The 115,343-nt window shown below is 49.6% G+C and carries 100 protein-coding genes, 1 tRNA gene and 1 pseudogene (2 of these 102 running past the window's edge); 59 read left to right on the forward strand and 43 right to left on the reverse strand.

Annotation, left to right across the window (positions count from 1 at the left end; genetic code table 11):
* The 3 genes in view from ABXS88_RS11725 to ABXS88_RS11735 are tightly spaced (at most 34 nt apart) and all read left to right on the forward strand, a layout consistent with a single transcriptional unit that may run on beyond the window.
* A protein-coding gene (locus ABXS88_RS11725; protein WP_353672229.1) for a hypothetical protein crosses the window boundary here: on the forward strand, positions 1 to 61 show its end. The gene continues 257 nt to the left of window position 1, outside the view; the window shows 61 of its 318 coding nt (coding positions 258–318); the start codon falls outside the window, past its left edge; its stop codon occupies positions 59 to 61.
* A 34-nt stretch (positions 62 to 95) separates the two neighbouring features.
* Complete coding sequence (locus ABXS88_RS11730) at positions 96 to 482, forward strand: hypothetical protein (protein WP_353672230.1); 387 nt, start codon at positions 96 to 98, stop codon at positions 480 to 482.
* A 25-nt stretch (positions 483 to 507) separates the two neighbouring features.
* Positions 508 to 780 carry a hypothetical protein gene (locus ABXS88_RS11735; protein ID WP_353672231.1) on the forward strand — a complete coding sequence of 91 codons (273 nt, stop codon included), beginning with the start codon at positions 508 to 510 and terminating at the stop codon, positions 778 to 780.
* 87 nt (positions 781 to 867) lie between these two features.
* Here ABXS88_RS11735 and ABXS88_RS11740 read toward each other — a convergent pair whose 3' ends face one another.
* Complete coding sequence (locus ABXS88_RS11740; protein ID WP_353674816.1) at positions 868 to 1,632, reverse strand: tetratricopeptide repeat protein; 765 nt, start codon at positions 1,630 to 1,632, stop codon at positions 868 to 870.
* A 100-nt stretch (positions 1,633 to 1,732) separates the two neighbouring features.
* Positions 1,733 to 2,266, reverse strand: a complete 534-nt coding sequence (gene purE / locus ABXS88_RS11745; RefSeq protein WP_353672232.1) for a 5-(carboxyamino)imidazole ribonucleotide mutase — start codon at positions 2,264 to 2,266, stop codon at positions 1,733 to 1,735.
* Positions 2,267 to 2,376: 110 nt separating this feature from the next.
* Between purE and ABXS88_RS11750 the strand changes: the two genes are divergently transcribed.
* From ABXS88_RS11750 to ABXS88_RS11775, 6 genes are all read left to right on the forward strand, one after another.
* Entirely contained in the window at positions 2,377 to 2,733 is a 357-nt protein-coding gene (locus ABXS88_RS11750) for a single-stranded DNA-binding protein (RefSeq protein WP_353672233.1), read from the forward strand.
* 17 nt (positions 2,734 to 2,750) lie between these two features.
* Positions 2,751 to 3,881 carry a glycosyltransferase gene (locus ABXS88_RS11755; RefSeq protein ID WP_353672234.1) on the forward strand — a complete coding sequence of 377 codons (1,131 nt, stop codon included), beginning with the start codon at positions 2,751 to 2,753 and terminating at the stop codon, positions 3,879 to 3,881.
* 110 nt (positions 3,882 to 3,991) lie between these two features.
* Positions 3,992 to 4,723 (forward strand): sugar transferase, encoded by a 732-nt coding sequence (locus ABXS88_RS11760; RefSeq protein ID WP_353672235.1) that lies wholly within the window; start codon positions 3,992 to 3,994, stop codon positions 4,721 to 4,723.
* A 237-nt stretch (positions 4,724 to 4,960) separates the two neighbouring features.
* Positions 4,961 to 6,049: a GDP-mannose 4,6-dehydratase gene (gene gmd, locus ABXS88_RS11765; RefSeq protein ID WP_353672236.1), complete on the forward strand. Its 1,089-nt coding sequence runs from the start codon at positions 4,961 to 4,963 to the stop codon at positions 6,047 to 6,049.
* Between the two features lie 230 nt (positions 6,050 to 6,279).
* Positions 6,280 to 7,485, forward strand: coding sequence for a phosphoglycerate kinase (locus tag ABXS88_RS11770; RefSeq protein ID WP_353672237.1), 1,206 nt, complete (start codon positions 6,280 to 6,282; stop codon positions 7,483 to 7,485).
* 170 nt (positions 7,486 to 7,655) lie between these two features.
* Positions 7,656 to 10,166: a penicillin-binding protein 1A gene (locus ABXS88_RS11775; protein WP_353672238.1), complete on the forward strand. Its 2,511-nt coding sequence runs from the start codon at positions 7,656 to 7,658 to the stop codon at positions 10,164 to 10,166.
* 149 nt (positions 10,167 to 10,315) lie between these two features.
* Here the strand turns inward: ABXS88_RS11775 and ABXS88_RS11780 are convergent, their stop codons facing one another.
* The 6 genes from ABXS88_RS11780 to ABXS88_RS11805 all read right to left on the reverse strand — a co-directional run bounded on the left by ABXS88_RS11780 (position 10,316) and on the right by ABXS88_RS11805 (position 16,528).
* On the reverse strand, positions 10,316 to 12,325 hold the full coding sequence (locus ABXS88_RS11780; protein WP_353672239.1) for a ribonuclease R family protein: 2,010 nt from the start codon (positions 12,323 to 12,325) through the stop codon (positions 10,316 to 10,318).
* A gap of 97 nt (positions 12,326 to 12,422) precedes the next feature.
* Complete coding sequence (gene cobO / locus ABXS88_RS11785) at positions 12,423 to 13,034, reverse strand: cob(I)yrinic acid a,c-diamide adenosyltransferase (RefSeq protein ID WP_353672240.1); 612 nt, start codon at positions 13,032 to 13,034, stop codon at positions 12,423 to 12,425.
* A gap of 30 nt (positions 13,035 to 13,064) precedes the next feature.
* Complete coding sequence (gene pheS / locus ABXS88_RS11790) at positions 13,065 to 14,060, reverse strand: phenylalanine--tRNA ligase subunit alpha (RefSeq protein WP_353672241.1); 996 nt, start codon at positions 14,058 to 14,060, stop codon at positions 13,065 to 13,067.
* 162 nt (positions 14,061 to 14,222) lie between these two features.
* Positions 14,223 to 15,188 (reverse strand): chlorophyll synthase ChlG, encoded by a 966-nt coding sequence (gene chlG, locus ABXS88_RS11795; RefSeq protein ID WP_353672242.1) that lies wholly within the window; start codon positions 15,186 to 15,188, stop codon positions 14,223 to 14,225.
* Positions 15,189 to 15,198: 10 nt separating this feature from the next.
* Complete coding sequence (locus ABXS88_RS11800; protein WP_353672243.1) at positions 15,199 to 16,281, reverse strand: ArsA family ATPase; 1,083 nt, start codon at positions 16,279 to 16,281, stop codon at positions 15,199 to 15,201.
* Positions 16,282 to 16,330: 49 nt separating this feature from the next.
* Positions 16,331 to 16,528, reverse strand: a complete 198-nt coding sequence (locus tag ABXS88_RS11805) for a DUF2862 domain-containing protein (protein ID WP_353672244.1) — start codon at positions 16,526 to 16,528, stop codon at positions 16,331 to 16,333.
* Positions 16,529 to 16,694: 166 nt separating this feature from the next.
* Between ABXS88_RS11805 and ABXS88_RS11810 the strand changes: the two genes are divergently transcribed.
* From ABXS88_RS11810 to ABXS88_RS11845, 8 genes are all read left to right on the forward strand, one after another.
* Positions 16,695 to 17,513 carry an ABC transporter permease gene (locus tag ABXS88_RS11810; RefSeq protein WP_353672245.1) on the forward strand — a complete coding sequence of 273 codons (819 nt, stop codon included), beginning with the start codon at positions 16,695 to 16,697 and terminating at the stop codon, positions 17,511 to 17,513.
* An 11-nt stretch (positions 17,514 to 17,524) separates the two neighbouring features.
* Positions 17,525 to 18,283 carry an ABC transporter ATP-binding protein gene (locus tag ABXS88_RS11815; protein ID WP_353672246.1) on the forward strand — a complete coding sequence of 253 codons (759 nt, stop codon included), beginning with the start codon at positions 17,525 to 17,527 and terminating at the stop codon, positions 18,281 to 18,283.
* 19 nt (positions 18,284 to 18,302) lie between these two features.
* Complete coding sequence (locus tag ABXS88_RS11820; protein WP_353672247.1) at positions 18,303 to 19,235, forward strand: NAD(P)-dependent oxidoreductase; 933 nt, start codon at positions 18,303 to 18,305, stop codon at positions 19,233 to 19,235.
* A gap of 104 nt (positions 19,236 to 19,339) precedes the next feature.
* Positions 19,340 to 20,872 carry a 4-alpha-glucanotransferase gene (malQ, locus tag ABXS88_RS11825; RefSeq protein ID WP_353672248.1) on the forward strand — a complete coding sequence of 511 codons (1,533 nt, stop codon included), beginning with the start codon at positions 19,340 to 19,342 and terminating at the stop codon, positions 20,870 to 20,872.
* Positions 20,873 to 21,068: 196 nt separating this feature from the next.
* Positions 21,069 to 22,871 carry an ATP-dependent zinc metalloprotease FtsH gene (gene ftsH, locus ABXS88_RS11830; protein WP_353674817.1) on the forward strand — a complete coding sequence of 601 codons (1,803 nt, stop codon included), beginning with the start codon at positions 21,069 to 21,071 and terminating at the stop codon, positions 22,869 to 22,871.
* Positions 22,872 to 22,874: 3 nt separating this feature from the next.
* Positions 22,875 to 23,039, forward strand: a complete 165-nt coding sequence (locus ABXS88_RS11835) for a DUF2256 domain-containing protein (RefSeq protein ID WP_353672249.1) — start codon at positions 22,875 to 22,877, stop codon at positions 23,037 to 23,039.
* A gap of 30 nt (positions 23,040 to 23,069) precedes the next feature.
* Positions 23,070 to 23,618: an NUDIX hydrolase gene (locus ABXS88_RS11840; protein WP_353672250.1), complete on the forward strand. Its 549-nt coding sequence runs from the start codon at positions 23,070 to 23,072 to the stop codon at positions 23,616 to 23,618.
* A gap of 209 nt (positions 23,619 to 23,827) precedes the next feature.
* Positions 23,828 to 25,867 carry an elongation factor G gene (locus ABXS88_RS11845; protein ID WP_353672251.1) on the forward strand — a complete coding sequence of 680 codons (2,040 nt, stop codon included), beginning with the start codon at positions 23,828 to 23,830 and terminating at the stop codon, positions 25,865 to 25,867.
* Positions 25,868 to 26,064: 197 nt separating this feature from the next.
* Here the strand turns inward: ABXS88_RS11845 and ABXS88_RS11850 are convergent, their stop codons facing one another.
* Positions 26,065 to 28,113 carry an NAD(P)H-quinone oxidoreductase subunit 5 gene (locus ABXS88_RS11850; protein WP_353672252.1) on the reverse strand — a complete coding sequence of 683 codons (2,049 nt, stop codon included), beginning with the start codon at positions 28,111 to 28,113 and terminating at the stop codon, positions 26,065 to 26,067.
* 152 nt (positions 28,114 to 28,265) lie between these two features.
* Here ABXS88_RS11850 and ABXS88_RS11855 point away from each other — a divergent pair, with 152 nt between their 5' ends.
* The gene (locus ABXS88_RS11855) at positions 28,266 to 29,549 is read left to right on the forward strand and encodes a TldD/PmbA family protein (protein WP_353672253.1); all 1,284 of its coding nucleotides are present in this window, start codon (positions 28,266 to 28,268) and stop codon (positions 29,547 to 29,549) included.
* Positions 29,550 to 29,616: 67 nt separating this feature from the next.
* Here the strand turns inward: ABXS88_RS11855 and ABXS88_RS11860 are convergent, their stop codons facing one another.
* On the reverse strand, positions 29,617 to 29,814 hold the full coding sequence (locus ABXS88_RS11860) for a hypothetical protein (protein ID WP_353672254.1): 198 nt from the start codon (positions 29,812 to 29,814) through the stop codon (positions 29,617 to 29,619).
* 216 nt (positions 29,815 to 30,030) lie between these two features.
* On the opposite strand from ABXS88_RS11860, the gene ABXS88_RS11865 reads away from it, so the two are divergent.
* From ABXS88_RS11865 to ABXS88_RS11895, 7 genes are all read left to right on the forward strand, one after another.
* Entirely contained in the window at positions 30,031 to 35,802 is a 5,772-nt protein-coding gene (locus ABXS88_RS11865; protein ID WP_353672255.1) for a SwmB domain-containing protein, read from the forward strand.
* Between the two features lie 107 nt (positions 35,803 to 35,909).
* On the forward strand, positions 35,910 to 41,894 hold the full coding sequence (locus ABXS88_RS11870) for a Calx-beta domain-containing protein (protein ID WP_353672256.1): 5,985 nt from the start codon (positions 35,910 to 35,912) through the stop codon (positions 41,892 to 41,894).
* Between the two features lie 149 nt (positions 41,895 to 42,043).
* The gene (locus tag ABXS88_RS11875; protein WP_353672257.1) at positions 42,044 to 42,595 is read left to right on the forward strand and encodes a metallopeptidase TldD-related protein; all 552 of its coding nucleotides are present in this window, start codon (positions 42,044 to 42,046) and stop codon (positions 42,593 to 42,595) included.
* Positions 42,596 to 42,671: 76 nt separating this feature from the next.
* Complete coding sequence (locus ABXS88_RS11880; RefSeq protein WP_353672258.1) at positions 42,672 to 45,311, forward strand: cation-translocating P-type ATPase; 2,640 nt, start codon at positions 42,672 to 42,674, stop codon at positions 45,309 to 45,311.
* Positions 45,312 to 45,328: 17 nt separating this feature from the next.
* Positions 45,329 to 45,736 carry a diacylglycerol kinase gene (locus ABXS88_RS11885; RefSeq protein WP_353672259.1) on the forward strand — a complete coding sequence of 136 codons (408 nt, stop codon included), beginning with the start codon at positions 45,329 to 45,331 and terminating at the stop codon, positions 45,734 to 45,736.
* Positions 45,737 to 46,130: 394 nt separating this feature from the next.
* A complete protein-coding gene (locus ABXS88_RS11890; protein WP_353672260.1) occupies positions 46,131 to 46,778 on the forward strand; it encodes an L-threonylcarbamoyladenylate synthase in 648 nt (215 codons plus the stop codon).
* Positions 46,779 to 46,870: 92 nt separating this feature from the next.
* A complete protein-coding gene (locus tag ABXS88_RS11895) occupies positions 46,871 to 47,137 on the forward strand; it encodes a YciI family protein (protein ID WP_353672261.1) in 267 nt (88 codons plus the stop codon).
* Positions 47,138 to 47,244: 107 nt separating this feature from the next.
* Here the strand turns inward: ABXS88_RS11895 and ABXS88_RS11900 are convergent.
* A tRNA-Leu gene (locus tag ABXS88_RS11900) sits at positions 47,245 to 47,325 on the reverse strand.
* 167 nt (positions 47,326 to 47,492) lie between these two features.
* Here ABXS88_RS11900 and ABXS88_RS11905 point away from each other — a divergent pair.
* A complete protein-coding gene (locus ABXS88_RS11905; RefSeq protein ID WP_353672262.1) occupies positions 47,493 to 48,797 on the forward strand; it encodes a 50S ribosome-binding GTPase in 1,305 nt (434 codons plus the stop codon).
* A 153-nt stretch (positions 48,798 to 48,950) separates the two neighbouring features.
* Complete coding sequence (locus tag ABXS88_RS11910; protein WP_353672263.1) at positions 48,951 to 49,589, forward strand: DUF3318 domain-containing protein; 639 nt, start codon at positions 48,951 to 48,953, stop codon at positions 49,587 to 49,589.
* A gap of 189 nt (positions 49,590 to 49,778) precedes the next feature.
* Here ABXS88_RS11910 and ABXS88_RS11915 read toward each other — a convergent pair whose 3' ends face one another.
* A complete protein-coding gene (locus tag ABXS88_RS11915) occupies positions 49,779 to 50,564 on the reverse strand; it encodes a Crp/Fnr family transcriptional regulator (RefSeq protein WP_353672264.1) in 786 nt (261 codons plus the stop codon).
* A 195-nt stretch (positions 50,565 to 50,759) separates the two neighbouring features.
* Here ABXS88_RS11915 and ABXS88_RS11920 point away from each other — a divergent pair, with 195 nt between their 5' ends.
* The 7 genes from ABXS88_RS11920 to ABXS88_RS11950 all read left to right on the forward strand — a co-directional run bounded on the left by ABXS88_RS11920 (position 50,760) and on the right by ABXS88_RS11950 (position 56,008).
* Complete coding sequence (locus ABXS88_RS11920) at positions 50,760 to 51,785, forward strand: sulfate ABC transporter substrate-binding protein (protein ID WP_353672265.1); 1,026 nt, start codon at positions 50,760 to 50,762, stop codon at positions 51,783 to 51,785.
* A gap of 133 nt (positions 51,786 to 51,918) precedes the next feature.
* On the forward strand, positions 51,919 to 52,215 hold the full coding sequence (locus ABXS88_RS11925) for an NIL domain-containing protein (RefSeq protein ID WP_353672266.1): 297 nt from the start codon (positions 51,919 to 51,921) through the stop codon (positions 52,213 to 52,215).
* Entirely contained in the window at positions 52,215 to 53,087 is an 873-nt protein-coding gene (cysT, locus tag ABXS88_RS11930) for a sulfate ABC transporter permease subunit CysT (protein ID WP_353672267.1), read from the forward strand. The genes ABXS88_RS11925 and cysT overlap by 1 nt, the downstream gene beginning before the upstream one ends.
* Complete coding sequence (cysW, locus tag ABXS88_RS11935) at positions 53,074 to 53,883, forward strand: sulfate ABC transporter permease subunit CysW (protein ID WP_353672268.1); 810 nt, start codon at positions 53,074 to 53,076, stop codon at positions 53,881 to 53,883. The genes cysT and cysW overlap by 14 nt, the downstream gene beginning before the upstream one ends.
* Before the next feature lie 48 nt (positions 53,884 to 53,931).
* Entirely contained in the window at positions 53,932 to 54,981 is a 1,050-nt protein-coding gene (cysA, locus tag ABXS88_RS11940; protein WP_353672269.1) for a sulfate ABC transporter ATP-binding protein, read from the forward strand.
* Complete coding sequence (locus ABXS88_RS11945) at positions 54,971 to 55,381, forward strand: hypothetical protein (RefSeq protein ID WP_353672270.1); 411 nt, start codon at positions 54,971 to 54,973, stop codon at positions 55,379 to 55,381. Before cysA ends, ABXS88_RS11945 begins: the two co-directional genes overlap by 11 nt.
* Before the next feature lie 63 nt (positions 55,382 to 55,444).
* On the forward strand, positions 55,445 to 56,008 hold the full coding sequence (locus ABXS88_RS11950) for a Crp/Fnr family transcriptional regulator (protein WP_353672271.1): 564 nt from the start codon (positions 55,445 to 55,447) through the stop codon (positions 56,006 to 56,008).
* A 12-nt stretch (positions 56,009 to 56,020) separates the two neighbouring features.
* On the opposite strand, the gene ABXS88_RS11955 is transcribed toward ABXS88_RS11950, so the two are convergent.
* Entirely contained in the window at positions 56,021 to 56,311 is a 291-nt protein-coding gene (locus tag ABXS88_RS11955) for an NIL domain-containing protein (RefSeq protein ID WP_353672272.1), read from the reverse strand.
* A gap of 65 nt (positions 56,312 to 56,376) precedes the next feature.
* Between ABXS88_RS11955 and ABXS88_RS11960 the strand changes: the two genes are divergently transcribed.
* From ABXS88_RS11960 to ABXS88_RS12000, 9 genes are all read left to right on the forward strand, one after another.
* Positions 56,377 to 56,934, forward strand: a complete 558-nt coding sequence (locus ABXS88_RS11960; RefSeq protein WP_353672273.1) for an MgtC/SapB family protein — start codon at positions 56,377 to 56,379, stop codon at positions 56,932 to 56,934.
* A gap of 535 nt (positions 56,935 to 57,469) precedes the next feature.
* Entirely contained in the window at positions 57,470 to 57,709 is a 240-nt protein-coding gene (locus tag ABXS88_RS11965; RefSeq protein WP_353672274.1) for a hypothetical protein, read from the forward strand.
* 5 nt (positions 57,710 to 57,714) lie between these two features.
* Positions 57,715 to 58,515 (forward strand): hypothetical protein, encoded by an 801-nt coding sequence (locus ABXS88_RS11970; RefSeq protein WP_353672275.1) that lies wholly within the window; start codon positions 57,715 to 57,717, stop codon positions 58,513 to 58,515.
* 218 nt (positions 58,516 to 58,733) lie between these two features.
* The gene (locus ABXS88_RS11975) at positions 58,734 to 59,726 is read left to right on the forward strand and encodes a sulfurtransferase (RefSeq protein WP_353672276.1); all 993 of its coding nucleotides are present in this window, start codon (positions 58,734 to 58,736) and stop codon (positions 59,724 to 59,726) included.
* 222 nt (positions 59,727 to 59,948) lie between these two features.
* Complete coding sequence (locus ABXS88_RS11980) at positions 59,949 to 60,476, forward strand: DUF4242 domain-containing protein (protein WP_353672277.1); 528 nt, start codon at positions 59,949 to 59,951, stop codon at positions 60,474 to 60,476.
* 37 nt (positions 60,477 to 60,513) lie between these two features.
* The gene (locus ABXS88_RS11985; protein ID WP_353672278.1) at positions 60,514 to 61,590 is read left to right on the forward strand and encodes an acyl-CoA dehydrogenase family protein; all 1,077 of its coding nucleotides are present in this window, start codon (positions 60,514 to 60,516) and stop codon (positions 61,588 to 61,590) included.
* 33 nt (positions 61,591 to 61,623) lie between these two features.
* Complete coding sequence (locus ABXS88_RS11990) at positions 61,624 to 62,256, forward strand: ATP-binding cassette domain-containing protein (RefSeq protein ID WP_353672279.1); 633 nt, start codon at positions 61,624 to 61,626, stop codon at positions 62,254 to 62,256.
* 35 nt (positions 62,257 to 62,291) lie between these two features.
* The gene (locus tag ABXS88_RS11995) at positions 62,292 to 62,807 is read left to right on the forward strand and encodes an ABC transporter permease subunit (RefSeq protein ID WP_353672280.1); all 516 of its coding nucleotides are present in this window, start codon (positions 62,292 to 62,294) and stop codon (positions 62,805 to 62,807) included.
* Positions 62,808 to 62,964: 157 nt separating this feature from the next.
* Complete coding sequence (locus tag ABXS88_RS12000; protein ID WP_353672281.1) at positions 62,965 to 63,543, forward strand: phosphatase PAP2 family protein; 579 nt, start codon at positions 62,965 to 62,967, stop codon at positions 63,541 to 63,543.
* Here the strand turns inward: ABXS88_RS12000 and ABXS88_RS12005 are convergent.
* The 6 genes from ABXS88_RS12005 to ABXS88_RS12030 form a co-directional block, all read right to left on the reverse strand.
* Positions 63,502 to 64,275, reverse strand: coding sequence for a class II glutamine amidotransferase (locus ABXS88_RS12005; RefSeq protein WP_353672282.1), 774 nt, complete (start codon positions 64,273 to 64,275; stop codon positions 63,502 to 63,504). The genes ABXS88_RS12000 and ABXS88_RS12005 overlap by 42 nt on opposite strands.
* A gap of 119 nt (positions 64,276 to 64,394) precedes the next feature.
* The gene (locus ABXS88_RS12010) at positions 64,395 to 65,099 is read right to left on the reverse strand and encodes a hypothetical protein (protein WP_353672283.1); all 705 of its coding nucleotides are present in this window, start codon (positions 65,097 to 65,099) and stop codon (positions 64,395 to 64,397) included.
* Positions 65,100 to 65,155: 56 nt separating this feature from the next.
* Positions 65,156 to 65,614 carry a DUF202 domain-containing protein gene (locus ABXS88_RS12015; RefSeq protein WP_353672284.1) on the reverse strand — a complete coding sequence of 153 codons (459 nt, stop codon included), beginning with the start codon at positions 65,612 to 65,614 and terminating at the stop codon, positions 65,156 to 65,158.
* Between the two features lie 24 nt (positions 65,615 to 65,638).
* A complete protein-coding gene (locus ABXS88_RS12020; protein ID WP_353672285.1) occupies positions 65,639 to 66,283 on the reverse strand; it encodes a cadmium resistance transporter in 645 nt (214 codons plus the stop codon).
* 34 nt (positions 66,284 to 66,317) lie between these two features.
* A complete protein-coding gene (locus ABXS88_RS12025) occupies positions 66,318 to 67,037 on the reverse strand; it encodes a cadmium resistance transporter (RefSeq protein WP_353672286.1) in 720 nt (239 codons plus the stop codon).
* A gap of 13 nt (positions 67,038 to 67,050) precedes the next feature.
* Positions 67,051 to 68,541 carry an APC family permease gene (locus ABXS88_RS12030; RefSeq protein ID WP_353672287.1) on the reverse strand — a complete coding sequence of 497 codons (1,491 nt, stop codon included), beginning with the start codon at positions 68,539 to 68,541 and terminating at the stop codon, positions 67,051 to 67,053.
* Positions 68,542 to 68,768: 227 nt separating this feature from the next.
* Here ABXS88_RS12030 and ABXS88_RS12035 point away from each other — a divergent pair, with 227 nt between their 5' ends.
* Positions 68,769 to 69,698 (forward strand): LysR substrate-binding domain-containing protein, encoded by a 930-nt coding sequence (locus ABXS88_RS12035; RefSeq protein WP_353672288.1) that lies wholly within the window; start codon positions 68,769 to 68,771, stop codon positions 69,696 to 69,698.
* Here ABXS88_RS12035 and ABXS88_RS12040 read toward each other — a convergent pair.
* Positions 69,684 to 70,508, reverse strand: a complete 825-nt coding sequence (locus tag ABXS88_RS12040) for a prohibitin family protein (protein ID WP_353672289.1) — start codon at positions 70,506 to 70,508, stop codon at positions 69,684 to 69,686. The two genes, ABXS88_RS12035 and ABXS88_RS12040, sit on opposite strands and share 15 nt — an antisense overlap.
* A gap of 178 nt (positions 70,509 to 70,686) precedes the next feature.
* Here ABXS88_RS12040 and ABXS88_RS12045 point away from each other — a divergent pair, with 178 nt between their 5' ends.
* The 3 genes from ABXS88_RS12045 to ABXS88_RS12055 all read left to right on the forward strand — a co-directional run bounded on the left by ABXS88_RS12045 (position 70,687) and on the right by ABXS88_RS12055 (position 78,553).
* Positions 70,687 to 71,328 carry a hypothetical protein gene (locus tag ABXS88_RS12045; RefSeq protein WP_353672290.1) on the forward strand — a complete coding sequence of 214 codons (642 nt, stop codon included), beginning with the start codon at positions 70,687 to 70,689 and terminating at the stop codon, positions 71,326 to 71,328.
* Positions 71,329 to 71,435: 107 nt separating this feature from the next.
* Positions 71,436 to 72,371 carry a cysteine synthase A gene (gene cysK / locus ABXS88_RS12050; protein ID WP_353672291.1) on the forward strand — a complete coding sequence of 312 codons (936 nt, stop codon included), beginning with the start codon at positions 71,436 to 71,438 and terminating at the stop codon, positions 72,369 to 72,371.
* A gap of 872 nt (positions 72,372 to 73,243) precedes the next feature.
* A complete protein-coding gene (locus ABXS88_RS12055; RefSeq protein WP_353672292.1) occupies positions 73,244 to 78,553 on the forward strand; it encodes a DUF4114 domain-containing protein in 5,310 nt (1,769 codons plus the stop codon).
* 117 nt (positions 78,554 to 78,670) lie between these two features.
* On the opposite strand, the gene ABXS88_RS12060 is transcribed toward ABXS88_RS12055, so the two are convergent.
* Positions 78,671 to 79,906 carry an NAD(P)/FAD-dependent oxidoreductase gene (locus tag ABXS88_RS12060; protein ID WP_353672293.1) on the reverse strand — a complete coding sequence of 412 codons (1,236 nt, stop codon included), beginning with the start codon at positions 79,904 to 79,906 and terminating at the stop codon, positions 78,671 to 78,673.
* A complete protein-coding gene (locus tag ABXS88_RS12065; protein WP_353672294.1) occupies positions 79,903 to 80,217 on the reverse strand; it encodes a hypothetical protein in 315 nt (104 codons plus the stop codon). Before ABXS88_RS12065 ends, ABXS88_RS12060 begins: the two co-directional genes overlap by 4 nt.
* Before the next feature lie 133 nt (positions 80,218 to 80,350).
* On the opposite strand from ABXS88_RS12065, the gene nadB reads away from it, so the two are divergent.
* Positions 80,351 to 81,997, forward strand: a complete 1,647-nt coding sequence (gene nadB / locus ABXS88_RS12070) for an L-aspartate oxidase (protein WP_353672295.1) — start codon at positions 80,351 to 80,353, stop codon at positions 81,995 to 81,997.
* 171 nt (positions 81,998 to 82,168) lie between these two features.
* On the opposite strand, the gene ABXS88_RS12075 is transcribed toward nadB, so the two are convergent.
* From ABXS88_RS12075 to ABXS88_RS12115, 9 genes are all read right to left on the reverse strand, one after another.
* Positions 82,169 to 83,062 (reverse strand): M23 family metallopeptidase, encoded by an 894-nt coding sequence (locus ABXS88_RS12075; RefSeq protein ID WP_353672296.1) that lies wholly within the window; start codon positions 83,060 to 83,062, stop codon positions 82,169 to 82,171.
* A gap of 27 nt (positions 83,063 to 83,089) precedes the next feature.
* Positions 83,090 to 84,388, reverse strand: coding sequence for a homoserine dehydrogenase (locus tag ABXS88_RS12080; RefSeq protein ID WP_353672297.1), 1,299 nt, complete (start codon positions 84,386 to 84,388; stop codon positions 83,090 to 83,092).
* A 125-nt stretch (positions 84,389 to 84,513) separates the two neighbouring features.
* On the reverse strand, positions 84,514 to 84,783 hold the full coding sequence (locus ABXS88_RS12085; RefSeq protein WP_353672298.1) for a hypothetical protein: 270 nt from the start codon (positions 84,781 to 84,783) through the stop codon (positions 84,514 to 84,516).
* A complete protein-coding gene (locus tag ABXS88_RS12090; RefSeq protein WP_353672299.1) occupies positions 84,780 to 85,016 on the reverse strand; it encodes a hypothetical protein in 237 nt (78 codons plus the stop codon). Before ABXS88_RS12090 ends, ABXS88_RS12085 begins: the two co-directional genes overlap by 4 nt.
* A 221-nt stretch (positions 85,017 to 85,237) precedes the next feature.
* A complete protein-coding gene (locus ABXS88_RS12095) occupies positions 85,238 to 87,520 on the reverse strand; it encodes a DEAD/DEAH box helicase family protein (protein ID WP_353672300.1) in 2,283 nt (760 codons plus the stop codon).
* Positions 87,521 to 87,682: 162 nt separating this feature from the next.
* On the reverse strand, positions 87,683 to 88,738 hold the full coding sequence (locus ABXS88_RS12100) for a hypothetical protein (RefSeq protein WP_353672301.1): 1,056 nt from the start codon (positions 88,736 to 88,738) through the stop codon (positions 87,683 to 87,685).
* A gap of 223 nt (positions 88,739 to 88,961) precedes the next feature.
* Positions 88,962 to 90,545: an NAD(P)H-quinone oxidoreductase subunit 4 gene (locus ABXS88_RS12105; protein ID WP_353672302.1), complete on the reverse strand. Its 1,584-nt coding sequence runs from the start codon at positions 90,543 to 90,545 to the stop codon at positions 88,962 to 88,964.
* Between the two features lie 451 nt (positions 90,546 to 90,996).
* Positions 90,997 to 92,577: a DUF4070 domain-containing protein gene (locus tag ABXS88_RS12110; protein WP_353672303.1), complete on the reverse strand. Its 1,581-nt coding sequence runs from the start codon at positions 92,575 to 92,577 to the stop codon at positions 90,997 to 90,999.
* Between the two features lie 268 nt (positions 92,578 to 92,845).
* Complete coding sequence (locus tag ABXS88_RS12115; RefSeq protein WP_353672304.1) at positions 92,846 to 95,392, reverse strand: glycogen/starch/alpha-glucan phosphorylase; 2,547 nt, start codon at positions 95,390 to 95,392, stop codon at positions 92,846 to 92,848.
* 328 nt (positions 95,393 to 95,720) lie between these two features.
* Between ABXS88_RS12115 and gmhA the strand changes: the two genes are divergently transcribed.
* From gmhA to ABXS88_RS12140, 5 genes are read left to right on the forward strand one after another with little or no spacing between them, the layout of a single operon-like run.
* The gene (gene gmhA, locus ABXS88_RS12120) at positions 95,721 to 96,311 is read left to right on the forward strand and encodes a D-sedoheptulose 7-phosphate isomerase (RefSeq protein WP_353672305.1); all 591 of its coding nucleotides are present in this window, start codon (positions 95,721 to 95,723) and stop codon (positions 96,309 to 96,311) included.
* A 29-nt stretch (positions 96,312 to 96,340) separates the two neighbouring features.
* Positions 96,341 to 96,910, forward strand: a complete 570-nt coding sequence (locus ABXS88_RS12125) for an HAD family hydrolase (protein WP_353672306.1) — start codon at positions 96,341 to 96,343, stop codon at positions 96,908 to 96,910.
* On the forward strand, positions 96,903 to 98,057 hold the full coding sequence (locus ABXS88_RS12130; protein ID WP_353672307.1) for a hypothetical protein: 1,155 nt from the start codon (positions 96,903 to 96,905) through the stop codon (positions 98,055 to 98,057). Before ABXS88_RS12125 ends, ABXS88_RS12130 begins: the two co-directional genes overlap by 8 nt.
* 46 nt (positions 98,058 to 98,103) lie before the next feature.
* Positions 98,104 to 98,820, forward strand: coding sequence for an ATP-dependent Zn protease (locus tag ABXS88_RS12135; RefSeq protein ID WP_353672308.1), 717 nt, complete (start codon positions 98,104 to 98,106; stop codon positions 98,818 to 98,820).
* Complete coding sequence (locus tag ABXS88_RS12140; protein ID WP_353672309.1) at positions 98,817 to 99,314, forward strand: hypothetical protein; 498 nt, start codon at positions 98,817 to 98,819, stop codon at positions 99,312 to 99,314. Before ABXS88_RS12135 ends, ABXS88_RS12140 begins: the two co-directional genes overlap by 4 nt.
* Here the strand turns inward: ABXS88_RS12140 and ABXS88_RS12145 are convergent.
* The 5 genes and pseudogenes from ABXS88_RS12145 to thiO all read right to left on the reverse strand — a co-directional run.
* A complete protein-coding gene (locus ABXS88_RS12145; RefSeq protein ID WP_353672310.1) occupies positions 99,311 to 99,988 on the reverse strand; it encodes a hypothetical protein in 678 nt (225 codons plus the stop codon). The genes ABXS88_RS12140 and ABXS88_RS12145 overlap by 4 nt on opposite strands.
* 114 nt (positions 99,989 to 100,102) lie before the next feature.
* On the reverse strand, positions 100,103 to 100,846 hold the full coding sequence (gene fabG, locus ABXS88_RS12150; RefSeq protein ID WP_353672311.1) for a 3-oxoacyl-[acyl-carrier-protein] reductase: 744 nt from the start codon (positions 100,844 to 100,846) through the stop codon (positions 100,103 to 100,105).
* 447 nt (positions 100,847 to 101,293) lie between these two features.
* Positions 101,294 to 101,563, reverse strand: a complete 270-nt coding sequence (locus ABXS88_RS12155) for a YciI family protein (RefSeq protein ID WP_353672312.1) — start codon at positions 101,561 to 101,563, stop codon at positions 101,294 to 101,296.
* A 33-nt stretch (positions 101,564 to 101,596) separates the two neighbouring features.
* Positions 101,597 to 102,448 (reverse strand): thiazole synthase, encoded by an 852-nt coding sequence (locus ABXS88_RS12160; RefSeq protein ID WP_353674818.1) that lies wholly within the window; start codon positions 102,446 to 102,448, stop codon positions 101,597 to 101,599.
* A gap of 93 nt (positions 102,449 to 102,541) precedes the next feature.
* Positions 102,542 to 103,561 (reverse strand): annotated as a pseudogene (gene thiO / locus ABXS88_RS12165) (glycine oxidase ThiO); the annotation flags it as partial.
* A gap of 305 nt (positions 103,562 to 103,866) precedes the next feature.
* Here thiO and pipX point away from each other — a divergent pair.
* Entirely contained in the window at positions 103,867 to 104,139 is a 273-nt protein-coding gene (pipX, locus tag ABXS88_RS12170) for a transcriptional coactivator PipX (RefSeq protein ID WP_353672313.1), read from the forward strand.
* 29 nt (positions 104,140 to 104,168) lie between these two features.
* The gene (locus tag ABXS88_RS12175) at positions 104,169 to 104,858 is read left to right on the forward strand and encodes a YggS family pyridoxal phosphate-dependent enzyme (protein ID WP_353674819.1); all 690 of its coding nucleotides are present in this window, start codon (positions 104,169 to 104,171) and stop codon (positions 104,856 to 104,858) included.
* 26 nt (positions 104,859 to 104,884) lie between these two features.
* Here the strand turns inward: ABXS88_RS12175 and ABXS88_RS12180 are convergent, their stop codons facing one another.
* The 4 genes from ABXS88_RS12180 to mnmG form a co-directional block, all read right to left on the reverse strand.
* The gene (locus tag ABXS88_RS12180; protein WP_353672314.1) at positions 104,885 to 105,208 is read right to left on the reverse strand and encodes a hypothetical protein; all 324 of its coding nucleotides are present in this window, start codon (positions 105,206 to 105,208) and stop codon (positions 104,885 to 104,887) included.
* Positions 105,209 to 105,787, reverse strand: coding sequence for a guanylate kinase (gmk, locus tag ABXS88_RS12185; RefSeq protein WP_353672315.1), 579 nt, complete (start codon positions 105,785 to 105,787; stop codon positions 105,209 to 105,211). It lies immediately after the preceding gene.
* A complete protein-coding gene (gene remA, locus ABXS88_RS12190) occupies positions 105,777 to 106,043 on the reverse strand; it encodes an extracellular matrix/biofilm regulator RemA (RefSeq protein WP_353672316.1) in 267 nt (88 codons plus the stop codon). Before remA ends, gmk begins: the two co-directional genes overlap by 11 nt.
* 232 nt (positions 106,044 to 106,275) lie before the next feature.
* Positions 106,276 to 108,201, reverse strand: a complete 1,926-nt coding sequence (mnmG, locus tag ABXS88_RS12195) for a tRNA uridine-5-carboxymethylaminomethyl(34) synthesis enzyme MnmG (RefSeq protein ID WP_353672317.1) — start codon at positions 108,199 to 108,201, stop codon at positions 106,276 to 106,278.
* Between the two features lie 431 nt (positions 108,202 to 108,632).
* Between mnmG and ABXS88_RS12200 the strand changes: the two genes are divergently transcribed.
* The 3 genes from ABXS88_RS12200 to ABXS88_RS12210 all read left to right on the forward strand — a co-directional run bounded on the left by ABXS88_RS12200 (position 108,633) and on the right by ABXS88_RS12210 (position 111,700).
* The gene (locus tag ABXS88_RS12200) at positions 108,633 to 109,217 is read left to right on the forward strand and encodes a cell division protein SepF (RefSeq protein ID WP_353672318.1); all 585 of its coding nucleotides are present in this window, start codon (positions 108,633 to 108,635) and stop codon (positions 109,215 to 109,217) included.
* Positions 109,218 to 109,428: 211 nt separating this feature from the next.
* Positions 109,429 to 110,232 carry a pyrroline-5-carboxylate reductase gene (gene proC, locus ABXS88_RS12205; protein ID WP_353672319.1) on the forward strand — a complete coding sequence of 268 codons (804 nt, stop codon included), beginning with the start codon at positions 109,429 to 109,431 and terminating at the stop codon, positions 110,230 to 110,232.
* Positions 110,233 to 110,257: 25 nt separating this feature from the next.
* Positions 110,258 to 111,700: a sugar transferase gene (locus ABXS88_RS12210; protein ID WP_353672320.1), complete on the forward strand. Its 1,443-nt coding sequence runs from the start codon at positions 110,258 to 110,260 to the stop codon at positions 111,698 to 111,700.
* A 7-nt stretch (positions 111,701 to 111,707) separates the two neighbouring features.
* Here ABXS88_RS12210 and ABXS88_RS12215 read toward each other — a convergent pair whose 3' ends face one another.
* From ABXS88_RS12215 to ABXS88_RS12225, 3 genes are all read right to left on the reverse strand, one after another.
* Positions 111,708 to 112,670 (reverse strand): pentapeptide repeat-containing protein, encoded by a 963-nt coding sequence (locus tag ABXS88_RS12215; RefSeq protein ID WP_353672321.1) that lies wholly within the window; start codon positions 112,668 to 112,670, stop codon positions 111,708 to 111,710.
* A gap of 39 nt (positions 112,671 to 112,709) precedes the next feature.
* Positions 112,710 to 113,306: a 3-isopropylmalate dehydratase small subunit gene (gene leuD, locus ABXS88_RS12220; protein WP_353672322.1), complete on the reverse strand. Its 597-nt coding sequence runs from the start codon at positions 113,304 to 113,306 to the stop codon at positions 112,710 to 112,712.
* A gap of 136 nt (positions 113,307 to 113,442) precedes the next feature.
* The gene (locus ABXS88_RS12225; RefSeq protein WP_353672323.1) at positions 113,443 to 114,480 is read right to left on the reverse strand and encodes a fatty acid desaturase; all 1,038 of its coding nucleotides are present in this window, start codon (positions 114,478 to 114,480) and stop codon (positions 113,443 to 113,445) included.
* A 321-nt stretch (positions 114,481 to 114,801) separates the two neighbouring features.
* Between ABXS88_RS12225 and ABXS88_RS12230 the strand changes: the two genes are divergently transcribed.
* A protein-coding gene (locus tag ABXS88_RS12230) for an ABC transporter ATP-binding protein (RefSeq protein ID WP_353672324.1) crosses the window boundary here: on the forward strand, positions 114,802 to 115,343 show its 5' end (the start). 682 nt of this gene lie beyond the right edge of the window; the window shows 542 of its 1,224 coding nt (coding positions 1–542); its start codon is at positions 114,802 to 114,804; its stop codon lies beyond the right edge, outside the window.

Consider the following 115,343-nt stretch of genomic DNA (forward strand, 5'->3'; position numbering starts at 1 on the left):
CACCTCTAGTAATTCTCAAGCCAGTAGCCGTCGGGTGTGGGTCTATCAAGATTGCCAATAAAACACCGTTGAAACGACCTTTAGGAGCAATTCCGATGATGGGAAAAGTTTTACCCCTAAGTTTATTGTACTGTTCTGGTGTCCTGGTCATGGGACTTATTGAAGCGAAGGCCGCACAGGCCCAGTGTATTCAAGCTGATGTTTCCATTCAGTACAACATTAGTGGTTCTCAGGAACCTACTCGGCGCAGTAATGATGTCACCATGGCTAGTGACCGCAACTGCTCCGGTAATATCAGCGTTACCAAGGGAGTCCAGGGCAATATTGGCGGCAGCGGCCCCCTAGAGCAACGGCGAGTCGTCGAACATCGCCAACAGGGGGGCCAGGGCAATCCCAGCGGTGTGAATCCACCGACGGTACAAATCAAAACGAATGCCACCGCCGATGTCTATAACGCGGCGGATAAATACCTCAAACCCTAGGCGGGTCTAGTAAAGGAGCAACACAATGATGGGATTTTCTGCGGGTTATTGGTGGACTCTGGGCTATGTCCTCTTGCTGTTTGGTCTCGGCCTGCCTGCTTCTGCTCAGGTAGCGGCCCAAGGAGCCAGTCAAGACACCCTGATTAACGGTGATAATAACCAAGTTACCCAGGTGATTAACCAGACGATTATTAACCACCCTGGCCGAGCCCGTGCTTTGCTCAAGGAGGACAAGGTTAAAAGCAATAATGGACGATATTCGAGGGAACCGAAGGACAAGTCGTCTCATAAAGAATAGAGGGACTCCTCCGCCTACTGCCCTGGCCCTTTTCGATTATCATGCGCGAACTCTCCTTAACATTCAGGAGAGTTTTTTGTCATTACACTACTGCAAGGTAAGAAACCGTTCTAGGGCCTGCACCATACTAGGAGGCCAACGGCGGACATGCTTAACCCAGTCAAGGTCTTGATAGCGATTATCGATACCAACGGCGGCAACCCAATGACTTTCCGCTTCACCTTGTTGACCATCCACCCACAGTACCGCAGTCAAGGCGGCCCGCATGTCAGGAAACATCGGGTATTTGCGCACCAGATCCCGCATCTGTTTAATAGCTTCCGTGGGCCGACCCACTTCATACAAGGCCAGGGCCTCGTTAGCTCGAGCAAAGGCAAAGTTCGGTGCAATTTCGGAGGACTTGTGAAAATCCGCCAGGGCCTGTTGCCATTGACCTAGTCCCGCTTCGGCATTCCCCCGATTGTTATAGGCCATGGGATCCTGTGGATCGATTTGCAAAACTTGGTTATAGTCCCGGATGGCCGCTTGAAATTGGCCCTTACCCTCCAAGGCCGCACCGCGATTGAGATAGGGATCGGGTTGGTCCGGGGCAAGACGGATCGCCTCATTGAAGTCGGCAATGGCCTCATCCAATTTGTGCTGGCTCACCCGTGCATTACCCCGATTACTCCAGGCGGCAGGGTTCTGGGGGAAAGTCTCAATAAGTTGGCTCCAGTAAACTTCAGCCTGGGTAAAATTTCCTTGCTCAGTGGCTTCAAAGGCCTGTTGGGCGATGGCTTCTCCCTCCTGAACCTGGGCTTCTGAGGGAACAGGAGCGATTTCTTCAGCTTGTACTGGTAGGGGCAAGACCAGGGCCAAGGCCCAATACAGCAAAGCGAGGCCCAGCCCTAGGCGACGGCGCTGATTCGCGTTCAAAAACATCCTCACCCTCAAATAGACTAGGTACTAATCCTCAATTATGGCCCATCTCTGTCAAATAGGCCTGATAGCCTACGTCTTCTAGCAGGCGTTGCTTCTCCAACACCGTTGTTTCCAGCTCTTGACGATAGGCCAGAACTCGCTCCAACAAGTCCGGATCGTGGCTCCCAAGCATCTGAACCGCCAACAGGGCCGCATTGGTGGCATTACCGATAGCGACAGTGGCTACGGGAATTCCGGACGGCATCTGGACAATGGAGTAGAGAGAATCCAGGCCCTGTAAACTTTTGCTCTGTACCGGGACGCCAATCACGGGCAGAGGGGTTAGAGCCGCTACCATCCCTGGCAGATGGGCCGCGCCGCCCGCCCCGGCAATAATCACCTTCAGACCCCGCTGATGAGCCATTTTGGCATAGGCCACCATTCTTTCCGGTGTCCGATGGGCCGAGACAATGGCGATTTCGTAGGGGATGGTAAATTGGTCGCAGATGGTTGCGGCCGCCTGCATGGTTGGGAGGTCGGAATCGCTCCCCATAATGATGCCGACAAGAGGGGAAGAATGCACCATGGCCCTAGGTTGCTTAAGTAAAGGTTATCAACCGTATTGTGCCGTATTTTTTTCCCCTGGCCTTAGAATGACTAGGGATTGTTGTTGTTTCTCCCTGGAGCCAGGTCGTCATGAGTATTAATGTTGTCAACCTCGTCGGTCGAGCCGGCCGTGACCCAGAAGTCCGCTATTTTGAATCGGGGAGCGTGAAATGCAACTTCACTTTAGCGGTGAATCGGCCTACCAGTAAAAGTGATGAGCCAGACTGGTTTGACTTGGAAATTTGGGGTAAAACCGCTGAAATTGCCGCCAACTACGTCAAAAAAGGCAGTTTGGTCGGTATCCAAGGGTCTCTTAAAATTGAAACCTGGAATGACCGCAATAGCGATGCCAAACGTTCTAAGCCGGTAATCAAGGTAGATCGCTTAGAGTTGTTAGGCTCCAAGCGGGATAATGCCAGCGCACCGGATATGCCTAGCGAATTTTAAGGTCACTGTCCCTCTCCATGAAATCTGCCCTTGTCCACGAATGGTTAACCCCAAAGGCTACAGGGGGGTCTGAACTCGTTGTCCAGGCCATCCTGGCGCAAATACCGGCGGATGTCTATGCGCTCATTGATTTTGAATCCAGCAATCCTAACAGTTATCTGTACGGCCGACGGATTGGCACGACCTTTTTGCAACACTTTCCCCTAGCCCACAATGGCGTACAAAAATATCTGCCCTTTTTGCCCCTGGCCATTGAACAGCTAGACCTGCGGCCCTACGACCTTATTCTTTCCTCTTCCCATGCCGTGGCCAAGGGGGTCTTGGCGACTCCCCAGCAACTGCACATTTGCTACTGCCATACCCCCATGCGCTATGCCTGGGATCTGACCTTTGACTATCTAGATAACAGCAAAGTGGGCCGGGGCCTGCCTGGATTCCTAACCCGTTATTTGCTCCATCAACTGCGCCAATGGGATGTGATTTCTGCCCATCGTGTCGATTACTTTATCGCCAACTCTCGTCACACGGCCCGACGCATTTGGCGGTGCTATCGACGGGAGGCCAAGGTAATCTATCCCCCCGTTGACCTCCAACGCTTCACGACTCAAGTTCAAAAAGCCGACTATTACCTAACGGTTTGTCGTCTAGTCAGCTACAAAAAAGTAGAACTGATTGTTCAGGCCTTTAACCAGTTGGGCCTGCCCCTGATCGTAATCGGTGATGGCCCGGAACTCTCTCGTTTACAGGCCCTGGCCCGGCCCAATATTCAGCTCCTCGGCAATCAACCCAACGCCGTTGTCGAGAAATACATGGCGGAAGCCAAAGCCTTTGTCTATGCGGCCTGTGAAGACTTTGGTATTGCCCTAGTAGAGGCTCAGGCCTGTGGCACGCCGGTGATTGCCTACGGCCAGGGGGGAGCCCTAGAAACCGTGGTCGATGTCCAGCAATTTCCCGAACAAGGCACGGGGCTTTTCTTTCGAGAGCAAACCGTAGCGGCCCTGGTGAAAGCGGTTGAAACTTTTTCGGAAATTCAGCATCAATTTAAGCAAGAGAATTGTCGTCAGCAGGCGACTAACTTCTCCCCCCAAGTCTTTGCTGAGGCCTACACGGCCTTTGTGGAGCAGTGCCGTCAAGCGTTTTTTTCCTAACGCAGCGGTGAAACCGTTCCAGTTTTTTAGCCGGGCTTGCCTAAATCGGGTAATCTGGCTTTATGATTAGGGACAATGTGGTGTGATGTGAAGTGATGTGAAGGAGTACGATGACTGCGAATAGCCAATTGATCTCCGTCAAGGCCCTGCAAGCTTTGATGAGACGCGGATTTGCCCCCACGGTCCTACCCCGCCGGTATCGAAGAAGTAGTGTCACTGCCCTGAATGGAGCCGTTGCCAAACGACTATTTGATATTGTATTTTCCTCGGCAGTCCTCGTTTTATTTTCGCCCCTCTACCTTATCCTCTCGGTGCTGATCGCGGTTAGTTCCCCCGGCCCGATTTTTTATGTGCAGCAGCGAGTCGGCAAGAACCATCGCCCCTTCAACTGCTATAAGTTTCGCACCATGGTCACCAACGCCGATGAAGTGTTAGAAAACTTATTGGCCAAGTGTCCCCAGACTCGCGAAGAATTTGAAACTAACTTTAAACTCCGGGACGACCCCCGTATCACTTGGATTGGCAAGTTTTTACGCCTCACTAGCCTGGATGAATTTCCCCAGTTTTGGAACGTCCTCAAGGGGGATATGAGCGTAGTCGGCCCCCGACCTCTGGTACCTGAAGAACTCCACAAGTACGGCAATCGCATTAATCGCGTGTTAACGATTCGCCCTGGACTGACAGGCCTTTGGCAGGTGTCTGGCCGCAATGATATTCCCTACCCCCAACGGGTGCAAATTGATGTTTACTACGTCAACTATCGGACCTTTTGGCTAGATTTATGGGTAATTATTAAAACCCTAGGAGTGGTGATCTTCCCTAACAACAATGGCGCTTATTAAGCTAACTCCCAACACTTAAGGGTGAAGGTCACATACCCCACAAGAGGTGTTTTTCCTCCCTAAATTCGCCAATACTAGCGGATATAGGAGGATGACCCTTGGAATGAATTACCGACGTCTCGGCCCCACTAAAAAACGAGTAGGGTTGGAGTCCTGGTCTTGATCAGTGTATCCCAGAATAGGGCTCTGGTATTCTAGGGAGAGATCTACCATTCACATTAGGATTACTTTCCCTCTATGTCCGATGCCAAAGTCGCCCTAATCACCGGCATTACCGGTCAAGATGGTTCCTATCTGAGCGAATTATTACTGGAAAAAGGCTATATTGTCCACGGCATTATTCGTCGCACCTCCACCTTCAACACCGACCGCATCGACCACCTCTACGTTGATCCCCACGATGCTGAGGCCCGCCTCCGCCTCCACTACGGCGATCTGAGTGACGGCACGACCCTCCGGCGTCTGCTAGAGGCCATTCAGCCGGTGGAAATTTATAATCTCGGCGCCCAGTCCCACGTCCGCGTTAGTTTTGATTCCCCGGAGTACACGGTGGATGTGGTGGGCATGGGGACCCTGCGCTTGCTTGAGGCCATCCGCGACTACCAACACCGCACGGGCATCCAAGTTCGTTTCTACCAAGCCGGATCCTCGGAAATGTTTGGCCTGGTGCAAGAAGTTCCCCAGCGAGAAACGACGCCGTTTTATCCCCGCAGTCCCTACGCCTGTGCCAAGGTCTATGCCCATTGGCAGACGGTCAATTATCGAGAATCCTACGATTTATTTGCCTGTAATGGAATACTGTTCAACCACGAATCCCCCCGGCGCGGAGAAACCTTTGTTACTCGCAAAATTACTCGGGCCCTGGCCCGTATTGTGGCCGGAACGCAAAAAAAACTATACCTAGGCAATCTAGACGCGAAGCGGGATTGGGGTTACGCCAAGGATTCCGTCCAGGCCATGTGGAAAATGTTGCAACATTCCACCCCAGGGGATTATGTGGTGGCAACAGGGGAAACCTACTCGGTGCGAGATTTCCTGACCCAGGCCTTTGAGTATGTCAATCTTAACTGGCAGGAATATGTAGCCTTTGATGAACGGTATCTACGTCCAGCGGAGGTGGAATTATTGATCGGCGATCCCAGTAAGGCGAAGACCACTTTGCAATGGCAACCTTCGGTGACTTTTCAGGAGTTAGTCCACTTGATGGTCGAGGCCGATCTGGCGGTGCTGGGTTTAGCCTCCCCCAACCAAGGAGAGCGGGAACGGGCCCTATTGGCGGCAGATAATGCCTATGTTCGTCGTCCCCTCAAGACCATAGTGGATTAGGGAAAATAATCACCTAATTTTTTGAAAGACTGGGGAATTTGTCCAAAGCGATTTCAACCTAAAATCTGGCGGAGCGTAAATGCCCCAACTCAGTCCCTAGCAACACTGCGTTGGCTTTATGGCCCTTCTTCCCTCCCATTTGTTAAAAAAATAAGTTGTCGGAAGAGACATTGGCTGATTTAATTTGGGTTAAACAAACTTAACACCTATAGCATCAGGAGGAATTGGCTGTGCCCAAGAAATCAATCGCAAATTTAACAGAAGCCGATGTGGCCGGTAAGCGCGTCTTTGTCCGGGTGGACTTTAATGTTCCCCTCGATGATGCCGGCAAGATTACGGACGATACTCGTATTCGGGCGGCACTGCCAACCATTCAAGACTTATTGAAAAAAGGGGCCAAGGTTGTTCTGGGTAGCCACTTTGGTCGTCCCAAAGGCAAAGTAGTTGAGAGTATGCGCTTAACTCCTGTGGCCCAGCGCCTGTCGGAGTTATTGGGACAAACCGTGGTGATGTGTGAAGACTGTGTTGGCGATGCAGTGACCACGGCCATTGCTGGCCTCGACAATGGGGGCGTTGCCTTGTTAGAGAACCTCCGCTTCCATGCCGAAGAAGAGGCCAATGACCCGGCCTTCTGTCAACAGCTAGCGGCCAATGCGGATCTGTACGTTAACGATGCTTTTGGCACGGCTCACCGGGCCCATGCTTCCACCGAAGGGGTGACCCAATACCTCAGTCCCTCTGTGGCCGGTTATTTAATTGAAAAAGAACTGCAATTTTTACAGAGCGCCATCGAAGAACCCAAACGACCCCTGGCGGCGATTGTCGGTGGTTCCAAAGTTTCTAGCAAAATCGGCGTAATTGAAACCCTTTTGGAAAAATGTGACAAGCTGATTATCGGCGGCGGCATGATTTTTACCTTCTACAAGGCCCGGGGCCTGAGCGTGGGTAAATCCCTGGTGGAAGAAGACAAATTAGAATTGGCTAAAGCCCTAGAAGCTAAGGCCAAAGAACGTGGCGTTCAACTACTCTTGCCTACGGATGTGGTGGTAGCCGATGCCTTTGCCGCTGATGCCAACGCCCAAACCGTCAGCATTGACAACATTCCCGACGGTTGGATGGGACTGGATATTGGCCCGGATTCCATCAAAGTCTTCCAGGAGGCCCTGGCGGATTGTGCCACGGTGATTTGGAATGGCCCGATGGGGGTTTTTGAATTTGACCAATTTGCCGCTGGCACCGAGGCTATTGCCCACACCTTGGCTACCTTAACCGGGAAAGGGGCCACGACCATTATTGGGGGGGGAGATTCCGTTGCCGCCGTTGAAAAAGTCGGGGTTGCCGAGCAAATGAGTCATATTTCCACTGGAGGAGGCGCCAGTCTGGAATTGTTGGAAGGTAAAGTCCTGCCCGGCATTGCCGCCCTGGATGAACTTTAAGTCCCATCGGCTTTCTCTCCGAGCCTAAGCCGACCGGAATCGGAGGAGAGATACTGCTAGGATCGTGATCTATGTGATTGCCAGGGAAGTCGGATAAGCTGTCACACAAGCAACTATTTGGCCCCCTCAAAAGTCAGTAAACTATTCTAGGTATTCTCTCCCCGGTCATCGTGTTCCAGCAGTTTACCCGTCCTCTCAAACATCATCTTAGTCAGGCTCTGCGTAGCTTGGCGGAAAGCCTTGAGCCATCGCCTGGAGTAACTGCGGCCCTGCAAACCCCAGGTGATGACCCCGGCCTCGGTTCGCCGGCAGATCCTGATCAGAGCAGGGCCTTAGAAGACGTGACTAGCGCCGACCGACCAAATCCAGAGCATCGCCAACTCGAGGAAAATGGTACAGTTCCAACTGCGGTGATCGCCCGTGCTCCCCAGGAGTTAACAGAAAAAAACACAATGGCCCCGACTAGCGAACGGCCGAGTCGTCGTCCACGTCGTAAATCCCGCCGCCGTCGTCCAACCTTAGCGGTTCCCCTGGAGAAGCTTGGCCAGTGGGCCCAGCAGCCGCATTTCTGGCTCTGGACAGGTTTAGGAACGGGGGCCAGCGCGGCCTTAATCTCCCTAGGAGTGGGCGTTTATTGCCTCGAGGCCATGACCCAGGAATCGATGGAAGAGGTTTTAACCTATGCCCCGCCAGGTACCTTGACCATCAAAGCCAATGATGGCAAGGTGTTGCAGGAAATTGGGCCAGTGAGCCACGATCTTGTCAAAATGGGACACATTCCTCCTTTAGTGGAAAAAGCCTTTGTGGCTAGCGAGGATCGCCGTTTTCAAGAGCACCGGGGTGTTGATTTTCAAGGGATTGCCCGGGCTATTTTTTCCAATCTCCAGGCTGGAGAATTAGTGGAGGGAGGAAGCACCATTACACAACAATTGGCTCGCCTCGTTTTCCTGACCCAAGAACGGACTTTTGGTCGTAAAATCCGGGAAGTACGTCTGGCTCAGAAAATTGAAGCCACCTTTTCCAAGGAACAAATCCTAGAGCGCTATCTCAACTTGGTCTATCTTGGCTCCGGGGCCTACGGTGTAGCAGATGCAGCCTGGGCCTATTTCAGCAAGACCCCCGACCAGTTAACCCTAGGAGAAGCAGCAACTCTGGCTGGGGTTGTCCCTGCTCCCAGCCTGTATTCTCCTCTCGTTAATTTAGACGCAGCCAAGACTCGCCGCAATGAAGTTCTAACAACCATGGCCGAAGTGGGTTTTATTACGCCCCAAACGGCCCAGCAGGCCATCGCCCAAACACTAGTAGTCAAACCGAGTCCCCTCAAGCGCTTTGAGCGGGTAGCTCCTTTCTTCACAGATTATATTTTGCAGGAATTGCGGGGCAAAGTCCCCGAGACCCAACGCCGGGCCGGGGGCATTACAGTGATGACCACCCTCAACCCGGTTTGGCAAAGCCAGGGAGAAGCAATCCTGAAAAAATCGGTGGCAGAGTATGGGCATTGGCAAGGTTTTTCAGAAGGGGCCTTGGTGGCCCTCGATCCTCGTACTGGTGCCATCAAGGCCATGGTAGGCGGCAAAGATTATCAAACCAGTCAATTTAACCGTGTCACTCAGGCCAGGCGTCAACCTGGTTCAACTTTTAAACCTATTCTCTACGCCACGGCTATCGCGGCAGGGATTTCTCCCAATCGCGCCTATCTCAATTCCCCGTTTACTGTGAATGGCTATACTCCTGAAAACTATGGAGATAGCTATACCGGCAACTGGATGCCCCTGCGGGAAGCCCTGACTAACTCGGTAAACGTCGTTGCGGTTCGCCTGCTCCTAGATGTGGGCTGGAACCCCGTGATTACGACAGCTCGCAAGATGGGCCTACAATCCAAATTAGAACCAACCTATTCCTTGGCCCTGGGGGCCTGGGAAATGACACCTCTGGAAATGACCAGTGCCTACGGCACCTTTGCCAATAAAGGCGTGCACGTAACCCCCTATGCGATTCAGCAGGTGGTGGATAGCAAGGGCCGGATACTATACAAGGCCCAGCATCAGCAACAGGTGGCCCTAGATCCAGGCACCAATGCCATCATGACGTCCTTCATGCGGAGCGTCGTCACCTCTGGTACGGGGCGGCCTGCGCAACTAGGGGATCGTCAGGTGGCAGGTAAAACCGGAACCTCTGATAAAGCCAAGGATCTTTGGTTTATTGGCTATATTCCCCAACTGGTGACAGGGGTCTGGCTCGGCAATGATAACAGCAAGCCCACCCGCGGAGCGAGTAGCACCGCCGCCTTGATCTGGGGCCAGTTTATGACTAAGACGACTCAGGCCATGCCCGTACAATATTTCCCGCCCTTGCCCAAGCCCTTGGAGGGACGAAAACCCACCATCCAGGCCGAACCGATTCGACGTCGTCGGATCACCCTTTTGGCTCCGGTTAATCCGACTGGCTCTGAACAGGTTACTCCCCCTGCCTCGGAAACCCCCCGCCGTCGTCGCAGTCGTCGCCGTGAGTTAAGCCAACCCCAGGAGCCAGCCCCTCAAGGAACTCGTGAATTAGCGCCAAGGGCCGCCCTTGCCCCCGCGCCGAGCACTTCTACATCGGTCACTGAAACCCCACCGACTAGTAGCGGTGAACTGCCGGCTCCCCCCGCGGCTTATAAATCAGAGCCAGCCACGGAATAACGTAAACGATCTTCTGCCAATTCAAAATTTCTGCTGCTAAGTTGAAGCAATGTTTAGAACAAGTGGAGGGGGATAACGGTTCTCTCGATGATCAAGTAGATAAATTTTGGGCGTGTTGTCGGCCATCATTACAACGGCAGCCTCAAGACCTAGAGCGTTTCGGGAATTGACAACTCCCGAAAACGAATTTCGTCTCGGTGGGGATCGGCCTGGCTGACCTGCACAATCAATCGGTCACCAGGGGAGACGGGCCGCTCAAAACGGTGGGGTAATTCTAGACCTAATTCTTCTAGCAGCAGTAGGCCCAATTTTTCGTCTTCCCGTAACCAGCGCAGAACCAATCCCTGCCAGGCCTGGTCTGCATTGCGCCGCAGATATTCCAAACTCCAGTAGCGGTTACTTTGACGCTCAACAGAGGTGGCTTCCTGGGCCGATAGTACGACACTGTAGAGAATTTGTTGGACTTGGTCGCTAGAAAACGGCAGGGCCTCACCCCGGAGATGGGCCTTGATTTGAAAATGGGACAGCAGATCGGTATAGCGACGAATGGGCGAAGTCACTTGGGTATAGAGGTCTAGGCCCAGACTGGCATGACGGGAAGGGGTAATACTAACCTCACTACGGGGCATACAACGTCGTACCGCACAGGAACGGACGGGGCCAGCGGGAAGGAGAAGCAGTTCTTCTTCGGGCGGTAGTTCGGGTTGGGGTTGGCCTCGGAAGGGCACGGGAAGATTATGGGTTTGGCAGTAGCGACCAGCCACTTCTCCGGCTAGAATCATCATTTCGGCCACGAGTTGCCGAGAGGGAGATCCTTCTAGGAGTTGAATGTAAATTTCCTCCGCCGCATTGACCTTAATCACCGCCTCCGGCATCTGGATGTTAATGGCTCCCTGGGAACGCCGCCAATGGTGTCGTCGTTTAGCCGCCTGGGCCAAGATCCCCACCTCCGGCTCCTTTTGAATACCGAGATGCAACATTTCGTCCACATCATCGTAGGTAAGGCGATAGGTCGGCCGGACGATACTGGCGGCAATTTGAAAGTCAAGTACCTCGCCCTCGGAGGATAAAATTACCCCAAAACTCAGGGCCGGGCAGAGTTGCCCTTGAATTAAACTCATGGGCCCGGTGGCCAACTCCGGGGGAAACATGGAAATCATGCCCGTGGGTAAGTACAAGCTGGTACTGCGCTTGCGGGCCTCCAGATCCAAATCATCATTGGGGCGGACTAGGCGGCTGGGATCGGCAATATGAATCCACAGACGATGGTGGTCTTCTCCTAGGATCTCCACGCTCAGGCCATCATCGATTTCCGCCGTACTCTCATCATCAATCGTATAGACCTTGAGATGGGTTAGGTCTAGGCGTTGCTCGTCGGGATCGGCGGGCGGTTCATGGAGAAGAGAGTGGGCCAAGTCGGATACCTTAAAGGAAAATTGGCGGGGATAGGAACTTCGACGTAGGAAAAGATTTTCGTGGGTACTCCACCAGCCTAATTCTACCAAGAGACGAAAGGCCGCTTCAGGGGTTTGGGCCCGTCCTAGGGTATCCAGGAGGTCTTGGGCCTGACGATGATTTAACTCTGGTTGCAGGACAAAACGTTCCAGGGCCTCAAGTTTGGGTCGGTCACTATCTTGCCAGGCCTGAAACGGCTCAGGTTGCTGGAGGGCCTGCTGTAAACGCGCTAAAAATCCTAGACGCTCGGCTTCCCGTTGCTCCGCCACGGCCTGTTGATGTTTGATTTCTTCGACTTGACTCAGGGAACGGGGTTCGTAGGCGTCTCCCTTCTGTTTGAAAAAGACTTTATCCTCCGCCAGCAGACTATGGGCCACGTAACAAAAGAGGGGGGATTGGTCAGAAAATAAAATATTGGCTAATTCGGCGGGGGTGATGGCTTGGCCATCCTCCACCAGTAATTCCCAGGCCACCTCCAGGCTAGAAGGATCGAGGTAGGTTTGGCTATTTTGCCAAAAGACTTTAATCTCCTGGGGTTGGTACGGCCCGCCAGGAATTTCATACTCTACCCGCTGGGGACGAATTTTGTGGCTTTGGCCCCCTTGATCGATCACAATCCAGTCCTTTTTGCCATCGGGACGGTCTACCACGGCTAAACGGCGCTCTCCCTGGAGCCGGAATTCAATCAGCTTGCCTTTTTCCACCGAAATTACTCTACGATTGTGACGGATGATCCAGCTTTGATTTTACAAGGTCTGGCCCTCTGCGTTCGGGGTCTAGCCAGGCCATCGCAGTCAACGCTTAAAATTCAATACCCGGCTGGGCTTTAACATTTTGCTCCCGGAAGGGATGCTTCACTAGGGTCATTTCGGTGACCAGATCCGCCCGTTCAATCAGGGCCGCCGGGGCTCCCCGGCCGGTTAAAATAACGTGGCTCAGGGGGGGCTTCTCCGCCAGGCCGGCTAGTACTGTTTCCACGTCCAGGTACCCTAGCTTCAGGGCCACATTCACTTCATCCAACAGCACCAACTTAAATTCGGGATTGCGCAGATAACCCAGGGCCATTTCCCAGGCCTTCTGGGCCATGACTTTATCCCTTTCACGGTCTTGGGTTTCCCAGGTAAAGCCTTCCCCCATCGCCTGAAATATCAGTTGGTCTTGCCAGGGACTAAAGGCCCGTTTCTCGGCTGGTTCCCAGGCCCCCTTGATAAATTGCACAATGGCCACGCGGTAGCCATGCCCCAGGGAGCGGAGCACCATCCCCAGGGCCGCCGTGGTTTTCCCCTTACCATTGCCCGTATGGACAATAATCAAGCCCTGTTCACTTTTGGCCTCGGCAATGCGTTGATCTTGAACGGCCTTGCGGCGTTCCATTTTCGCTTTGTACTGGTCGTCACGGAGGGACTGGGTCATGGGGATAATTCCGAGAAAAGGCAATGAAGCTTAGAACTGGCGCAGAAAACGCAGATCGCTGGTATAGAGGTGACGAATATCATCAATTTGGTGCAAGACCATGGCAAAGCGTTCGATGCCAAAGCCGGCGGCAAAGCCCGTGTAACGTTCTGGATCATAGCCCACGGCTTTCATCACGTTGGGATCTACCATGCCACAGCCCATCACCTCAAGCCATTTCCCTTGCCATTGGACATCTACTTCTGCTGAGGGTTCTGTAAAGGGAAAATAGCTGGCTCGGAAACGGACGGGCAGGGCCTCACCGAACATCTGGCGCACAAATTCCTTGATCGTGCCCTTGAGGTGGGTAAAGGTCAGACCTTCGTCAATGGCCAGTACCTCAACCTGATGGAAAACTGCCGAATGGGTAGCATCCACCGTATCCCGACGATACACCCGACCTGGCGCGACAATGCGGATCGGCGGCTCATGGCTCTCCATATAACGGATCTGTACCGGGGACGTGTGGGTACGGAGCAAGCGCCCATCCCCTAAAAAGAAAGTATCCTGCATATCCCGTGCGGGGTGATCTGCGGGAATATTCAACGCCTCAAAGTTATAGTAATCTGTCTCCACTTGGGGCCCGGTGGCGATGCCGTAACCCAGACCCACAAAAATATCTAAAACCTTGTCAATCGTACTATTGAGGGGATGCTGACGACCCAGGGGCCGATAAACCCCCGGCATGGTGACATCAATGGTTTCCGCCGCTAACTTGGCCTGGATCTCTGCTTGTTGCAGGGCCTGCTTGCGCTGGTCTAACTGGGCTTGGAGGGCCTCTTTAACCTCATTGGCAATGGCCCCTAGGCGGGGACGCTCGTCGGCACCGAGTTTACCCATCCCCCGCAGAATTAGGGAGAGTTCCCCTTTTTTACCCAGGTACTGGATCCGGAGTTGTTCGAGAGTGGTGAGATCCGTCACCGCCGCAATGGCCGTTTGAGCCGTTTGTTGGAGCGTTTGTAATTCGGACTCAAGGGGAGAAGTCATAGGAACGAGCAATAAACGATGGCCATTTTCCACCATACCCTATCCGGTCAACCTTGAACCACGCGAAGAATGTCGCCTAGTTGTTGCTTCCAGGGGGTTTCGAGGCATTCCACTGAGGCTCTGGCTGTTGATCTGTCCTGCCATCAACAACGGGGACTCCCGCTAAATCCCAGCATGACCTAACGCTAGGCCCGTTACCAGCATGCCAATCACTAAGAATGGTTGGGCGCTGGCCTGATACTTCACATCGTTTTCCAGGGGATTACGCAGAAAATACATGTCCTGGAAGGTAATTTGGGGAATGATTAACAGCAGGACGATGGTGGCGTAGAGATTCTCGCGGATACTGATTAAATAGCCCGCAATACCGGCCTGGAAGACATCAATCATAACCACGCAGATCCAGGCGGCGGCAGTGATGCCAAACATCACCGGCAAGGATTTCAGGCCGAGTTGGCGGTCTCCCTCCACACTTTTGAAGTCGTTGACCACCGCAATACCCAGGCCCGCCAGACTATAGATCAGGGTCAACACCATGATCGTACTGTTGAGTTCCCCAAACAGAGCATGGCCGGCCCACCAAGGCAAGGCAATGTAGCTGGCCCCGAGGGCATAGTTACCCAACCAGCCATTTTGTTTGAGCTTCAGCGGTGGTGCGGAGTAGATGTAGGCAATCAGGGCCCCGCCCAAGGTCAAGACAGTCATAATGGGAAACTCGTGTTGAGCCCAGAGATCAAGACCGTAGGCTACGCCAATCCCCCCTAGGAGCAAGACTAAAATTTGCGTCACCACCTGCCCCAAGGAAATGGCCCCGGAGGGAATAGGCCGGTAGGGTTCGTTAATGGCATCGATCTCACGGTCATAGAAATCGTTGAGGGTTTGGGTATAGCCAGTCATCAAGGGCCCGGAGAGAAGCATACAAGCCAAAACCTTGATCACGTTTTCTAAGCTCCAGACATAACCGCCGGAGGACGCGGCCCCACAAATGACCCCCCAGATTAGCGGAATCCAGGTAATGGGTTTCATCAGTTGGAGGCGAATTTTCCAGACCGAGGTTTCACCAGGAGCAGCTCCCTTCATCCCTAGCAGTTGTCTAGTTTTAGCCTGGTTTTCACTGGCGTTCGTCATAGGTTAGAACTTAAAAAGAAATAATTAGGTAATGGTCTTGGAACTTGGCACCGGTTACGGCTTGGCCCCGCAGGGGGGCTGGTAGGTCGATATTACGCCGTTGGTCTCCGGCTTCAATGGTAATTTCCGGGCCGTATTGGGTGAGTTTGACCTGTTTTTTATCAAAACCGGGCAGAAAAACCTTCACTTGGCGGGCAGTTAAATCAATGTCTAAGGGCCGGGGGGCTGTTGTTTCTGCTAGAAGATCCGGCAAGCTTTGCACTAATTCTGGCCAGTTATCCCCCTGGAAAGTCGCTAGGGCCGTCATTGGTAAGGGGGGAAATTCCTGATTGATCTGGCCCTGCCCCGGCGTCACTAAAACACCTTTGACGGTCAGGCCGACCTGCTGGGCACCACCCCAGAGGGCCTTAGCCCCGAGAACGGCCACTGGTGCCGGCGTCGTTACCAGATAGGCAGCGAAACGACGGGGGTCGGCTAGAAAGGTTTTGCCCGTTTCTAACAGATTATTGAGACCTTGGGGATTTTGGGTTAATTCTTCTAAATTCCAGGCCCCGTTTAGTAGCGCCCCGGCTACCGGCTGGAGAAAGGGACTGACGGTTTTAATCACCTCTGAACCGTCCAACACCTGACGAAATCGCCGCCAGTACCAACTGGCAATTTCCGCGACGCCTAGCATCCGTAGCGTATTGAGGTTGCCCGGCCCATCATACAGAATCACATCGTAGCGGTTGCTCTGGTCGTATTCCCGCAGGGCATTGAGAATTAGAATCTCATCCATACCGGGTAAAACCCCCAGTTCCTGACCGTAGATGTTTTTCAGAGTAGGAGAGCGCAGATATTGGGATTCCAATTCCTTGACTTGTTCCCAGCCCCGTTCCAACAGAGCGGTGGTCGTGAGGTTAAGGGCGAAAAAGTTGGTCTCAACTTCCCTGGGCTGTTCATGGAGAGGGGTGCCGAGGTAGAAGCCGAGACTCGGGTCTTGGCCGAGGAGTAATACTCGTTTCCCTTTTTGGGCCAAACTTTTGGCTACGGCGATGGCTGTAATACTACGGCCTGTGCCTCCCTTCCCTAAAAAGGTCAGAATAGATGCCATGGGAATTCAGTCAGTAAGGGTCAAGGTATAAAGGGCCATTGGGCCGGGTCTAGAGGGGTTTTAACTCGTCTTCAAAAAACCAAGTGGCGGTTCTATCATCAAAGGCCACCACAGCGCCAATCCCGCTACCATCGGTCATCTTAAATTCTTTAACCGTGCCAGTTTTACCCAATTTGCCGATTACATCCTGGGAAACCCGGTCTCTGAGCCGATAAACTTTAACTTTTTGACCAATTTCGATTGCCATAGGGATTAAGAAAAAATAACATAGTGCGGTAGATCACCCCTCAGTTTAGCGGAATTTGGAACCCTTCGCCCCCAGGAACGCCCAGGGTCTTCCTTCCCTCGACAAAAAGAACCACTGTCGATACAATGACCCTTTAGTCCTTGACAGGCCGTCTTGCCCATCACCTATGGCTCTTTCGATACCCGCCCGCGCTAAGTGGTCTCCGGTTCAGCGCTACTTAGAACTTCTGCATATCCTAGTTGAGCGCAACCTCAAAGGTCGGTATCGAGGCTCGTTTTTGGGAGTCTACTGGTCTTTACTCAATCCCCTAATCATGACCGGGATTTATACGGCGATTTTTGGGGCCGCCTTTAAATCCTTCTACGGTGGTTCGACTATCAATTATATGTTGGCTGCCTTCACCGGACTGATCGTGATTAACTTTTTTTCTGCTGCGACAAACCAAGCCCTGGCTAGCGTGGTGGGGTCAGGGCCATTGATGAATAAGATTCGTCTGCCAATCACGGTTTTTCCCCTCTCCATGATCGTCTCCAATGTTTTTCAGTTCGTGGTCGGCCCCCTACCTCTCTTAGCTATCATCACTTTTCATAAATCCTGGGGATCAGGCTGGTGGTTGGTGAATACCCTTTGTTTGCTCTTGCCACTACTGTCCCTAAGTTTAGTTTGCGCTGGGGTTGGCTATTTGGTGAGCGCCCTTTATGTCTTCTTTCGGGACTTACCCTACTTTTACGAACTGGTTTGTTTTGTTCTCTGGATTGGCTCTCCTATTTTTTACCCCGTGGAGATTGTGCCCAAACCCGTACAGGCCTTCCTGATTATCAATCCTCTTATGCCGATCATTGAAAGTATTCGTCAACTTTCCCTAAATGCTGAAAGGCCCGACCTGCTGATGATTGGGCACGGTTTACTCAACGGTATTATTCTCCTCGCTATCGGTTGGAGCTGCTTCCGGGCTTGGCAAAATCAGTTTATGGACTTGCTGTAACCTTTTACTAGATGACTGAAGTTATTCGCTTAGACCAGGTGTCGTTGTATCGTAGAACTCAAGAGGAGTTTTCCTACGATTTAAAGCGCACGATTTTATCTATCCTTGAGGGCAAGTATCGTAAGCCTAGCCGTAAACTTATTCTCGACCAATTGGATTTAGTGGTAAACTCCGGCGAGAAAATTGGCATTATTGGTTCCAACGGCTCTGGAAAATCCACCCTCTTGAAAGTCATCTGTGGCATTCTCCAACCGACGAAGGGCTCCCTCAAAGTCCGGGGAGAGATTGCCCCCTTAATCGAGCTAGGGGGAGGATTCGATGGCGACTTATCCGTTAAAGATAACATCATCCTCTACGGGGTAATGTTGGGCTTTTCCCGTCAGGAAATGAAGGAGCGCATTCCCTCCATTTTGGATTTTGCGGAACTGCAAGAGTATGCCTATGCGCCGGTCAAGGCCCTGTCCTCCGGCATGATGGCCCGTCTGGGCTTTGCCATTGCGACGGATGTAGAGCCTAATATCTTAATTCTCGATGAAGTCCTTTCCGTGGGAGATGAAAGCTTTAAGCATAAATGCCAGGCGCGGATGGATAGGCTCTGGAACCATGACACCACAATTCTGGTAGTATCACATGGGCTGGAATTCATTAAAGAATCTTGTCAACGAGCCATTTGGCTAGACCGCGGTCGGATTCGCTTCTCAGGCCCAGCGGAAGACACGATCCACCATTACCTAGAGGCGGTTCGGCAAAAGGAAACCGTCGGTACTTAAAACCATAGTTGAGGAACCCATGAAAATTTTAATCACCGGAGGAGCGGGTTACATCGGCTCGGTCTTAACCCCGATCCTGCTAGCGGCAGGCTATGAAGTCACGGTTGTTGATAGCTTTATATTTCGGCAAAATAGCCTGGCGGAATGCTGTCATTACGATACGTTTGAAGTGGTTCGGGGGGACTGTCGTGATCAGGCCTTAATCAAGGATTTACTCAAAGATGCGGATGCGATTATCCCCCTGGCGGCCCTGGTGGGGGCCCCCCTCTGCGCTCGTGATCAGGTTGGAACCCAGACGATCAACCAAGATGCAGTGGAAATGATCTGTCGCCTGGCTAGTCCCCAGCAACGAATTTTGATGCCCGTGACCAATAGCGGCTATGGCATTGGAGAGGCGGGTAAATTTTGTACGGAAGAAAGTCCTCTACGGCCCATTTCCCTCTATGGTGTGACCAAGGTAGCGGCGGAAAAAGCGGTTTTAGAACGAGAAAATAGCATCACCTTCCGCCTGGCAACGGTCTTTGGCATGGCTCCCCGTATGCGCACCGATCTGTTGGTGAATGACTTTGTTTATCGGGCCTTTTATGACCGTGCTGTGGTGATTTTTGAGGGTCACTTTAAGCGCAACTACATCCATATCCGGGATGTGGCCAAGGTCTTTTTGCATGGATTGGAAAATTTCGAGGCCATGAAGGGCAAAGCTTATAATGTGGGTTTAGAGGATGCCAACCTGTCTAAGCTAGAGCTTTGTGCCAAGATTAAGGAACATTTGCCCAATTTTGTTTACCTAGAGGCCCCCATCGGCGAAGACCCCGATAAACGGGACTACATTGTCTCCAACCAGCGGATCCTGAGCACTGGGTTTACCCCGGATTGGTCGTTGGATCGGGGCATTAAGGAACTGATCAAGGGCTATACGATCCTCCGCAATAGCATTTATTCCAACGTCTAGGCCGGGCGGTCGAGGATTTCGTTAAGGGCCGTAAACAAAATGCTTCGGCCCCCGGTCGCCTCGGTACACTTGGGGGAGTTCCTTTCCATGGACGTTCTGAGTGAATGTTAAACCAGCGCTGTAGCGGTATCTTATTGCATCCCACTTCCCTCCCCGGTCGTTTTGGCATCGGGGATCTCGGGGAAGAAGCCTACTGTTTTGTAGATTTCCTGGCCCAGAGTGGCCAAAGTATTTGGCAAATTTTACCCCTAGGGCCAACGGGCTTTGGCAATTCGCCCTACCTCTGCTACTCGGCTTTGGCCATTAATCCCCTACTGATTAGTCCTGAGAAGCTTGTTGAAGACCAGCTTTTACCCCCGGAAATTTTGGAGCAGATCCCGGAATTTCTCAATGCTCGTATTGATTTTGAGGCGGTTCGGGCCTATAAAATGCCCTTGTTTCAACAGGCCTGGGCTCGGTTTAAAAACCAGGTAGGGCCGGACTTAACGGCAGAGTTGCAACAATTTTGTCAGAGCCAAGCGGACTGGCTCGCAGACTATGCTCTCTTTATGGCCCTCAAGGAAGCCTTAGCCGGTAGTAGTTGGCATACTTGGGACATTGCCCTGGCCCAGCGTCATCCCGAGGCCTTGGCCCAATGGCGAGAACAGTTAGCGGAGGAAATAGCCTATCAGCAATTTTTGCAATTTATCGGTTTCCGGCAGTGGCAGGCTCTGAAAACCTACGCGAATCAGCGCCATATTGCTATTTTCGGCGATATTCCCATCTATGTCGCCCACGACAGCGCTGACGTCTGGGCCAATCCGGATAACTTTTGTCTGAATCCGGAAACCGGAGAAGCGGCCCTGATGGCGGGTGTGCCACCGGACTATTTCAGTGAAACGGGCCAACTTTGGGGTAATCCTGTCTATAGCTGGCCCGCCTTGCAAAAAACCCAGTTTGCCTGGTGGGTCAAGCGCTTCCGGGCCATTCTGCAGTATGTTGATATTGTTCGCATCGATCATTTTCGGGGTTTCGAGGCCTATTGGGCCGTCCCGGAAGGTGAAACAACAGCTATGAACGGGACTTGGGAAATGGCCCCTGGTCGGGAATTTTTCCAAGTTCTACAGCAGGAGTTGGGAGAAGACTTACCCATTGTGGCGGAGGATTTAGGGGTGATTACTGCAGAGGTCGAGGCCCTGCGGGATGATTTTGACTTTCCAGGCATGAAGGTTCTCCATTTTGCCTTTGACTCTGACCGAGACAATCCCTTTCTCCCTTTTAACTATATCAACCCTAATTGCATTGTCTATACCGGCACCCACGACAACGATACGACGGTGGGCTGGTTCTACGGCCGGTCAGAAGAGGAACAAAAGCGGGTCACAGATTACCTCGGCTGTGTCTGTCCCGAAGGTATCCATTGGAGTCTAATCCGCCTCGCCATGGGGTCAGTGGCCCGGATCGCCATTTTTCCCCTCCAGGATATTCTGGGCTTTGGTAACGATACCCGCATGAACCTACCGGGAACTGCAGAGGGCAATTGGGGCTGGCGCTACCACCCTGACCACCTAACAACAGATCTCGCCAATCATCTGGACTTTGTGACGACGCTCTACGGCCGCAAGGTTCATTATCCTGAGGCTACCCCAGAGGCCTAGGACGACGCCTGGGGCGTTTCTCAATGGGCCATTCTCGGAACAACCTCCAACGGGCAAGTTAAGATAGAGGACAGTCTTTAACCTTACTGTCCTTGGCATGCGTCAACGTCTCCTCCCTTCTACCCAGCGCCGGTTTTCATCTCGCTCCCGCTTTTGGGGTCAGTGGCTGGCTAGTTTGGCCCTGGTGCCGGCCCTCTTGACAACGGCTCCAGGCCTAGCCCAGGAAAACTCAGCCATGGGGAGTGGCAAAAACAACCTCACCTACGGTCAACTCTTTCAGGACATTAAGGCCAACAAGGTTAGCAAGGTTGAAATTGACCCCAACCTACAGATTGCTTCGGTAACCTTAAAGGGCCAACCCCAGGACGCTAAACCCAAAACGGTACGCCTGTTTAAAACCAATCCTGAATTGATCGAACTACTCAAGGAAAGCAATGTCACCTGGGGCATTCGCCGCACGCCCGACCATTCCGCTTTGTTTGGACTCTTAACCCATGTCCTGATCGTGGTTATTTTAATTGGCTTAATTGCCATTGTGATCCGTCGCTCAGCCAATATGTCCGGCCAGGCCATGAGTTTTGGGAAGTCCCGGGCCCGTTTCCAGATGGAGGCCAAAACCGGTATCGGCTTTGGCGATGTGGCCGGTATCGACGAGGCTAAAGAAGAACTCCAGGAAGTAGTGACTTTCCTCAAGCAACCGGAAAAATTTACCGCCATTGGGGCCAAGATTCCTCGGGGCGTTTTATTGATTGGCCCACCAGGAACGGGAAAAACTCTTTTGGCCAAGGCCATTGCCGGAGAAGCGGGAGTACCCTTTTTCAGTATTTCTGGCTCAGAATTTGTGGAGATGTTTGTGGGGGTCGGGGCCTCTCGTGTCCGCGATCTGTTTAAAAAGGCCAAGGAAAACGCGCCCTGCCTCATTTTTATTGATGAAATCGATGCGGTAGGTCGTCAGCGGGGGGTCGGCTACGGCGGAGGCAACGACGAACGGGAACAAACCCTCAATCAACTGCTCACGGAAATGGACGGCTTTGAGGGCAACAGCGGCATTATTGTGATCGCCGCTACTAACCGGCCTGATGTGTTGGATACGGCCCTATTACGGCCCGGTCGGTTTGACCGTCAAGTCACGGTAGACTATCCCGACCTCGACGGACGCCATAAAATCCTAGCCATCCACGCCCAAAACAAAAAAATTGCCCCAGAGGTGGAACTGGCCACCATTGCTCGCCGTACCCCTGGCTTTACCGGAGCCGATCTGGCCAACGTAATGAATGAGGCCGCTATTTTCACGGCCCGTCGTCGGAAGGAAGCGATCACCATGGCGGAGGTCAACGATGCCATTGACCGGGTGGTCGCTGGCATGGAAGGGACGCCCCTGGTAGATAGCAAGAGTAAGCGTTTGATTGCTTACCATGAAGTGGGCCATGCCCTGATCGGTACCCTCTGCCCTGGCCACGATCCCGTAGAAAAGGTGACGCTGATCCCCCGCGGCCAGGCCCGGGGCCTAACCTGGTTTACCCCCGATGAAGAACAGAGCCTAATGACGCGCAGTCAACTGATTGCTCGCATTGCCGGTTTACTGGGAGGCCGGGTGGCCGAAGAAGTTATCTTTGGGGCGGATGAGGTTACCACGGGGGCCGGTAACGACATCGAAAAAATCACCTACCTGGCCCGGCAAATGGTGACTAAGTTGGGAATGTCTTCCCTCGGTCTCGTGGCCCTGGAAAATGAAGACGGCACCAATTATCTAGGAGGCGATTGGGGCAAACGTTCCGAATATTCCGAGGAGATTGCTGCTCGCATTGATAAAGAAATTCGCTGGATTGTGGAAGCAGCCCATCGTCGGGCTATCCAAATTTTGGAGGATAATCGGGCCTTGATGGATCGTTTGGTTGATCTTCTGATTGAGCAAGAAACCATTGAAGGTGAACAGTTCCGGCAATTGGTGGCGGAATTTCATCCCCTACCCGACCTCAAGACCATGACCCCGGTCTAGGCTATGAAGAAATCTGCCAATAAGGCCTTTCTGCCCCAAAAACCCTGTCTGGTTTGTGGCCGGCCCTTTACCTGGCGCAAAAAATGGGCCGACTGTTGGGAAGCGGTGAAATACTGTTCCGAACGCTGTCGCCGTCGCCGTTCTTCGGCAGGCCAAGAATCGGGCTAAGATGGAGCCAGTCCCCTCTCTAGCAACCTCATGACCTTTGGTTCCGAACCGGCTCCGATTCTTCAGCAACGTCTCCACTACCAAGGCCGTAAATTTAGCTTTGATGTTAGCCGTCGTCGTTTACCTAATGGGGTCGAAGGGGAGTGGGAATGTATTCGCCATCCCGGTGGGGCCTTGGCGGTTCCCGTCACCGATGATAATCTGTTGATTCTGGTTAAGCAGTACCGCGTTACAGTTCAGGGCCGACTGTTAGAATTTCCTGCCGGTACCGTCGAACCGAACGAAGACCCCGCAGAAACGATTAAGCGGGAACTAGAAGAAGAAACAGGCTATCGGGCCCATCGTTGGCGGCCCATTGGGAAGTTTCCCCTGGCCCCGGGTTATTCCGATGAATATATCTATGCCTTTTTGGCCCAGGAACTAGAGCGTTTGGCCGAGCCACCGGATCAAGACGAGGACGAAGATATTGAAGTCGTTCTGCTCACCTTTGAAGAATTTGAGCAGGCCATTGCCGCAGGAGAACCCATTGATGCCAAAACCATCACCAGCTATTTCTGGATGCGCTACCTGCTTTCCTAGATTTCAATGAAGGCGGTGGAGTCACGAAGGCACTGCTGATAACGCTTCCTTCGGCCCTTGCTAAAGCAACAGTCCCGTAAATTTTGGCAATGTTTCTTCATAGGTCTTCACAGCATTGGGCTGGTATTTTGCGAGACATTACATAGACGATCCGGGAGATTCATTCCTTCGCTAGGCTCAGATCAACCCACCTCAAGACTGGATTGAATATGAGTCAAAACTCGATGGAAAACCTGCGGAATGTTGCTTTGGTTGGCCCCTACGGCAGTGGCAAGACGACCCTTTTAGAAAGCCTGCTCTGGGTGACGGGCAAGGTGACTCGTAAAGGATCAATCAAGGAAGGTAATACAGTTGGAGATGCGAGCCCAGAGGCGCGGGCCCGGGCCATGGGAGTTGAAGTCAACGTTGCCAGTTTAAATTGGGATGACCTGGCGCTGACCATCCTAGACTGTCCGGGTTCCATTGAATTTGCCCAGGAAACCTACAATGCTTTGGTGGGGGCCGGTTCAGCGGTGGTGGTTTGTGAGGCTGATGTGAGTCGAGTCTTGACCCTGGCCCCGTTGTTTAAATTTTTGGATGATTGGGAAATTCCTCACCTGGTGTTTATTAACAAAATGGATCGGGCCAAAAATAGCTTTCTAGAAATCCTCCAGGCCTTGAAAACCATTTCTAGTCGTCCCCTGGTGCCGCAACAATATCCCATTCACCAAGGCGATGACTTGATTGGCTATATTGATCTCGTGACCGAGCAGGCCTACCACTACCATCCCCAGTCCCCGGCTGATCCAGTGCCGCTCCCTCCAGAGCTTGAGGAAGAAGAGCACCTCACCCGTCAGGAAATGCTAGAGGCCCTGGCGGAATTTGATGACCATCTCCTGGAAGAACTGTTGGAAGACATTGCTCCACCCCAGGCCGAAATTGAAAAAGACCTGAAATGGGAATTGGGGGCCGATTTAATTGTGCCGGTACTGTTGGGGGTTGCCGACCAAGACTACGGCGTTCGTCCCCTGCTGGAGATCCTAAAACGAGAAGCCCCAGCCCCCTCCCTCACGGCAGAACGACGAGGCCTGACGATGACAGAGGCCGACGAACCCATTGTGCAAGTCCTTAAAACCTACTTCACGTCCCAGGGAGGCAAGCTATCCTTGGTGCGGGTTTGGCAGGGAATGCTCCAGGAAGGGGGCCTGTTGAATGGAGTTCGTCCTGGCGGTATCTATCGTCTCTTTGGCCAACAACAGCAACCGATCACCCAGGCCCAGGTTGGGGAAGTGGTGGCCCTGGGCCGGTTAGAAGGTATTCAAACCGGGGATACCTTATCTTCCCAGACAGGGATCGAGCCTCTACCCCAGGCCGCTATCCTAGAGCCGGTCTATGCCCAGGCTATCCTGGCTGAAAATCGTCGGGACGAAGTTAAATTAAGTGCGGCCCTGGCTAAGTTAGTCGAAGAAGACCCGGCCCTGCGATGGGGCCAGGAACCAGAGACGAAGGAAGTTGTCCTCTGGGGCCAGGGAGAAATTCATCTCCAGGTGGCCCTCGACCGACTCCGCCGCAAGTATAATTTGCCTCTCCAGGCCCATGACCCCCAAACGCCTTATAAGGAAACCATTCGCCAGAGCGGCAAAGTTCATGGTCGTTACAAGCATCAAACGGGCGGACACGGGGCCTTTGGTGACGTTTACCTGGCCCTGGAACCCCTAGAACGGGGGGCCGGTTTTCGCTTTGAAGAAACCATTGTGGGCGGTGTTGTACCCAAGCAGTACATCCCTGGGGTAGAAATGGGGGTGCGGGAATTTTTGGCCAAGGGGCCCTTGGGTTTTCCGGTGGTGGATATTGCTGTCACCCTCACCGATGGTTCTTACCATAGTGTGGATAGCTCCGAGCAGGCCTTTAAACAAGCGGCCCGGTTGGCGATGACGGAGGGAATGCCCCAATGTCAGCCGCTGTTACTGGAGCCGATTCTGAGTGTTAATATTGCTACCCCATCGGAGTTTACAGCCAAGGTTCTGCAATTGGTGAGTGGGCACCGGGGCCAGATTTTGGGGTATGAACCCCGCAGTGATTGGAAGGCCTGGGATCAGGTTTCGGCCTATCTACCCCAGGCGGAAATGCAGACTTTCATTGTGGAATTGCGTTCCCTATCCATGGGAGTAGGAACCTTTACTTGGCAGTACGACCATCTTCAGGAGGTTCCCGAAAAGCTGACTCAGAGCGTGCTGGCGGGCCAGGCTAATGGCAACGGTAAGGCCTAGGGCCTCGATCCGGCCTGGGGGCTTGCGGGACTTGCCATGACTCCCAAAGTGGCCCCTATCCTAAAAAATGAGGGGCCTGACTTGTGTTTTTTCCTAAGGTTCATTGACCTACCTACAAAAATAGCCCTTCCCAAAAATTCTCCAAAGAACCGTGGCAAGAGCTAGAAGCAATAGTGGTAACGAACTAATTAGAGGGTTTAGACGACGCTAAACACGATGACAAAGCCGAGCACCGCCGCAAAGACGATCAGGGCATAGAATTGGGCGCGGCCATTTTCTAGATATTTCAGGCCTTCACCACTGACGAGGGTGACGAGACCGGTTAGGTTAACCGCCCCATCAATGACCTTGTAGTCAACTTCCATGATTTGTCGGGCCAGGCGACGGGAGCCTTGCACAAAAACACGGTCATAGACATCGTCGAAATACCATTTGTTCAGGGAAAAACGGTATAAAACGGGGAATTTTTCGGCAATGCTGGCCGGGTCAATTTTCCCTTGTAGGTACATCAAAATCGCCACGCTAATACCAATTAAGCCGATGCCGATGGAGCTACCGGCCATGATGTAGAATTCATTCCAATCAAAGTGGGTGACGGCTTCGACCACTTCTCCAGGGGCATGGATAAAGGCCTCAAATTGGTTGGCCCAGGGCCGGCCAATCAGGCCAATCAATACCGAGGGCACTGCCAGGGCCATCAGAGGAAAGGTCATGGTCAGGGGCGATTCGTGGGGTTCATGGCTATGGCCGTGGTCGTCGTGGCTGGCCTCATCGTGATCGAGTTCCCGCACATCCATGGCACCCGGGCCAAAGGCCGGTAACAGGTCATAGAAATCCAACACCTTATTTTTTAAGGCCGAGTCGTTGCCGCGAAAAGACCCTTCAAAGGTCATAAAGTACATGCGGAACATATAGAAAGCGGTTAGACCAGCCGTTCCCCAACCAATGGCCCAGAGGGCCGGATTAGCCGCGAAGGCCAGGCCTAGAATTTCATCCTTCGACCAAAAGCCTGCGAAGGGAGGAATACCGCAGATAGCCAGGGTACCGATCAGAAAACAAGTGGCCGTAATCGGCATATATTTCCGTAGGCCGCCCATGATGCGCATATCCTGGGCCAGCACCGGGTCGTGACCAACCACCGCCTCCATACCGTGGATGACTGAACCGGAGCAGAGGAAAAGCATGGCCTTGAAGTAGGCGTGGGTCATCAGGTGAAACAGACCAGCGGAATAGGCCCCAATGCCCATGGCCATGACCATATAGCCCAACTGGGAAATGGTGGAATAGGCCAGGCCTTTTTTGATGTCATTTTGGGTCAAGGCAATGGTGGCCCCCAGAAAGGCTGTAAAACAGCCTGTCCAGGCAATCACGTTCATTACCGCCGGGATGGGCTCAAACACTGGGTACATGCGAGCCACCAGGAAAACCCCTGCCGCCACCATCGTTGCCGCATGGATCAGGGCCGAAATCGGGGTCGGGCCCTCCATTGCATCGGGCAACCAGACATGGAGGGGAAACTGGGCCGATTTGGCCACAGGGCCAAGAAAGATCAGAATGGCGAATAGAGCGGCAATCGTCCCACTCAAGCTACCGGAGGCCACCAAGGTTTCTAAACGTTCCCCCGCAACCCCAAAATCAAAACTATTGGTGGCCCAGTAAAGACCGAGAATCCCCAACAGGAGACCAAAGTCCCCCACCCGGTTGGTGACAAAAGCCTTCTGGCAGGCATCGGCTGCGGCCTTGCGGTCATACCAAAAGCCGATCAGCAGGTAGGAACACATCCCCACCAATTCCCAGAAGATATAGACCTGGACAAGGTTGGGGCTAATCACCAACCCCAGCATGGAGGAAGCAAATAAACTTAAATACGCATAAAAACGAACATAGCCAGGGTCGTGGGCCATGTAGCCATCGGTGTAGATCATCACCAACAGCGCGACGGTCGTGACAATCACTAACATCAACGCGCTGAGGTGGTCGATGACGTAGCCCATTTGTAAATGGAAACTTCCTGCAGAAGCCCATTCCACCATTTGGGAGTAGCTGTTGTGACCCTGGAGTTGGCTCCACAGCAGGCCACCAGAAAGCACCATGGCCGTACCTAAACAGAAGATGATGAACACTGCATTCAACTGCCGTAGTCCATTAGTCATCTGGTTAAAAGAGATGAGTCCAATGCCGACTACCGCCGCTCCGATCAGGGGGAGTAGGGGGATTAGCCAGGCATACTGGTAAAGCAGTTCCATTATTTAATACCTACTTGCAAATCTAGTCCTTATTGTATGGACACCGCCCCCATTGTGGCACAAACCTCCCCGCAAGATTGATGATTTCTATGGGGTTGTTGTCTTCTGGAAGGATGCCATAATCAAACCATTCCGTCACCATATCCCTGCCCATGTCTGCTGACCTAGAAACCCTTTTGGATTTAGCCCTCAAAGCTGGAGCTGATGCGGCGGAGGTTTACCAGGCCTCGTCCCTCTCCCATCCCGTTTTTTTTGAAGCTAACCGTCTCAAGCAGTTAGAAACGGTTGAATCCGAGGGCCTGGCCCTGAGACTGTGGCGGGAAGGTCGTCCGGGACTAGCGGTGGCCTATGGCCCCATTGATCCTCAGCGGCTTGTGGGGAAGGCCTTGGAATTAGCCGCCCTCAATGACCCCGAAGAACCAGCTCTGGCCCCACCCCGTCGGAATTGGCACTCTTCCTTGGGGGAATCTGTTTCAGTGGAAAATTTGATCGATATTGGCAAGGCTACCATTGCGGCCCTGCGCTCGGCCTATCCTGAGGTCATCTGTGGCGGAGAACTGAGTTGCGAGACAGAAAAAACACGCCTCCTCAATAGTCAGGGCCTGGATTGCCAGATTGAAGAGACCAGTGTTAGCTACTATTTCGGCGTGGAATGGATACGGGGAGAGGATTTTCTCGCGGTCTATGACGGTGATTACGGCCGCGGGGCCTTTACGACCGACGAGGTGATTGCCCAACTGCTCCAACGACTCCATTGGGCCAAGGCCCTGGCTCCGAGCCCTACCGGAAAACTGCCCGTACTTTTCACCAGTAATGCCGCCTCCCTACTTTGGGATACGGTGGCCGCGGCCCTCAATGGTAAACGGGTGTTAGAGGGGTCTTCCCCCTGGAGTGAGCGTCAAGGGCAGGGGGTGGTCTCTCCCCTAATTAGCTTGGCTCAGGACCCGAACCTCAGTCCCTACGATTGTCCCTTTGACGATGAGGGCACCCCCACCCAGGCCTATTCCCTGATCCAACGGGGCCAACTCCAGCAGTTTTATAGTGACCGGATGACGGCCCGTCGTCTCGGCCAACTCCCTAGCGGCAACGGTTTCCGGCCTGGCCTGGAGTATTATCCTGTCCCGAGTTTAGTCAATTTAGTCGTGGCCCCTGGCCAAGAAGATGGGCAAAGTCTACTGCAAGCCTTGCCCCAGGCCTTGATCGTGGCTCAAATTTTAGGGGACGGAGCCGATCTGTCCGGCGATTTTTCCGTCAATGTGGATTTGGGCTATGCTGTTGCTGACGGGGAAGTTCTGGGACGGGTTAAGGACACCATGATCGCGGGCAATGTCTATCAACTTTTAAACCAAGTTATCGCTGTGGGCAATGACCGTCGTTGGCAAGGTTCCTACTATACCCCTTCTCTTTTAATTGATGGGGTTGCCATTGTTGCCTAAACAGCATTAACTAACAGTTCGATTTACCTTTTATCAAAAAAGATCTCTATATTGAGCGTCTAAATAGCTAGGGCCGGCCTGATGGACTTTGAGCCCAACGCCAGCGTCGATGCTGAAACATGAATAGCCCCGTGAGCAATAAAAGGGCCGGAACAAGGCTACTTAGGACATAAATAAAGTGGGTCAACCAGCCACCAAAATGACCAATGGGCAAAATATACTGGGCCGCCAAAATCCGTGGGGCTAGGGGAAGCCATCCTCGCATTTTTAGACTTTAGGATGGCCCCGCTGTATTGATCAAAAAAGATAAAAATATCCTTGTTAAAGGCATTTTCTTAGAGAAAAATTGACAATCATTGGTTTTGATTTTCTAGGATCAAACCAACAAAACTTACTTCCTTCTCAGTCAATTATGCTATAAGGGCTAGTAACACCATCTTTATTTCAATGCCACCACCCACTCAATGGGGATAGGGTATTTATGTCTTTGAATCTTACCAACCGTCTCTCGGCCATTACCCAAGACAGCGCAGGAACGACCCATGTTGTTTGGTTAGAAGGAACGAATATTTGGCACGCGGTTTATGATCCCATTTCCCAAACCTGGAAAGATGCCCAGGCCATTGTCAATACTGCCGGTCAGCATATCCGCAGTCTCAATCTGATTGCAGATTCAGGGTTAATTATCGAATCTGGAACTAGTAGTGGCAATACTAGTACGCTCATCCCAGGTCTGGCAGTGGTTTATCAAGAAGGCCGGGAAAACGACAGTAACTTTTTCCATACCGCCGCCCAATATAACGCCAATGGGAATCTGCAATGGTTACCTAGTCCCCAGGCCCTGACTGCGGATCAAGTGGGTGATTTAGAACCTCGGGCGGTGGCAGATAACGGTTTTGTGACGGTGGTAGGGCAAAAGGTTGATCTCGTCAAAGCCCAAAACCAAGCCATTCGAGAAGATGCGGATTTGTACTCTCAAGCGTTTCAAATTTACAGTAACCAATTCCCCACAACCCCATCAGCCCTAGCCACGCCTATTGCTACTTACACGCCCCAGATTGCCAAAGATGGCGTCATCCAAGGGAGCTACATTCAGGGTGGACAAAGTGCGGTGACTGCATTAACCCCTGCTACTTACCAACCCTTGACTCTTGCGGAAACACAATCCAGTAGCTTTCAGGGATGGGGGGCAAATTGGACAGTTTCTCAGACATTTGATACCAACCTAACCAACTTAAAACTGTTTGAGGGAATGTCTAGTGTACCTCAGTCTCTGCTAACGCCCATTTTTAAGAAATTCAATATTACTGGAACATTACTGGGATCTTCAGGGAACAATCCTAATCTTTCATTTTTTGGGGGCGGAATTAGTACAGAAGGACTGTTGCTCAATGCCTCGATGGCAATTCAATTAAATAAAGATGAGCCAGGCAGTAACAATACCTCATCTGGAAATACAGGAAGCAGTCTCAATCCGGCAGGAAACACAACACAACTCTCCCGTAAGCCAGAAATTTCCATCTCCGCCATTGCCGCGACCCTTTATACCTTTGATAAAAGCTTAGGTGAAGACAATCTTTCTTATCCTTTAACAGTGGAAACGGGGAGCGTTGGCCTAACAGTTGGCTTTACATTTCCGTTGCCCATTGAAGGAACACCCATTCTATTTAACTTGTTAGGCAGTGCTGGCCTGGGAATGCAGTGGCAATTATCCCCCAAAGACCCGCAAACCTACGTCTCTCCCGTTGGGGCGGCTTTATCTCCGACAGGGGGGGGGTCTGATACGGTGCTGGCGACGCTATTTAATGTTCCTCCTTTAGGGGCCTTCGCCGCAATTGGCCTGGCGGTGATTTCTGATGTTACAGAAGTGATTGAGTTAATTTTCAGCGACGTTGATCCTGACAGTAATGAAGCCATAGAACTGGAATCCTTGTTGTTTTCGATACCGGTTGCTACAGGCATTGATGGCGGGATTAAAATCCCTTATGTCTTTGAGGCCATCGCCGGGATTCAACTCAGCTTGGTGGGGACGTTTGGCGGCACTCGGGCGGCGGATAATGGTGCATTTCAGTATGACCGTGATTTCAGTCTTGGCTTTCCCATGAATATCACCATTAAACTCTTAGGTTTTCTAGGAGGAACTATTGGAATTTATCCTTATTTTACCTGGGGAGATGATCCCAGTAGTAGTGATTTACTCGCACTTAATCAAGCTAGCACTGATTCTCCCATTGCCATCGTCAAAGGGCCTCTTTTAGAAATTCAAGGGCTACCAATTAATGGAAATCCCACTCCCGATGACTTTGAAGTTGCACTCACGGATCCCCTAGGGCAAGTTACAAAAGTTCCGGTTTTTGGGGTCATCACTCAGGGAGATACAACCCTACTGCGGCTAGAATCTGCGCTTCCCGTAACCACCTTAAATAATGAATCCTTCTCAAATATTACGGTTACTTATCAAAATAATGCTCCGATTCCTGTTATCAATCAATCCTCCAATACTTTTACCTATAATTACAATCCGATTAGCGGCACTAACAGTAACTATCAAGTCACGGAGCAACAGATTTTAGTTGCCTTTAATGCCATATTGAATCCAACTATTACTCCTGCTCTGTCTCGCTTTGATGTCACAGATGTCAATGGAAATTCTATCCTGATTGAGTCCGTTGCCGTGACCCCAAACAGTGTCATCCTAACTCTAGCAGGAACCCCCAGTGGTCTCTATTCCGTAAATTATTCAAGCAACGGCACAGGTAATTTATTGACAACGGCCGATGGTGGGGTAATTACTAGTTTTAATATTGCGAGTAATGCTCCCCCAAGCACTTCTGCACAGGTGAATCGTACCTATAGTAATATCCCTGCTGCCTCGGGAAATACTATCACCACTAATCCTCTGCTTGGTAGCACCGTTGCCCAAGATTACGCTGAGGATAGCCCACCGAATTTAGTTGTAACTGATGCTGGTGTGTTGCTGGCCTGGAGTAGTGATACCCCACCGATTACCCCCATTTCTGCCTTATTATCAGGAACTCAAATTACCCTGACCTTTGCTGACAGCCTCAATAATGACAGCTCTGCCCAGCCTGGGATAAGTCAGTTTCAAGTTCTGATTAACAATCAAGCTACTACGATTCAGGATGTGTTCACGTCAGGAAATAATGTTATTATTACGGTAAATTCAAACACTATTATTGATGCTAACGATACAGTTTCTGTTAGCTACAACATTGATGCTACACCCGGAAATAGCCTTAATAACCTGAATCTTTCTGATGCGACTGATTTTGCTTTTTGGGTGCCGGACTTCACAATGTCTGTGACTCCAGCGAGTAGTCCAACCGAGGCTCCAATGGTGTTAGCGGGAGTGGCGATCTCGAATGTTCTGACGCTGACGTTTGATCAACCCCTAAATCCAACGAATCCCCCTGCACCGAGTCAGTTTAGGGTGACCGTGAACAATGCCAATACAGTGATTGACGTTACGAATGTTGGAGTTGAAAATAACTCTGTTGTATTGAGACTCACTGCACCCATTGGTCAAGGAGATATTATTACAGTGATTTATGGTTTGGGTAGTGGCACATTAGTTAATAGTAATAGCATCCCAGTTTCTCCCTTTACAACTAGCGATATTCTGACCACATTTACCAATCCTGGGACGGTGATTAAGACGCTGTTGGCCACGCCAAGTACCTCAGGAGTGAGTATTGCCGACCAAACCTCAATTATTGGCACAAGTGGCTTAAATTACGATCCGGTGGTGTATTTTAACCAGGCTACGAATCAGGTATTTGCCGCTTGGGTGAATGTGGATAGCAGTCAAATTCAGAATCAAGCTATCCCAGGCCAGGAGTATAGCAACTCAGAGATGATTAACCAGGCCCTGCAAAGCTCAACGATTTATTTTTCTGTTGCGAGTTTAGATGGTCTAGGAACCAATAGCCAAACCATTCCCTGGTCAGTTGCGACTCCCATTGCGAATCAAATAGGTCAGGATACGAATGTTACGCTTGGCCTAGGGCCTGATGGTTTAATTATGGCGGCCTGGTTAAATACCCAACTGAATAATGATACGCCTACAACCACGATTTACTACTCCACATTGAATTCAAGCGCTGGCACTCACCCCCCGGCCTGGTCTGCCCCTACTGCCTTGCTCCCCAACATTAACCCCGATCCATTTACACCTTTAACCATTGGCACGATTAATCAAAACCCTGCCGTCTTCTGGACTGAATCTGCCCCCGCATCCTATCGCCAATTAGTCCTCAACGCTGCCCCATCGGTTTATTTACGCCTGGGAGAACGAAATGGAACGGTAGCCCGCAATAGTGGCCAATTTCAAGCCGCCGCCAATGGCACCTATAGCGGTAATTTTACCTTGGGTGAGATGGGGGCCTTAGAAACCACAAGTAACACTGGCGATCCCAATCCCGCAGTTTTATTTCAGGGAGGAGACGTTACGCTCAATCAACCCGTACCGCTCGCTGACCAGGCCTTTACCATTGAGTTGTGGTTTAAGTTACCGAATTTACCCAAGGAGTCCATCAATCTGATTTCTGCATCGGGATTATTTGGCCTGGGCCTGGAAGTTGATCTAGATGATGCGAGTGCACCGCCATTACTGACTTTTGGCCTGAATAACTTAGGTAATGGGGATGACGCTCAAATTCAGGCGAGTCAAACCTTAGCCAGTGATGTTTGGTATTACGTTTTTGGCACCTATGATGGCTCCAGTCAAACTCTAAGTTTGTATTTGAATGGTGTTTTAGCCAGGACAGTTAATAATGTCGAATTTGATAGTTTTCCCACATCAGCCACCTTGGTTTTAGCTGGAAATTCTACGGCAAATAACCCAGTCTATTTAGATGAAGTGGCATTCTATCCCAAGGCATTAACGGCATCTGATGTTAATGCGGCGGATTTAACCAGTGCAAATTTCCAAAATCTCACAGGAAATCAAATTCTTGAGATTATTGCTGGTACAAGTCAAATTGGCAACCACTACGCCGCTCAATACAACCAACCGATTCCCCCAGGCCCTAATACTTACTATTCCGTTTGGGATGCTTCAAGTTGGCAACTCCCCAGTCAAATTAACCCCACACCCGTAATCGTTCCCACACAATTAGCAAGCATAACAATCCCTATTTTTGACTTAGTTTCTGCAACTCCCGCCCAGGCCCACACGACGATTACTCCCAATGGAATTGCCGATGTCGTCTATCAAATTACGCTCTCTGGACAGCAAAATAAAATCATTACTGGAATTTCCGTGACAAGCGGCAGCCAGGCCTGGGGGATTGGGACTGACAACACTGGCAAGACACTCACCGGTAATCAGCTCGGTCTACTCCTGGGAGATACCCTACTCAATAGCCTCAACCCCGATACTCAATCCTTTAGCCACCCAATTCAAGGAATAACGGAAGATCTCTTTTTGTTTGTTGATCTGGGCAGTAACACTACAACCTCACCTAATCCAGCTAATGTCACTGTTTATTTTCAAAATAACGACAATCCTCTAACGCGTAATAATATTTCTCCCTATTTAATTGATGCAGTGTCAATGGGGCCTGGGCAAATCGTCACGGGAACCGCAACGGTCACCGAAGCAAATGATTCCTCCCTCGCGCTGATTGATAGTGGGTTTATTATTAATTCCGATAATCCGGCCATTGGGTATGTTTTGGCCAGTGGGTTTAATTCCGATGGTAGTTTGTCCTATGTGGCAGTAGGGAATAGAGGCTATAGCGACACTCAAGGCAACGTCATCACCAATGGTACGGTTCAGATATTATTTAGTGGCAGTGATATTCTCTCCGGCAGTGGCTCCTTAAGTACCATCAATCTCGATGGCAATTCCAATGGCGTCTTAATTACCAATATTCTTGATGGCGGCGATAATCAACGAAATCTCTCTCTTTCTTTAGCAACAGGTGATATTGACGGGGATGGGATTCCTGATTTAGTGATTGGTGCGCCCAATGTCGGTAACTTTGCCGGGGCGGTTTATGTCATCTATGGCAGTTATCTCACCAGTCAAAAAGGACAAACCATTGATGTTACTAATCTCAGCACGACATCAAACGGTATGGGATTTGTGGTTAATGGCAACGCGGCCGAGGATTTAGCCGGATTCTCTGTGGTGGTGGGGAACTTTGATGGGGATGCCTATGATGATATTGTTTTTGGGGCCCCTATGCCAAAGATAGTAACGGAAATCGGGTTGGTCAGGTTTATCTAGTCCCTGGTTTTGCTCAAGAGGGTTCTCCTAATTCGAGTGTTATTTATACGGGTCAAAGTTTTGATATTCCCAATCCCGAACCGAATCCACCAAGTCCAACCCTAACAGTGGGTGAAGGGGCCGGGTTTGCCCTGGGAGTTTCACGGCGATTAACTAATGGCCCATCTACATTTACAGGCAGTACAACTACGGATGATCTTTTTATTGGTGCACCTAACTATCAAATTCAAGTCGCTAATCAGTGGACGAATAAAAGTAATCTCCCCGGCCAAAACCAATCCAATTTTCCTGATTCGAGTTGGGTTTCAGCCGGAGCAGTTTATGTTTTTAATTCAAATCAAGGCTTAAGTTCCAATGCAACTCCTTGGGCGACCTATACCGGGCCAACGATTCCCAATGCTCAAGGGACTGCCACTAGCTACTTTGCCGGAACTGTAATTGGCTCAGGTTTGAACACGGATTTCACAGATTATGATGGAGATGGCCGCCAAGATTTAGTGATTGCTGGGCCTGGGGCCAATACCAATACGGGACAGGCCTATTTGCTCAGTGGGGCGGGTGCAACTAAATCAACAAATTTACAAGCCTTAAATACAGTCAGTAACCTCGTGATCAATGGGGGCCTGGCTGGGGGCAAAACAGGAGCAGTTATCACCTCACCGGGAGACTTAAATGATGATGGCTATCAAGACTTCTTAATTACTGCTCCCCAGGGGGCCAATGCGACGGGTCAGAGTTATGTCCTGTTTGGGCCGCTAGATTTAAGTCAATTCGGGACTATTTTTGATTTAAATGTCACCGCTAACGACAACAAAACCACATTTTTACTCAACGGCAATCAACCCTACCAGGCCACGGGAACAGCAGCAGTTGGCGTGGGTGATATTAACAATGACGGCATAGATGACCTAATGCTCACGGCTCCAGTGGCTCAACAACTCTATGCAGTTTATGGACACCCTTGGTTAGCAGACGATGGCAGTATCAAACTTTCGGATGTTTCTTCTAATAATGGCTTTGTGATTGATGGCTATGAATATTCCCTTCCCTCTAGCCTCTTTGGTTATGTCCTCACCTTTGATCTTGGTTATGGTGCTAATTTTGAACTGACTTCTGCTTTGTTACAGTTAATTTCGCCCACCGGTCAAGTCATCTGGCGGTCAAATCCAGGGGTAGGAGTTACTGTTACGCCCGAAGCCTACGCCATTATGCAAAGTGACGGTAACTTTGTGGTCTATGGCCAACCTGGTAATAATCCCGGTGATGTCATTTGGAGTTCCAATACATCAGGGAATAGCGGTGCTGTCTTGAAACTAGCGGCGGACGGCGGTCTTTATATCGTTGATTCCGAGGGCAATGTTGTCCCAAATGGCACCCTACATCCTGGGAATACCAGCCTGATTAGCACTGCTGTCACCCTAGAGGAAAATCAAGAAATCAATATCAAGTTCGATACATTTCTGGCTAATGGGGAGAATGGGGGCAGTCTCTTTGGTAATGGTCTCAACGTCGTGATGGTTGGGGATGTTAATGGTGATGGCTTTGCGGATGTGATTTCTGGGGGGAGTCCCGCTGGGGGAGTGCTTATTTTTGGCAACAGCACGAAAGATTTACTCGATGCAGCCCTAGGCACTGACGATTTAATTATTTCGGTGGAAAACGCTCAAGTTAAAGAGTTTGTTGCCCTTGGAGATTTTAATGGGGATGGCCTGGCTGATTTTGGCGCTATTGATCAGCAGGACAATTTCTATCTGATTTTAGGCAGTCCGGAATTAGGTGGCCAAGGTAGCCTGATTATTGACAGTACTTTGCCAAATTTATCTAACTTTAACCAGGCCTGGGGAGTTGGAGATTTTAATGGGGACGGTTACGATGATTTTGTCTTACAAGGCCCTAATTCTACAAGTGTTGTTTACGGCAACGCCAATGGAACATTAACCGACTCATCTTCTTTAACGTTTGGTAACAGTTTTCCCCTACCCAGTTCTTTCACCGGTATTGACTTAAATGGGAATGGCATCAGGGAGATTATCGCTGGTCAGCCCAAATTAAACCCAGTCGCTAATATCGGTGGCTTTGGCGGTGGCATCCAGTATTTTACCTATGAGTCTGGAAATCCTGTTTTACAACCTACGGTTAATCCTCCCAATGCCTCAGTTACGGCGGCTCTCGGGCTGTTGCCATGGGGGCAAATTTCGTTTCCCAATCAATATGCCCAAAGTGTGACATCATTTGCAATTTTAGATGGCTGGCTCTATCAAGCGTTTTACGGAATTAACGAGCGTATTTCCACTAAAGATTCCTATATTTATATCCAACGAAGCCGAGATGGTGTCAACTGGGAAAACCTTACTCAAGTCGTCCCGCTTGACAGTAATGGTACGCCAATTGATCTTAAGAATTTACCCCCCTCAATTACAGCCTACAATGGCACGCTTTATTTAGGCTTTACTGCTGACAATGGCCAGGTGTGGGTTGCAGAAGGTGTCAATACTAATGCCAACGCCGGGATACGCATCAATGCAGTACCAATCAACCAAACCTCGAACAATGGCCCAACATTAGTGGCCTTTAATGATGAACTCTATGTATTCTTTGTTAAAGATAATTCGGATGATCTGATTCTCTATTCTAGTTCCAGTAATCCGGGGAGTAGTAGTGGTTGGGATAATGGCAATACTGTTTTAACCTTTAACGGTGTTGCTCAGTCGACTAATCAACCCCTCAGTGCTATTGTTGTCCCTGGTTCAGATGGGGATACTCTTGCCGTAGCGTTTCGCTCCAATAACTCTGCCGCTGCTTGGACTAGCCTTCTCAACTCCAGCGATTTAACGAATTGGCAAGGTTCAGCAGAATTAAACCAAGTTGATACCAATTCCCAAGTATCTCTAACCGTTGTAGATGGGACTTATTATTTATTTTTTACTACATCCAATGGGGATAGTTTTGAATATATTACTTCCACAGATGGCTTGAACTGGGGAGACACTGCATCAGTTCCCGATGATGAGAATGCAGACCTTAACGGGTTGTCTTCAGTTCTATTTAACCAAAGTTTTATTATATCATTGAATGAAAAAGATATTGACTCTCTTCTTTTTGCTTTCTCAGATCCCTTATTTGATCCTAATCAAGTCAGTCGTTGGGGTGAGCAAGTCCAGGACATTGGCGATTTTAATGGTGATGGTATTGCTGATTTAGCTGTGTTGGCCCCTGGCTACCGAAATCTACTGCAACTTCCAATTTTTAACTACCCAACAATAAACAATTTAGGAGGAGTATTTATTTACTATGGCGAGGAGGGTGGTATTTCGGTCAATAATCCTCCTGATGTTGTTTTAGCTGCGCCAGATCTTCCCAATGAAACCATTTTTGAGTTGCTGGAAATTACCCCTATTAGTGATGTAAATGGGGATGGCTTTGATGATCTGTTAATCAGCGCACCTCTCACCCCTGTTATTGCAGGTCAATTTCCTGATGTCAATGGTGATCAAGGGGTAAGCTGGGTTGTTTTTGGCGGAACCCATTGGGGAAATGAATACACCGCGAATTCGCCTTTCGGTTTAGGGAACCTTGCCAACAATCAAACCAATAACACTCAAAACTTTAATCCCTATGGTTTTGTGACGACTGGATTACCCAGTTCCCAGGCCGGTATTTCCATCAGTGGTGGGGCTGATATCAACGGCGATAGTTTTAGTGATTTTGCTCTAGGTGCGCCGGGTAACTTCGACAATCTCAACTATGTTCTGTTTGGTAGTGACTTTACCTCCCAAGTCAATCAACTGGGTACAATTGGCGATGATGTCATGCTCGGTAGTCCCACAGGAGAAATTTTTGTTGCGGGCCAAGGGGATGATCAAATCTATACCAAAGGTGGGGTAGATACAGTCTATGCCGGGCCTGGGGATGATTTTGTCACGGTCACTGATACCAATTTCCGGCGATTGGATGGGGGCAGCGGGAACAACATTCTCAAATTCACGGGCTACACCAATCAAAATTGGGATTTAACCACCCTGTCTCCAGGCCTGCGACTGAAAAACTTTAATATTCTCGATGTCCGGAACTACGGGGCCAATATCCTCACCCTCAATGCTCTGACGATTACCCAACTTTCAGCTAATAACGAAATTCGAGTTCTCTTAGATGCCAATGACAAGCTTAATCTCGATCCCAGTTTTAATAGCCCCAGTGAAAAAGTCTATCTCGATAACCAAAACTATTACCGATACACCTCAAGTGCTTCTGCTGCAACCGTCTTAGTCAATGTCCCCAATCAAGTCACTTTTACCGCTCTCAGTACCAACACACCAATTCTGAACACCATCCCCACGGCCCAAGCGAGTGCCTTGAGCACTGATAATAATGCCAGTTCCCTGACGGGGGCTACGCTGGTTACGACCGCTAGTACCGATCCACCGCAACCCACTCGCTTGTTTGTCTCTAATCCAACGGTTGCTGAAGCGGCCGGTGTCGCAACCTTCACGATCCAACGGACTGGGGACTTGAATAAATACGTTGCTGTTAATTATCGTACCCAGGACGGTAGTGGTAAAGCCGGCGATCGCTATCTTCCCAATTTGGGGCGTTTTGTCTTTGCTCCCCAGGAGGCCAGCAAAACCATTACGATTGACTTGCCCAATGATGCGATCTATACAGGAACTAAAACTTTTGGATTACAGGTATCTCTACTGGTAGAAGCAGATACAGGGGAGACGTTGCCCCTAGAATTTGAGGCGGAGGCCGCTGGGGAAGGGGGACAAATTCGGGGTTGGCGCTTAGAGGAGCAGGCCACGAACAATGGCGTTTTAGGGGGCGCCTTACAGTTTGAGGTGACAAGCACCGAGGGCCAAGCCCAAGTAAGTCTGAGCCTAGACGGCCTGCCCGATTTTAATAGTTACTACAGCTACAGTCCTCAGACGGATACTTACCAGGAACTATTATTCGATGGTTCGACCGGAGCGAGTTTTCGCTCGGACCAAGGCCATACCGTCCAGCTCGTGGGCCAGGACGGAGAACGGGGAGATAGTGATGATGTTCCCAACGGCCTGGTACAAGTCCATGGCTATGTGGGACGGACGATTCCAGGTCTGGTATCCCAGGATCATCGTATTTTTTGGGCACCAACCTTGGCCGATGGCCAGGGCCAATGGCGCTTGATTGGGACGTCTAGTCAAGATTATGAATTAGGCTGGATTGCCGTGGATGATTTGCAGGGTACCATTGATGGTCTATTGCCCAGTGATCCTAACTACCAGGCCCTGGCCTTAGGCCGTAAACAGGTTCTTTTCCACAACAAAGGTGGGGCGGCCCCACAGGCCTTGAGTCGGCAGATTGCTCTAGAGGGCTTCGTCAATGCAGACAATTTGGCACCCACGGAGGAAGAGTTTTTTGGTGAATTACAGCCCTTTAGCCTAGCGGCTAATCGCTACCATATACTCTATGCTCGCCAAGGAGAGAGCCTGACTTTTTCGTTAACTGAACCGCCCCAGATCGTTAATGATAGCCGTGGTTATCATCAGCTCTCTTTTGGTGGTATTACCGCTGAAATGAGTTCAAGTACGGTGTTCATTCCAGGGCCTTGGAACGAACGGGTTTCTGTGCAGGCGTCCCTGAGCCGAGCGGCGGATTATGAAAATGTCATTGCGCTCTACCCGGTTGATACCTTAACGGGGGGATTAACCTTGCTGGGCCCTGAAGCTACTGATCCGAGCACCTTATATCCCGGTGATCCTGGTTATGCTCAAGTGGCCCTTGAACGAGCCAGAAACCCCGTGACAGGCGTAATTTTGAATACACCGTCAAACTTGGCGACGAACCAACAACGGCTAGAACTCCAGGGCAATACCCTCTATGGCATGGTTATCGTCCCCAACACCACGCTGGAGGCCGTCCTTAACCAAAACCCCAATAATCTCCCTGGATCAGGCCCAGTTGCTCTGTTTTCCTTTGGGGCCGCTAATCCCGATGGTCGTTCCCACATGGCCCGGTTAGGCAGTAATCTCTTTGGCTTTGAAGATATTTGGGGGGGCGGCGACCAGGACTATAATGATATGGTTCTCCGTCTCGTGCCACAGATCATCACTTAGAGCCAGCGGTCAATATCTTAAGATTAGAGGGCCTTTTACTTGATTCAACGCCACCGTCGATGCTGAAACATTAATAGCCCCGTGAGCAATAAAAGGGCCGGAACAAGGCCAGCTGGAGCTTAAATAAAGCGAGTCAACCAACAACCACAATGACCAATGGTAAACGGGGACTAGAGGGCTCCTCTCCCTTGATTAGCTTGGCTCAGGATCCTCAACTCAGTCCCTATGATTGTCCTTTTGACGATGAGGGCACCCCCACCCAGGCCTATTCCCTGATCCAACGGGGCCAACTCCAGCAGTTTTATAGTGACCGGATGACGGCCCGTCGTCTCGGCCAACTCCCTAGCGGCAACGGTTTCCGGCCGGGTCTGGAGTATTATCCTGTCCCGAGTTTAGTCAATTTAGTCGTGGCCCCTGGCCAAGAAGATGGGCAAAGTCTACTGCAAGCCTTGCCCCAGGCCTTGATCGTGGCTCAAATTTTAGGGGACGGAGCCGATCTGTCCGGCGATTTTTCCGTCAATGTGGATTTGGGCTATGCTGTTGCTGACGGGGAAGTTCTGGGACGGGTTAAGGACACCATGATCGCGGGCAATGTCTATCAACTTCTAAACCAAGTTATCGCTGTGGGCAATGACCGTCGTTGGCAAGGTTCCTACTATACCCCTTCTCTTTTGATCGATGGAGTTGCCGTTGTTGCCTAAGCCCATGGAGTGCCATCGGTTCTCTTTTTGAAGCCCTCTCCGATTTATGACATAGATAACGTCACTGAGGATTACGATGGTTGCACCTATTCACAATAATCCCTTTAATGGCTTGTCGGCCCAGGAAGCTGCCGATCGCTTAAAGCAAGATGGCTACAACGAACTACCCTCGACCCAGCATCGTACCTTTGTGACGATTGCGCTGGAAATTATCCAAGAGCCAATCTTCTTGCTCCTGATTGCCTGCGGTGTCATCTATCTCTTTTTAGGCGACGCTCAAGAAGCAATTATTCTACTGGGGTTTGTCTTTTTTATCATTGGCATCAATCTTTACCAGGAGCAAAAAACCGAGCGGTCGTTGGAGGCCCTGCGAGACCTATCCAGCCCTAGGGCCTTGGTGATTCGGGATGGAGAGCGCCAGCGGATTGCCGGGAGAGAAGTAGTACAAGGTGATTTAATTGTGGTTGAGGAGGGGGATCGGATCCCCGCCGATGCCGTACTGTTGTGGGCGACGCACTTAACCGTCGATGAGTCGCTGTTAACTGGCGAGTCAGTTCCCGTTAGGAAGCGTGCTATTCATCCGTCAGAGGATCCCGAGGAACTGTCAGCAACGCTAAGGCCTGGGGGAGACGATTTACCCTGCGTCTATTCCGGCACTCTCACCGTTCAGGGTCAGGGCATTGCCCAAGTACAAGCAACGGGGATTGACACGGAGATGGGTAAAATCGGTAAAGCCCTACAAACGGTTGAACCCGAAGAGACTGTATTACAAAAAGAAACCCGTCGCATTGTCGGTAAATTGACGATTATCGCGCTAGCGATTTGTGTGGTAGTAGTTATTCTGTACGGACTCAGTCGGGGCGATTGGCTGAATGGATTTTTAGCGGGGCTAGCCTTAGCCATGGCTATTTTACCCAATGAAATTCCGGTCGTTCTGGCTATTTTTTTGGCCCTCGGAGCTTGGAGATTCTCTCAAAAACAGGTGCTAACTCGTCGTATTCCAGTGGTTGAAACCCTTGGATCAGCAACAGTTCTTTGTGTGGATAAGACGGGGACTCTCACCTTGAACCAAATGGCCGTCAAACAATTGTTGGCTTACAATTCTTCTCAATCCTATCTGTACGATGTCACTCTGCATGAGCGAGAGCCCTTGCCAGAAACTGTACATCCCTTGATTGAGTTTGGCATCTTAGCCAGCCGTAAAGATCCCTTCGATCCAATGGAAAAGGCTTTACAGCAGATTGGGCGGAGTTATCTGGCACAGACGGAACATCTACACGATGACTGGGAACTGTTGCACGAATATCCCCTATCCACGGATCTCTTAGCGATGTCTTGTGTTTGGGAAGCTCCCACCGGTGAACTCACGGTTGCGGCGAAAGGGGCCCCTGAGGCGATCGCCGATCTTTGCCATTTCAGCATCAGTCAGCAACAGGAACTGGCGGAATACATTCAGGTTATGGCCAAGGAAGGCCTACGAGTTCTCGGCATCGCCCAAGGCCGCAAAGCAGGAGCCTTACCGCAAACCCATGCTTTTGAGTCGTCCCCGCCCGATTCTCCCCTCAAGATTGATGAGCGACTGCCCGTTCAACAACACGACTTTGAGTTTGAATTTGTCGGACTAGTTGGGCTAGAAGATCCCGTTCGCCCGACCGTCGCCCCAGCAATCGCTGAATGCTATAGTGCCGGCCTTCGGGTTGTCATGATTACGGGGGATTACCCAGTGACAGCGCAAAACATTGCTCGCCAAATTGGACTGACACCTACGGAGAAGGTCATTACCGGCAAGGAATTGGAGCAAATGAGTGAAGCGGAGCTGCGGGATCGCATTCAAAGCACCAATATTTTTGCCCGTGTCGTCCCTGAACAAAAATTGACCATTGTCAATGCCCTAAAGCGCTCGGGGGAAATTGTGGCCATGACTGGTGATGGGGTAAATGATGCCCCGGCTCTCAAATCTGCCCATATCGGCATTGCCATGGGGGAACGGGGAACGGATGTAGCAAGAGAATCAGCCGATCTCGTGTTACTTAATGATGATTTCTCCTCCATTGTGGAATCGGTAAAACTGGGGAGACGCATCTTTGACAACCTCAAAAAAGGCATGGCCTATACTTTAGCGGTTCATGTTCCCATTGCAGGAATGTCCCTAATTCCTGTGGTATTTGGCTGGCCGTTAGTTCTACTCCCTATCCACATTGCCTTTCTGCACCTCATTATCGATCCCGCCTGTACCGTCGTGTTTGAAGCTGAACCCGCAGAAAGCAATATTATGCGTCGCCCCCCTCGTAATCCCAAAGAACCCCTGTTCAGTCCTCGAACTTTGCGATTGGCCTTACTCCAGGGGATCAGTGTTTTAATAATACTGGTTATTGTATTTGCGATTGCCTATTACAGCGGTAGTGGTGAATTAGATGCCCGTGCCTTGGCCTTTACGACCTTGATTATTTCTAACCTAGCAATGATCTTAACCAATCGTTCCTGGTCGCGAACCATTCCAGAAATGCTGCAAGCACCTAATCAGGCATTATGGTGGGTTCTGGGCGGTGGAGTTTTCTTTTTGGGCCTAATTCTCTACGTTCCCTTGCTAAGACACCTGTTCAGCTTTTCCTTTCTTCATGCTGATGATTTACTGGTTAGCTTGATGTCTGGCGTTGTTAGTATTTTCTGGTTTGAAGGACTAAAGCTGTGGAATCGTCGGAGCGTAAATCGGTAAAGACAAGCATGATATAGATGATCAGAACTGTCACTGAAAATGCTATGCACAAAAGAAATCATAGCTCCGGTTATCATCCAATCCAAAAGCTCAAGATTATCCTAAAGGGCCTGCGCATTGCCGTCATCTCTGATTTTAGTGTTGCCTACAAGCTTGCTTTATCTATACCGGTACTTATTCTTTCTTTCCTGTTTCGCCAATGGGTTGATGTCACGCTCATTTTACTAGCAACGGGAATGATGCTGACTGCCGAATTATTTAATAGTGCGGTTGAAATTTTATGTGACTTTATAGAGCAAAGTGAAAATACTCAGATTGGTATCATTAAGGATATTGCGGCGGCAGCAACTGGTATTAGTATTTTTGTCTGGGCTACGACGCTAGTGCTGGAAGGAAGCCATCTTTGGCAATTACATAAAAGGTAAATTAACCTGAATTATTCCCTTCGGATTGGTAAGATACAGAATGCGTATCAGAATCTGAGCTATCTGACTGGCTTTGAGATTTGACCGGCAATCACCGTAAAACACAACTTCTGCAACCAAACAATTACCCCAGACTGCCTTCTCTGTTCCGCCATCATTACCCAGCAACCTGATTCAACTGACTCAGGATAGTTATTAGGAACGGTTGGCAACACCTTCCACTGCCTTTTTTATAAAGGTCAGCAACAGGGCCAGGGGATTGATCTTTTGGTTGATGGTGCATGCCTAGAGGGAACCTGACCAGACGATCAGCATCACAGGCAATCTAGTCCTTCAGGTAGCCGTTACCACCAAGCTTGTGATACTTTAAGGCGATAATCAATCGGAGATATTTATGGCTTTAACTCAAACGGTACAGATCCTGAAGCCCAGTCTAGGTATTGTGCCCCAACTCCTACAACATCTGGAGCAGGACAGAGTTGTATTACTCCCCATGGATACGGTTTATACCCTGGTGGCCCACGGGGCCAGACCCCAAGCTATTGCGGCCCTGCGTCAGCTCAAAAACTTTGATAAGGACCAACCCCTTGGCATGTTGACCCGTGGTGACCGGGCGGAAGAAGTCGTACAAACCACACCGGCAAGCCGACGCATGATGGCGCATTTTCCCTGTCCGATTACCATGATCATGACGGCCCAGCCCCACCTAGACCAGGGAATTACCCAGGGATTTGCTAATATTTTTGTGGCTTGTCCCGACCCCTTCATCTACGATCTTATCGGAGCCATTCCCTTTCCCTTAGTATCGGCTACGGCCAAAGTTGGCGGTGAACCCATTACCAGTTTCCAGGCCGCCCAGCGTTATTTCAGTCATCTCGTCCCCGTGATTGTGGATGGTGGTGTGTGTCGTTACAGTCGTCGGGGTACCCTGATCGATTTCACCTTGCCCATTCCCACCATTATGAACTTCGGCCCCATGTCCGTGGACGACCTCCGGCCCCTACTACCGGAGATTATTCTGCCGTCCCACCTGATGAAATAGGCCCTGGGCGATCCATATGAACTAGTTGCCATCGAGAAGAGAACCGACCAGGGTAAGCTAGGACAAAGACTATAATCCCCCTCAATTGTTCTATGCCCTGGTTCGTTAAGATTGAGCGTGGCATTGTTGATAAAGCCACCTTTGACCAGTATGTCCCGGCTCACAAGGCCTACGTTCAACAACTCATTCAGGAAGGTTACCAGGCCAAAAGCGGTTACTGGGGAGACTTCGGCGGGGGCATGTTGTTATTCCAGGCCAATGATTTAGAAACCGCTCAGGCCATTGTGGCCAAGGATCCGCTCATTCAGAATCATTGCGTCACCTACGAATTACACGAGTGGCGCATTGTCGTGGAGTAGGCTCACCAGACTCCCTCCTCAGGCACCGTTTCTCACGCGATGCCCCCGGTTCAAGAATACCCAGAATCCGAAGCGTCTAACTCTTAGATTGCGGTAACAATACCTAATGCGGACGGAGAGACTCGAACTCTCACATCAGAGATACTAGAACCTAAATCTAGCGCGTCTACCAATTCCGCCACGTCCGCGTGACAAGAATATTATCATAGCCCAAAAACCGTGTCTTGACTATGCACCGCCCAATTTTCTAGGCCCTGATTAATGACCCATCCTCAGTACAGGGCCAGCTGCATCATTGAGCATAAATTTTCTGATTAAAATAACGTTGAATGTAAAAAACATCAGACGATTTTGCATGGATGATGACAAACCCCTCGTGCCTTCCCCAACGCCACCGTCACCGGACAGCGGGGCCGCTTGGCTCAACCATTTAGCGAATTTGTGGAATACGACCCAGAGTGGCCTCCATCGGTTACTACCCCTCGATAAACTGGCCCAGGGCCTGGTGCGGGGTTTTACCGTCAACGAAGACCAAATTGCTGAAATTTTGGCCCAGGTCAGGGCCGAACTTCCCACCACCGAAATCATTTTAATTGGCAAACCCCAGGCCGGGAAAAGCTCCATTATCCGCGGTTTGACAGGGGTTTCTGCTGCTATTGTGGGCCAGGGCTTTCGTCCCCACACCCAAAATATCCAGCGCTACGCCTACCCTTCCCCGGATCTTCCCCTCTTTCTCTTTACCGATACCGTGGGTTTAGGGGAGGCGAACCACACCACGGAAGCACTTCTGGCCGACCTAGAAGCCACCCTCCAGACTGGTGGAGAACCGGCCAGGGTACTGGTCTTGACCCTTAAAATTACGGACTTTGCAACGGACAGTCTGCACTATATTCTCAGTACTCTTAGGCAAAAATATCCCCAGATTCCTTGCCTATTGGCCGTGACCTGTCTCCACGAAGTCTATCCCAGCCGAGCAACGGAACATCCTGCCTATCCCCCCGATTTTCCTGAGGTTCAGCGGGCCTGGACAGCGATTCAGTCCAGTTTTGCGCCCCTCTGGGATCAAGCCGTGTTATTGGACTTCACTCTGGAAGAGGACGGCTACGAGCCAACTTTTTATGGCCTAGCGGCCCTGCGGGAAACCTTAGCCAGTTTATTGCCTGAGGCCGAGGCCCGCACCATTCATCACCTTTTAGATGGCGAAACGGGGAAACGCTTGGGCTCTGTGTATCGAGATGTGGCCCGACGCTATATTTTAACTTTTGCTCTTATGGCTGGTACCTTGGCGGCCATTCCCCTGCCCTTTGCCACGATGCCCGTACTCACGGCCCTCCAGGTCTCCCTCGTGGGTCTCCTGGGCCAACTCTACGGCCAGGTGTTAAGTCCCTCCCAAGCGGGGGGCGTGGTCAGTGCCATTGCGGGAGGATTTCTGGCCCAGGCTGTGGGACGAGAACTTATTAAGTTTGTCCCCGGCTTCGGCACGGCGATTGCGGCCTCCTGGGCCATGGCCTATACCTGGTCTTTAGGGGAAGGGGCCTGCGTCTATTTCGGGGATTTGATGGGCGGTAAAAAGCCCGACCCTCAGAAAATTCAGAACGTGATGAAGGAGGCTTTCCAAACGGCCCAGGAACGGTTTCGTGATCCCCAAAGCAAATCTTGATGACTAGAGGGCCAAGCATTGTCGAAGTCTGCATTGCTCCAATTGAAATCTTGCGACAGACTCCGTTTTTCAATTGCTGATGGGTTTCCCGTCGTCCCTTGACCCAATTGGTTAAAATTGCATTAACTCCCTTGTTGATCAGTTGGTAAATTCATGACATCCTACGCATCTGCTACTGCCCGGGCCGAAATGAGTGAACTTCGGCGTTTAAAAAGTTTGTTACCCCCGGAACTCCAGAGTTGGGTCATGGTAGAGGGAAGTACGGAAGTCAATCCGCCCCTGATTCGCTCGGAAGAGTTGGGCCGGGATGAAATCGAGATTCAGATCGACTTACCGAAATGGGAAAATCTGGCCATCGACCAACGCAATCTACTCTTTTGGCATGAAGTAGCCCGCATTCAAAACGATACGATCCCCCGAGAAGGATGGGAAATGGCGGCCCTGGCCATTGGTCTTGGTGGAGCCGTCGGGGAACTTTGGGTACAGGATGGCCTGCTTCTGCTCCTGGCCCTGGGCCTGTGTGGCATTTCCGGTTATCGGCTCTGGCAGAAAAATAATGGGGATAAAAAGCTCAAGGAAGCCATTGAGGCCGACGAAAAAGCCATTAGCCTGGCAACCCGCTTTGGCTATACCCTCCCCAACGCCTATAAAAGTCTCGGCAGTGCCTTTAAATCGCTAATCGAACAAACACCAAACCGTCGTCAGCGCAAACAATACGAATCTCGTCTCCAGGCCCTGCGCCAGAGTGCTGCCAAGATGAAGGCCAAAACGCAACAGAGCCAAGTTCGTTAGAACTAACCCTACCCGTCCTCCCCTTCACAAGGGGAGGTGCCGAAGGCGGAGGGGTAAAAATCGCGAATATCCCACTTCTGCAACCCTCGCCCTCAATCACTTCCCCAGGACGGGAGGGGGATGAGAGCAGATTGTCCCAACTGAGATGTACCCACAAACTCGAAGAGGCCTGATTAGCTGGCCTTTTGACTAGCGGAGGGGCCACCAAGATACTTTTTCTCGGGTTGCACTATAAACTTCCTTCAGGGCCTCCGGGGCCAATACCTGGATCAGGTCGTCTCCTTCTTCCTTACACAATTTAATAAATTCCATCTGTTGCATGCCCTTCAAAACCTGCTCCACTGTCCGCTGATTCAATTGACAGGCACGGGCGATCACATCAATGGGCAGATCAAAATGATAAATCCCCTTGGCATCGGGCTGATTCCCTAGCTCGCGTTCCTGGTAGATCAAGGCCCGCAGGAGTGTTGCGACGGCCTGGGGAGGATAGGCACTGCAATTGAGCAGATGATATTCAAATTTTTGGCTCAATTCAAAAATAAAGCGATAGCGCTCCCGAAAAAGCTCATGGTCTTCGTAGAGACGTTGAACCTGCTCTAAGGGAATCTTGAGCACATGGGTTGTCTTATAGGCCTCGACCAAGCAGGGAAAGGCCCGACTGGCCTGGCCATAACTAAACGGTAACGAGCGAAAGCCAAAACAACTGCCGGCGTAATTGATGGCAATGATGCGGTCGAGGGGGGTACTGCGGGTAATCACCAGGCCCTCGTCCAGGATGACGTAGAGAAAATCATGGAACTGCTCTGGCAAAAATGCCGTGTAGACCGGGCGGTTAGAAAACAGTTTTTCCAGCTTCAGGGCCTCCGGTGACAGGTAGCCAGCAAGCCAATCCTCAGAGAAATCCCGAAAAAGATGCGTCTGGTGAATCAGCTGAGAAAGGAGCGTCGGAGTGGGGGAAGAAGTTCGCTTTGCCATAACCCAAAGGAAAATGCTGAGACAAAAGGACAGAGCCTGCACAGAAAGCCTTTTCAAATCATGACACAAAGCTAATCAAGAACGGGCACGGCCACACCCGCACCAAGATCGACTCAGGAATGTGTTGTAATTTATTTTGAATTCGTGTAGTATTTGATTTCAGCACGGACTAATAACACTTAGATTTGAGTCACAATGAAGATTAAAGCCCTATACCCCGTGGGCCTACTGGCCGTTACGGCAGGCGTTGCAACACCCTTGGTTACCCAGTCTGCCTTCAGTCAACAGAAAGGCAAGGATGTGGAAATTACCCTGGTTTCCTATGCGGTCACCCGGAGTGCCTACGAAAAAATCATTCCCAAATTCGCCGCTAAATGGGAAAAAGAGAAAGGCCAGAAAGTGACCTTTAAACAGAGCTATGGGGGGTCTGGTTCCCAAACCCGAGCCGTCATTGATGGTCTAGAAGCGGATGTCGTGCAATTGGCCCTAGAATCCGACGTCGATAGAATCCAAAAAGCCGGCCTAATCAATCCCGGTTGGCAAAAGGAAGCTCCCAACAATGGCATTGTGACGAAATCTGTCGTTGCGCTGGTAACTCGGCCCGGCAATCCCAAAAAAATTAAGGACTGGCGTGACCTGGGTCGCGATGATGTCAAGACAATTACAGCCAACCCCAAAACCTCAGGGGTAGCCCGCTGGAACTTTATAGGCCTGTGGGGCTCTGTAACCCAAACCGGTGGCAGTGAAGCTAAGGCCAGAGAATTCACGACCAAGGTTTATAACAATGTTCCGGTTCTGCCCAAGGATGCCCGAGAAGCGTCGGATACTTTCTATAAGCAAAACCAAGGGGATGTCCTGCTCAACTACGAAAATGAAGTTCTGCTGGCTAAATCCAAGGGAGAAACGGAACCCTTCATTGTCCCGCCGGTGAATATTTCCATTGATGCCCCCGTAGCTGTTGTGGATAAGGTAGCCAATAAACGGGGTACCCAGGAAGTAGCGACGGCTTTTGTGAAATACCTCTACACCCCCGAGGCCCAGGAAGAATTCGCCAAGGCGGGCTTCCGGCCGGTTAATGCAACGGTGGCCAGCAAATATGCCAGCAAATTCCCCAAAGTACCCAAGCTCTACACCATTTCTGCCTTTGGCGGTTGGGATAAGGTGCAGGACAAGTTCTTTAAAGACGGTGGTATTTTCGACCAAGTCTTTAAAGCCAAATAGGTAACGTTCTTTGGGTGGGCGATTGATTCATTAAGACATCAGGTGTTCCCCATTTCTAGCGTGGGGAACTTTCTCGTCACTATTCATTTTCTGCTAATTCCCAATTGCTATGTTCTAATCCCAGGAGGTTGTTATGGCCACTGTTAAAATTACTGCCTTAGATACCGAGCATCCCTCTCGTTTGGCCCAAACGCGCATCCGCATCCAAATTCCCCGCCAATACCAGCAAGACCCGATCATCTCGCAATTAGCGACCCGTTATCACCTGGAAATTAACATCCTGGCGGCGATTCTAGGGGCCAACGGCAAGGAAAGTGGCTGGTTTGACCTCCACCTCGTGGGAACAGAAAAAAATATCCAAGATGCCCTGGTCTACCTCGGAGACCTCAATATCAATATTATTTCCGATCTGGAAACCGACGGTTGGTAATGACTCATTTGACTGAAGTAGCCTCAAAATTCCTGGCCCCCCAGCCACGTCCGTGGTTGGGACTGATCGGCTCTCGTTTTTCGCCCCCTTGGGCCGTTACACTTATCTATTTGTTATTTCTACTGATTCTGCCCATTGCGGCCCTGACGACTAAATCGCTTTCCTTGGGCTGGGGCCGTTTCTGGGAAATTGCCACCTCCGACATTGCTCTTTCGGCCTACGACGTTACCTTTGTCACGGCCTTGGCGGCCGGGGCCATTAATGGCCTGTTGGGAACTATCGTCGCCTGGGTTTTGGTGCGTTACCAGTTCCCCGGTAAAAAAATTGTTGATGCCGCTGTGGATTTACCCTTCGCCCTACCGACTTCCGTTGCCGGGTTAGTCTTGGCTACGGTCTATAGCGACAATGGTTGGATTGGCCAGTTATTTGCCCCCTTTGGCATTCGCATTGCCTTTACCCGCCTGGGGGTGTTTGTGGCCATGTTGTTTATTTCCTTACCTTTTATCGTGCGGACACTCCAGCCCGTGCTTCAAGAAATGGAAGAAGAGGCTGAAGAAGCGGCCTGGTCGTTGGGGGCAACGGAATGGCAAACCTTTTGGCGGGTTATTTTTCCGCCCCTATTACCGCCGATTTTGACGGGCATTGCCCTGGGCTTTTCGCGAGCAGTGGGGGAATACGGTTCCGTAGTGATCGTGGCCTCCAACATTCCTTTCAAAGATTTGATTGCCCCGGTGTTAGTCTTCCAGCGCCTAGAGGAATACGACTACGAAGGCGCTACGGTGATCGGTGCGGTTCTGCTCCTAGTCTCCCTTGTTTTACTCCTCGTGATTAATCTCTTACAACAGTGGGGTCGTCGTTATGCCGTGGATTAAACCGAAATATCTTCTCATTGCCCTAGCCCTGGCTTACTTAGGCCTAATCCTCGTTATCCCCGTCGTTTCCGTTTTCTACGAAGCCTTTCATAACGGTCTGGGACAATTCTTAACCACCATGAAAGACGATAATTTTTTAGCAGCAGTACGTCTTACTTTGATTATTGCGCTCATTGCCGTTCCTCTCAACACGGTGTTTGGCCTCTGTGCAGCCTGGGTTTTGGCGCGTAATCAATTTCCCGGCCGGGCTCTGTTTCTCAGTGTGCTGGATTTACCCTTCTCCATTTCTCCCGTAGTTGCGGGTTTAATGATTGTTCTGCTCTACGGACAAAAGGGCTGGATTGGCTCATTTTTCCACGAAGCCGATATTAAAATTCTTTTTGCCATTCCCGGCATGACCATTGCCACCATTTTTGTCACCCTGCCCTTTGTGGCCCGAGAGGTGATTCCGGTCTTAGAGGAAATGGGGCCAGAGCAGGAGGAAGCCGCTCGAATTCTGGGCGCTAAGGATTGGCAAATTTTCTGGCGGGTTACTTTACCCAATATTCGTTGGGGCTTGCTCTACGGAGTATTGCTGACCAACGCTCGGGCCATGGGGGAGTTTGGTGCGGTTTCGGTGGTTTCCGGCAGTATCTTGGGACAAACCAGTACCCTGCCTATTTTTGTAGAACAAGAATACAAAAACTATCAAACAGAAGCCGCCTTCAGTGCCGCTGTCGTCTTAGCGTTACTGGCCGCCGTCACCCTAGTGCTCAAGGAAATCCTTGAACGATACACCGGTCACCACTCAAAATAACCTTCCGTATTGCTTGTAAACATCGCTAGTTTCTAGGACTTATCTTTCATGAGCATTATTATTAGCAAAGTTGAAAAAAACTTTGGTAGTTTCAAAGCCCTATCCGAGATTAATTTGGAAATTCCTGATGGTAAACTAGTGGCTCTCTTGGGCCCATCAGGGTCAGGTAAATCAACGCTTTTGCGGACTATTGCCGGCTTGGAGAAGCCCGACCAAGGCCAAATTATTATCAATGGCCAGGACACAACTCACATCGATATTCGTAAACGAAACATTGGTTTTGTTTTTCAACACTATGCTCTTTTCAAACATCTGACCATTCGTCAAAATATTGCCTTTGGCCTAGATATTCGCAAGCATCCTAAAAACCAGATAAAACAACGGGTTCAAGAACTCTTGGGCCTAATCCAGTTAGAAGGCCTGGGAGACCGCTATCCTTCCCAATTATCTGGTGGCCAAAGACAACGGGTGGCCCTGGCCCGGGCCCTGGCCGTACAACCCCAAGTTCTGTTGCTAGATGAACCCTTTGGGGCCCTGGACGCTAAAGTGCGGAAGGAACTGCGGAGTTGGTTGCGGCAATTGCACGATGAAGTTCATCTAACGAGCGTATTTGTGACCCACGACCAGGAAGAAGCCATGGAAGTAGCCGATGAGATTGTGGTGATGAACCAGGGCAAGATTGAGCAGATTGGCTCCCCCGCAGAGATTTATGACCATCCCGCAACGCCGTTTGTGATGGAATTTATTGGCGAAGTCAATATTTTGTCGCCGACAGCGAATCTTTTCCAAAATCATCCCGAAATCAACACCAATGAATTTCCCCGTCATGCCTCAGCTTCGGTGTTTGTTCGTCCCCATGATGTGGGTATCCAGACGGCTCCTGATGAGGTAACGAGTCCAGCCGTAGTGAAACGCATTATCCATTTGGGTTGGGAAATTCAGGTGGAATTAAGTTTGAATGATCAAGCGATAGTTGTAGCTCACCTAAGTCGGGAACAGTTCAACGAGCTTCGCTTAGAAGTGAGTCAATCAGTCTATATCAAACCCCGCCAAAGTAAATTCTTTTCTGAAAACGGATTTCTCACCTATGCCATCTAGTTTTCCCGCCTTCATAAACCAACGTTTTTGGGCTTTAATACTTATTTTTCTAGGATTTTTATTATCCCCTGCTTGCTGGTGGAATGATCTATTGATTAATCTACCTTTAGCTTATGTCTTTGGCCGCTTCTGTAGTTGGTTTATTCCTCAGTTACTTTTACCTGGGGTAATTCTTGGTTATTGGTTCTCTAACTTAGTGGGTATTGTCTTAATGCATATCGGTGCCCAGCAAGCTTTTCAGAAAGGGAATCAAAACGTATCACTCCAAGACCAAATCAAGTCAGGCCTAATCACCTCTACTACGTTTACCTTAGTGATTCTCAGTCTTGCTTACTTTCAAGTTGTTGATCTCTCAAACTATATTCCCAGTGAATTATTTGCAGTTGAACCAGTATCTTAGCTGAGCTCTATGCTCGCAAGAAATAGTATTCATTTCTTGTTTGATCCACCTTCCTAATTTGAAATGCCTCAATCTATTGCTAGCTCATTAAAAAATTTCACTACGAGAACTTTATTACCTCATAAAAATAATTGCTTCTGGAAAATAGAAAGTGGTATTGTTCGTACTTTCACTTGGTTAGAGGATGGTACTCTGGTGACTCTTGGGCTATGGGGGCCTGGAGATATTGTTGGCAAGAATTTTGCTAGCATTACGCCCTATAAGTTGGAATGCCTAACGCCAGTTCAAGCCTCTCTAATTTTGCAAAACCATGATGAACTGATTGAGATGCTGGTTGCTCATATTCAGCAAATGAATGAACTGGCTGTTGTTCGTCGCCAAAAAACCGTTGATAAAATGCTATTTCAGTTTCTTAAATACTTAGCTAATAAATTTGGCAAGATGACCACAAAAGGGCAATTGATTGATATTCGTTTAACTCATCAGGATTTAGCAGATTTATTGGGAACTAGCCGCGTCACCATTACCCGATGCCTAGGACAACTAGAAGATCAAAAATTGATCAATCGCCAAGTATTAAGGGGAATTGTCATTCCAGAGGATGAAATTTGGCACTATGAAATTTGAAATCTATCGGGGTCAGTAGTGCCAACTATCACCAGCAAAATTTGAACGAACTCTAAAATCAATATTGGCTGTCTTTAAATAAGCCAAGGCTTTCTCAATTTTCTGGGGAGTTCTTCTCATTTCTAATTCAAATCTCCCTGCTTCTTGACGATTATCTAAAAAATCCGCTTTTGTTATATTGACAACCAAGTCATAATAGGCAATCAGTTTATAAATAATTGGAGTTGATTTATAAGAATAAGGGATTGATAAGCCAAGCCTAATTGTAACTAGATTTTTATTGAAGGAGCTAACTTCTCTCATTCTTTTTTTAAAGATAACAATGTGTTTTTATCCACCTTACCACATACTAAAAAAGTAGGTTGATTATGGAAGCAATGTTTTTAGTAGCGAGCGATTGGCATAGTATTGCATTTCGTCTTTGCTTAGCTTTATTGGTTGGCTGCTTAATTGGAATCAATCGCCAAAAAGGTGGACGGCCCGCTGGCATGAGAACCTTTATGTTAGTCAGTATGGGATCGGCTCTGTTTGTAATGATTCCTTTGCAGGCGGAGGGGGATAGCGCGTTTGCTGCAACCAATGCCCTAAGTCGAACTATTCAAGGCGTAAGCTCTGGGGTTGGCTTTATCGGTGCAGGTCTGATTCTGCAACAATCTGATCATCGAAACCAGACTAAAGTGCGCGGTTTGACTACGGCCGCTTCTATCTGGATTGCTGCCGCTTTAGGAGCAACGATTGGTTGTGGACTATGGCAAACGGGACTATTAGGTGGCTTTTTAACCCTATTAGTACTAAGTGGAGTAAAACGCCTACGACGCTGGATATTAATTGCCCTAGGAAAGCGTCGGCAAGCCCAGCTTTTAGAGCTAGAAGAGTTGTCTGAGCCAGAACAAAATGAGTATTTTTTTAACCAAGAACTATTATAGTACATGATTCACTCAGAGATGAATAAGTCCTTGTGGAAGATAGATCTTTTCCGCTTTTCACAAGTGTAATTTTCACTTTTAAGCTTAAAATAAATACTAGAATTAACCTCCCAGCGATCCAACAAATCAGTGCCTCTATCTTGGGAAGTATCACTCTGTAGTGATAATAATTTTCTCTTGAGTTGAAAACTTAAGTTCATTATTTAACTCAACCCCTTGGGAAAAAAGACTTTTATATAAAACCAATAGACAATTTGGGATACGAATCTCAAAGAGAAGTCAATCCAGGAATATTAAGGTCTTATTAGTTTTTGTTAAATTGACGACAAAATTTATCCTTTTGTTTAAATCTTTAGTCAAAATAGTATAGCCAATGTAACTCGGCCCTTTAAAAAGAGCAATAAAGGCTAAAAAATTGTTGTCTATAACACAATTTCTTGTCTTTTCCTAGAGACTATGCCAAGCTTAATAAACACTTAAAAACAATTCCCATCGGATTAGTGTATTTTGCAGATAATTATTAAGGATTGTAACAATGGAAGATGTTTCTTTGAGTTTTTCTCGTCAGTCTAGAGGTAAATCAACTCTTAATCGTAAGGGAATCTATAAATTGTGGTGGCATATTCGAGCCTACGCTATTATCGCTGGTATCCTAGTTCTTGGACTACTGAAATTAACAACACTCGTTTTCGTTGATAGTCTTGTCATGCTAAAATCTTTACAAGGATTCAAGCGAAAAAATAAAATAGCAACAAAGATCGCTTTATTTCCCTAAAAATAATGAAACAGCTTAAATCTCGTTCTCACGATTTACGGACGTTATTTGAGCGAGAGATTACAGCCGAATACATCGCTGAGCCTCTGCAAACTCTACCCGCAGAATTGGCAATTGTTGAGGGCCTAGTCAGAATGGAGCAAAAGGACTTTGATGTGATGGGGGTAGAGCATCAGGGCCTAATCACAGGCTATTTAGAACGAGGGGTCTTGATTACACCGGGATTAACGACCTGTCAAGACTACCAAACGGTCTTCAAGCTTCAGGATCTCGTCTCAGCCGGAACCCCTCTGATCAAGTTACTCCCCATCTTTAAACAAACCCATCGTTTATTTGTCTTAGAAGGTAATGTCGTGACTAGTATTATCACCCAGGGTGATCTGCAAAAGGCACCGGTACGAATGCTGTTGTTTAGCCAAGTAACGTTGCTAGAGATGAATCTGCTCCGTCTCATTCGACTCTATTACCCCGGAGATTCTTGGCAATCGGTTCTCAAAAGTGATCGGGTAGAACTTGCTCAACGCCATTTACAGGGTAGTCAAGCTAGAAATGAGGTAATTAGCTTATTAGACTATCTACAGTTTTGTGATAAGCGTGACCTAGTGCTCCGTCACCCCGATCTCTTTAAGAAATTAAAATTTCCGTCTAGAAATGCCGGAGAGTATCTTTTCAAGTCGGCGGAAAAATTACGAAATTGCTTGGCCCATGCCCAGGATTTAGTCCATGACTCCACTTGGTCAGAACTCATTACCTTAGCTGAAGGAATTGAATCCCTGCTCATTCGCTGTGAAGCAATCGGATCATAATTGCTCATATCAAACAAGGTATATCCTAAGAGTGTCTTCTATTAATTTTTGATATTAAAAAGCCTATTTTTATTGACTCTAGGTATTTATTTTAAATAAATTTAAAACATATTTAATTGCACCAATTGATGGTAGTACTTGATGTGACTTATACAACATCTAAATAAAATAAATCATGCTATCTTTTAAGGAGTTTCTATAATCCTTAGATTCATTGTATGCTTCGAAAATTACTTCTATTGTGGTCTAAGGTAGGCAAACAAATCAATTCTCTAGCCTACAGAATCATTTCCGTCATTTTCGGGATAACCTTATTTCTTGCTTTAGGCATTTCAGCTTCCAACTCAGCAAACCCTAGTAGTTCTATCCAGTTTGTTTCCCCTAGCTGGGTTCAAGAGCACTTGAGTGACCCTAAGCTTAGAATTCTCGACGTTCGCATTAATCCCTTGGAATACATTGATGGACATCTACCCCAAGCGGTCAATATTGCTGACAATAACTTTCGCGGCCCCAATGGTTTTCTTCCAGTTCAGTACTGGGAAACAGCAAAAATAGGTAGCTTACTCTCCAAGGCAGGAGTTAGTAACAACAATAAAGTACTAGTCTATTCCGATGGTAATAATGTTCTTGGTGCAACAATGGTTGCCTATTTACTAGAACGTTCTGGTGCGAAGGATATTGCTGTCTTAGACGGCGGCTTCAAAGGCTACAAAGATGCGAAAGAAAATGTGACGAAGGAATTCCCTCGCTATAAAAATGGGAACTTTACCCTCAAAGATAACGAAAATATTCGTATTAGCTTATCAGAGCTAGAAAAGCTGATCGGTAAACCGGGAGTAGTAATTATCGATCCACGTCCCCCAGAGTTATTTGAGGGTAAAACCAATCTTTGGGTAAGAAACGGGCATATTCCAGGGGCCAAAAATATTCCTTGGCCCACTTTTACTGAAGCCAATAATCCCGATGAGGCCCTCAAGAACCCTCACCAGCTAAAATCCCTTGATGCAATCAAAAAAATTCTTGCCGACCGAAATATAAAACTCAGCGACAATATTATTGTTTCCTGTAGCACTGGTCGGGAAGCAACCTTGCAATACGTTGTCCTGAAACATTTGTTGGGTTATCCTAAGGTTAGAATTTATGAAGGCTCGTGGACAGAATATAGTACCACAAACTTGCCTGTTGAAACTGGCCCAGAAAGAGCAGTATAAACAGTAATCAAACAGAATCCAAGATAGCATTTACCTACTTTTTAAGGATTTTAATAGTAGGTATTTTCTGCATCAAGAAAACAATATGATCACTCCTTTTGCCTTGAATTCAGTCTTAAAAATATTTAAACATACTTCTAACAAATGACTTGACAAGAAAAAGATTAGTGAATAACATAAAATACAGTATCCCGATAAATAAAGTGTATTTCTTTTAAAGTCATGGTGCTATATCTTGTCGAATCAGAAATTCAAGAACTAGGTATTGAGCAAATCAAAGAATCCATTGAGCACATTTCTCAACTCATTGCACCGGATGCCGGCAAAGTGGTTGAAGTACAAGTCGGCGAAGATTTAAAGCGTTTATTTATTGTTGTTGATGCTGATAACCAAGAATCAGCAAAAAATAGCATCGAGCACGCTGGCTTCCCTGTTCATTTGCTCAAAGAAGTTCGCTTGATCGGGCAGGATTTGGTGACTCTAAGCAAACGCAAAGCTAAGGCGAACTATTTGGTTGAATGGAATTTGCCTCCGGGATTAACCATGGAGCTATATCTGGCTCGTAAAGCCGAAAAGACGCCGCTTTATGAACAAATTCCCAGTGTTCAATTTGAAAGAACCTACGTTTGTGAAGATTTGAGTAAATGTCTTTGTTTCTACGACAGCCCTAATGAAGTGACGGTAAAACAAGCACGAGATATTGTCAGCGCTCCGATTGACCGTCTAACTCCCATTCAAAATCTTTATTAGCTCATCCTATTTGTTTATTTTTCAGGAACTTGAGACCATGCTTGCACAACAAGAACGAGTTCAATCCTTGCTTTCTAATCATGCCCATGCTTTAAATGATGGTTCTGGAGGAGCGAATGTTGGTCATTCCCTGGGGTTATTAGGAGAAGTGGGATGGTTGGGTTATGGTGTCCCCTCGGGATTAGGGGGCCAGGAAGGCTCGATAGCAGAGGCGGTAGAGGCGATTGCCCTAGTTTCTGAAGTTTGTCTCACCAGTGGCTTTTCCTTTTGGTGCCAAAGGGCGGTGATTGGGTACTTGGCACATTCTGACAACGCTTGGCTCAAATACCACATTTTGCCGCTACTACTGCGAGGAGAAATGTCTGGGGCAACGGGCCTGTCCAATGCCATGAAGCATTTAGCTGGGCTGGAAAAACTACGCATAGAGGGACGCATTCATGGGGATTCAGTTACTGTCAATGGATTCTTGCCCTGGGTTTCAAATCTTAAGCCTTATCAATTCCTGCTGGTCGTTGCCGCAGAGACCCGTCAAGGAGACTCTCTCGTTGTTGCCGTTCCGGCCGACACCCATGGTGTTAACAGGGGCAGGGATCTCAAGCTAATTGGACTTCAGGGGGCCTGGACAAGCACGATTAATCTCGATAATGTGCAACTTTCTTCGGATTGGATTATTAGCCACAATGCGCAACAGTTTTTAGCAACCATTCGACCTCAATTTTTGCTATTACAGTGCGGCCTGGCTTTAGGCATTACCCGTAAATCCTTGTTGGAAGTTAGCTATTGCCTTCAGCAAACTAAAAAAAGCCTTAGCCACCGCTATCGTCAGAAGTATGAGCAATTACTTGCCCTGGAAGAAACCTTAAGAAACTTAAGTACATGGGAATACCATGATCTTGCTCAAGTCTGTCGGTTGTTTCAACTGAGAATCGACCTAACACGCCTAGCCGTCGAGTCCGTCAGCTTAGAATTAGAAGCCCAGGGAGGTAGTGCATATATTCGTTCTAGTTCTACGGCCAGACGATTGCAAGAAGTTGCTTTTTTACCCGTTTTAACCCCTAGCTTGGTTCAGCTTGAGCAAGAACTTCATCGCCATAATTTAACCGCTATTGGTTAGTTGTTGGTCTTTATTTCCATAGGGTTCTCTATCATGTCACGCTTACCAACTGCTCCCTCTGCTCCAGACTTGCTTGCAATACCGGTGGATGCTAAGCCCATTCTTAAAGTCGTCGATCTCGGTTTAGCGTATCACCATCGACAAAAAGTTTCTCCCATTTTTGAGGGGATTCATCTAGACATTTACCCAGGGGAAGTAGTGTGCTTACTGGGGGCAAGTGGATGCGGAAAATCTTCTCTGTTATCTGCCGTCGCTGGTTTTGTGAGTCAGGGCCATCCTCAAGCAACCGTTAGACACTGGGGGCAGACTTATCTACAGTCCGAGCCCTTACAGGCCCCTGATCCGCGGATTGCCGTCGTCTTTCAAGATGCAACCTTATTACCCTGGTTGACAGTTTGGCAGAATGTAGCCTGGGGATTACAGTTACGGGCGATGCCGCGGTTATCCCGTTCAGAACTGCGAGAGCGGGTAGGCGAAGCACTGTTGAGCGTTAATTTACAGGGCTTTGAGTCGAGCTACCCCCGTCAGCTATCAGGCGGTATGGCCCAACGAGTCGCCTTGGCCAGGGCCCTGGCCCGTCATCCGACCCTACTCCTGCTGGATGAACCCTTTAGTGCGCTAGATGTCATTACTCGTTTAGAAATGCAAGTTTACAACGGGTTTTAGTCAGCCTTCTCTTGGCCACTATTGTCGGGATTCCTTTGGGAATTTTATTAGGATTATTTAAAGGCATTGAAAAATCAACCTCAGTCCTTTTTCAATTTATTCGTATGATTTTTCCCCTATTCTGGATGCCGATTGCCGTTATGGTCTTTGGCATTGGGGATGCACCGATCTATTTTTTATTGACCATCGCTGCTGTCTGGCCCATTATTCTCAATACAAGCATGGGAGTCGTCTCCGTTGATAGACACTGGTTATTGTTGTCGAAAAGTCTCTGCGCCAATGCCTTAGAAGCTTTAACCCAGGTTATTGTACCTGCTATTATTGCCCATATTTTAACGGGATTACGCCTAGCTGTTGGTATCATTTGGATTGTGCTAGTTCCAGCGGAAATGCTAGGAGTGACCTCGGGCCTAGGTTACTATATCTTAGATACAAGAGACCGTTTGGATTACTCTGAGCTAGTAGCAGTTATTTTGATAATTGGTGTTATTGGCTATGGTTTAGATACTTTCTTAAGGTTGATGCACCAAGCCTGGGCTCATCATCGTTAGCTCTAAATAAAACCAGTTTTTGTTTTTTTTAACTTCAATTCTGGTATTAGCTCTTCTAAAATTTATGGCGCTTTCCCAAGATTACTCTTCTTTTAAAAAAAGATTATTTAGCGTAAAGTGTGTCAGTTATGCTGGCTTTGTTTTTATATGCTCTATTGTGTTTATTAGTCTAGTAATTACTGTTCATTACAATCCCTTGGGTCTGGGCTGGGATCAAGCTATTCTCATTGCACTGCATCAAACTCATCAACCGATTCTAGACCACTGGGCTAAAATCTTGACGGATTTAGGAATCTGGATTGTAACGGCACCTGTCTTGGGACTCATTGCCTTAATTTTGACCTATCAACAGCAATGGCAAAAGGGAGTTTATATTGCAATCACTGTCTTTGGTGCGATCCCTCTCAGCTACGGGCTAAAACATCTTTTTAATCGTCCTCGTCCCCACCTCTGGTCTAGTGATGTAGCCTGGCCGACTAATCCTTCCTTTCCCAGTGGCCATGCTTTCTCTAGTATGATGTTTGTGACTTTAATAATTCTCCTGTGGCCTTGGAGGGGACGGACTTGGGTCGTGCTAGCGGGAAGTCTTTTTGTCATCTTGATTGGCTGGACAAGACTGTACCTTGGGGTTCACTATCCGAGTGATATTTTGGCTGGTTGGAGTATAGCAATTGCCTGGTGTGTGAGTGTTTATCTAATCTATTCGCCGGGGCAGACCATCCAAAAAGACGAGTAATTCTCCGGGTTGAATCGTTGTCCATACTTCATTGTCTGTAAGGGGCAAGGTGGCAATAATTGCAACTCGGTCATCAGGATTTGTTAAGGCCTGAAAATCAACGGTAATATCTTCATCAATCAAATGAGCCGCTGCAAAAGGGGCCTGGCGAATCAGATAACTTAAATTGGTTGTACAGTGACAAAATAAATATTCTCCATTAGATAATAAATAGTTAAAAATGCCCTTTTCTGCTAATCCTTTGGTTACTTGATTAATGACTGTATAAAGATCAAGTAAAGCCGGTTGGCCCTGGGGGAAAGTTTCCCGTAATGTTTCTAACATTATACAGAAAGCCTTCTCACTATCTGTGCTACCAACAGGCTGATATACCCCCCGTAAAGATGGGTTAAAATTTTCCAAGTGACCATTGTGGGCAAAAACCCAATATTGGCCCCATAACTCTCGTTGAAAGGGATGACAATTTTCGAGTCCGACTTCTCCTTGAGTAGCCTTGCGAATATGGGCAATTACCTGGGTTGATTTAATGGGATATTGTTTAACCAATTGGGCTATGGGAGAAACAATTGAAGGATAGTCATCTAAAAAAAGCCGACAACCCCGATCTTCAAAAAAAGCAATTCCCCAACCATCTCGATGTTCATCGGTTTTTCCTCCCCTTGCACAAAAGCCTTCAAAGGAAAAGCAAATATCCGTGGGCACATTGCTATTCATTCCGAGTAATTGACACATACAACTCCTGCGACCTGATCCGTTCCATATATCAGGCTTCAATTGTAGGAAAATTTCCCACTAAAATGCTTCAGTGTCAATAGGAATCACTCAAATTGCTTTGTGTCATTCAGTTAAAACTAAGAAGAGAGGGAACTATTCTCCTGTTTGGAAAAACCCCAAATAAATAGCAACACAATTACTGATAAGACGAGCCATTCTGGTGGTACATAGCTGGGAAGTAGAGCCTTAGAGAGAAGACGCACCCCTACCCAAAAAATTGTTAGGTAAGCGGCATCCTGAAGATAGGTAAAGCGATTGAGCCATTCAATAAAGAGTTCTGCCAAAAAACGTAGGGCAATTACCCCGACTAGGCCCCCCATCAGCACCAACCAGGTTTGATCCGAAATAGCGATCGCTGTCGTGACACTATCCAAAGAAAAGACTAAATCTGTGACGGCAATTAAGGGAATGATTTGCCAATAGGATGATCTTGGCTCCTGAACGGTGAGCATTTCATCTTCTGGTTCCGCTTCTCCCGCTAGACGTTGCCAAAAATATTTACCTGTTAACCCTAAGAGATAAAGGGCTCCTACGACCTGGAATTGCCAAAATTGAACAATCCAAGTTGCCATTAAAATTAGTAAAATACGCAGTAAAAAAGCGCCTCCCAAGCCCCAGTTAAGAACCCGCTTTTGGTACTTTTCTTCTGGTAAATGCTGAACTAAGGCTGCTAAAGCTACAGCATTATCTGCAGAAAGGATAGTTTCTAAAGCAACTAGGGAGAGTAAAACCCCAATGGTGTTAGGAACGAGATTGCTATTGAGGGAGAAGGGGTCTGGCATAGTCAAAAAATATCAATAATAAAGGTGAGGATAAAAAATGATCAAAATACTCGGAACTATTCAAAAACGAAACTACTGAGGGGGCTTAAGGGGGCCGTAAAAAAGTAATATACAACCCCCGAGCCTAATAATAAAATTGCCAGGCTAAAAAGAATGACCCAACGATCAGCAGGCTCGTAGGTATCTTCATCAATATCATGGCGTACTGCAAAATAATGCTGAGTTGACAATAAAACAGTCAATAACCCAATAATCGAAAAGACTAACCCTAATCGCCAGCCATTTCCCGGAGTTTGCAGGGCCGGAGGATGAAAAAGACGCAAACGAGCAATCAAAACTCCAAACCCCATTAAGGCCACTGCGCTTCGCATCCAGGCTAGATAGGTTCGCTCGTTGGCCAGGTGGTCACGCACTCGAGACGAGTTACGGCGCTTAGGTTTTTCGAGTTCCTGGGCATCTTGACCTAGGGTTTTTGGGGGATTTTTAGAGGCCATATTTTTGAACAATAAAAACATAAAATCTCCTAATAGTAGTGGTTGTTAACGGGGGATGAGCAGAGCATAACTCCGGTTTTCCCAGACAATAAAACAGCCCAGAGCAATTAAAACAAAGGGCACAATTCGTTTCCCTCGATGGGTCAGTATTTTAGCGATCAGGGTATGGCGCGTTAGCCAGTAGGCAACTGCACACCACAGGCCGACGAGAGAGAAGAAAAGACTCAGTACGATTAGTAAACCCGGCCCATTAAGACTGGCAAAGAAGGGCACGTAAATACCGATATTGTCCCCACCATTGGCAAAGGTAATCGTTGCCACACTATAGGTAAACGGGGTTAATTTATGTTTGAGAAAACCGGTGGAGGAATTAGGCGTGACGGTGTGTAGTTCGGAAACGGTTTCAACCTCCAGGCCCTGCCAGAGTTGTTTAGCGCCAATGGCAATGGGCAGAAACCCCAGGAGTCCAATCCACGCCTTAGGAATCACTAAACCTCCGATAAATCCCGGTAAACTTAACAGAATGATTAAGGAAAATCCTAGATATTGACCAATAATTAATTGATGAATGTGTAACTTGGGATTGGCTTTAACCTGGCTAAAGAGAAACATCAAAATTAGGATATCATCGATATTGGTTGCCGCAAAGGAAGAAATCGCTGTCAAGGTAATCTGTAGCAACCAATCCATAGTCAATGGGCCATCAATCCTAAGGGGTTAAAATTTATTCCTTCTTACTGGCTAAAATAGGAACTTCAGAAGACCGTAGTAAGCTTAGTAGGCCACAACCACCGACGATTAAGGTTAAGACCGTCAAGCCTCGATTTTCGAGGGTATGGCTGTCAATGAGGATTAAAATCCCCAAGGCAATGAGTACGAAAGGAACCAGTAAATTGCCATAGCGGGTTAAATTTTCCGCCAAGACTTTAATTTTGGTGAGTTGGTAGGCGGCATAACACCAGATACCTACCAGAACAAAGAACTCACTGAGAATAATGGTGAGACTTTCCCAGGAGCTACTGGCAAAGAGCGGCATATAGATGCCAATATTATCACCGCCATTGGCAAAGGTGATGGCCGCTACCCCGTAGGTTTGGGGAGAGAGCAAGCCGCCGAAGGGTTTTCCCTCTACCAGGGACAGATTTTCTGCCTCCTCGTCATCGTCCTCCTGATTGAGTAACCGACTCGCTCCCAGAAGAATGGGCACTAATCCCAGCAAACCGATCCAGGGCCGGGGAAACAGCATCCTTCCAATAAAGCCGGGCAGACTGGCTAACACCAGAGCCGTAAACCCGAGGTATTGGCCTGCTACGATTTGCCGACGACGAAGCCCGGCATTGACTTGGGTAAAAAAGAGTAACAGGATCAGGATGTCATCAAGATTGGTGGCGCAAAAGGCCGAGATACCGGTGGGAATTGCTGTTAAAAAACCGAGTTCATTCATGGGGTTGAGCACTTTAATCTTGGTAGGAACGGAGGGTGGAGGTCGCAAGAAGGGCTTCTTCCTGGCGCACAAATTGGTCGTGCATTTCGTGAATATGGCGTTGCATCCGTCGGGCCAGACCGGGAAAACGTAGACGCTGAATGGTAAACCAACCACAGGTCACTGCTAGGTAAAGCATGAAGAGGTAAGGGAAAAAGCTATAGGGGGCTTCGGGAACAGGAAAGAGGGGACTACCTTCAATGCCGATACTGCCTAACAAGGGAAGCATCATAAAGAGGACGGCGGCCGCAGAGATTCCCAGATCGCGACGTTTGAGTTTATTGATCTTGTAGAGATAGACCGGAGCGGCAATGGAAATCAGCATATACACCGTCAGAAACCCATAGCTGGCGATCGCGCCGAGATAGCCCATGCTGTCAAAGAGCTTGACCCCATTGAAGGCCATCGCGGTGGGAACGGAGAACAGAATCAAAGAACAGAGAGTAACGGCATTGTGGGGGGTACGATTGGCGGCATGGGTCGAACCCAGGGAGGCGTGAAACAAACCATGACGAGCCATCATGAAGAAGATCCGGGCCGCCGGGTTAATACTACCCAACACGCAGGCAAAGAAGCTAAAGAGAGCGCCAATGGCCACCAACTCTCCCAGGAATCCGACTCCCGCTTGCTGAGAGAGGAAGGTCAACGGCGTTTCAGAATCGGTGATGGCCATGCCCGTGTCCCGGAAGCCCAAAATCTCAATATAGGCTGTGCTGACAAAGAAGAAACCGGCTAAAACCACACTACCCAGTAGTGCCCGAGGGATGGTTTTTAAAGGACTCTTGGCCTCATCTCCGAGGGAAGTGGCACTTTCAAAGCCGGAAAAGCCAAACATAACCAGAACGAGGCCCATGGCTACCTGACCAGGCTTCACATCCTGCAACGTTAACTGGGCCATATCTAGGGCAAATCCCTGGTGGGCCCAGATAATCAGCGCCAAGGCCACGATCAGCACCAGGGAAATCCCTTCTAGCCAGAGCATTGCCACTGCCGATAATTGAATATCTTTGTAGGCGGCATACCAAGCAATCCCCGCGCCAATGGCCAGAAGGGTAATACTAGCGGGATGAAGGCCCCAGTGCCCTAACAAGGTGGTACTAAAATTTGCCAAACCGCACAGCACAGACATTCCAGTAAAGAGATAAGCCAGCACCAGGCTCCAACCGCAAATAACACCGGCCATCGGGCCAAGGCCCTGGGCAATGTAGGAATAGAGGGAACCGGGAGAAGCCGAACGGCTAGCAAACTGGTTGATGTTGAGGCTGACCAAAACTAGGCCGATCAAACCGAGGGTAAAACTCAGCCAGGTACCATTCCCAGCAAGCGCCACAATCAAGCCCAGGTTAGACGCCGGAATCGTCGTTGGTGCAATGACCGCAAAGGATTGGGCAAGCACTTCTCCAAAGGACAAACAATTAGGCTTTAGTCCATGGGCACTGCGAGTGGTAGAAGGAAGACTGGTCATCGGCTATTTCTCTCATCGAGTTAGGTGATTGAGAAATCCCTTACGGAAAATCTGGATATTTCCTCAGAGGAAACATCTCTTCACTCTAGAGAGACGGATCAAGGAGATCAAACACTCTTGTTTGTTAAATCCATAAACAAAAGTAATGGATAGAGATCGAATGAGAGTAAAATGTTTTGAAATTCAATTTCATTTGAATCAAAGTTTGATTAGGGTGCGCCTCTTAGATGACCTTTGAGCAATTACGGATTTTTATGGCTGTGGCCGAGCATCTCCATTTCACCCACGCCGCTGATGCCCTCTACATTACTCAACCCGCTGTTAGTGCCGCGATTCACAGTTTGGAAACGGAATATGGGCTTAAATTATTCCATCGCATTGGCCGCCGGATTGAGATAACAGACGCGGGAAAATTACTCCAGGTAGAGGCCCGGAAGATTCTGGATCAGGTCAAGCTGACGGAACGAGGGTTACGGGAATTTAACCAGCTTCAGCAGGGGGAGCTAAACCTAGGGGCCAGCTTTACCGTGGGAAATTACTGGTTACCAGAAAAAATTAGTCGATTTAGGCACAACTATCCAGGCATTACCATCCATTGCACTCTAGCTAACGCCGATGATATTTGTACCGGGACAGCGTCGGGCCTCTACGATCTAGGCCTCATTGCTGGGGAAGTTAAACCCGTTCAGAGAAAAGTTCTCGAAGAAGAAACCGTGGGGGGCGATCGCCTAGAAATTATCGTTGGGAAGGAGCATCCCTGGTTTGAGCACCCCGTCGTCAAAACCGAGGAACTGCTAAAAACCAGTTGGGTCATGCGGGAACCCGGCTCCGGTACTCAGCAAATGTTTGAGCAGGCCCTGGCCCGTTGGGGCATTCTTCCCAGTGAACTGGAAATTATTTTGATTTTTAAAAGTAGCGAAATGGTCAAAGCGGTTGTGGAAAGCGGTGTTGGTGCAACGGCATTACCAGAATTAATGGTCAAGAAAGAACTACGACTTAAAACCCTAAAGGCTATTAAAGTTATTGATGCTTCCGGCACTGTGATGGCTAAAATTACCCGCCCCATCTTGCAACTCAAACATTGTCAACGGTTTCAGACCAGGGCCGCCAAGGCCTTTGAAGCGCTCCTGCTCGACCCCTCATCAGGAACCCGCTAACGTTTCCCAATGACTGAGATCCAATAGCTGATTGCCTGGCTCCCCCATAATCATAGGAAGTTTCCCGTTCCATTTTTTAATGGCCTGGGCCTGTAAAATTTCTGGGGTTAAGGTTCCTTTAAGAATTTCATTGGCTCTCGCCTCTCCTTGGGCTAACCTTACTTTTGCCTCTGCTTTTCGAGCGGCCTTGATAGTCAAAAATTCTGCCCGTTTGGCTTCCTGTTCAGCAATTTGCTTGGCTTCAACGGCATCACGAAAGCCCTCCGAAAAGTTTACCTGTACCAAGGCAATGTCATCCACCGCCACATGATAGGCTTGTAAACGCGCCATGAGAAGACGGTCTATCTCGGCTTTGACCTGAGTCCGTTGGGTAATGATTTCCTCGGCGGTGTAGTGAGCAATCGCCGTTTTGAGGGCCTCAATCATCGTGGGTTCCACAATACTGGTAGATACTTGGGCCAGAATACCGACTTGCTCAAAGATTTGGGGCACGAAAGCCGGGAGCAAATGCCAGTTGAGAGTCAGTTGGGCCGTAACATCCTGCAGATCTCGAGAAGCAACCGAGGCAAAGATATCCTGTTTCTGGACACGAATGCTAAGTTTTTCTACGGTTTGCGCCAAGGGCAGAATCGGATGTAGGCCCTCCTCCAGTACCGAAGTCTTCACCCGGCCAAACTCCATTAAAACGCCTCGTTCCCCGGCCGGAATAACAACAAAGAAACACGAGAGAAAGGCCAAGATGAGCAGGCTTATCAGTACCTGAAAGGCAATTAAGGCCTCTCTCGAACGACGAGCGGCAGGATTCGACATACAACATCCACCCCAGGGAGTGGGGCTCCTATACAGTATCAAGTTTTTATCAAAACACAAAGGCGCTTTGCTTGAGATTAAATTACAGATGATTTACAAAACAATCTCATGTAATATGGATAAAGCGTTGGCACAACCATCGCTATCATTCCTATAGCCCCATGGAGACATTTTGGCTATGAATCTCTTTTCCCAACCTTCCTTAACCCTCGGGCGACGAACACTTCAGCAAGTCCTCGCAGTAGGTCTCTTGGTATTACTGGTCTTTGCGGTTAATGCTGGTTCTGTCCAGGCCCTTACAGAACCCACCGCAAGTCAGGCAACCTCCAGCACAAACCAAACCGCTACGCCTTCCTTCAATAAGTTTTTAGAAAAAACCCAGCGTTCCTACGATAAAGCCCTCGCTAAAACCCAACAGGCGATCGCCGATCTCTCCCAACAACTAGCCCAAATTAGCACCACGACAGATATTGCTCTACGTAAACAACTCAAGGATAGTCTTGAAGACAAGCAGGACGATCTGGAAAATGCCGCTGACAAGTTCGACGATCTAGCCGAAAAACTACAAAGTCTAGGTAAAAAACTGACTAAAACCCAAGATCCCAATCAGGCTAATTTTCAGGCCAATGTGGAGTCTGCTCAACTTTCCCTCAGTCAACTGGCTCAATCCCTTGATACCTTAGCTGATAGCACAGAAAAGGCAAAAAAAGGAGCGACAGCAGAAATCCGAACACAAATTGACCAGCAGATCCAAGGAGTCCAGCAAGCCCTAGACCAAGCTAATCAAACCGTGCAAAACATTACCCAGGCTCCCGCTTAATCTAGCCATGGTATTAATCTGTTCCTCTATACCTTGATAGCTAATATCTTCAGGGAGTAAGGTTTAGCCCAATCTCCCTTCTTTCATAACCCCACTTGATGATTCCCATGCCCATTGCCCAAAGTATTACCCAGCTTGTTGGCCGTACTCCCCTCGTTCAACTCAATAGAATCCCTGCGACGGAAGGCGTTACCGCTCAAATCCTTGTCAAGCTTGAAGGAATGAATCCTTCCGCTTCTGTTAAGGATCGCATCGGCGTTAGTATGATTGAAACCGCTGAAGCACAAGGGCTAATTCAACCAGGCGAAACAATTTTAGTAGAACCAACTTCGGGTAATACGGGAATTGCACTAGCCATGATTGCTGCTGCTAAAGGATACCAACTCATTTTAACGATGCCTGACACGATGAGCTTGGAGCGTCGAGCGATGCTTCGGGCCTATGGTGCCGTTGTAGAACTGACCCCCGGAATTCAAGGAATGCGTGGGGCCATTGCTAAAGCCGAAGAAATTGTTAGAGAAAAGGAAAATGCCTTCATGCTGCAACAGTTCTGTAATGTTGCTAATCCTAAGATTCATCAGGCAACCACCGCTGTAGAAATTTGGGAAGATACTGAAGGTAAAGTCGATATTTTAATTGCTGGCGTTGGCACCGGAGGAACCATTACGGGGGTGGCACGAGCCTTGAAAGCACGTAAACCGAGTTTCCAAGCCATTGCGGTTGAACCGAGTAATAGTCCAGTGTTATCAGGCGGTTGTCCTGGCCCTCATAAAATTCAGGGCATCGGCGCAGGTTTCATTCCTCCCGTAATGGAACTTGACCTCATTGATGAAATTATCTCTATTGGTGATCAAGATGCGATACATTACAGCCGTCGTTTAGCTAGAGAAGAGGGCCTTTTATCTGGTATTTCGACGGGGGCGGCTTTAGCGGCGGCGATACAAGTGGGTCAACGCCCAGAAAACACCGATAAGTTGATTGTGATCATTCAACCCAGTTTTGGCGAAAGATACCTGAGTACACCTTTATTTCATCAAATATGATTGGTTAAATTCGTTGATTCTCAATCCTACATGATAGGGTTGCCAGCCTATTCAAAAACAATATTTTAGTTAACAGGAGTTCGAAAGAATTTAGTTATTATAAATCTCACACAACAATGCTTACAACATGTACAATTTAATGGCTTTATTGACAAAAGTCATTGAGAATAAAATTTGTTTTTTAATGTTGACAAGGTTTTGTAAAATCTTGATTCTTGAATTCTTCATTCAGTAAGGCTTCCGGGATTTGATTTTAGTCAAACTCAGGTTCAATAGCTATCTCTTGACGACCAGTTTTAATCTAGTTAACGTTTGTTTTTGATAAAGGTTTCATGGAGAGATCTTGGTCTGACGGACAAATAAATGACTCAAAATATCAAGCGTTGTTAGAAGCTATTACAAAACAATTATTTCTTTTTGATACAAATGTTTGACAAAGGGTGAGTACTATAGCTGATTTAGTTGATTATGGGACAATCACGAACAAGGAAAGGCTTGCTGGCAAAGGATTTCAGTCAGTCGAGCCGTATTATTGTCAATCTAAACAGCTATACCTCTGGGAACATTGATTGTAAAGTTTTGTGTTGATTTTCAATATTTGTGTTGCTAAATAGTTCGGATAGAACATAATTTAAGTAGTTCAAATAAAGTATGACTTTGTAATACTTAGGTATTTAAATATTTAGAATAATCTCTTGGTCTTGAATTTTGATAAAAATAGACTAGAATTTTCCTGATTATAGGAAATTGAGTAAGGGAAATAACGTTATTAAAGCCTTCTCTAAGTAAGAGTAAATCAAAAAGATAACGATTGACGCAATCACTTCTTTTTATTGAGTAACGCAAAAATTTATTTTTTTCTTGAATTCATCATGGCAACTAATTTCAATTTCACCGGTAATCTGCTCGAGCAAAAAACAGTCTTCCTAGAGACTGGTGCTCAGGCAACTAAATCAACCTACGATAACGTTAAGTTTTTTTGGGGTGATACTCCACTACTACAAATCGGTACTGGGGGTAGTGATGGAGGTATTGAAGTTCTAGAGTACGAAAAAGACAAGAAAAAGATTCAGAATATAGCAGTTATAGGGACTATCTATAGCATCTACGGTGGTCAGCAGGTCAAGCTTTTTAATGGTGCTGTTGCCTTCAACGATGTCTTGTCGGATAAAAATAAAGATAGATTGGTTGGTGAAGTCAAACGTAGCGATCGTGTTGAAGGTGGTTACGATCCTGTTCAGGATATTCTCGGTCTCAAATACACCACTATCACACTTGCTCGCGAATTCCCTAATGCAACGACGGGTGTTGCCGCGTTTAATGCCACTCCTGATATTTTTCCAGGAACAAATATTATTCCCACCTTTGGTTCTTCTGCTCTTCTCTTCTTTCCGGGGGGAAAACCCCAGCTCCTAGGCCTTCGCGTTCAACTGCCGGATTTGTATTTGGGCTCTGTCTTCGATTGGTATTACCAGAAAAAAAATAAAGGTGCTTTTAATATCCCTACGTTTGAAGAGAAAGAGCCAGCTCCTGGAAAGCCCATTGACCCCAAAAAACCACTCAAGATTGGTCAATTAACAGGAATAGCAGTAGAGTACAATGGTCTTGATAGATACTTAGAATTAAATGGCAAAACTGATGTTAATCTCTTCGCTTTAGCGAATCTAACCTTTGATATTGCTCGCCCGCGCTTTATTCGTATTTATGACAATAAAGTAGAGGTGTCTTTCGAGACAGTTTTGCAATACTTTGATCTAGGTGCTGTTAGGATTAACGAGATACGTTTTTCTCTTGATACTGTCAAGGCCGAAGGAAAAGTTAGTGGCGAGATCCTTGTCCGTGTTTGGAATAATTTAAAACTTGGTGGTAATTTTGGAGTCCGCTTACTCCGCAACGAGACAGGTGTTTTTAGTGGTGCACAGATCAGTTCGGCCGGGATTTATGCAGATAATCTGAATATCTTGATATCTACGCCGGAATCTCAAATTTACCTACAGCGTCTTGGGGGTCAATTTGAAAATGTTCCGCCATTACTTCCCGGACAAACCTTTAACCTAAATGGCAACGCTGCAGTTTCTCTAGGCCCCGGGTTTGAAGTAGATTTTCCCGATTGGTTGGGCGGCAGCAAAAAAGGCCAAGGGATTTATGCGGTGCGGCTTGATGGGGGGATAACTTTAAAAATTCCGGAAGGATTTGACGTCAATGCTTCGCTCAGTATGTTGGGGTTCACTATCGGACAGAATCGGACTTACCTGAATATTGCCAACGCGGTTCGTGGTTGGGGAACAGTTTTGGAATCACGAAGCCAGCTTACCCTGCCCTTTAATGTCTTTGTATTTGATGGTTTATTCAGCGTTGATGCACGGGTAAACTTTACGCTAAGGGGAACAGGCTCACTCAGACTTCCCAGCTTTATTCCTTTTACGGGTAATCGAGAGTTTGCTGGCGGAGGGGGGATAATCAAATATGCTGCTCCTTACAGCCCAAACGCTCAGTTTCGACCAGAATATGGTTTTGTTGCTGCTTGGATTAACGTTCCTTCTCCTCCCTTTTTCGGAGATCGTGTTGGTGCTAGGGTGATGTTTTATGGTAAATTAGATCTCATTCTTGGCAAAGATATTGATGGTTTTAGTGGCTTAGGAACGGTTGACTCTCTCGATGAGTTTAGTCAACTTGCCACGTCTGATACTTTACTCACAGCTTACGAACAGCAACAGACCGGCGATCCGCTGCCGAGCAGGGCCTTTGAGGTTAGTCAGGGGCGAAAATGGGCTGCCGTCAGTGTCCGTTGGTTAGCCAAAAATAATATTGAGAACCCGTCCTCACTGTTTGAGCTGGTCGCACCCGACGGTACCGTTTATAGAGATTTTGCAACGGGAACCAAAGTCAAACTGATCGAGGAAATGAGCAGTGCTCAAGGGATCTCCATCGGCATTATTAATCCGGATGCCGGGACTTGGACGGTTCGGCAAGTCACAGATGTTGATTTAGGCCCCGTTCAAATCAAGATGTATGAAAACTCAATAGCCCCAGTTGGCAAGATCGAGCAAGTTCTTCCCGATACTAACGGCCAATGGGTGGACATTATTTACTCCGTTGCAGATGCGGATTCAAGTAGCGTCAAAGTGGATCTGTATATGGATACCGACGGAAAAGGACAAGATGGAACGCTGCTGACTACCCTGGACTTTGAGCCCAGTACTGCAACCGGAACCTATCGTTTGATGTTAGAGGGCCTTCCCAAAGGCGAATATTACTTCTACATTGCAGTGGATGATGTCGAGCATGTCCCCACCGTTCGCTATTTTGATAATGGTGCTGATTCATTAGTGAATACTCAACCAGAGCATCCGATTGGAAGTCTTGAAATTGGTCAGGGCAATGATTTATCCGTGGTTAGTGATCTCAGTGCCAATTGGATTGGTGATGGCAAATTTTTAGTGACCTGGAGTGATACAGAGAAGCCTCAGTACTACAACATTCGTTGGTCTGATAATCCTGCCGGGAGTTCTGACAATGCCATCGGCACCGACTATACCGGTGTTCAACCAACCCCCGGATTGGCAACACTCTACAAAGAGGAGAGTGGTCGTTTTTATCACGAGTTGATCGTCGATGGCTTTACCGAAGGTGAGTTATATCGCTTTCAAATTCAATCAGTCGATAGTCAGAATCATTTAGGGGCTACAGGGAAAACCTCCTTGGCGGTCGCGGGGAATTACAGTACGACGATTGCCTTAAGTAATCCTGACGAGTGGAATTGCGTCGCCGTCGTTGGGCAAACCTACACCACTGTCGTCGCCCAAGATACCCCAAATGAAACAAAAACCGTAACGCCCTTAGTTCTTCCTGAAGGGGCCAGCTACAACCTCCAAACCCATCAATTGATTTGGCAACCGACAATTGAGCAGTTGGGTGAACATTGGGTGCAATTTAAAGTCGAGAACCAATTTGGGGATGTTTACCTGGAAACGCAACGATTACAAGTTCTTGAATATTCCCTTGAGCAGTATCAAACGATTAAATTGCCGGAAGACTTCGAGATATTTGAGTCTCAACAAACGAATCCTATTAATCTTAATTCCATAATTTCTTATTCCGAAAATGATGATACCCTAACGATTAGTGGAAACGCTAGTGCCAGTGTCAATACCCAAGGCGGTAATGATACGCTCCTAGTCGGGGCTTACACCAAAGGTTTTGGAGGAGCAGGAAATGATACTTTACAGGCTGTTGCTGGCATTCTTCCTGGTGGTGTTTATCTAGATGGTGGTGAGGGTAATGACAGGATCAGCGGCAGTAATGGCGACGATACCCTCTTAGGAGGAAACGGCGATGATGTCATTCAATGGAGTTTTGGAGATGATTCAATTGATGGTGGCTCTGGTACTGATACTCTGACTGACATTCAATTTCTTGACTTAACGCAGAGTGAGAAAAATAGTATCAAAAGTATTGAAATCTTTCAACTTGCTGATGGTGGAGAGGTTGTTCTTAATCAAGCTGCTCTCTTAGCGCTGGCACCTGACAATAATACGCTATATATCGAGGGCCAAAAGGGGACGGTTTATCTGGCGGACAAGTGGAAGCAACAAGGACAAATGACTCATGGCGGTCATGATTTTCTGCTTTATAGGACGGGAGAGACTAGACTAGCCATAGAAAAAAGCAATGTATTAGTATTTCAGACGGGCGAAGTTGATACGCTATTTGGACAATTTAGCACAGAGGAATTTGAAGGAGTTCTCGAGAACGTATCGACCTTTACTCTAAGCCAACTTCCTAATTCGGAATATAGTGTTCCCTCGGAGGGTTTTAATTTAGCATTATCGGTTGATCAATTAGGTGGCAGTGGAGTCGTTGTCCTCGATATTCTCCCGGAATATCAAGGAATTAATACCATTTTGCGCCAAGATCCTCTGACTGGTGATTGGTCTGAATTTATCTTTAATAGTCAGGTCGGTGCTGAGCTAATTGATAGCAATCAGGATGGCCAATACGAACAGATTCGCTTTCATCTAAAAGACGGTGGTTTCGGGGATGAAGATGGCCTCGTAAATGGCAGAGTTCAACTAACAGGGTTATTAGCGCAAACCACTCCCGGCTTAGCAACTCCACTGAACAGCTCAAGCTTCTTAAATGAACTCGGAAAGCCTGTCCCTTTAACCGTCAGAGCTGTATCTGTGCCGGATCAAGGTAAATTTGAATTTGGTTTGATCAAGTCTGATTATAGTACGTTTCTTGGTCTTCCTGGCGCTTACAACCCCACGGATGAAGGATGGTCGCTATTCGTGGCTCTTGACACCCATGCCGTCATTTTCGGTGATGACGAACAATCTTTGCCCAAACCCATTTCACCAGAGATGTTTCCAGCAGATCCCCAGGCATTAAATCGTTCTTTCGCTCAACAGGTATTAGCTTCCGGTCGTTCCTTAGCACCAACGGAGGGCAAGCCCGTAGGCACACTCCTTCAGAATACGATTGAAGATGCTTATGGTCTAGATCCCTATATTCTTGATCTAAACCATAATGTAATGTACTCCGATAAAAACAACAATTTAGAGATTACCAAAGACAGTCGCGGCTTTACCCAAGTTTCGGCAGTGACCCCCAACGGTAAGTTTGCGGTTGAGATTGCCAGTTTACCGATTTTAGCTCCCGGTATGGATGGAACAGAAACCCCAACTGAAATTCAGCTTTATCGAGCGGCGGCGCACAACAATACGCTGGGACTATATCGTCTTGCTAATGCCCAAGGGGATATTGACATCAACAATGATGGAATCATTGATTTTAAACCAGGCCAAGATGGCTACGCGGCGGCGGCGGTCAATATGACACTCAATAACGATCCTTTGACAGGAGGAGTCGTGCTCAACACGCCCGATAATTTTAGTAAACAGACAACAACAACGACATTACAAGCAGGAGCTTTATACGGAATGTTAATCATTTCGGATGGTTCAGCGCAGCAATTTTTGCAGGAAAATCCCAAAAATGAATTGGGTAGAGTTAATACCTTCTTCATGTATAGCGAGGCAAACCCTGACAATCAGTCTCACTTTATGCGTCTAGGACAGTCAATTTACGGTGTTGAGGATCTATTTAACCGTGGAGATGCTGATTATAACGATCTTCTCGTTAACTTCAATTTTTTAACTAGAGAAGCAATTAATGTCTAATACAAATAAATTATTCTGGTGTTCAGGAGACTCTTTCGTCTAATCACTAGAATGGAATCATTTATAAATTTGGAGTCGTAACTTCTCAGGTCTGGCTATTGCATTTTGCCAAAAGAATCAACTGTTAATTCCTAGGTGATGACCCGCGATCCAGCCTGTTGTCCAGGCATTTTGGAAATTAAAACCGCCAGTAATACCATCAATATCGAGGACTTCTCCGGCAAAAAAGAGACCGGGACAACGCCGACTTTCCATGGTTTTGAAATTGATCTCCTTGAGATTGACGCCGCCGCAGGTGACAAATTCTTCTTTAAAAACCCCTTTTCCCTGTACTTGATACTGGCCTTGGGTTAGGGCCTGGAGGAGGGCCTGGATCTGGACTTTGGAAACATCGGCCCAAGTGGTCGTCGGAGCAATGTTGGCAAAGCAGGCCAGATTTTGCCACAGACGCTTGGGTAAGGGGACGGGCGAAAGTCCCTGGAGTTGCTTTCGGGCCTGTGCTTGTTTTGTGGTTAGTAGGACTTGACGAATGTGCTCCTGGGAATACTGGGGTAACCAATTAATCACCAAGGGCATGCGGTAATGGTGGTCGTACAGACAACGGGCCCCCCAAGCCGAGAGCTTAAGAACTGCAGGGCCACTCAGGCCCCAATGGGTAATTAACAATGGCCCAGTCTGCTCTAGCCGCGTTTTGTCTCCAGTCATCAGGCGTAAATGGACGGGTTCGACGCTAATACCGGCGAGGTCAGCCAAGCGGGGATCTCGCAGTTGCAGGGTAAAGAGGGAGGGGACAGGGGGAAGGATGGAATGGCCCAGGCTCTCAGCCCATTGGTAGCCCAGGGGATGGCTCCCTGTTGCGATTAAGACTCGGTTGGCACTTAAGCTTTCGCCATTTTTGAGCAGGAGTTGGAAAGGCCCAGCGGTTTTTAGGATTTGACGCACGGGCGATTGGGGGCGTAGTTGTACACCACTAGCTTGGGCGGACTGGAACAGACAAGCGACAATGGTTTGGGAGCTATCGGTGACGGGAAACATACGCCCATCGGCTTCAGTCTTCAGGGCCACGCCCCGAGTCTGGAACCAAGCAACGGTATCACGGGGCTGAAATCGACTCAGGGGCCCCCGCAGGGCCTGTCCTCCACGAGGATAGTTTTGAACCAACTGGGCCGGGTCAAAGCAATGATGGGTGACATTACAGCGGCCGCCCCCGGAGATACGAACTTTACTTAAAAATTCCCGCCCGGCTTCTAACAGCGTCACCCTAGCTCGGGGAAAGGTTTCCGCACAGGTAATGGCAGCAAAAAAGCCCGCCGCGCCCCCGCCGACAATAACGACTTCTGGCCCTGGGGTCATGACGGTTCCTCCGCTTCATTCTGCCAGGTAGCTATGGCCCGGAAGACGTCAGGGATGACGCAAGCCAGGGGAAATTCCAATAGGGTTTCAGAGGTACCCAGGTAACCCGATTGGGCAAAAAAAAGCAATAAACGAGCTAAGGCTACCCAGACTTCGGCGTCGTATTCCCAATCCTGGTTTTTTCTGGCGTAGCAGGCGATGGATTGGAGGGCCCAGTAGTAATTATTACGAACGATACTACCTCCCTTTTTAAAACTGGGGAGGTCAGCGGCCGTAATCACTAAAATGTCGTCTTTGAGCCAGGCTTTCATCGCAGGTCTGGACAATCCAAATACTTAGAATAACAGCAACAGCAGCGTTCTCCTGCTTTCCATTCCTGGGCTAAAGATACAGAAGCCGGCAAGAACCGCTAGTCTAGAGAGACGGTTTCTGGAACTTGATGGCATGGCGGCACAAGATTTTGACGTGATTATTGTGGGATCGGGGGCGGCAGGACTCTACGCCAGTCTCTGTTTTCCCTCCACTTATCGCTTGGCCATTATCACCAAAGCCGAACTGAAAACGGGAGCTAGTGATTGGGCCCAGGGGGGAATCGCCGCCGCCATTGCACCTACGGATTCGCCCCAACTTCATTATCAGGATACTCTCAGTGCTGGGGCCGGTTTGTGTGAACCCGATGCCGTTCGTTTTTTGGTGGAAAAGGCCCCCCAGGCTATTCAGGAATTAGTGCGTTTAGGGGTGCAATTTGACCGTTCTGGCCCAGATTTGGCCTTAACCCTAGAAGCCGCCCATTCTCGACCGAGGGTTCTTCACGCCGCTGATACCACGGGGCGAGCCATCGTCAGTACTCTAATGGAACAGGTATTGGCCCGGCCCCAAGTGGAAATTTTCCCCCAGGCCATTGCTGTCAGTCTCGATTGTGACCCAGCAACGGGGCAGTGTCGGGGGGTGAGTGTCCTTCACCAAGACCGGTTGCAATGGTTTCGCGCCAGAGTGATTCTCCTTGCCACCGGCGGTGGGGGCCAGGTGTTTGCCCAGACCACTAACCCGAAGGTCAGTACGGGGGATGGTATTGCTCTGGCCTGGCGCTGTGGGGCCATCCTACGGGATCTAGAATTTTTTCAGTTCCATCCCACCGCTTTGACTAAACCCGGTGTTCCTCATTTTTTGATCAGTGAAGCTGTCCGGGGGGAAGGGGCCCATCTGCGGGATAAGGCCGGTCGGCGTTTTCTCTTCGATTACCATCCCCAAGGGGAATTGGCCCCCCGCGATGTGGTCAGTCGGGCTATTTTTCAACATCTCCAGGCAACGGCAACCGATCCCACCCAGGCCACAGTTTTTCTCGACCTCAGCACCATTGAGCCGGAGCGTATTCGCCGCCGCTTTCCCAATATCATTGAACGTTGCCAAAAATGGGGGGTTGATGTCTTTCAAGAATCCATTCCCGTTGCCCCAGCCGCCCACTATTGGATGGGGGGAGTCCAGACAGATTTGGCCTGTCGTACCTCTGTGCCTGGCCTGTGGGCCATTGGAGAAGTTACCAGCACAGGAGTCCACGGGGCCAATCGATTGGCCAGTAATTCTCTGCTGGAGTGCATTGTTTTTGCTGACCAACTGGCCCTCCTCGACCTGCCGTCCCTCCGGCCCTTTCCTAATCTCACGTCCCGCCAAGTTACTGTTGACTTTGAGACAGATCGGCCCCAGATCCAGTCCATTCGTCAGGCCATTCCCAGCTTGATGTGGCAAGCGGCCGGAATTTGTCGCCATGCCGATAGCTTAAGGCCCGCGATTGCCCAGGTTGAACAATGGCAGGCCCAATGGCAAGACTTAGCCAGCAGTCGTTTCATGGCCCAGATCCCGCCGGGTCAAAACCTGCAATTTGCTACATCTACAGTGGTATCGCAACTTCAATACTGGGCCGAAACCCGTAATTTATTGGATATTGCCGCCCTAATCCTCAAAAGTGCCCTTTTCCGGCCCGAGAGTCGGGGAGGCCATTTTCGCCTCGACTATCCCCAAGCCCTGCCCGAGTGGCAATTACACACCCAAGTTCAACAGGGCCAATGGTCAACCCAGGAGATCAAGTCCTGACCTTAGCGCTTGGATTGCACAAAAGACATTAAAGCAATGCATTTATTGTTTTAGTGAAAACTACCAGGCAGCAAGATCCGCTAGGCTACGGAATAGGCACGTACTTGCTATTTATCGCTCTGTGTTTACTAGACATCTGATTCCCCACGGGTTGTGGGGTTTTTTATGGCTTCAAAAACCGGCGGGCGTTGCGGAAGGAAGATGCAATTTGGGGTCTTGGGCCACCCAGCCTACAGGAGATTGGAAACGTACCTCAAAATGGAGATGGGGTTGGGAAATATCGGGTTTACCCGTCACTCCAACCTGGCCTAATACTTGGCCCGCCTGAACTCGTTCCCCGATCTGAACCGCAAAACGACTTAATTGAGCATAGCGAGTCTGACGGCCGTTGCCATGATCTAACACCACTAAAAAACCGTAAGGGCCTTCCTGGCTCACCAGCAAAACTGTTCCCGCCGCTGCCGCTAAAACTGGTGTTCCGATGGGAGCCAGTAGATCAATACCACTGTGAAAAAAACGATTTTTGGGATTTTGTCTATCGGGTTGCCAACCGTAGTCCAGCCCAATGGTCGGTTTGAGGTCTAGGGGCCAACGGTTGAGGCCCGTGTAGGTATCCTGACCAGAAGCAAGGACAGGACGGCCGGCAATGCCAGGAATAAAGACCTGACTCGGTTTGGCCTGGCAACCATTAACTTCAAACAACACATCCGCCCGAATGCCATAGGCCTTGGCAATATCCCGCCAAGTGGCCCCCTGGGGCACCTCCAGGCGAGTGCCGTTAAAGGGCGGAATGAGCACGACCTGGCCCGCTTTAGGATTGCCATTTTTAAGTTGAGGGTTAATGCTCAGGAGTGTTGCCGGTAGTAGCTGGTAGCGCTGGGCAATACTGGCTGTGGTTTCCCCCGCTTGAACTGTGTGACGTTTTAAGCGAGACAGTACTGGAGCGGGACAATTGGGGTCAGAGAGATTCTGGGCCAGACTCGGCAACGCCAGAACAATACCCAGACAGGATAGACAGGCCCCCGTAACCCATCGGCCTAGAGATTTGTACAATAACTTGTTCATTGTTCATTCTGTTCAAAACCAAACACCCTAGAGAACCCGCAAAACACTGGGAATGGCTTTGATCGCCGGCAGGGCCTCGATTTCCGCCAGGGCCGCCCTGAAATTCCCTTCCCGTACGTCATGGGTGACGACAACGATTTCCGCCGTATTTTCTTGAAAGCCAATCTGTACGACGGATTCCAAACTAACCCCATGGTTGCCAAAACTCATGCCCAAATGGCCTACAACTCCCGGCACATCCTGGCAGAGGAAGCGGGCATAGAAACGGGTACACAGTTCCTCCATCGGAATCATTTGGCAGTAGTGCTGATGGGTGCAACTGAGGAGGGGATCCAGGGCCGGATTCTCATCACTACTAGAAAGAATCCCCACAATATTCACCATGTCCGACACCACGGCACTGGCCGTTGGCCCGGCCCCGGCCCCGCGACCGTAGAACATCACCTGGCCTAAGGGGTCGCCCGTTACCAGAATGCCATTGTAAACCCCGTTAATATTGGCCAAAGGATGGGTCTTACTGACCAAGGTGGGATGAACCCGCAGTTGCAGATGGTCGGATTCTTCCCCCTGTTGGCCTTCCGCAATGGCCAATAGTTTAATCACAAAGCCCAACTTATCGGCGTAGGCAATATCCACTGCACTCACAGGCCGAATACCTTCGCAATAGACATCTTCCCGTTTCACCCGGCCGCCAAAACCCAAGGAAGCCAAAATAGCAATTTTATCCGCCGCATCCAGGCCATCCACGTCGGCACTGGGGTCGGCCTCTGCGTAGCCCAACTGCTGGGCCTCCGCTAGTACCATTTCAAATTCAGCCCCTTCCGCCGTCATGCGCGACAGGATATAGTTGGTCGTACCATTAACAATCCCAATAATACTCTGGACGCGATTGCCTCCGAGGGACTGCTTCAAGGGCTTGATAATGGGAATGCCGCCACCAACGGCTGCTTCCAGGAGGACATAAACCCCCGCTTGATTGGCCGCGGTGTAGATCTCGTGCCCATAACGGGCGATGACCGCTTTATTGGCGGTGACGATGTGTTTTTTATGGGCAATGGCCTTGAGAATCAGAGAACGGGCTGGCTCCAGGCCGCCAATTAACTCCACAATGATGCTGATCTCAGGATCGGTGACAATACTGTCGAGGTCTGTGGTGATCACCTCTGGAGGCAAGGTTATGGCCCTGGGTTTGTCTAGGGAACGCACCCCCACCCGATAAATTTCAATTTCCTTGAGTAGGGGACTCCGACCTACCGGATCTTGCAGGATTGCTACGGTGCCTGTGCCGACAGTTCCTAAACCCAGCAACCCAATCTTAAACGCCACAATATCATTCCTCCTACGGTTCTTTTCTAGATTAGCGGTTTGGGGCCGGTCTTGTGGCCCTCTGGTACTTCTAGCTTTTTCCTAATCCAAATCATGAGCAGAACGGTAAAGTTAAACCACTGTCGCTATAAACGCTGAAGTAATTCATCGTATTCTGCATGGGTGCCAACCCAAAACCAGTAAATGTGATCGTCTTCCAACAAACCAAGAACTCGGTAGTCTAAACTCAGACGAGCTGAATAGATCGGTTGGCCCCGGCTAACCCGTTTGAACTGAAGACTATTGTGGTAGGGAGCGGAACACCAGAGTTCATAGGCTTTAGCCGCTTGCTCTTGAACGGATGCAGGAAGATCATTCAGTTTTTTACGAAACGCCTTTGTCACACTTGATTTCATAACCCGTGCTGAGCGGGAAAGACTTCAGCTAGAGGTGTCGTATCACCAGCAGTAATTTCCCGACGAACCATCTCAGCCATCAGGGCCCATTGGTCATCCGTCGTCGATTCAAACTGGTCTTTCCATGCCAGTTCATCTTCTATCTCAGCCAGTAAACGAGCGGCGATTGCATCTTGTTCTTCCTCCGATAGCGTTTTCAATTGGGTAATTACTCGCTCAAGTAGTTCAGTCATGGTTCAGTTCCGCCTCAAACATACGGGTTATCGTTGTTTACTAATTTTTAGCTGTCGGTTCGATAAAACTGCCAGTAGCGTAATTTGTCTTGGAAAATTCCAGGTGTAGAGTATAGATTTAGCTTATTCCCCTACAGGTAGTAGAGACTTGAAAAAATAGACGCTACCTGTGTAAAATGAGCGAACCGTCAGTTAAGAACTTGATTTTCAAGCTACCAAGTCTAGGACTTATAGGGGAACTTCAGATTCTCCGACCGGGTTTTTTCTATGTGTGCTTTACGCGACAAGACCTGAAGATTCTCAAGTGTAGTTAAGCCCCCCTTGGACATAGGAATAATGTGATCGATTTGAAAATCCCGACGCATCTGGCTCTTAAGTCCACTCATTGCACAAGTAATAAAACCTTTGGCGTCTGTGAATCTAGCAAAAACAGCATCTTTAATGTTTCTGTACTCGGCTGGATCCCGTTCTCGGATTTCAATAAGTGTAAGTCTTTCTAATGGTACCGAATCAGGAATTATTTTCGGAGCGACGACGGGTAGATCATGATAATATCCATCCAGTTTATCAAGTTCAATTTCTACCTGTTTCTTAAAATATAGTTCCTTGTAGCCAAATATAACCTGCCAGAAGGACTGACTATCATTCCATAGGGAGGTGAGATATTCTTTTTGCTGTTTCCGTGTTAGATTATTGTCATAAATATATGATGCAACAATTGATGAGTTGCACTTTCTGCGCTCACTAAAAGCAATAAATTCCGGCCTTATTTCTTTTTGGGCATAAAAACGTAAAATATTTTTCACATCATCGTCTCTGTAACCTAGCAAGAAAGGATGATCAGGGAAGTAAATATCCTTTGTTTGTTGCAATAGATACTCTAGCTCTTCATCGGTTAAAATCTCTCTATTTTGAGCATCAATACATTGAAATATAGCGGACAAGTCATTAACAAAGCTGTCATAAGCATCTTCTGTATCGTTGTATAAAAGCACATCATAATCTCTAGAGAGAGGTTCACCAGACTCAGATGGTTCAAGGATCGAGAAGCGATAAATTCCAACAGGAATTCGTGTTAAAAAATCAAGTTTTTCTAAGGCGGTGGTATCGATGGAGTCATCCATTATACGAGCAAATTCTTCGATCTTCTCGATTGAAATAAGTCGAGCAATTCTCTTCATTGTATCGAGTTCTTTGTCAACAAACTCAACACCTTCAATATCCGTTAATTTTTCAGGATTAACCCAATTTATTTTATTTTCCCAATCGTCAATAAAGCTTACGATATAGGCTTTTTCTGTACCTCCTGCTCGCTGTCCCCGTAGCGCCCTACCAATCATTTGAGTCATGAGAATAGTAGACGTAGTTGGACGTGCCAGAAAAACCGTTTGCACATTGGGCAAATCAGTCCCTTCGGTTAACATCTCTACGTTAATAAGAACTTCTATTTCTCCTGCTCTAAAGCGCTTAATTTTTTCCGAGTTCTCTTTTACGGAAATTGTAGCACCAGTTCCATCATCCGTAATTTTGGAAGCCACAAAGTCAGAGTCAATACCCCGTTTTTTAAATAACCCATTTAATGCAATTGCGTGTTGAATATCAACAGAAAAAACTAATAGAGGTTTGTATTTGTCACGATTTTCAACATAATGATCGACGATCCGCTTATTGCGAATACTAGACATAGCAATTTTTTCGGCAATCTTCTTGGGAAGTTTATCAAAATCCTCAATTGCCCTAACATCTTTCTCTGTAAGTTCTCTATAAAAGTCTAGATCTGTCTCAAGGTTTTCAAAAATAGGTTCGGCAAGAATACCTCTTGTAATAAGTGTTCTAAGGTGTTCTGAAAAAATGATGTCATCTGGAAAAACTTTTTTTAGTAAACCTTTTTCACCCGCGTCCGTTCTGAATGGAGTTGCCGTTAACCCTAGCATTCTAAAGCCATTTGTTTTCCCTCTTTCTTGAAAATTCTGCTTTATACTTTCAATCAATTTTCGATAGGTTTTTGCTGTTGCATGATGAGCTTCATCAATCACCAAAAGAATTGTATCAGCATGATTAATCCAATTATCTGTGAGGTAATTAAGTCCACTATTTAAACTATCTTTGCTAGCAATAATAATGTCGTCTGTCGGCTGAATATTAACGGGACGATCATGCTTAGGATGACCAGAGATCACACGATATCTAAATCTCTCAACATCAGCCAGTAATGATGAGTAGGCATTGAATTTTAAAGTCTCAAATGTCTGGTCAAGTAACTCATGCCGATGAGCTATCCACAAAACCTTTTTTTGTTTGTCAATAAAGCTTCTTAATAACCAATGAATTGCTGTTAAAGTTTTCCCGCCACCTGTTGGCAAAACTAATAATCCCTCAAAGGGTAACTGATTTTTCTCGTTTAGTGCCTTGATTGCCTCATTTTGATGAGCATAAAGCTCCCTAGGGTTTTTACCTGTATTGACTTCTATTTGACCAGAGTACTCAACTTGAATGGCTTCCATAGCACTAGAGACTTGAAAATCAGTTCATCTTAAAAACTTGCTTGGCTATCGATGAGCTTACCGAGAGCGACCTAAGCTTTGTACGAATAGGAAATCAGGATATTAAATTATACAACAAAGGTCTAGCAATCCACCGTAGCACTCAAAAAAAGTAGCATTGGCCTAGCTAATAGGAATCCGGCTCTGTAGCTGTTGCCATTTTTGTCGGAGTGCCCCCTGCTGGAGAGACTGCCGGGCCAGTTCTAGGCCCTGCTGAAGATTGGTACAAAGGCCTGCGTGCCAGAGATAAAAGCCCCCATTCCACAAAAAGGCCTGGCGCAGGGCCAGTGGGGCAGAGTCAGGTTCATACAACAATTGGCGAAGTGCTTGATAGTAGTCTTCTGCTTGGGTCAGGACACAATCCGGGCCAGCCATATTCGAGGCATAGGGGTCAAGTTTGAGATAATCCGTCGGCTGGGATGGAGGGAGGGCCACAATGGTCGTCTGGCTGAGCCGGAGGTCACAACTGCCTTCTAAGCCTTTGACCAGGGTATAGGGACTGGTTCCTCTGGCCTGAAAGGCCTCGTGGATCATTTTTTCCGTAGGCGGATGAACGTAACCGATGACCAGCCGGGCAGGGCCAGCATAGGGAGACCAAATTAGTTCCAGGGTGGCCAGGGGAGGACGCTTGCCAATTTGTTCCCGGTATTCCGTGAGGGGTAAGGTAGCCAGAAAATGGCGCGGCGTGTAGTAAAACGTCAGATGGGTTTCTTGGAGAAGTGACTGAATCTCCGTCAGGGCCAAGGCCCGGAAATCCAGGCCCAGGGCCGCCCAAATATCCACCAGAGGTAAGCCGTACTTAGTCGGCATGGTATCAGCACCATGGAGGATCACCGGCTGGCCCATCACCGCCAGTAGAAGGGCTACCAACGGAAGCACGGGAGCTGTGCGACTGCGGCCATCGTAGGGAACGCCAAACACGAGGGGGTTGGGGGCCTCTGGAGGGAGAGGGGCCAAACGTTGGCCAAATTCATCGTAGGTATCGAGCATCCCCGCTAGTTCCTGGCCCGTGGGACGCTTAATGCGGTGGGCAATTAAAAAAGCGCCAATTTGGGCGGGGGTTGCTTCGCCCGTCAGCATCAAACGGGCAGCCAGGGCCGCTTCTGGCCGCGTTAAATCCTGGTGGGTATGCTGGCCACTCCCAACTTTTTGAAGCAGTTCTCGAAATTGCTGACTCATAGTTTACGTCTCAATTGATACCCTGTTCCCCCATCGAGCTCATGTTTGCTAGTGCCCAAAATTCTCAATCAAGAACAAAGTCCCCCAAGGGGGGATCTGGGGGACAGTTTAATCGCTGTACAAACAGGCTCTAAAACCGGGAGCTTTATTTTACCGAAATTATTGCTTTTGTATTAGTTTTGGTTGAGAGATCAAGACATTTCCTAGCGTGATGGTTTTTCGGCTAGGAACGCAGGGGAGGGGCCTGCCAGGGTCGATCCGATGGCGGGAGCCCAGCCGCCTGTTGTCGTAGGCTTGGCACCGATTGACGGGCTAGGGCCGTTAACTGCTGGGTGGTGGTGTCATAGATCTGAGTGACTAGCTTGGGATAAAAGCCAATGCCAATGATCGGCACCAGCAGACAACCGACAATAAAGACTTCCCGTGGCTCGGCATCGATCAAACGGGTGTGGCTCACCAATTCCTCATTTTCAGGGCCATAGAGCATTTCCCGGAGCATGGAGAGCAGATAGATCGGCGTTAAAATCACCCCGACCCCCATGAGCACCACGATGATGGTACGAAAAACAGGGTTGTAGGCATCGCTAGTGGCAAACCCGACAAATACCATTAACTCGGCTACAAAACCACTCATGCCGGGTAGGGCCAGGGAAGCCATGGCACAGGCCGTCCACATGGCAAAGACCTTTTTCATTTTCTTGCCGACCCCTCCCATTTCATCCAGCATCAAGGTATGGGTACGGTCATAGGTGGCCCCCACCATAAAAAACAAACTGGCCCCGATCAGGCCATGGGAAATCATTTGTAGCATGGCTCCGCTCATGCCCAGATCGGTGAAGGAGGACATGCCGATCAGGACAAAGCCCATGTGGGAGATCGAAGAATAGGCAATTTTTCGCTTGAGATTGCGCTGGGCAAAGGAAGTGAGGGCCGCGTAGATAATGTTGACGACCCCTAAAATCACCAGCACTGGGGCAAAAATGGCGTGGGCATCGGGTAACATTTCCACATTCATGCGCAGGAGGGCGTAGCCTCCCATTTTGAGGAGAATCCCTGCTAGGAGCATGTGGGCCGGAGCTGTGGCCTCACCGTGGGCATCGGGGAGCCAGGTATGGAGCGGAAAAATGGGCAGTTTGACGCCGTAGGCAATCAAAAATCCAGCGTAGAGCAGGAGTTGCAGATTGAGGGGAAAGTGCTTGCTGGCAATGGTAGCCATGTCAAAGGTATCCACGTCCCCATAAAAGGCCATGGTTAGGCCCCCCAGCAGAATAAACAGGGAACCGCCAGCGGTGTAGAGAATGAATTTAGTGGCGGCGTAGAGTCGCCGTTTCCCACCCCAGATGGAAAGAATCAGATAGACGGGGACGAGTTCCAACTCCCACACCAGGAAGAAAAGGAGCATATCCTGCACGGCAAAAACGGCAATCTGACCGCCGTACATGGCCAACATTAAAAAATAAAACAGCTTGGGCTTGAGGGTGACGGGCCAGGCCGCCATAATCGCCAGCGTCGTGATGAAGCCCGTCAGGATGATTAAGGGCATCGACAGTCCATCGGCCCCCACCGACCACTTCAAATCAATCTGCGGTAGCCACGTATAGCTCTCTACCAACTGTAGGCCAGGACGGTTCAGGTCATAGCCGCTGTAGAAGGCATAGACAATCAGAACAAAATCAATCAGACCGACGGTGAGGGAATACCACCTAACGGTTTTGCCATCCTTATCGGGGATTAACGGAATAAATAGAGCCGCTACAATGGGAAAGAGGATAATGGCTGTCAGCCAAGGAAAAGAAGTTAAGGTCATAGGAGATCGTCAGCGCGACGCTGGAACAGAAACTTTAGAAATCAATGCTCTGGTGACAAAATTTAGTATTACCAAACTATCAACGTTGCTAATTAGCTTATACAGTCCATAATTTAGCAGTGTTTATTGGGGGGAGCCAGGTAAAAAATATTAAATTTCATGGCCCTATCTTGGGAGGATCTCACGTTTAAAACCTTCACCCTAGCACTAAATCTCTAAAGTCCGACTACACCCCTAGACCCCCCGCTGTGCGACCCTCCCCCTGTGAAAGAGCGGTGCCAGAGGTAGAGGGGCAAAATTTGATCGCTGTAACTTGCAGAATTGGTATCAATCCCTCTCCCACCTGAGAAAAGGGACTTTAAAACGGATTCCCCTTGGCCTAAAAAGGGCGAAGGGGGCAGGGGACGGGGGCCAATTGTCCCAATGGGGATACCCACGCCTTGATTCCTGGCTAAGCCGTGAGAAGTTCCGGTTGAGGTACCACCGGCTTTGGGGCTTGTTCCTGGGCCAAAAATTCCGCTAATTGGGCCTCAATTTCGCGGCGGACAATGGCCCGATACTCTAGAAAGTGTTCGTTATGGGCACAGAGGGTGAGGTAATGCTCAAAAACTGCTGGATTTTGCCGCAAAATCCCGAATAAATGGTGCCAAAAGCGCCAGCGGGTATCCCGTTTAATTCCCTGCCGCCAAATCACAATGGCCAGGGCCTTAATATCTATCCAACTAGGCAGTTTGGCCGGGGGATGGCATTTTGGGGCGCCCAATTTCAAAAAGCAACGGTAAATACGGTCAAGGTAGAGATGGGGATCGTAGAGTTGCCAAAAGGCATGGACATACTCAGTGGCGATGTCCTCTAGCGGCCGGGTCGGAATGAAGTTCATCAAGGTCGTTTGGTTGATGTTGCCATCCTTATTGGCCCGGAGACGACCTTCTTTTTCCAAGCGGTGCCAGAGGGCCGTGTTAGGCAGGGCCTGGAGCATGGCAAAAGTGGTCGTAGGGATAGCTGCTTGTTCTGCAAAGCGGATAATGCGTTCCCCCGCTCCTTTTTGTTCACCATCGAAACCGATGATAAAACCCGCCATGGGGCGCAGGCCAGTTTGGATAATTTTATCGATGGAATCCGCCAGGGAGGTGCGGGTATTCTGGAACTTCTTGGTCATCTGCAAGCTCTCTTCATCGGGGGTTTCGATGCCTAAAAAGACTGCGTCAAAGAAGCATTCCACCATCAGTTCCATGAGTTCTTGGTCATCAGCTAGATCTATAGATGCCTCGGTATTAAAACGGAAGGGATAGCCATGCTCCGCTTGCCAGACCTTCAGTTCCTTGAGCAAAAGTTTGACATTGCGCTTATTGCCGATGAAATTGTCATCCACCATAAACACGCCCCGACGCCAGCCCAGTTCGTAGAGGTAGTCCAGTTCTTTGAGTAACTGAGCCGGGGTTTTAGTACGGGGTTTGCGGCCGTAGAGGACAATAATGTCGCAGAATTCACACTGGAAGGGACAGCCCCGCGAGAATTGCACTGACATGGAGTCGTACTGATCCATTTCCAGGAGGTCGTAGCGGGGGACGGGAGTACTGGTGACATCCGGCTTTTCCGTGGCCCGAAAAACGCCCTGGGTTTCCCCCCGTTCAACAGCCTCGATAAAGAGGGGTAGGGTTAATTCGCCTTCATCCAAAATCAGAAAATCGGCCCCAGCGCCCTCGACTTCTTCAGGGACAGAGGTCGCGTAGGGGCCCCCCACCGCAACTAATTTGCCTCGTCGTTTAGCCTCACGGATTTGCTCTAACAGGTCTTCCTTTTGCACAATCATGGCGGAGCAGAGCACTAGGTCGGCCCAGGCCCATTCTTCTTCGGTGACCGCGCGGATATTCCGGTCTACCAACTTAAATTCCCAGGTTTGGGGTAAAATCGCCGCCACCGTCACTAAGCCTAAGGGAGGCAGAAGCACCTTGCGATTCACCAGTTCTAGGATTTTTTCGTAGGACCAGAAGGTGGGCGGGAAAAGGGGATAGACCAGTAAAACACGCATGGAGTATATCTAAACTTAAATGGGAATTGAATCGGGATTAACACCAAAGCCAGATTGGCTAGTATGACCTGGAATTAAGGGTTAAAGTTGCGAGGCCAGGTTTAATCTCAGGGGCCAGGTTTGCCAATCCTCCACAGCAAGGAAAACCATTGTCGGAAAATTTCAGAAAAATGGCTCGTCAATAAAACAATCCCCTAGCCACCGCACAATATAGCTAAGGGTTGCTTTAGGTTATAACACGAAAATTTGGCCGGGATGGCTGAGAGGACTAATGATAATTCCGTTTTTCAGGGGGAATCAGCAGGCAAGTGCCATCAGGGCAGAGGTCTTGCAGTTCAATCTGCACGGGCTGAATGTTCCAAATCTCTCGGCAGTAATCGCGAATCGAACGATCCGAGGAAAACTTACCCATACGGGCCACGTTGAGAATCGACATCCGCGACCATTGTTCTGGATCCTGGTAAGCTTGGCTGACTTGGGCCTGGCAATCCACATAGGCCTGGAAGTCAGCGAGAACCAAGTAAGGGTCTTGGGATAAGAGGGAATCGGTTAGGGGTCGGAACAGGCCGGTATCGCCGTGGGCAAAGAAGCCCGAATTGATCAGGTCAATCACGGCCTTAAGGTTAGCATTGCCGTTGTAGTAGTCCCAGGGATGATAGCCATTGTGCTTCAGTTGATTGACCTCCGGTGTCGTCAGGCCAAAGAGGAAGAAGTTTTCGGCTCCGACCTCTTCCCGGATTTCCACGTTAGCGCCATCCAGAGTGCCGATGGTTAAGGCCCCGTTCATGGAAAACTTCATATTGCCCGTTCCCGAAGCTTCCTTCCCTGCCGTCGAGATCTGCTCCGATAGGTCAGCGGCAGGATAAACTCGTTGGCCCAGGGTCACATTGTAATCAGCCAGAAAAACCACTTTGAGGCGGTTGCCGATACTGGCATCCCGGTTCACTACTTCACCGACGGCATTGATCAATTTGATAATCAGCTTAGCCATGAAGTAACCGGGAGCGGCTTTACCCCCAAAGATAAAGGTACGGGAGGGAATATCCAACTGAGGATTATTTTTGAGTTGCAGGTAGAGATGGATGACGTGGAGAATATTTAAGTGCTGGCGCTTGTACTCATGAATGCGTTTGACTTGAATATCAAAGAGGGAATGGGGATCAACGGTAAGATTATTTTTGCGCTGGATGTAAGCGGCTAAGTCCTGCTTGACCTGATATTTAATCTCTCGCCATCCCTGTCGGAATTGACTGTCTTCCACGAGGGATTCAAGATCGCGTAACCGGTCGAGGTCTTTAATCCAAGTATCACCAATGTACTGGCTAATGTAACGACTACGGCGGGGATTACTTAAGACCATCCAGCGGCGGGGCGTCACCCCATTGGTTTTATTGCTAAATTTTTCGGGCCAGAGTTCATAGAAATCCTTGAGGACGGTTTCCTTGAGCAACTCACTGTGCAGGGCCGCGACACCGTTGATGGCATGGGAACCGACACAGGCCAGGTGAGCCATGCGGACGTATTGTTCGCCACTGTTATCGATCAAGGACAGTCGGGCCAGTTTGTCACCATCCTGGGGATAACGCAGGCGGACTTCATCGAGAAAGCGTTGATTGATTTCGTAAATAATTTCTAAATGGCGGGGCAGAAGACTACCAAAGAGTTCCAAAGACCATTTTTCCAGGGCCTCGGGCAGGAGGGTGTGGTTGGTATAACCCAGACTTTTTTGAGTAATCCCCCAGGCCTGGTGCCAATCCATACCGTGTTCGTCCACCAACAGCCGCATTAATTCCGCTACCGCGATGGCGGGATGGGTATCGTTAAGCTGAATGGCAAAACTCTCGTGAAAGTTATCCAGGGACTGGTTTTCAAAGAAGTGGAGGCGAATCATATCCTGTAGCGAACAGGCCACAAAAAAGTACTGCTGGGCCAGCCGGAGTTCCTTGCCCTGGATGGGTTCATCGTTGGGGTACAGTACCTTTGTCAAATTTTCTGAGGCTACTTTTTCATTGACGGCCCCGTAGTAATCACCGATATTAAAACGCTGAAAATCGAAGGATTCCGCCGCTTCAGCCCGCCAGAGCCGCATATTATTGGCAGTGCTGACTTTATAACCCAAAATAGGCGTGTCGTAGGGAATACCCTTGACTACCGAGCCGGGAATCCAGCGCACCCGATAATGGCCCTTGTCATCGGTGTAGGTCTCTGTATGGCCCCCCAGTTTGACCAAAACCGCCGCCTCTGGCCGGGCAATTTCCCAGGGATTACCGTACTGGAGCCATTTATCTGTAATTTCCACCTGCCAACCGTCCCGAATTTCCTGGTCAAAAATGCCAAATTCGTAGCGAATACCGTAGCCAATGGCGGGAATTTCCAAGGTGGCTAAGGAGTCCATATAGCAGGCGGCCAGACGTCCCAGGCCCCCATTACCCAGGCCCGGCTCTTCTTCAATGTCGATTAAGGCCTGGAGATCGAGGCCCGATTCTTCCACTGCTTGTTTGACAGGCTCCCAGAGGTCGAGGTTGATCAGATTATTACCCAAATGTGGCCCCACCAGAAATTCCGCGGAGAGATAGCAGACGACTTTATTTTCCTTGGCCAGGTAGGTTTGATAGGTATTCAGCCAGCGTTGGAGAAGGCGGTCGCGGATCGTATAAGCCAGGGCCATGTAACAGTCCTGTTGGGTGGCAATGCCCGGAAATTTGCCCTGAATATAAAAAAGATTATCGGCAATCGCTCGCTTGAGGGTTTCGACGCTCAAGCCGGTACGGTCATCTTCGACTTGAATTAGAGGATTGCTAGTAACGAGGTTCATACAGTACTCCGTCGGTAAGGACAATGCCGGGAAAAGGGTGAAGGGGGCCAGAGGGCCGGCCCGGAAAGGGCTAGCTTTCTATCCGCTATGATGGCGAAGGTCTGGCCCAGGGCCCGTTTTCTTCCAATCAAATTAAGCTTTGCTCTGGACACAATTTTCTTTTGTTTTTCGTCTAGGGCTTGCAAGGGTCTAGGGGGCGAGAATCCTCCCTGGTTAATTGGGACTCAACTCGACTAGAATGGGGACTACTCAATTTTTAGCCGAGAGTATTGACGCAAAAATTCCCGTCAAAAACCTACGCCGTTTGTTTTAGCTGTGAGGAGTTAGGATGTCTGATTGGATTCAAAAACGGTTGCACTGTATCGAACAATCCTTTGATACTCACTACTGTCAGGCTATTGAAGCCGTTGTCACCCTGATCTGTCAGCAATTCCAACAGGGTCAAAAGCTTTTAATTTGCGGTAACGGCGGATCGGCGGCGGATGCCCAGCATGTAGCGGCGGAATTTGTGGGCCGTTTTCAGTTCAATCGTCAGGCCCTGCCTGCCATTGCTCTCACCACCAATGCTTCTATCCTGACCTCCATCAGCAACGACTACAGTTTTGATATTGTTTTTTCTCGTCAAGTCGAGGCCCTGGGCCAACCCGGCGATATTCTATGGGGCCTCTCCACCTCCGGCAAGTCCTCTAATGTGCTCCATGCACTCAAGCGGGCGAAGGATATGGGGCTGATGACCGTCGGCATGGCCGGCAATAATGGCGGCCTGTTCCAGGAATTTGTGGACTATCCTTTGTTTGTGGCAGAAAAAAGTACTCCCTACATCCAAGAAATTCACCTGATGACCTACCACTACATCTGCGAACAGGTGGAAGCCAAACTCTTCGCCCAAAAAGGCCTAGGCAGTAGCGTTATGGTTTAATGTCCTAGAGACGTTACCTAACTCGGCCCGTGCATACGCCTGCTCCTTGTCCTACTGCCCACAAGGCCCTTTTCCTCGACCGGGATGGGGTCGTCATTAACTACATCCCTTACCTGGGTCGTCCCCACCAAGTCCAGATTCCCCGTGACGCGGGCCCGGCCCTCAAGCAATGGCAGGAAGCGGGCTATCTTCTGATCATCATCACCAACCAGGCGGGGATTGGCCGCGGCTACTTCAGTGTCTCGGATGTCCAAGCCATTCACCATCGTCTGGCGGAACTCTACCGTCCCTTTGGGGTGGAATTTACGGATATTTTTCTCTGTCCCCACCATCCAGAGGATGCCTGTGATTGCCGTAAACCCTCTCCCCAAATGCTCTTCGAGGCGGCCGAGCAATACGATATTGATTTGGGTCAATCCTATTTCCTAGGCGATGCCCCCAGTGATCTCCACGCGGCCATTCAAGCCGGTTGTCAACCCCTCCTCGTTCGTACTGGCCGGGGCCAGGAAACAGAGGCTAAACTGGCCCAATTTTCCCAAGCTATTCCGGTGTTTGACCAAGTCAGCGATACTGTTTGTTTATTGAGGGCCCATGGCTAACCCTCCCCGACGTTGTGTTTCCTTGATTCCCAACCTGATGGGGGGCGAGGGCCATATCATTCCCTACCACCAGGCCTTTAGCCAAGCGGTGATGGCCCTGGGTTGGATCCACGAGGCCTGGATTCCCCAGCAGAGTCCGGTGGATAATCTCCCTCAAACCTGGCGGCCCTGTTTGGCCCCTGTGGATCTCGAAGCGGACGGCAATCTCCTTAGCAAAGCACTCCGCCTACCCCAGGTTTGGCAGTTGGCCCACAGTATTGCCCAAAACCTAAAGGCCTTACCCACGCAAGAGCCGACAGTACTTTTTCTAGAGCGCTTTATCCATCTGCAACTCCTGGCCCTAGTGTTGGCCCTGGCCCTGCTTTCCCCGGCCCAGCGGGCCAACCTAAGCCTCTGGCTCCTCTATCGTCGAGATGTCCACCGAGACCAAACCCGTGGCCTCTACAAGCGCTTGAATCAGGCCCTCTGCCGTCTATTGAGGCCCCAAAACTGTATTTTTTTAACCGATAGTGAATCCCTGGGCCAATCCCTCCAAGCCTATTTCCAGTTTCCCTTCACGGTCTTGCCGATTCCCCATACGGATTTTCCGGCCCTGGAGCTGATTAACCTCCAAACAAGACCGATTTACTGTTGGTGGCCCGGTTCCCCTCGTCCCGAAAAGGGTTGGGAAATTATCCGCCGTTTAGGCCAAACCCCGACCCCCTGGGCGGCGGATTTTTGTTTGGTAGCGGCCCAGAGTACCCAATTAACCTCTGTGCCCCAAGGTGTGGCCCTAGAATTGCTCCCTGACCACCTCAGCCGCGAAGATTACGGCCAATGGTTGCAAAGAAGCAGTATTATTTTGATTCCCTACGACCTCCAGGCCTATCGGGAACGCACATCCGGTATTTTTACTGAAGCCGTGATTGCGGGCCGTCTGCCCCTGGTAACAGAGGGGACTTGGATGGCCCAGGAACTGCGCCGCTATCACTTAGAGGAATTGATTTTGCAATGGCACGACCCAGCCCAGGTCTGGCAACAGATCACCCTGCTTTTGCAGAAACCGGGTCTACTAGATGCTTTCAGCAATATGCAACAGGCCTATCAGCATTTTCATTGCCTGGAGTACTATACTCAAGTCCTGGGTCAACTGGGCCCAGAGCACTAAAAAATCCTTTACCCTAGGAAAAAGTTCCTTACCAAATAATTGGCCGATGTCGGACACTACCATCAATGCCGTTGCTATCGCCATTTTTGCCATGACCCTCTCGGCTCTGCTGGGGCCTCTCTTTCATCTTTCTCCCCTCTTACCGGCCCTGGGCACCCTCGGCGTTTTGGGCCTGGTGACGGCGGATCAGTTGGGTTGGGAGGGTAAAGGCACGAATTTGTTACTGAATTTTTGGGCCAGTCCGGCGGAAAAGCAACGCCAACTCCACCACGAAGCGGGCCACTTTTTGGTGGCCTATTGCCTTGGCATTCCCGTCCTAGATTACCAACTCGGGGCCTGGCAGGTCTTTCGTCGGGGCCAAGCGGGCCAGACTGGGGTGCAATTCGACCTGAGTGGGCTAGATCAAAGTTGGCAAGACTTTCCGTTACTGCTAGAACGTTGGTCTACCGTCTGGATGGCGGGGATTGCCGCCGAACAACTGCAATACGGCCAGGCCCAGGGGGGCCAAAATGATCGTCAGCAACTCCAGCAGGCCTTGGCCCTAGCGGGCCTACCACCTCAACAATGGCCCCTCAAGGAACGCTGGGCTCTGCTCCAGGCTAAAAATTATCTGCAACGCCACACCTCTGCTCACCAAAATCTGATGCAGGCCATGGCCGAAGGGGCTTCTGTGGCGACCTGTCACCAAGTCCTGCAAAACAGTCTTGACCTAGATCCAAGCCTCCCCAATAACCTCTCAATCCTGGGGAATCCATCCCGATGAATGAATGGTATAACTTTTTAACCTATCTCCCTCTAGATAAGGCCAATTGGGAATTCAAGGCCTCAACTAATCTGACGCCCCCGATCGTGCTCTACTACTCTGGCCTGCTTAAAGCTAGCCCCGAGGCCCATCATTTATTATTGGTGAGTCAAATCAACACTCAAAAAACGACAGATTTTCAGGGCCGAGTCATGCCGCGTCCCCAATATCTCAACAACAAAGTCAGCCATGATTTTTCCTGTATTGTGGAACCCATTAGCCAGCCCCCCCAGCGTGACCTTTTATTTCACTTTCAGATTAACGGATCCGACATTACCGCCAAGCAACTCACCTATACCCTAGTAGAAACCATGAAGCAGGCCAATCCAGTGGACAAACGCTACCTCCTGGATTCTAAGTACAAAAGCCTGTGGGCCGGTCTGGCAGAAAATAAGCTTTACCAACTGAACGTTGAGCACCAAGTCTGGCTAGACCCCAACGACTTCATGGCCTAAAACGCAAAGCGGGGCGGTTTGCGAAAGACTAATTTGTAGGAAAGCTGGCTATGGTTGTAGAAAGGCCGAGCCGCCGCTGCCAGGTGAGCCACCCAATCTTCTTCTACCAAGACATCCAGGTAATCATTTTTATGCTCAAGGGCCTTGGGTTCATCCAGAAAACTGCCCATGAGAGATTCCAGCATGGCCTTAGCGGTGCCACTACCGTAGGAATTCTCGTCCGAGGTTTCCTTGTGTAAATCCAAATCAATCAGCCAGATCAGAATTTTGGCTTGGTTGGCCCGAAAAACCTTAAGGCGGTGGGTATAGTGACTAATGTCAATATTCTTTTGCTTTTTGAGATAAGCCTCTGCCCGACTCAGGTCGCCCTTGGCCGCCTCCGCCAGTACCTCGCGATTAAGAGACTGGTACAGTTTGCGGAGATGATCTAAAGTGACAATAATCGACCCCTTGGAACCTTGGCGCCGAATTTGGTAGGCCGCCAGAGTGTAGGAATTCGTCGGCGGGAGTTCATAGAGCGTGCCATCCCGGTCGAGGGAGCGCTTACGGACAGGGACTTCAGCAACACCTTGAGCAGTTTTATTTTCCTGTTGCCGCTTAAAGAAAGTATCAATACCTTGTTGAAGAACAGACTCTAGTTTGATATTGCCAATTTCTGAAAGGTTAAAGGACATAGCCATTGACCAGGAAAGTATTATTTCCTCTACTGTAACGGGGAAAATGCTGACCTGGGGGTCTCAAATTTACGGAAAATACAGAGTGGGCCGCCGTCGCATCCGAGAAAATACTTAATGCATCACCATGCCCCCATCCACATTAAAGGTTTGTCCTGTAATGTAGGCGGCGGCGGGATCCGTGGCCAGAAAGCGAATCATGCCCGCAACTTCCTTGGGTTGACCATAACGTCCTAGGGGAATGAACTGGAGAATATCGTCGGCCTTGAGGTCTTGGGTCATGTCAGTGGCGATAAAGCCCGGTGCCACGGCATTGACGGTAATCCCCCGGCTAGCCAGTTCCTTGGCAACGGTTTTGGTAAACCCGATGACTCCGGCCTTCGCAGCGCTGTAGTTAGCTTGGCCCGGATTACCCATCAGGCCAGCCACGGAGGTAATGTTAATAATGCGACCACTCTTTTGTTTCAGCATCAGCTTGGAAACGGCTTTGGTGCAGAGAAACACGCCCGTGAGGTTTAAGTCCAGAACCGCCTGCCAATCCTCTAGCTTCATGCGTAGGAGCAGGGTATCGCGGGTAATACCAGCATTATTGACCAAGATATCAATGCGCCCCCACTGTCCTAGGGTGGCCTCGATTAAGTTATCGACTTCTTCCGGTTTAGACACATCGGCCTTAAGGGCCAGGGCCTGACTGCCTAGAGCTTCGATTTCGGCCACGAGGGCTTCCGCCGCCGTGCTGGACTGGGCATAGTTCACCACCACCTTGACCCCCGTTTCTGCTAGGGCCAGGGCCGTGGCCCGGCCAATGCCCCGCGAGGCTCCGGTAATGATCGCAACTTGGTCGGCTAGAGCAGTCATGGCAAAATGTCCTTTCGTCTAAAATGCGTGTTAAAGAATCGTCAATGATAGTGAGAGGTGGCGTAAATTCCCGTTGGGCAAAGCGAATACAGGGGGCTTTCACAGCGAACGGCGGGCCTTAACCCACCGTTTTAGTTGAATTCGTTCTGACTAGAGAGTCGGAGTCTCATTGCTGTTAATCAAAGCCAGATGGGACGAATTGTTAGGCGCTGGCTTGTCGTCTTTGACCGCCAGAGTAACGTTTGTTCTGACCTTTGACGGAAGCAGAACGGAACTGACGGGCATAGGCTCTATTGCGTTCGGCCTTCTCTTTCTTTAGGTTACGACGTTTAGCCACTCTAATTTCCTCATAGAGACGATAAATAGCCCACCCTATTCAGGTGAGCAAGCTAAGCCTATTCTACCCCGAAAAGGCCGTTCTGACAGTGTACTTAGGGAGAGCCAGACCTAAAGGGCCTGAATCCATTCCTTGACCTCGTATTCCGTCCAAATTCCGTGTTGCCAGTAGGGATCAGCTTCAATTAATTGCCGTACCGTGGCCTCATCCTCCGCTTCGTAGAGACCAAAGACTCGAGTCAGGTCTTGGGTCGGGCCAATAGTTAACAAAAGGCCCTGCTCCTTTTGAGCCTGGAGCCCGTCGAGGTGAGTTTGGCGATAGGGGGCCCGCTTTTCTAGGACATCCGGGCAATAACGGCCCCATAAAACGTACTTGGTCATGGCTTGAACGGGGAAGAGTGAAGATAATTTGAACTAAGAATGCACCAGGCCCGTCAGGGGAGAACTGGCGCTGGCGTAGGCTTTCACCGGCATACGGCCCGAGAGGTAGGCCAATCGTCCGGCAACGGTGGCCATGCCCATGGCCTGGGCCATGGCGACGGGATGGTGGGCCAGGGCAATGGCGCTGTTGATCAGTACGGCATCGGCCCCCATTTCCATGGCCTGGGCCGCTTCACTAGGAGTTCCAATACCTGCATCTACCACCACGGGTACCTTAGCTTCTTCGATAATGATCTGGATATTAGCGCTATTGCGAATACCTTGACCTGAGCCAATGGGAGAGCCGAGGGGCATCACCGTGGCACAGCCCACTTCCTCTAGGCGTTTAGCCAGGAGGGGGTCGGCATTGATGTAGGGGAGAACCGCAAAGCCTTCTTTCACCAACTGTTCTGCCGCTTCTAGGGTACCGATGGGGTCTGGCAGGAGGTATTTGCTATCGGGAATCACCTCCAGCTTGATGAAATTGTTGTCTTCCTGGCCCAGTAATTTAGCCATTTCCCGCCCCAGTCGGGCCACCCGAATCGCGTCTTCGGCGGTCTGACAACCAGCGGTATTCGGTAGCATCCAGATTTTTGACCAATCCAGGGCCTCTGCCAGGCCTTCATGACCAGGGGCCTTGGTCTGGACACGACGTACGGCCACCGTCACAATTTCACAACCACTCACCGCCACACTTTGTTGCATGATCTCCAGATTGGGATACTTGCCGGTGCCGGTCATCAGGCGCGACTGAAAACGACGACCCGCAATGGTCAATACATCATCTTGGGTCACATCAAGCCCAGCATCAGTATCAGAAACAGGAGAAGTTAGCAAGGGAGTCATGGGGATTGCTGGTAGGGAAGGGAGAGATGGTGGGCTAAAGCAACGATCGTAGCGGCAGGCCTGGAGCAGGGGATCGCTGACCTGTTCACTGATGAGATCGGCGATTAATGTAGCGGTGATCGGGGCCAATAGGATGCCGTTACGGTAGTGGCCCACAGCAAAAACCAGATTATCACAGGAACTTGGCCCGAGGAGGGGCAGTTCATCGGGAGTGCCGGGCCGAAAACCCCACCACAGGTCAGCAATGGGCCAGTCTTGGAGAGCCGGATAGAGCCGCAGGGCCCTGGCTAGCAGCGTATTCAAGCCTTGGGGGGTATTTTCCGGTTGCCAATCCACTTGCTCGGAAGTGGCCCCCACGATCAGACGGCCATCTCGGCGGGGAACAAGGTAGGTATTCGGCCCAAAGAGGACTCGTTGCAGGGGCCAGGGTTGATGGGATTGCTGAGGCATCCGCAGAGCTAGCATTTGTCCCTTAATGGGGACGACGGGTAAAGGCATTAATTCCTTGGCCCAGGACCCCGTTGCCAGCACATAAGTTTGAGCTTGAAAACTACCCCGAGCCGTCAGGGCCTGGGTAATTTTGCCTTGTCGTTGGGGTAAGGCCTGCACCGTCACTCCTTCCTGGAGATTAACCCCCAGGCTTTGAGCAGCCTGACGCAGGGCACTGAGCAGTTTACGGTTATCCACCTGGCCATCTTCCGGGTGCCACCAGGCCCCGACTACCTCAGGCCCTAGGCCGGGTTGGTAATGGTGTAAGGTTGTGCCCTCTAGCCATTGGGAGTGGGGAGACAGAGGAATCAGACTATCCGGCTCTGTAAATACCGGCGACAAAATACCGCAGGGATTGTAACCCGTTTCTAAACCCGTCCATTGCTCCAATTTTTCGACCCAATCGGGGTAGAGCCAGCGCGAACGGAGACACAACTCTAACAGGGGGCCGGGGGGAATTTGTTCAGCGTAGGGGGCTAACATGCCAGCGGCGGCCAGACTAGCAGCCTGTTGAAAATCTCGGCTGAGAACCGTCACCCCCAGGCCCCGTTGTCGCAGTTCCACCGCAATGGCCAGGCCGATGATGCCTCCCCCAATAATCAGAACGTCACTGTTCGTATACATAGGCGATGTCGTCTAAAGTCCCCTGCCTTCTAGCTTAGACTGAATTTTTAACGAAGCTCAAGCAAATTCTGGCCCTAACGCGCTTGGCTAAAGTACAGCGCCGCCAAAATAATACAAACCAGAAGAGCTAGGGGAATCCCCAAATCTAGTACGTTAATAGCAGTCATGGGTGCAGAGAAATAAAGCCGGAGGGCCTAGACAGGAAACGGAAATTTTGTAGGAATGGCAACTGAAAAGGGTAATATGGCTAACTAGACCAATCTCCTCTGTTCTAGCCTGAGATTGAGTTGGATGTCTAGACTAGAATGAGCAACGAAACTTACCTTAATCACCCTACCTTTGGCTTGCTGTACCGTGTTTGTCTCCTGGATGACAATCAGGAAATTTTTACGACGCTCTACGCCCAACGTCTTTTTTTCCTAGTTGCAACCACGGCGAATGATACAAAGTTCGATCCCATCACCCGGGCGGATGCCAAACTTCTCATTGAGAACCGCCTGCGCCTACTTCGACGGACAGGCAATTTACAGTCCTACCAAACGCTCTCGCAACTGTACCAAAATAATTTTAGTTTTTAAATTTCCTTATCCTTAATCCGGCTATGGCCATGACTTCTCTGCCGTCGATCTCACGTATTCAGCAAGCCTTCCCCCCCCAGGTTCGTTTGATTGCCGTTACCAAGACGATTGCTCCGGAGATTATTCGTTTGGCCTATGAAGCGGGGATTCGAGATTTTGCTGAAAACCGTCTCCAGGAGGCCCTGCCAAAACTGGACGCCCTCCGAGATCTCACGGATATTACCTGGCATTTCATCGGTCACCTCCAGGCTAACAAGGCCCGCAAGGTGATTGAGCATTTTCCTTGGATTCACTCCGTCGATAACCTGCCCCTCTTGCAACGCTTGGAACGAGTGGCCCAGGAATTACAACATCATCCCCAGGTTTGTCTCCAGATTAAATTGTTGCCCGACCCGGATAAGTTTGGCTGGTCTCCCGAGGGCCTATGGTCAAATCTATCTGCTATTGAGGCCTGTCAGGCCGTTCAAATTCGCGGCTTGATGACCATCTTGCCCCTAGGATTAACACCGTCCCAGCAACAGGCCACCTTTGCCTCCCTGCGAGACCTAGCGGCCCAACTCTCTAACCAATCTCGATTGCAGTTAACGGAACTCTCCATGGGCATGTCGGGAGATTACCCTCAAGCCATTGCCGCTGGGGCCACTATGGTGCGTCTGGGCCGGGTTTTATTTGGGGAACGTCCTCCCACTTCTGGACAGGAGACGGGAAGCCAGGCCTAAAGAACGAAGGATTCTAGACAGACTTCCTATTGCAAAGTGGGATCCGGGGGAAAAGGGCCAGCGACGATTTTTTGCAGGCCCGGAAGCATGAGATAGCCTTGCCAAGACTGACCCTCCGTTGTGCAATACACTAGATACTCAATGGAATTTTGGGCATTTTGGCGATACTGGTAGCGGGAACACCCCTTAAGGTTGTGGGCTCTAATTGTATCGTCAAGTTCTGACTGGGGTCCGGTTTGCCAAGGGCCGGGATAAACAGGCAAATGCCACTCCCAGGCCAGCCAAGCGGCTAGGCCAGCGCCAGTGAATAGAAAGACGGCCAGTCGCCAACGACGCCGGAGTCCCGCCACTTAAGTCTCCCAAATAAAGTGGGCAAGTTCCTGCAGGGCCATCTCTAGATCATCGTTAACAATCTGGGCATCAAATTCATGACTCACCGCTAATTCCTCCTGGGCCTTAGCTAACCGTTTAGCAATGGCTGCTTCACTATCCTGGCCTCGATGGCGGAGCCGATGCTCTAGTTCCTGGGGGGACGGCGGCAAAATAAAGACACGACGGGCCGCAGGATAACTATCCTTCACCTGACGGGCCCCTAAAACTTCAATTTCCAGGAGGACAGTTTTGCCTTGGCTGATTTGCTGTTCAACGGCTTGGCGAGGCGTACCGTAGTAATTGCCTGCATATTCCGCCCATTCCAAGAGTTGACCGGCGGCAATCCACTGTTGAAACTGCTCTTGGCTTAAAAAATAGTAGGCCTGACCGTCTATTTCTCCCGCCCGAGGTGTGCGGGTAGTGGCAGAAATCGACAGAAACAGGTCAGGATATTGGGCCAGCAGGGCCTTAACCAGGGTTCCTTTCCCGACACCACTTGGCCCTGTAATCACCACTAACTGACCCGTATTGGGCTGGGAATTCTGCTTAGTTACCATTGAGATTGCCGTCTTTGTTGGTCACAAAACGATGGGCAACGGTTTCCGGTTGGATCGCAGACAGCACCACATGGCTGGAATCGGTGATAATGACTGCTCGCGTCCGACGACCGTAGGTAGCATCAATCAGTTGTCCCCTTTCCTTCGCATCCGCAATGATCCGCTTGATGGGGGCCGATTCGGGACTCACGATGGCCACGACCCGATTAGCCGACACAATATTGCCAAAACCGATGTTAATGAGTTGTATATCCATAATTGGGGTCATCCGATGCAGTTAAGCGAACCATTTTGCCCACAAAAAGCAAACTTTAGTGAAATTTGCCAACGGAGCTTTGCTGAGCGCCATTGTCCCAGTCTTCTGGAATCCCGAGGTCTTGACCTCTACCCCAAGATAGATTACTAGCCTATGACCGTCCGTAAAAGAGGCGTTAATCAAGTTATTGAGTCAATTTCAGGGCCTTTGGGCGGTTTTTAGAAACCTATCCCTAGGAATCTTTCTCTAGCAACCGGGAAGGCTGGAAACGACGCTGGGTTTCGAGGTAAACCAGGAGAGCGTTAATATCCGCTGGGTTAACACCGCCAATACGAGCGGCCTGACCAAGGGTGAGGGGGCGGACTTGGCTCAACTTTTCCCGTGCTTCCATGGAAAGGGTCGCGATGGCCATGTAGTCTAGCTGGGCCGGGAGGGCGCGGTGGCTTTGGCGACTGATTTGCTCAATTTGAGTTTCTTGACGCTTGATGTAGCCCGAGTACTTGATTTCGATTTCTACCCCTTCCTTTTCCGTGGCCGTTAAATCCGCTTTACCCAGGCCATAGTGTTCTAAATCTTCGTAATGAAAACCGGGCCGCCGGAGCAGATCCGCTAACACAATAGATCCTTTGATGCGTTGTTGGGTGTCCGCCGCAATGGTCTGGCCCAGGGGGTCTTGTTCCTTGATGCGAGTACTGTAGAGTCGCTCTTTTTCTGCTGTGATCTGGGCCTGTTTGGCTTGGAATAATTGCCAACGGCGGTCATCGATCAGGCCCAGACTGCGGCCCAGGGGGGTCAGACGTTGATCGGCATTATCAGAACGCAGGATTAGGCGATATTCCGAGCGGCTGGTTAACATCCGGTAGGGTTCTCGCAAATCCTTGGTGCAGAGGTCATCGATTAGAGTCCCCAGGTAGCTTTCTTCTCGGGTAAACACCTGGAGGGCCTGCCCTTGACAGTAGCGAGCGGCGTTAATCCCCGCCACAAGACCCTGGGCGGCGGCCTCTTCATAGCCCGTGGTGCCATTGAGTTGGCCCGCACAAAAGAGTCCCGCAATTTTTTTCGTCATTAAGCTGGGATAGCATTGGGTGGCTGGCAGGTAATCGTATTCCACCGCATAGGCCGGGCGGAGCATGACGCAACTTTCTAGCCCCGGTAGGGTTTGCAGCATGGCCAGTTGAATGGATTCCGGTAGGCCGGTGGAAAAGCCCTGGATGTAGAGTTCTGGAATGTCTCGCCCCTCGGGTTCAATGAAGATCTGATGGCTTTCCTTATCGGCGAAACGGACAATCTTATCCTCGATGGAGGGACAGTAGCGAGGGCCCTTGGAATCGATAAAGCCACCGTAGATGGGCGAGAGATGTAGGTTATCTCGAATAAGTTGGTGGGTCTTCGCCGTCGTGCGGGTCAGGTAACAATTCATCTGCTCGCGCTCAATCCAGGCCTCGGGATCAAAGCTAAACCAACGTACCGCCTCATCAGGGGGCTGGGGTTCGAGACGACTGTAGTCCACGGAGCGTTTATCCACTCGCGCCGGAGTTCCTGTTTTCAAGCGGCCCGTTTCAAAGCCCAAATCCTGTAATGTTTCTGTCAGGCCCACTGCCGCAAATTCTCCGGCCCGACCAGCCGGCATGGATTTATTGCCAATCCAAATTTTGCCACCGAGAAAAGTGCCAGTGGTTAGTACTACGGCAGAAGCCTGGAAGCAAGTACCAAAGTAGGTTTGCAAGCCAACGATCTCATCCTGAGTACCCAAAATCAGATCCGTCACCATGCCTTCCCGCATCGAGAGATTGGGCTGGTTTTCCACAATGGTTTTCATGATGGCGCTGTATTCCCGTTTATCAGTTTGGGCCCGAAGCGCCCAGACGGCAGGGCCGCGGGAAATATTCAACACCCGTTTCTGGAGGTAGGTGCGGTCAGCCATTTTGCCAATCTCTCCCCCCAGAGCATCGACTTCGTGGGTCAATTGGGACTTGGCCGGGCCCCCCACCGCTGGATTACAGGGTTGCCAAGCAATTTTATCCAGATTCAGAGTCAACAGGAGAGTGCGACATCCCAACCGTGCCGCCGCCAAGGCCGCCTCACAGCCTGCATGGCCTGCGCCGACCACGATCACATCAAAATGGTCTTGAAAATCTACCGGTGCTCGCAGTGTCATCGCCAGTGTGCCTAACCTGAATTAGCAAAATTATTGAGAAGCTTCAGCCTTCTATCCTAACAGGTCATTTCCGGATGGCTGGCTAACCTTTCTGACTGGAGTCTGCCAAGACAAGCCGGCGTATCCCGCCAAATGTTACGATTTATTGACCTATTTCCCCTGGGGATGGAACATCTTTTACCCTTTTTGCGACACAACCAATTAATTCTTGGAATACTTTGGAATACTGCTGGTTACAACAATACGTCTCGTTCAGCAACCTAAAATAGACCTTGTTTTTTGCAAGCCGTCACCCCATGATGGCTTGTCAGGGCAATGTCTCGGTTGACGATTTTGAGTTCCTGTTGTTGTGTATTGATGGTGCTATAACCTAATCTAGCCCTTGTAAGATCTATCCCCCTTTTATCTATTCAAATCAGTGGACGGTAATCATGATTTTGACCAAGCTTAAGGATTTCGTCGGCATTAGCGAACACGACGAATACGAAGAAGACTACGAAGAGATGGACTGGCAACAGAACCAGGCCCAGGCCCCAACTCCCACCCCTAGCGTTGCGCCGACCGAGGAAGCCCCCGCGCCCCGTCGCCAGAACCGTGAGCCTTTAAACCTAACAAATGAACCCTCCCTGGGAACAGGAGCAAGAAATAACGTGATTGGTATGCCTGGTATTAATAATAACGTTGCTGAAGTTGTCGTCGTTGAGCCTCATTCCTTTGACGAAATGCCCCAGGTCATTAAGACCCTCAAGGAACGGAAATCCGTGGTTCTGAACCTCAATATCATGAATCCAGAAGAGGCCCAGCGGGCTGTTGATTTTGTGGCTGGCGGAACCTACGCCATTGATGGCCACCAAGAACGTATCGGAGAAAGCATTTTTCTCTTCACACCGAGTTGCGTCAAAGTAAGCACTTTAGCGGGAACGGTTCATGAAATGACGGAATCGGCCCCGGCTCCTTTGCGAAATAATACGATGCCCAGTCCCTGGGGCCTAGATACTAGTCGTCTGGCGCAGTAGGCCGCCCTTCCGATGATCTGCCCGGTTGCGTTTCCTGACTAAACTGGGCGTAACTTCTGGGTTATGTTTTGTAACGAAAGCCTTGAAGTAATTGTTTTTTGTTCAATACACTAAAACAGAACAACAAACCCTAGGGGTTAGGGGGCCAGCGAATGGGTCTTTTTCCCTCATCCCGTGGTGTTTGCTTTCTTGTGTCTGTATTTAACGCTCTGTGTCTATTCAACTGGGTATTATCGGTGGGGGCATTATGGCCGAGGCTATTTTGTCCCGTCTTCTAGATCAAAAAATTTATTCTGCACATCAGGTTCTGGTGAGTGATCCCCAACCCCAACGCCGGGATTATCTCCAGCACACCTACCAGGTTCAGGTTTCTGAAGATAACCAAGAGGCAGCCAATGCTAGCGAGGTGGTTCTGCTGGCCATTAAACCTCAGGTGCTTGACCGAGTAGTAGCCGGCCTGGCCGGGAGCCAACAAAAGCCTCTGATTATCTCGGTACTAGCAGGGGTCCCTATTAGCCGTCTGGACTATGGCTTTCCCGACCACCCCATTATTCGGGCCATGCCCAATACCCCGGCCACGGTGGGGGCCGGTATGACAGCCCTCGCCTTAGGAAAACTGGTGGAGGCACAGCATGCGACCCTGGCCAAGTCCCTTTTTGGGGCCGTTGGTCAAGTGGTAGAGGTTCCCGAATCTTTGATGGATGCGGTGACGGGCCTTTCTGGGTCTGGCCCGGCTTTTGTGGCCATGATGGTCGAGGCTCTGGCTGATGGGGGTGTGGGCGTGGGTTTACCTCGTAGCATCGCCCATACGTTGGCCCTGCAGACGGTTTTGGGAACTGCTCAGCTTTTACAGGAGACGGGGCGTCACCCAGCGGAACTGAAGGATCAAGTGACCAGCCCCGGTGGTACAACCATTGCGGGCGTAACAGTACTGGAAAAAATGAGCTTTCGGGCCGCCTTGATCGAAGCGGTTCGAGCGGCCTGGCGACGGGCCCAGGAACTGGGTAAAAAATAGGCCTTGCCTGGAGTCCTCGCTATCTATGCAACCCTGGCTCAAGACCTTGACCGCATCCGTGATGGATCTGCGAGCGCCCCAACGATTTTCTGGCTTCTATTTGAGCCGACAGCAATGGCTGAGAATTGCTATTTTGATGATCGGCGATTTAGGGGCCTTAGTCCTAGCCTGGAATGGCGCCCGCTATCTCAATCATTTTTATTCTCCTCCCCCTCCCCAACTCGTTTGGTGGACTTGGCTCGGTCTGCCCAGTTTGTTCTGGTGCTTTGCTTTCCTTACCCTTCTCTGCTTTGCCTACGGAGGCCTCTATCGTCCTACTGCTCGAGGTCAGAACTATATCCGCCTGGCCCAGCTGGTGAGCTTAGTCTTTCTGCTGGTTCTTGTTCTGAACTACTTCTACGATCCCAGCTTGGATCCACCCCGTTCTCTTTTCTTTACAGCCTGGGGAGGCAGTATCCTGCTGGTTTTAGGCGCCCGCATTATTACTAGCCTGATCCTGAGCCAACTCCAACGACGACAGGCCCCCATCCCTGTTTTTTTAATTGCATCCTCGGCTCGTCTGCGGCAATTAATCACCATTCTCGAAAAACGTTCCCATTACCAGGTGGTCGGCAGTGCCCTCGCCTCCACAGCCCACAGTCCACATACATTACGGTGTATTCTCCGCTCCCAGGCTCTAGAGGTGCTAGTAGAAGACCTGCCCAAGACCAATTTGGCCTCGACCCTCTACTGGAATCTGCGCCGCCAAGGGATTGCTCTCCGTCTCCTCCCCTCCAGTCGAGAAATTCTCTATCGTCGCGGGCTGCCAGAAATTTTTGCGGGCTTACCCACCCTGCGGGTCGAACTTCCATTGTTGATTGGTTTGGATTATCGCCTTAAACGAGTCTTGGATTATGTTGCGGCCAGTTTGGGCTTGCTCTTGCTAGCACCACTTCTTTTAGCAATCATCCTGGCCATTAAGATGAGTTCCCCTGGGCCAGTTTTTTTTCGTCAGGAACGGGTCGGTCTACAGGGTAAAGTCTTTCAGATGTGGAAATTTCGGACGATGGTGCCCAATGCGCCCCAACTCCAAGCCCAGCTTGAATCGGCTAACGAAAGTGATGATGGCGTGATGTTCAAATTAAAAAAAGATCCCCGTATTATTCCCATTGGCCATTTTCTGCGCCGGACTAGCTTGGATGAATTTCCCCAATTGTTTAATGTGCTGAGTGGCGACATGAGCTTGGTCGGTCCTAGGCCATTACCTATTCGCGATGTCGAACATTTTGATGCCTGGCATCACATTCGTCATCAGGTCATACCAGGAATCACCGGCCTGTGGCAAATTTCAGGGCGCTCAGACATTGGTGGCTTCAATGATGTAGCTCGTCTAGATTTGTACTATATTGACAACTGGTCGCTGAATTTAGACTTGGACATTTTAGTAGAGACCATTCGCATTATTCTCTTTGGCCGTGGCGCCTACTAGGGCCTGTCTAGGGATGGATACTGCCATCGGGCATCACTGCATCGGTGAGATCGATTTCAATGATTTGACTGTTTGTAAAATTGGTATTGCGCAGGTCAGCCCCCCGGAGGTTGGCTTCCACTAGATTAGCCCCCTGGAGATTGACCTTGGCCAAGCGGGCCCGTTGTAGCGTGGCATAGTCAAGGATGGCATTGGTCAGGGCCACCCGTTGCAGAATAGCGCCCTGTAAACAAGCACCCTGGAGATTAATGCGATTGGTAGCCTCTGCGCTTTGGGTATCGATGGCCGACCAATTGACTGCACTAAGATTAATTTCCCGCATAATCGCTCGGGCTAAATCCGCCCCCTTGAGGTTAGATTGGCTGAGGTTGGCCCCCTGGAATAACGTATCCTGTAGATCACCGCCGTGGAGTTGGCAAAAGCTCAGATCGGCTTTGTAGAGGTTGGCATGGTTCAACTTGGCCCCCCGGAGATCGGCATTGCTCAGGTCGGCTCGGCTGAGATCGGCTCCAGATAAATCCACCCCACTGAGATCGGCCCCACTGAGGTCAGCTCGCATCAGATTAGCGCCACTGAGGTTTACTCCCTGGAGTTTGGCCTGGCAGAGCATGGCTCCTTGCAGATTTACATCCGTTAGCTTGGCCTGTTTTAGGTTGGCATAACAGAGATTTGCATTGATCAGTTGAGCAGAATTGAGGTCGGCCCAGCTTAAATCCGCAGAGCTAAGATCTGTCCCCCGTAGATCGGCCCCGACGAGCTGGGTACTCATCAGCCGGGCGTGGGCAAAGTCCGTGCGATTCAAATTACTGTGACGTAGGCAACATCCACAGAGATTAGCCCATTCCAAGGATGCCCGGCTAAAGTTAATATCCGTGAGATCGGCATTGAGAATTTCTACATGCTGGAGGTCTAGACGACTAAAGTCCCGTTGACCCTGGCTATAGTGCCACAGCAATTGCTCGATTTCCATAGTCGGGAGATGGAGTGTGAGGAATAGTGATCTAGCGGCCTAGGCTGTTTGCCAATGTAGGTAGGGAAGGGCCTGGGCCGTAGTGGTAATAGCATCTTGGTGCTGCAGCAGTTGGCCACAACTATCCCATTGACCACTTAACAACATTTGACGAGGGCCTTCTGGCATGGTGATAGCCAGGGCCTGGTCACCGTAGCGGACTTCTAAATTGGCTAAATCCAGAGTCACTTTGGCCTGGGGATGATCGTTGATATAGGCCTGCAGGGCCTTGATGGCTGAGGGATCCGCTGTAACGCAGGGTACGCCATTGGCCACACAGTTACCAAAGAAGATTTCGGCAAAGCTTTCTCCAATCAGGCCCTTAATGCCCCACTTGATCAGGGCCTGGGGAGCATGTTCGCGGCTGGAACCACAGCCGAAATTCGCATTGACCACCAGAATCGTGGCCCCCTGATACTGTGGCAGGTCAAAGGGGTGCTGGCCCTGGCGTTGGTGGCGGTCATCGGCAAAGACCTGTTCCCCTAGACCATCAAAAGTGACACAGCGTAGGAAACGAGCCGGAATGATGCGGTCGGTATCAATATCACCCCCTTCGAGGGGAAGGGCAGGGCCGGTTAGAGATCGGACTTGACTCATCGGTATATTTACGGGAAGCGTTTGCTTTTCCCATCATACCCCCGGCCCTATCATTCCCTGGCTTGGCAGTGACGCTCTCCAACAACAAACCTCCCTACATCGGTCAGGGAGGCGTTGAAGATTCGGGACGTTAAGGCTACTGCAAGGATTGGAAAGTCCGGTAGCCTTGCTCAGGATCGTAGAGATGACACTGGTCGGTAATTTGCTTCATCAAGGCCCAGCTAAAGCGGCGCTCATGGATGACCTCTCCCCAATTTTGGCGAATACTGGCATGGGCCTTGCGCAGATTGTAGGAAGGAATGCCCACGGAAAGATGGTGGGGTATATGGACATTAATGTCGTGGCAGAGAATTTCCACCCAGCGGGGGTAGTCGCAATGAACGGTTCCCTTGAGTTGGGCCTCCCCTGCACTCCAGTTCGCAATCGGCTGAAAGTGGATTTCGGGGATCGTATGGTGAACCAGTGTAAATGTACTCATCCAGAAGTGGTACACCAGCCAGGGCATAAGCCAGAATTTAACTAGGCCCCACCAGCCGGTCGTCAGTACTAATACTGGGAAGAAAACAGCCCCAAAGATGATCACGACGGCCATGGAAAAAACGGCTTTAGAGCGGTCGCGTTCATTAAAATTAGCGGGCTTGAAGTGGAGCAGGGCCCAGTGAAAAATAGAGCCAATCCACCAGAGCCGGCCGCGAATGGCCCGGTAAAAAAGACGCACGGAAGGATTCGCTGTTTGAAAGGCTTCGGGAGTCCAAGCATCCCAAGCATTATCCACTTCCAGCTTATTGGTGTGGAGGTGATGGTGGTCGTGGAGCAAACGCCAGCAGTGGAAGGGATAGATCAAGGGCAAAAAGAAAATATGGCCCACCACGTCATTGACCCAGCGGCGTTTCGCAAAGGAGCGATGCCCAGCGTCATGGCCAATCACAAACCAACCAGTAAGGGCCGTTCCCGTAAAAATCCAGGTGAAGGGTAGGCAGTACCAAGGAAGGTAGATAATGCCCAAATAACCGACGACCGCGGCGGTGACGCTGAGCAGGACTTTCAGCCAGGCCTGGCGGCTATCTTTTTCAAAACATTCGCGGGGAATGGTTTTAACAATATCTTTGAGTTGAAGGTTGGAACTCTCCGGAGAAGGAGTCGTGCTATTCAACCATTCAGTCGTTGCAGTCATGAAGGAAACCAAACGTGAGGTTTATAGGAAGGGGTTTGGAACTTAACGCCACCTGCTTCAGTGTCCGAGGCCAGCAAGTAGACCTAAATCCAAGGGCCGGTTCTTAAGTTGAGGCCCTGAGTCCACTTGCGTTTTCTTAGAACAACTTAACAAACCTTCATTTTTATACCATGTCCCCGTTGGTTCTGCGGTGATTTTCTGGCAATGATTAGGTATTCTTACCTGTTCTGTCTGGGGAACCTTGTCAGCCTAATTGAGGCCTCAGAGCCACGGGTAAGCTTGCTGATACGATAGGGAAGCAATATTTTCCTGGTTGGATGCGTGGCTCAGGTTGTTATTGAAAATCTCTATAAAAGTTTTCCCCAACGAGTTGGCCAAAAACTAGCTCCAGCTCAAGAAGGCACGGTTAATGTGCTCCGGGCCATTAATTTAAGCATTGATGATGGGGAATTTATGGTGCTGGTCGGCCCTTCCGGCTGTGGCAAAAGCACCCTCCTCCGCTTGATTGCCGGCCTAGAAGAGATTACCGCCGGTAATATTTTTGTGGGGGAACGGCTGGTGAATACGATACCGCCCAAAAATCGGGACATTGCCATGGTCTTCCAGAGCTATGCCCTCTATCCCCACCTCAGCGTTTACGACAACATTGCCTTTGGCCTGCGCCGCTCTGCAACTCAACCCCGGTCGGGTTTACCTCGCTGGCTAGACCAGGGCCTGCGGGGAGCGACGGGATTTTTACCCCCATATCTGCGCTATCGTTCAGTCCAGGAAAGACAAATGGCCCAACAGGTACAAGCCGTAGCCCAGCGTCTCCAGATTGAGGGCCTGCTCAATCGTTTTCCCAAACAACTCTCCGGGGGCCA

The organism is Synechocystis sp. LKSZ1 (assembly GCF_040436315.1).
Taxonomy (GTDB): Bacteria; Cyanobacteriota; Cyanobacteriia; order Cyanobacteriales; family Microcystaceae; genus Synechocystis.

Bases quoted from the DNA above. Each gene is read 5' to 3' on its own strand.
- ABXS88_RS11950 (WP_353672271.1), top strand. From the start codon at position 55,445: ATGCCTCAATCTATTGCTAGCTCATTAAAAAATTTCACTACGAGAACT.
- ABXS88_RS12075 (WP_353672296.1), bottom strand. From the start codon at position 83,062: ATGAACAAGTTATTGTACAAATCTCTAGGCCGATGGGTTACGGGGGCC.
- ABXS88_RS12215 (WP_353672321.1), bottom strand. From the start codon at position 112,670: ATGGAAATCGAGCAATTGCTGTGGCACTATAGCCAGGGTCAACGGGAC.
- ABXS88_RS11980 (WP_353672277.1), top strand. From the start codon at position 59,949: ATGGTGCTATATCTTGTCGAATCAGAAATTCAAGAACTAGGTATTGAG.
- pheS (WP_353672241.1), bottom strand. From the start codon at position 14,060: ATGACTTCTCCCCTTGAGTCCGAATTACAAACGCTCCAACAAACGGCT.
- malQ (WP_353672248.1), top strand. From the start codon at position 19,340: ATGTTAAACCAGCGCTGTAGCGGTATCTTATTGCATCCCACTTCCCTC.
- ABXS88_RS12055 (WP_353672292.1), top strand. From the start codon at position 73,244: ATGGCAACTAATTTCAATTTCACCGGTAATCTGCTCGAGCAAAAAACA.
- ABXS88_RS12090 (WP_353672299.1), bottom strand. From the start codon at position 85,016: ATGACTGAACTACTTGAGCGAGTAATTACCCAATTGAAAACGCTATCG.
- ABXS88_RS12140 (WP_353672309.1), top strand. From the start codon at position 98,817: ATGAATGAATGGTATAACTTTTTAACCTATCTCCCTCTAGATAAGGCC.
- ABXS88_RS11815 (WP_353672246.1), top strand. From the start codon at position 17,525: ATGACTGAAGTTATTCGCTTAGACCAGGTGTCGTTGTATCGTAGAACT.
- pipX (WP_353672313.1), top strand. From the start codon at position 103,867: ATGAGCAACGAAACTTACCTTAATCACCCTACCTTTGGCTTGCTGTAC.
- ABXS88_RS11800 (WP_353672243.1), bottom strand. From the start codon at position 16,281: ATGGCATCTATTCTGACCTTTTTAGGGAAGGGAGGCACAGGCCGTAGT.
- ABXS88_RS12145 (WP_353672310.1), bottom strand. From the start codon at position 99,988: ATGTCCTTTAACCTTTCAGAAATTGGCAATATCAAACTAGAGTCTGTT.
- ABXS88_RS11850 (WP_353672252.1), bottom strand. From the start codon at position 28,113: ATGGAACTGCTTTACCAGTATGCCTGGCTAATCCCCCTACTCCCCCTG.
- ABXS88_RS11755 (WP_353672234.1), top strand. From the start codon at position 2,751: ATGAAATCTGCCCTTGTCCACGAATGGTTAACCCCAAAGGCTACAGGG.
- ABXS88_RS11845 (WP_353672251.1), top strand. From the start codon at position 23,828: ATGAGTCAAAACTCGATGGAAAACCTGCGGAATGTTGCTTTGGTTGGC.
- ABXS88_RS11955 (WP_353672272.1), bottom strand. From the start codon at position 56,311: ATGAGAGAAGTTAGCTCCTTCAATAAAAATCTAGTTACAATTAGGCTT.
- purE (WP_353672232.1), bottom strand. From the start codon at position 2,266: ATGGTGCATTCTTCCCCTCTTGTCGGCATCATTATGGGGAGCGATTCC.
- ABXS88_RS12095 (WP_353672300.1), bottom strand. From the start codon at position 87,520: ATGGAAGCCATTCAAGTTGAGTACTCTGGTCAAATAGAAGTCAATACA.
- ABXS88_RS12130 (WP_353672307.1), top strand. From the start codon at position 96,903: ATGGCTAACCCTCCCCGACGTTGTGTTTCCTTGATTCCCAACCTGATG.
- ABXS88_RS12040 (WP_353672289.1), bottom strand. From the start codon at position 70,508: ATGTCGAATCCTGCCGCTCGTCGTTCGAGAGAGGCCTTAATTGCCTTT.
- cysW (WP_353672268.1), top strand. From the start codon at position 53,074: ATGCCGTGGATTAAACCGAAATATCTTCTCATTGCCCTAGCCCTGGCT.
- ABXS88_RS11730 (WP_353672230.1), top strand. From the start codon at position 96: ATGATGGGAAAAGTTTTACCCCTAAGTTTATTGTACTGTTCTGGTGTC.
- ABXS88_RS12015 (WP_353672284.1), bottom strand. From the start codon at position 65,614: ATGTTTTTATTGTTCAAAAATATGGCCTCTAAAAATCCCCCAAAAACC.
- nadB (WP_353672295.1), top strand. From the start codon at position 80,351: ATGGCGGCACAAGATTTTGACGTGATTATTGTGGGATCGGGGGCGGCA.
- ABXS88_RS11910 (WP_353672263.1), top strand. From the start codon at position 48,951: ATGACATCCTACGCATCTGCTACTGCCCGGGCCGAAATGAGTGAACTT.
- remA (WP_353672316.1), bottom strand. From the start codon at position 106,043: ATGGATATACAACTCATTAACATCGGTTTTGGCAATATTGTGTCGGCT.
- cysA (WP_353672269.1), top strand. From the start codon at position 53,932: ATGAGCATTATTATTAGCAAAGTTGAAAAAAACTTTGGTAGTTTCAAA.
- ABXS88_RS11920 (WP_353672265.1), top strand. From the start codon at position 50,760: ATGAAGATTAAAGCCCTATACCCCGTGGGCCTACTGGCCGTTACGGCA.
- gmk (WP_353672315.1), bottom strand. From the start codon at position 105,787: ATGGTAACTAAGCAGAATTCCCAGCCCAATACGGGTCAGTTAGTGGTG.
- ABXS88_RS11880 (WP_353672258.1), top strand. From the start codon at position 42,672: ATGGTTGCACCTATTCACAATAATCCCTTTAATGGCTTGTCGGCCCAG.
- ABXS88_RS11835 (WP_353672249.1), top strand. From the start codon at position 22,875: ATGAAGAAATCTGCCAATAAGGCCTTTCTGCCCCAAAAACCCTGTCTG.
- ABXS88_RS11760 (WP_353672235.1), top strand. From the start codon at position 3,992: ATGACTGCGAATAGCCAATTGATCTCCGTCAAGGCCCTGCAAGCTTTG.
- ABXS88_RS11985 (WP_353672278.1), top strand. From the start codon at position 60,514: ATGCTTGCACAACAAGAACGAGTTCAATCCTTGCTTTCTAATCATGCC.
- ABXS88_RS11890 (WP_353672260.1), top strand. From the start codon at position 46,131: ATGGCTTTAACTCAAACGGTACAGATCCTGAAGCCCAGTCTAGGTATT.
- gmd (WP_353672236.1), top strand. From the start codon at position 4,961: ATGTCCGATGCCAAAGTCGCCCTAATCACCGGCATTACCGGTCAAGAT.
- ABXS88_RS12085 (WP_353672298.1), bottom strand. From the start codon at position 84,783: ATGAAATCAAGTGTGACAAAGGCGTTTCGTAAAAAACTGAATGATCTT.
- ABXS88_RS11810 (WP_353672245.1), top strand. From the start codon at position 16,695: ATGGCTCTTTCGATACCCGCCCGCGCTAAGTGGTCTCCGGTTCAGCGC.
- ABXS88_RS12115 (WP_353672304.1), bottom strand. From the start codon at position 95,392: ATGAACCTCGTTACTAGCAATCCTCTAATTCAAGTCGAAGATGACCGT.
- leuD (WP_353672322.1), bottom strand. From the start codon at position 113,306: ATGAGTCAAGTCCGATCTCTAACCGGCCCTGCCCTTCCCCTCGAAGGG.
- ABXS88_RS11965 (WP_353672274.1), top strand. From the start codon at position 57,470: ATGGAAGATGTTTCTTTGAGTTTTTCTCGTCAGTCTAGAGGTAAATCA.
- ABXS88_RS11750 (WP_353672233.1), top strand. From the start codon at position 2,377: ATGAGTATTAATGTTGTCAACCTCGTCGGTCGAGCCGGCCGTGACCCA.
- cysK (WP_353672291.1), top strand. From the start codon at position 71,436: ATGCCCATTGCCCAAAGTATTACCCAGCTTGTTGGCCGTACTCCCCTC.
- ABXS88_RS12155 (WP_353672312.1), bottom strand. From the start codon at position 101,563: ATGACCAAGTACGTTTTATGGGGCCGTTATTGCCCGGATGTCCTAGAA.
- ABXS88_RS12025 (WP_353672286.1), bottom strand. From the start codon at position 67,037: ATGAATGAACTCGGTTTTTTAACAGCAATTCCCACCGGTATCTCGGCC.
- fabG (WP_353672311.1), bottom strand. From the start codon at position 100,846: ATGACTGCTCTAGCCGACCAAGTTGCGATCATTACCGGAGCCTCGCGG.
- ABXS88_RS12200 (WP_353672318.1), top strand. From the start codon at position 108,633: ATGATTTTGACCAAGCTTAAGGATTTCGTCGGCATTAGCGAACACGAC.
- mnmG (WP_353672317.1), bottom strand. From the start codon at position 108,201: ATGACACTGCGAGCACCGGTAGATTTTCAAGACCATTTTGATGTGATC.
- ABXS88_RS11885 (WP_353672259.1), top strand. From the start codon at position 45,329: ATGATCAGAACTGTCACTGAAAATGCTATGCACAAAAGAAATCATAGC.
- ABXS88_RS11925 (WP_353672266.1), top strand. From the start codon at position 51,919: ATGGCCACTGTTAAAATTACTGCCTTAGATACCGAGCATCCCTCTCGT.
- ABXS88_RS12105 (WP_353672302.1), bottom strand. From the start codon at position 90,545: ATGACCTTAACTTCTTTTCCTTGGCTGACAGCCATTATCCTCTTTCCC.
- ABXS88_RS12010 (WP_353672283.1), bottom strand. From the start codon at position 65,099: ATGCCAGACCCCTTCTCCCTCAATAGCAATCTCGTTCCTAACACCATT.
- cysT (WP_353672267.1), top strand. From the start codon at position 52,215: ATGACTCATTTGACTGAAGTAGCCTCAAAATTCCTGGCCCCCCAGCCA.
- ABXS88_RS11895 (WP_353672261.1), top strand. From the start codon at position 46,871: ATGCCCTGGTTCGTTAAGATTGAGCGTGGCATTGTTGATAAAGCCACC.
- ABXS88_RS12100 (WP_353672301.1), bottom strand. From the start codon at position 88,738: ATGAGTCAGCAATTTCGAGAACTGCTTCAAAAAGTTGGGAGTGGCCAG.
- ABXS88_RS12175 (WP_353674819.1), top strand. From the start codon at position 104,169: ATGACTTCTCTGCCGTCGATCTCACGTATTCAGCAAGCCTTCCCCCCC.
- ABXS88_RS11975 (WP_353672276.1), top strand. From the start codon at position 58,734: ATGCTTCGAAAATTACTTCTATTGTGGTCTAAGGTAGGCAAACAAATC.
- ABXS88_RS12020 (WP_353672285.1), bottom strand. From the start codon at position 66,283: ATGGATTGGTTGCTACAGATTACCTTGACAGCGATTTCTTCCTTTGCG.
- ABXS88_RS11805 (WP_353672244.1), bottom strand. From the start codon at position 16,528: ATGGCAATCGAAATTGGTCAAAAAGTTAAAGTTTATCGGCTCAGAGAC.
- ABXS88_RS11840 (WP_353672250.1), top strand. From the start codon at position 23,070: ATGACCTTTGGTTCCGAACCGGCTCCGATTCTTCAGCAACGTCTCCAC.
- ABXS88_RS12035 (WP_353672288.1), top strand. From the start codon at position 68,769: ATGACCTTTGAGCAATTACGGATTTTTATGGCTGTGGCCGAGCATCTC.
- ABXS88_RS11865 (WP_353672255.1), top strand. From the start codon at position 30,031: ATGTCTTTGAATCTTACCAACCGTCTCTCGGCCATTACCCAAGACAGC.
- ABXS88_RS11855 (WP_353672253.1), top strand. From the start codon at position 28,266: ATGTCTGCTGACCTAGAAACCCTTTTGGATTTAGCCCTCAAAGCTGGA.
- ABXS88_RS12030 (WP_353672287.1), bottom strand. From the start codon at position 68,541: ATGACCAGTCTTCCTTCTACCACTCGCAGTGCCCATGGACTAAAGCCT.
- ABXS88_RS11945 (WP_353672270.1), top strand. From the start codon at position 54,971: ATGCCATCTAGTTTTCCCGCCTTCATAAACCAACGTTTTTGGGCTTTA.
- ABXS88_RS11915 (WP_353672264.1), bottom strand. From the start codon at position 50,564: ATGGCAAAGCGAACTTCTTCCCCCACTCCGACGCTCCTTTCTCAGCTG.
- chlG (WP_353672242.1), bottom strand. From the start codon at position 15,188: ATGACGAACGCCAGTGAAAACCAGGCTAAAACTAGACAACTGCTAGGG.
- ABXS88_RS12210 (WP_353672320.1), top strand. From the start codon at position 110,258: ATGCAACCCTGGCTCAAGACCTTGACCGCATCCGTGATGGATCTGCGA.
- ABXS88_RS11960 (WP_353672273.1), top strand. From the start codon at position 56,377: ATGGAAGCAATGTTTTTAGTAGCGAGCGATTGGCATAGTATTGCATTT.
- ABXS88_RS12225 (WP_353672323.1), bottom strand. From the start codon at position 114,480: ATGACTGCAACGACTGAATGGTTGAATAGCACGACTCCTTCTCCGGAG.
- ABXS88_RS11970 (WP_353672275.1), top strand. From the start codon at position 57,715: ATGAAACAGCTTAAATCTCGTTCTCACGATTTACGGACGTTATTTGAG.
- ABXS88_RS11990 (WP_353672279.1), top strand. From the start codon at position 61,624: ATGTCACGCTTACCAACTGCTCCCTCTGCTCCAGACTTGCTTGCAATA.
- ABXS88_RS12135 (WP_353672308.1), top strand. From the start codon at position 98,104: ATGTCGGACACTACCATCAATGCCGTTGCTATCGCCATTTTTGCCATG.
- ABXS88_RS12005 (WP_353672282.1), bottom strand. From the start codon at position 64,275: ATGTGTCAATTACTCGGAATGAATAGCAATGTGCCCACGGATATTTGC.
- cobO (WP_353672240.1), bottom strand. From the start codon at position 13,034: ATGACCCAGTCCCTCCGTGACGACCAGTACAAAGCGAAAATGGAACGC.
- ABXS88_RS12160 (WP_353674818.1), bottom strand. From the start codon at position 102,448: ATGACTCCCTTGCTAACTTCTCCTGTTTCTGATACTGATGCTGGGCTT.
- ABXS88_RS12110 (WP_353672303.1), bottom strand. From the start codon at position 92,577: ATGCGTGTTTTACTGGTCTATCCCCTTTTCCCGCCCACCTTCTGGTCC.
- ABXS88_RS12045 (WP_353672290.1), top strand. From the start codon at position 70,687: ATGAATCTCTTTTCCCAACCTTCCTTAACCCTCGGGCGACGAACACTT.
- ABXS88_RS11860 (WP_353672254.1), bottom strand. From the start codon at position 29,814: ATGCGAGGATGGCTTCCCCTAGCCCCACGGATTTTGGCGGCCCAGTAT.
- ABXS88_RS11875 (WP_353672257.1), top strand. From the start codon at position 42,044: ATGACCAATGGTAAACGGGGACTAGAGGGCTCCTCTCCCTTGATTAGC.
- ABXS88_RS12060 (WP_353672293.1), bottom strand. From the start codon at position 79,906: ATGACCCCAGGGCCAGAAGTCGTTATTGTCGGCGGGGGCGCGGCGGGC.
- ABXS88_RS12065 (WP_353672294.1), bottom strand. From the start codon at position 80,217: ATGAAAGCCTGGCTCAAAGACGACATTTTAGTGATTACGGCCGCTGAC.
- gmhA (WP_353672305.1), top strand. From the start codon at position 95,721: ATGTCTGATTGGATTCAAAAACGGTTGCACTGTATCGAACAATCCTTT.
- ABXS88_RS11905 (WP_353672262.1), top strand. From the start codon at position 47,493: ATGGATGATGACAAACCCCTCGTGCCTTCCCCAACGCCACCGTCACCG.
- ABXS88_RS11735 (WP_353672231.1), top strand. From the start codon at position 508: ATGATGGGATTTTCTGCGGGTTATTGGTGGACTCTGGGCTATGTCCTC.
- ABXS88_RS11820 (WP_353672247.1), top strand. From the start codon at position 18,303: ATGAAAATTTTAATCACCGGAGGAGCGGGTTACATCGGCTCGGTCTTA.